The 113,756-nt window shown below is 60.8% G+C and carries 102 protein-coding genes, 3 tRNA genes, 1 rRNA gene, 1 pseudogene and 1 riboswitch (1 of these 108 running past the window's edge); of the genes and pseudogenes, 43 read left to right on the top strand and 64 right to left on the bottom strand.

Annotation, left to right across the window (positions count from 1 at the left end):
• Positions 1-270: the 3' portion of an AI-2E family transporter gene (locus tag MHZ97_RS05305; RefSeq protein ID WP_103796292.1), read on the top strand. It extends 777 nt beyond the left edge of the window; 270 of the gene's 1,047 nt are visible here — the last part of the coding sequence; the start codon falls outside the window, past its left edge; it ends in the stop codon at positions 268-270.
• On the opposite strand, the gene MHZ97_RS05300 is transcribed toward MHZ97_RS05305, so the two are convergent.
• Complete coding sequence (locus MHZ97_RS05300; RefSeq protein WP_239314671.1) at positions 267-950, bottom strand: FadR/GntR family transcriptional regulator; 684 nt, start codon at positions 948-950, stop codon at positions 267-269. The two genes, MHZ97_RS05305 and MHZ97_RS05300, sit on opposite strands and share 4 nt — an antisense overlap.
• 168 nt (positions 951-1,118) lie before the next feature.
• Between MHZ97_RS05300 and uxuA the strand changes: the two genes are divergently transcribed.
• Complete coding sequence (gene uxuA / locus MHZ97_RS05295; RefSeq protein ID WP_103796290.1) at positions 1,119-2,303, top strand: mannonate dehydratase; 1,185 nt, start codon at positions 1,119-1,121, stop codon at positions 2,301-2,303.
• A gap of 48 nt (positions 2,304-2,351) precedes the next feature.
• Here uxuA and MHZ97_RS05290 read toward each other — a convergent pair whose 3' ends face one another.
• Together MHZ97_RS05290 and MHZ97_RS05285 are read right to left on the bottom strand one after the other, a co-directional pair.
• On the bottom strand, positions 2,352-3,299 hold the full coding sequence (locus tag MHZ97_RS05290) for an ABC transporter substrate-binding protein (protein ID WP_103796289.1): 948 nt from the start codon (positions 3,297-3,299) through the stop codon (positions 2,352-2,354).
• 9 nt (positions 3,300-3,308) lie between these two features.
• On the bottom strand, positions 3,309-4,073 hold the full coding sequence (locus MHZ97_RS05285) for a class II aldolase/adducin family protein (RefSeq protein WP_239314672.1): 765 nt from the start codon (positions 4,071-4,073) through the stop codon (positions 3,309-3,311).
• 237 nt (positions 4,074-4,310) lie between these two features.
• On the opposite strand from MHZ97_RS05285, the gene MHZ97_RS05280 reads away from it, so the two are divergent.
• The 4 genes from MHZ97_RS05280 to hemB all read left to right on the top strand — a co-directional run bounded on the left by MHZ97_RS05280 (position 4,311) and on the right by hemB (position 9,809).
• Positions 4,311-5,915 (top strand): EAL domain-containing protein, encoded by a 1,605-nt coding sequence (locus MHZ97_RS05280; protein ID WP_239314673.1) that lies wholly within the window; start codon positions 4,311-4,313, stop codon positions 5,913-5,915.
• Positions 5,893-6,849 (top strand): D-2-hydroxyacid dehydrogenase family protein, encoded by a 957-nt coding sequence (locus tag MHZ97_RS05275; protein WP_103796286.1) that lies wholly within the window; start codon positions 5,893-5,895, stop codon positions 6,847-6,849. Before MHZ97_RS05280 ends, MHZ97_RS05275 begins: the two co-directional genes overlap by 23 nt.
• A gap of 362 nt (positions 6,850-7,211) precedes the next feature.
• Positions 7,212-8,717: a glycine betaine/L-proline transporter ProP gene (gene proP / locus MHZ97_RS05270; protein WP_103796285.1), complete on the top strand. Its 1,506-nt coding sequence runs from the start codon at positions 7,212-7,214 to the stop codon at positions 8,715-8,717.
• A gap of 114 nt (positions 8,718-8,831) precedes the next feature.
• Positions 8,832-9,809 carry a porphobilinogen synthase gene (hemB, locus tag MHZ97_RS05265; RefSeq protein ID WP_103796394.1) on the top strand — a complete coding sequence of 326 codons (978 nt, stop codon included), beginning with the start codon at positions 8,832-8,834 and terminating at the stop codon, positions 9,807-9,809.
• Positions 9,810-9,866: 57 nt separating this feature from the next.
• Here the strand turns inward: hemB and MHZ97_RS05260 are convergent, their stop codons facing one another.
• The gene (locus MHZ97_RS05260; protein ID WP_239314674.1) at positions 9,867-10,889 is read right to left on the bottom strand and encodes an alpha/beta fold hydrolase; all 1,023 of its coding nucleotides are present in this window, start codon (positions 10,887-10,889) and stop codon (positions 9,867-9,869) included.
• 415 nt (positions 10,890-11,304) lie between these two features.
• On the opposite strand from MHZ97_RS05260, the gene MHZ97_RS05255 reads away from it, so the two are divergent.
• Positions 11,305-11,796: a helix-turn-helix domain-containing protein gene (locus MHZ97_RS05255; protein ID WP_103796283.1), complete on the top strand. Its 492-nt coding sequence runs from the start codon at positions 11,305-11,307 to the stop codon at positions 11,794-11,796.
• Between the two features lie 52 nt (positions 11,797-11,848).
• Here the strand turns inward: MHZ97_RS05255 and MHZ97_RS05250 are convergent, their stop codons facing one another.
• The 5 genes from MHZ97_RS05250 to MHZ97_RS05230 all read right to left on the bottom strand — a co-directional run bounded on the left by MHZ97_RS05250 (position 11,849) and on the right by MHZ97_RS05230 (position 15,724).
• A complete protein-coding gene (locus MHZ97_RS05250) occupies positions 11,849-12,508 on the bottom strand; it encodes an epoxyqueuosine reductase QueH (protein WP_103796282.1) in 660 nt (219 codons plus the stop codon).
• A 79-nt stretch (positions 12,509-12,587) separates the two neighbouring features.
• Entirely contained in the window at positions 12,588-13,250 is a 663-nt protein-coding gene (locus MHZ97_RS05245) for an SDR family oxidoreductase (RefSeq protein WP_103796281.1), read from the bottom strand.
• 78 nt (positions 13,251-13,328) lie between these two features.
• On the bottom strand, positions 13,329-14,135 hold the full coding sequence (locus tag MHZ97_RS05240; RefSeq protein WP_224481592.1) for a hypothetical protein: 807 nt from the start codon (positions 14,133-14,135) through the stop codon (positions 13,329-13,331).
• 1 nt (position 14,136) lies between these two features.
• The gene (locus MHZ97_RS05235) at positions 14,137-14,334 is read right to left on the bottom strand and encodes a hypothetical protein (protein ID WP_103796280.1); all 198 of its coding nucleotides are present in this window, start codon (positions 14,332-14,334) and stop codon (positions 14,137-14,139) included.
• Between the two features lie 205 nt (positions 14,335-14,539).
• Positions 14,540-15,724, bottom strand: coding sequence for an NAD(P)/FAD-dependent oxidoreductase (locus tag MHZ97_RS05230; RefSeq protein ID WP_103796279.1), 1,185 nt, complete (start codon positions 15,722-15,724; stop codon positions 14,540-14,542).
• Between the two features lie 240 nt (positions 15,725-15,964).
• Between MHZ97_RS05230 and pitA the strand changes: the two genes are divergently transcribed.
• Positions 15,965-17,467: an inorganic phosphate transporter PitA gene (gene pitA, locus MHZ97_RS05225; RefSeq protein ID WP_103796278.1), complete on the top strand. Its 1,503-nt coding sequence runs from the start codon at positions 15,965-15,967 to the stop codon at positions 17,465-17,467.
• Positions 17,468-17,510: 43 nt separating this feature from the next.
• Here the strand turns inward: pitA and uspB are convergent, their stop codons facing one another.
• Positions 17,511-17,846 (bottom strand): universal stress protein UspB, encoded by a 336-nt coding sequence (uspB, locus tag MHZ97_RS05220; protein ID WP_081136393.1) that lies wholly within the window; start codon positions 17,844-17,846, stop codon positions 17,511-17,513.
• Between the two features lie 425 nt (positions 17,847-18,271).
• On the opposite strand from uspB, the gene uspA reads away from it, so the two are divergent.
• Positions 18,272-18,709, top strand: coding sequence for a universal stress protein UspA (uspA, locus tag MHZ97_RS05215; protein ID WP_081136391.1), 438 nt, complete (start codon positions 18,272-18,274; stop codon positions 18,707-18,709).
• A 465-nt stretch (positions 18,710-19,174) separates the two neighbouring features.
• Here uspA and rsmJ read toward each other — a convergent pair whose 3' ends face one another.
• Together rsmJ and prlC are read right to left on the bottom strand one after the other, a co-directional pair.
• The gene (rsmJ, locus tag MHZ97_RS05210; RefSeq protein WP_239314675.1) at positions 19,175-19,933 is read right to left on the bottom strand and encodes a 16S rRNA (guanine(1516)-N(2))-methyltransferase RsmJ; all 759 of its coding nucleotides are present in this window, start codon (positions 19,931-19,933) and stop codon (positions 19,175-19,177) included.
• Positions 19,934-19,941: 8 nt separating this feature from the next.
• The gene (gene prlC / locus MHZ97_RS05205; protein WP_239314676.1) at positions 19,942-21,984 is read right to left on the bottom strand and encodes an oligopeptidase A; all 2,043 of its coding nucleotides are present in this window, start codon (positions 21,982-21,984) and stop codon (positions 19,942-19,944) included.
• 224 nt (positions 21,985-22,208) lie between these two features.
• On the opposite strand from prlC, the gene MHZ97_RS05200 reads away from it, so the two are divergent.
• Positions 22,209-23,051, top strand: a complete 843-nt coding sequence (locus MHZ97_RS05200; protein WP_239314677.1) for a 23S rRNA (adenine(2030)-N(6))-methyltransferase RlmJ — start codon at positions 22,209-22,211, stop codon at positions 23,049-23,051.
• 11 nt (positions 23,052-23,062) lie between these two features.
• Here MHZ97_RS05200 and rnz read toward each other — a convergent pair whose 3' ends face one another.
• Entirely contained in the window at positions 23,063-23,974 is a 912-nt protein-coding gene (gene rnz / locus MHZ97_RS05195) for a ribonuclease Z (RefSeq protein ID WP_103796274.1), read from the bottom strand.
• Positions 23,975-24,098: 124 nt separating this feature from the next.
• Here rnz and gorA point away from each other — a divergent pair, with 124 nt between their 5' ends.
• Entirely contained in the window at positions 24,099-25,451 is a 1,353-nt protein-coding gene (gene gorA / locus MHZ97_RS05190; RefSeq protein ID WP_239314678.1) for a glutathione-disulfide reductase, read from the top strand.
• A 52-nt stretch (positions 25,452-25,503) separates the two neighbouring features.
• Here the strand turns inward: gorA and MHZ97_RS05185 are convergent.
• Both MHZ97_RS05185 and MHZ97_RS05180 read right to left on the bottom strand, forming a co-directional pair.
• Positions 25,504-25,752 (bottom strand): annotated as a pseudogene (locus MHZ97_RS05185) (Rpn family recombination-promoting nuclease/putative transposase); the annotation flags it as partial.
• Positions 25,753-25,774: 22 nt separating this feature from the next.
• Complete coding sequence (locus tag MHZ97_RS05180) at positions 25,775-26,746, bottom strand: Rpn family recombination-promoting nuclease/putative transposase (RefSeq protein WP_239314680.1); 972 nt, start codon at positions 26,744-26,746, stop codon at positions 25,775-25,777.
• A 537-nt stretch (positions 26,747-27,283) separates the two neighbouring features.
• Here MHZ97_RS05180 and MHZ97_RS05175 point away from each other — a divergent pair.
• Positions 27,284-27,359, top strand: a tRNA-Thr gene (locus MHZ97_RS05175).
• A 484-nt stretch (positions 27,360-27,843) separates the two neighbouring features.
• Positions 27,844-28,209: a hypothetical protein gene (locus MHZ97_RS05170; RefSeq protein WP_239314681.1), complete on the top strand. Its 366-nt coding sequence runs from the start codon at positions 27,844-27,846 to the stop codon at positions 28,207-28,209.
• Positions 28,210-28,549: 340 nt separating this feature from the next.
• On the opposite strand, the gene MHZ97_RS05165 is transcribed toward MHZ97_RS05170, so the two are convergent.
• The 4 genes from MHZ97_RS05165 to MHZ97_RS05150 all read right to left on the bottom strand — a co-directional run bounded on the left by MHZ97_RS05165 (position 28,550) and on the right by MHZ97_RS05150 (position 32,920).
• Positions 28,550-29,446 carry an alpha/beta hydrolase gene (locus MHZ97_RS05165; RefSeq protein ID WP_239314682.1) on the bottom strand — a complete coding sequence of 299 codons (897 nt, stop codon included), beginning with the start codon at positions 29,444-29,446 and terminating at the stop codon, positions 28,550-28,552.
• 476 nt (positions 29,447-29,922) lie between these two features.
• Positions 29,923-30,273 (bottom strand): hypothetical protein, encoded by a 351-nt coding sequence (locus MHZ97_RS05160; RefSeq protein WP_103796269.1) that lies wholly within the window; start codon positions 30,271-30,273, stop codon positions 29,923-29,925.
• 29 nt (positions 30,274-30,302) lie between these two features.
• Positions 30,303-31,652: a sodium:proton antiporter gene (locus MHZ97_RS05155; protein ID WP_239314683.1), complete on the bottom strand. Its 1,350-nt coding sequence runs from the start codon at positions 31,650-31,652 to the stop codon at positions 30,303-30,305.
• A gap of 59 nt (positions 31,653-31,711) precedes the next feature.
• Complete coding sequence (locus tag MHZ97_RS05150) at positions 31,712-32,920, bottom strand: MFS transporter (RefSeq protein WP_103796392.1); 1,209 nt, start codon at positions 32,918-32,920, stop codon at positions 31,712-31,714.
• A gap of 95 nt (positions 32,921-33,015) precedes the next feature.
• Between MHZ97_RS05150 and MHZ97_RS05145 the strand changes: the two genes are divergently transcribed.
• The gene (locus MHZ97_RS05145) at positions 33,016-33,951 is read left to right on the top strand and encodes a LysR family transcriptional regulator (RefSeq protein ID WP_239314684.1); all 936 of its coding nucleotides are present in this window, start codon (positions 33,016-33,018) and stop codon (positions 33,949-33,951) included.
• A gap of 28 nt (positions 33,952-33,979) precedes the next feature.
• On the opposite strand, the gene MHZ97_RS05140 is transcribed toward MHZ97_RS05145, so the two are convergent.
• The 6 genes from MHZ97_RS05140 to kdpF are packed head-to-tail and all read right to left on the bottom strand — an operon-like array spanning position 33,980 to position 41,612.
• Entirely contained in the window at positions 33,980-34,483 is a 504-nt protein-coding gene (locus tag MHZ97_RS05140) for a TIGR00645 family protein (protein ID WP_239314685.1), read from the bottom strand.
• 54 nt (positions 34,484-34,537) lie between these two features.
• Positions 34,538-37,210 carry a two-component system sensor histidine kinase KdpD gene (gene kdpD, locus MHZ97_RS05135; protein ID WP_103796265.1) on the bottom strand — a complete coding sequence of 891 codons (2,673 nt, stop codon included), beginning with the start codon at positions 37,208-37,210 and terminating at the stop codon, positions 34,538-34,540.
• Positions 37,211-37,218: 8 nt separating this feature from the next.
• Positions 37,219-37,782, bottom strand: coding sequence for a potassium-transporting ATPase subunit KdpC (gene kdpC, locus MHZ97_RS05130; RefSeq protein ID WP_239314686.1), 564 nt, complete (start codon positions 37,780-37,782; stop codon positions 37,219-37,221).
• 10 nt (positions 37,783-37,792) lie between these two features.
• Positions 37,793-39,838 carry a potassium-transporting ATPase subunit KdpB gene (gene kdpB / locus MHZ97_RS05125; RefSeq protein ID WP_103796263.1) on the bottom strand — a complete coding sequence of 682 codons (2,046 nt, stop codon included), beginning with the start codon at positions 39,836-39,838 and terminating at the stop codon, positions 37,793-37,795.
• Positions 39,835-41,523: a potassium-transporting ATPase subunit KdpA gene (gene kdpA, locus MHZ97_RS05120; protein ID WP_103796262.1), complete on the bottom strand. Its 1,689-nt coding sequence runs from the start codon at positions 41,521-41,523 to the stop codon at positions 39,835-39,837. Before kdpA ends, kdpB begins: the two co-directional genes overlap by 4 nt.
• Positions 41,523-41,612: a K(+)-transporting ATPase subunit F gene (gene kdpF / locus MHZ97_RS05115; protein WP_033753373.1), complete on the bottom strand. Its 90-nt coding sequence runs from the start codon at positions 41,610-41,612 to the stop codon at positions 41,523-41,525. The genes kdpA and kdpF overlap by 1 nt, the downstream gene beginning before the upstream one ends.
• A 239-nt stretch (positions 41,613-41,851) precedes the next feature.
• On the opposite strand from kdpF, the gene MHZ97_RS05110 reads away from it, so the two are divergent.
• The gene (locus tag MHZ97_RS05110; protein ID WP_239314722.1) at positions 41,852-42,952 is read left to right on the top strand and encodes an ABC transporter substrate-binding protein; all 1,101 of its coding nucleotides are present in this window, start codon (positions 41,852-41,854) and stop codon (positions 42,950-42,952) included.
• Positions 42,949-45,039 (top strand): TonB-dependent siderophore receptor, encoded by a 2,091-nt coding sequence (locus MHZ97_RS05105; RefSeq protein WP_239314687.1) that lies wholly within the window; start codon positions 42,949-42,951, stop codon positions 45,037-45,039. Before MHZ97_RS05110 ends, MHZ97_RS05105 begins: the two co-directional genes overlap by 4 nt.
• Here the strand turns inward: MHZ97_RS05105 and MHZ97_RS05100 are convergent.
• The 3 genes from MHZ97_RS05100 to MHZ97_RS05090 all read right to left on the bottom strand — a co-directional run bounded on the left by MHZ97_RS05100 (position 45,036) and on the right by MHZ97_RS05090 (position 48,705).
• Positions 45,036-46,199: an HD-GYP domain-containing protein gene (locus MHZ97_RS05100; RefSeq protein ID WP_239314688.1), complete on the bottom strand. Its 1,164-nt coding sequence runs from the start codon at positions 46,197-46,199 to the stop codon at positions 45,036-45,038. The genes MHZ97_RS05105 and MHZ97_RS05100 overlap by 4 nt on opposite strands.
• Positions 46,200-46,290: 91 nt before the next feature.
• Positions 46,291-47,682, bottom strand: a complete 1,392-nt coding sequence (locus MHZ97_RS05095; RefSeq protein WP_239314689.1) for an MFS transporter — start codon at positions 47,680-47,682, stop codon at positions 46,291-46,293.
• A 516-nt stretch (positions 47,683-48,198) separates the two neighbouring features.
• A complete protein-coding gene (locus MHZ97_RS05090) occupies positions 48,199-48,705 on the bottom strand; it encodes a GNAT family N-acetyltransferase (protein WP_239314690.1) in 507 nt (168 codons plus the stop codon).
• 63 nt (positions 48,706-48,768) lie between these two features.
• Between MHZ97_RS05090 and MHZ97_RS05085 the strand changes: the two genes are divergently transcribed.
• Entirely contained in the window at positions 48,769-50,601 is a 1,833-nt protein-coding gene (locus tag MHZ97_RS05085; RefSeq protein WP_103796253.1) for an ABC transporter ATP-binding protein, read from the top strand.
• Here the strand turns inward: MHZ97_RS05085 and MHZ97_RS05080 are convergent.
• Positions 50,595-51,722 (bottom strand): GNAT family N-acetyltransferase, encoded by a 1,128-nt coding sequence (locus MHZ97_RS05080; RefSeq protein ID WP_239314691.1) that lies wholly within the window; start codon positions 51,720-51,722, stop codon positions 50,595-50,597. The two genes, MHZ97_RS05085 and MHZ97_RS05080, sit on opposite strands and share 7 nt — an antisense overlap.
• A gap of 73 nt (positions 51,723-51,795) precedes the next feature.
• Positions 51,796-52,716, bottom strand: a complete 921-nt coding sequence (locus MHZ97_RS05075; protein WP_239314723.1) for an AraC family transcriptional regulator — start codon at positions 52,714-52,716, stop codon at positions 51,796-51,798.
• Positions 52,717-52,860: 144 nt separating this feature from the next.
• On the opposite strand from MHZ97_RS05075, the gene MHZ97_RS05070 reads away from it, so the two are divergent.
• The 4 genes from MHZ97_RS05070 to MHZ97_RS05055 all read left to right on the top strand — a co-directional run bounded on the left by MHZ97_RS05070 (position 52,861) and on the right by MHZ97_RS05055 (position 56,282).
• Positions 52,861-53,685, top strand: coding sequence for an oxidoreductase (locus tag MHZ97_RS05070; RefSeq protein WP_239314692.1), 825 nt, complete (start codon positions 52,861-52,863; stop codon positions 53,683-53,685).
• Between the two features lie 39 nt (positions 53,686-53,724).
• Positions 53,725-54,648, top strand: a complete 924-nt coding sequence (locus MHZ97_RS05065; RefSeq protein WP_103796249.1) for a LysR family transcriptional regulator — start codon at positions 53,725-53,727, stop codon at positions 54,646-54,648.
• A gap of 76 nt (positions 54,649-54,724) precedes the next feature.
• Complete coding sequence (locus tag MHZ97_RS05060; protein WP_239314693.1) at positions 54,725-55,666, top strand: glutathione S-transferase family protein; 942 nt, start codon at positions 54,725-54,727, stop codon at positions 55,664-55,666.
• 10 nt (positions 55,667-55,676) lie between these two features.
• Positions 55,677-56,282, top strand: coding sequence for an alpha/beta hydrolase (locus MHZ97_RS05055; RefSeq protein WP_239314694.1), 606 nt, complete (start codon positions 55,677-55,679; stop codon positions 56,280-56,282).
• Here MHZ97_RS05055 and MHZ97_RS05050 read toward each other — a convergent pair.
• The 4 genes from MHZ97_RS05050 to MHZ97_RS05035 all read right to left on the bottom strand — a co-directional run bounded on the left by MHZ97_RS05050 (position 56,279) and on the right by MHZ97_RS05035 (position 58,506).
• The gene (locus MHZ97_RS05050; RefSeq protein ID WP_239314695.1) at positions 56,279-57,082 is read right to left on the bottom strand and encodes a sugar phosphate isomerase/epimerase; all 804 of its coding nucleotides are present in this window, start codon (positions 57,080-57,082) and stop codon (positions 56,279-56,281) included. The genes MHZ97_RS05055 and MHZ97_RS05050 overlap by 4 nt on opposite strands.
• 72 nt (positions 57,083-57,154) lie before the next feature.
• Complete coding sequence (gene crcB, locus MHZ97_RS05045; protein ID WP_239314696.1) at positions 57,155-57,532, bottom strand: fluoride efflux transporter CrcB; 378 nt, start codon at positions 57,530-57,532, stop codon at positions 57,155-57,157.
• Between the two features lie 91 nt (positions 57,533-57,623).
• Positions 57,624-57,700: riboswitch (Fluoride riboswitch) on the bottom strand.
• A gap of 115 nt (positions 57,701-57,815) precedes the next feature.
• Positions 57,816-58,256, bottom strand: coding sequence for a type II toxin-antitoxin system VapC family toxin (locus tag MHZ97_RS05040; RefSeq protein ID WP_103796244.1), 441 nt, complete (start codon positions 58,254-58,256; stop codon positions 57,816-57,818).
• Positions 58,237-58,506, bottom strand: a complete 270-nt coding sequence (locus tag MHZ97_RS05035) for a type II toxin-antitoxin system Phd/YefM family antitoxin (protein ID WP_103796243.1) — start codon at positions 58,504-58,506, stop codon at positions 58,237-58,239. The genes MHZ97_RS05040 and MHZ97_RS05035 overlap by 20 nt, the downstream gene beginning before the upstream one ends.
• Positions 58,507-58,652: 146 nt before the next feature.
• Between MHZ97_RS05035 and MHZ97_RS05030 the strand changes: the two genes are divergently transcribed.
• Entirely contained in the window at positions 58,653-59,579 is a 927-nt protein-coding gene (locus MHZ97_RS05030; RefSeq protein ID WP_239314697.1) for a nucleoside hydrolase, read from the top strand.
• Here MHZ97_RS05030 and MHZ97_RS05025 read toward each other — a convergent pair.
• The gene (locus MHZ97_RS05025) at positions 59,560-60,588 is read right to left on the bottom strand and encodes a zinc-binding alcohol dehydrogenase family protein (protein ID WP_239314698.1); all 1,029 of its coding nucleotides are present in this window, start codon (positions 60,586-60,588) and stop codon (positions 59,560-59,562) included. The genes MHZ97_RS05030 and MHZ97_RS05025 overlap by 20 nt on opposite strands.
• A 137-nt stretch (positions 60,589-60,725) precedes the next feature.
• Between MHZ97_RS05025 and MHZ97_RS05020 the strand changes: the two genes are divergently transcribed.
• Together MHZ97_RS05020 and MHZ97_RS05015 are read left to right on the top strand one after the other, a co-directional pair.
• Positions 60,726-61,628, top strand: coding sequence for a GntR family transcriptional regulator (locus MHZ97_RS05020; protein ID WP_103796240.1), 903 nt, complete (start codon positions 60,726-60,728; stop codon positions 61,626-61,628).
• Positions 61,629-61,795: 167 nt separating this feature from the next.
• Positions 61,796-63,148 (top strand): MFS transporter, encoded by a 1,353-nt coding sequence (locus tag MHZ97_RS05015; RefSeq protein ID WP_239314699.1) that lies wholly within the window; start codon positions 61,796-61,798, stop codon positions 63,146-63,148.
• A gap of 27 nt (positions 63,149-63,175) precedes the next feature.
• Here the strand turns inward: MHZ97_RS05015 and MHZ97_RS05010 are convergent, their stop codons facing one another.
• The 4 genes from MHZ97_RS05010 to MHZ97_RS04995 all read right to left on the bottom strand — a co-directional run bounded on the left by MHZ97_RS05010 (position 63,176) and on the right by MHZ97_RS04995 (position 67,558).
• The gene (locus tag MHZ97_RS05010; RefSeq protein WP_239314700.1) at positions 63,176-64,567 is read right to left on the bottom strand and encodes a hypothetical protein; all 1,392 of its coding nucleotides are present in this window, start codon (positions 64,565-64,567) and stop codon (positions 63,176-63,178) included.
• Positions 64,560-65,480 carry an alpha/beta fold hydrolase gene (locus tag MHZ97_RS05005; RefSeq protein WP_103796237.1) on the bottom strand — a complete coding sequence of 307 codons (921 nt, stop codon included), beginning with the start codon at positions 65,478-65,480 and terminating at the stop codon, positions 64,560-64,562. The genes MHZ97_RS05010 and MHZ97_RS05005 overlap by 8 nt, the downstream gene beginning before the upstream one ends.
• A gap of 81 nt (positions 65,481-65,561) precedes the next feature.
• A complete protein-coding gene (locus MHZ97_RS05000) occupies positions 65,562-66,470 on the bottom strand; it encodes a LysR family transcriptional regulator (RefSeq protein ID WP_103796236.1) in 909 nt (302 codons plus the stop codon).
• A gap of 2 nt (positions 66,471-66,472) precedes the next feature.
• A complete protein-coding gene (locus MHZ97_RS04995; RefSeq protein ID WP_103796235.1) occupies positions 66,473-67,558 on the bottom strand; it encodes a dipeptidase in 1,086 nt (361 codons plus the stop codon).
• A gap of 190 nt (positions 67,559-67,748) precedes the next feature.
• Here MHZ97_RS04995 and MHZ97_RS04990 point away from each other — a divergent pair, with 190 nt between their 5' ends.
• From MHZ97_RS04990 to MHZ97_RS04965, 6 genes are read left to right on the top strand one after another with little or no spacing between them, the layout of a single operon-like run.
• Positions 67,749-69,344: an ABC transporter substrate-binding protein gene (locus MHZ97_RS04990; protein WP_239314701.1), complete on the top strand. Its 1,596-nt coding sequence runs from the start codon at positions 67,749-67,751 to the stop codon at positions 69,342-69,344.
• Positions 69,341-70,354, top strand: coding sequence for an ABC transporter permease (locus MHZ97_RS04985; protein WP_224481590.1), 1,014 nt, complete (start codon positions 69,341-69,343; stop codon positions 70,352-70,354). Before MHZ97_RS04990 ends, MHZ97_RS04985 begins: the two co-directional genes overlap by 4 nt.
• Positions 70,354-71,250: an ABC transporter permease gene (locus MHZ97_RS04980; RefSeq protein WP_199187329.1), complete on the top strand. Its 897-nt coding sequence runs from the start codon at positions 70,354-70,356 to the stop codon at positions 71,248-71,250. Before MHZ97_RS04985 ends, MHZ97_RS04980 begins: the two co-directional genes overlap by 1 nt.
• The gene (locus MHZ97_RS04975) at positions 71,251-72,078 is read left to right on the top strand and encodes an ABC transporter ATP-binding protein (RefSeq protein ID WP_239314702.1); all 828 of its coding nucleotides are present in this window, start codon (positions 71,251-71,253) and stop codon (positions 72,076-72,078) included. It begins immediately after the preceding gene.
• A gap of 9 nt (positions 72,079-72,087) precedes the next feature.
• Positions 72,088-72,828: an ABC transporter ATP-binding protein gene (locus MHZ97_RS04970; RefSeq protein ID WP_103796231.1), complete on the top strand. Its 741-nt coding sequence runs from the start codon at positions 72,088-72,090 to the stop codon at positions 72,826-72,828.
• Complete coding sequence (locus tag MHZ97_RS04965; RefSeq protein WP_239314703.1) at positions 72,825-74,339, top strand: serine hydrolase; 1,515 nt, start codon at positions 72,825-72,827, stop codon at positions 74,337-74,339. The genes MHZ97_RS04970 and MHZ97_RS04965 overlap by 4 nt, the downstream gene beginning before the upstream one ends.
• On the opposite strand, the gene MHZ97_RS04960 is transcribed toward MHZ97_RS04965, so the two are convergent.
• The 11 genes from MHZ97_RS04960 to mntP all read right to left on the bottom strand — a co-directional run bounded on the left by MHZ97_RS04960 (position 74,329) and on the right by mntP (position 85,426).
• Positions 74,329-75,165: a fumarylacetoacetate hydrolase family protein gene (locus MHZ97_RS04960; protein WP_239314704.1), complete on the bottom strand. Its 837-nt coding sequence runs from the start codon at positions 75,163-75,165 to the stop codon at positions 74,329-74,331. The genes MHZ97_RS04965 and MHZ97_RS04960 overlap by 11 nt on opposite strands.
• 93 nt (positions 75,166-75,258) lie before the next feature.
• On the bottom strand, positions 75,259-76,080 hold the full coding sequence (locus MHZ97_RS04955; protein ID WP_239314705.1) for a M55 family metallopeptidase: 822 nt from the start codon (positions 76,078-76,080) through the stop codon (positions 75,259-75,261).
• Positions 76,077-77,129 carry a P1 family peptidase gene (locus MHZ97_RS04950; RefSeq protein ID WP_239314706.1) on the bottom strand — a complete coding sequence of 351 codons (1,053 nt, stop codon included), beginning with the start codon at positions 77,127-77,129 and terminating at the stop codon, positions 76,077-76,079. Before MHZ97_RS04950 ends, MHZ97_RS04955 begins: the two co-directional genes overlap by 4 nt.
• A gap of 2 nt (positions 77,130-77,131) precedes the next feature.
• A complete protein-coding gene (locus tag MHZ97_RS04945) occupies positions 77,132-78,016 on the bottom strand; it encodes an ABC transporter permease subunit (protein ID WP_239314707.1) in 885 nt (294 codons plus the stop codon).
• Positions 78,013-78,945, bottom strand: a complete 933-nt coding sequence (locus MHZ97_RS04940) for an ABC transporter permease (protein ID WP_103796225.1) — start codon at positions 78,943-78,945, stop codon at positions 78,013-78,015. The genes MHZ97_RS04945 and MHZ97_RS04940 overlap by 4 nt, the downstream gene beginning before the upstream one ends.
• 30 nt (positions 78,946-78,975) lie before the next feature.
• The gene (locus tag MHZ97_RS04935; protein ID WP_239314708.1) at positions 78,976-80,517 is read right to left on the bottom strand and encodes a glutathione ABC transporter substrate-binding protein; all 1,542 of its coding nucleotides are present in this window, start codon (positions 80,515-80,517) and stop codon (positions 78,976-78,978) included.
• A gap of 32 nt (positions 80,518-80,549) precedes the next feature.
• Positions 80,550-82,412: an ABC transporter ATP-binding protein gene (locus MHZ97_RS04930; protein ID WP_239314709.1), complete on the bottom strand. Its 1,863-nt coding sequence runs from the start codon at positions 82,410-82,412 to the stop codon at positions 80,550-80,552.
• A 16-nt stretch (positions 82,413-82,428) separates the two neighbouring features.
• Entirely contained in the window at positions 82,429-83,394 is a 966-nt protein-coding gene (gene dgcA, locus MHZ97_RS04925; RefSeq protein ID WP_239314710.1) for an N-acetyl-D-Glu racemase DgcA, read from the bottom strand.
• A gap of 1 nt (position 83,395) precedes the next feature.
• Entirely contained in the window at positions 83,396-84,403 is a 1,008-nt protein-coding gene (dgcN, locus tag MHZ97_RS04920; RefSeq protein WP_103796221.1) for an N-acetyltransferase DgcN, read from the bottom strand.
• 252 nt (positions 84,404-84,655) lie between these two features.
• Entirely contained in the window at positions 84,656-84,733 is a 78-nt protein-coding gene (gene azuC / locus MHZ97_RS22410; RefSeq protein ID WP_146053841.1) for a stress response protein AzuC, read from the bottom strand.
• Positions 84,734-84,850: 117 nt separating this feature from the next.
• Complete coding sequence (mntP, locus tag MHZ97_RS04915; protein WP_103796220.1) at positions 84,851-85,426, bottom strand: manganese efflux pump MntP; 576 nt, start codon at positions 85,424-85,426, stop codon at positions 84,851-84,853.
• Positions 85,427-85,729: 303 nt separating this feature from the next.
• On the opposite strand from mntP, the gene MHZ97_RS04910 reads away from it, so the two are divergent.
• From MHZ97_RS04910 to MHZ97_RS04900, 3 genes are all read left to right on the top strand, one after another.
• Positions 85,730-85,972: a DUF1158 domain-containing protein gene (locus MHZ97_RS04910; protein ID WP_103796390.1), complete on the top strand. Its 243-nt coding sequence runs from the start codon at positions 85,730-85,732 to the stop codon at positions 85,970-85,972.
• Between the two features lie 514 nt (positions 85,973-86,486).
• Positions 86,487-88,103, top strand: coding sequence for a malate dehydrogenase (quinone) (mqo, locus tag MHZ97_RS04905; RefSeq protein ID WP_239314711.1), 1,617 nt, complete (start codon positions 86,487-86,489; stop codon positions 88,101-88,103).
• A gap of 140 nt (positions 88,104-88,243) precedes the next feature.
• Complete coding sequence (locus MHZ97_RS04900) at positions 88,244-90,628, top strand: phosphoketolase (protein ID WP_239314712.1); 2,385 nt, start codon at positions 88,244-88,246, stop codon at positions 90,626-90,628.
• Here MHZ97_RS04900 and MHZ97_RS04895 read toward each other — a convergent pair.
• On the bottom strand, positions 90,625-91,206 hold the full coding sequence (locus MHZ97_RS04895; protein WP_103796217.1) for a LysE family translocator: 582 nt from the start codon (positions 91,204-91,206) through the stop codon (positions 90,625-90,627). The genes MHZ97_RS04900 and MHZ97_RS04895 overlap by 4 nt on opposite strands.
• 135 nt (positions 91,207-91,341) lie before the next feature.
• Between MHZ97_RS04895 and MHZ97_RS04890 the strand changes: the two genes are divergently transcribed.
• A complete protein-coding gene (locus MHZ97_RS04890) occupies positions 91,342-92,829 on the top strand; it encodes a PLP-dependent aminotransferase family protein (protein WP_239314713.1) in 1,488 nt (495 codons plus the stop codon).
• On the opposite strand, the gene MHZ97_RS04885 is transcribed toward MHZ97_RS04890, so the two are convergent.
• Positions 92,796-93,422, bottom strand: coding sequence for a glutathione S-transferase family protein (locus tag MHZ97_RS04885; protein ID WP_103796215.1), 627 nt, complete (start codon positions 93,420-93,422; stop codon positions 92,796-92,798). The two genes, MHZ97_RS04890 and MHZ97_RS04885, sit on opposite strands and share 34 nt — an antisense overlap.
• Positions 93,423-93,520: 98 nt before the next feature.
• Between MHZ97_RS04885 and MHZ97_RS04880 the strand changes: the two genes are divergently transcribed.
• Positions 93,521-94,369, top strand: coding sequence for a PhzF family phenazine biosynthesis protein (locus tag MHZ97_RS04880; protein ID WP_239314714.1), 849 nt, complete (start codon positions 93,521-93,523; stop codon positions 94,367-94,369).
• Between the two features lie 83 nt (positions 94,370-94,452).
• Here MHZ97_RS04880 and MHZ97_RS04875 read toward each other — a convergent pair whose 3' ends face one another.
• Positions 94,453-95,211: an SDR family NAD(P)-dependent oxidoreductase gene (locus MHZ97_RS04875; RefSeq protein WP_239314715.1), complete on the bottom strand. Its 759-nt coding sequence runs from the start codon at positions 95,209-95,211 to the stop codon at positions 94,453-94,455.
• A gap of 115 nt (positions 95,212-95,326) precedes the next feature.
• On the opposite strand from MHZ97_RS04875, the gene MHZ97_RS04870 reads away from it, so the two are divergent.
• The 5 genes from MHZ97_RS04870 (at position 95,327) to MHZ97_RS04850 (ending at position 100,979) form a co-directional block, all read left to right on the top strand.
• A complete protein-coding gene (locus MHZ97_RS04870) occupies positions 95,327-96,226 on the top strand; it encodes a LysR family transcriptional regulator (protein ID WP_239314716.1) in 900 nt (299 codons plus the stop codon).
• Between the two features lie 45 nt (positions 96,227-96,271).
• Positions 96,272-97,288, top strand: coding sequence for an inner membrane protein YhjD (gene yhjD / locus MHZ97_RS04865; RefSeq protein WP_103796212.1), 1,017 nt, complete (start codon positions 96,272-96,274; stop codon positions 97,286-97,288).
• A 275-nt stretch (positions 97,289-97,563) separates the two neighbouring features.
• Positions 97,564-98,898 (top strand): MFS transporter, encoded by a 1,335-nt coding sequence (locus MHZ97_RS04860; protein WP_103796211.1) that lies wholly within the window; start codon positions 97,564-97,566, stop codon positions 98,896-98,898.
• Between the two features lie 80 nt (positions 98,899-98,978).
• A complete protein-coding gene (locus tag MHZ97_RS04855) occupies positions 98,979-99,899 on the top strand; it encodes a LysR family transcriptional regulator (RefSeq protein ID WP_239314717.1) in 921 nt (306 codons plus the stop codon).
• 81 nt (positions 99,900-99,980) lie between these two features.
• The gene (locus MHZ97_RS04850; RefSeq protein WP_239314718.1) at positions 99,981-100,979 is read left to right on the top strand and encodes an aldo/keto reductase; all 999 of its coding nucleotides are present in this window, start codon (positions 99,981-99,983) and stop codon (positions 100,977-100,979) included.
• A gap of 78 nt (positions 100,980-101,057) precedes the next feature.
• Here the strand turns inward: MHZ97_RS04850 and ilvC are convergent, their stop codons facing one another.
• Entirely contained in the window at positions 101,058-102,533 is a 1,476-nt protein-coding gene (gene ilvC, locus MHZ97_RS04845) for a ketol-acid reductoisomerase (RefSeq protein ID WP_103796208.1), read from the bottom strand.
• A 162-nt stretch (positions 102,534-102,695) separates the two neighbouring features.
• On the opposite strand from ilvC, the gene ilvY reads away from it, so the two are divergent.
• Positions 102,696-103,577: an HTH-type transcriptional activator IlvY gene (gene ilvY / locus MHZ97_RS04840; protein ID WP_103796207.1), complete on the top strand. Its 882-nt coding sequence runs from the start codon at positions 102,696-102,698 to the stop codon at positions 103,575-103,577.
• On the opposite strand, the gene ilvA is transcribed toward ilvY, so the two are convergent.
• From ilvA to ilvL, 6 genes are all read right to left on the bottom strand, one after another.
• On the bottom strand, positions 103,578-105,125 hold the full coding sequence (gene ilvA, locus MHZ97_RS04835) for a threonine ammonia-lyase, biosynthetic (protein WP_103796206.1): 1,548 nt from the start codon (positions 105,123-105,125) through the stop codon (positions 103,578-103,580).
• 3 nt (positions 105,126-105,128) lie between these two features.
• Entirely contained in the window at positions 105,129-106,979 is a 1,851-nt protein-coding gene (ilvD, locus tag MHZ97_RS04830) for a dihydroxy-acid dehydratase (protein ID WP_103796205.1), read from the bottom strand.
• A 60-nt stretch (positions 106,980-107,039) separates the two neighbouring features.
• Positions 107,040-107,969, bottom strand: a complete 930-nt coding sequence (locus tag MHZ97_RS04825; RefSeq protein ID WP_239314719.1) for a branched-chain amino acid transaminase — start codon at positions 107,967-107,969, stop codon at positions 107,040-107,042.
• A gap of 12 nt (positions 107,970-107,981) precedes the next feature.
• Complete coding sequence (gene ilvM / locus MHZ97_RS04820; RefSeq protein ID WP_103796204.1) at positions 107,982-108,245, bottom strand: acetolactate synthase 2 small subunit; 264 nt, start codon at positions 108,243-108,245, stop codon at positions 107,982-107,984.
• A complete protein-coding gene (gene ilvG, locus MHZ97_RS04815; RefSeq protein WP_239314720.1) occupies positions 108,242-109,888 on the bottom strand; it encodes an acetolactate synthase 2 catalytic subunit in 1,647 nt (548 codons plus the stop codon). Before ilvG ends, ilvM begins: the two co-directional genes overlap by 4 nt.
• 149 nt (positions 109,889-110,037) lie before the next feature.
• Positions 110,038-110,136 carry an ilv operon leader peptide gene (gene ilvL, locus MHZ97_RS04810; RefSeq protein ID WP_071813600.1) on the bottom strand — a complete coding sequence of 33 codons (99 nt, stop codon included), beginning with the start codon at positions 110,134-110,136 and terminating at the stop codon, positions 110,038-110,040.
• 329 nt (positions 110,137-110,465) lie between these two features.
• Here ilvL and MHZ97_RS04805 point away from each other — a divergent pair, with 329 nt between their 5' ends.
• Positions 110,466-111,986 (top strand): YifB family Mg chelatase-like AAA ATPase, encoded by a 1,521-nt coding sequence (locus MHZ97_RS04805; protein ID WP_239314721.1) that lies wholly within the window; start codon positions 110,466-110,468, stop codon positions 111,984-111,986.
• 28 nt (positions 111,987-112,014) lie between these two features.
• On the opposite strand, the gene MHZ97_RS04800 is transcribed toward MHZ97_RS04805, so the two are convergent.
• Positions 112,015-112,353, bottom strand: coding sequence for a DUF413 domain-containing protein (locus tag MHZ97_RS04800; protein WP_103796201.1), 339 nt, complete (start codon positions 112,351-112,353; stop codon positions 112,015-112,017).
• Between the two features lie 121 nt (positions 112,354-112,474).
• Between MHZ97_RS04800 and hdfR the strand changes: the two genes are divergently transcribed.
• Positions 112,475-113,299, top strand: a complete 825-nt coding sequence (gene hdfR, locus MHZ97_RS04795) for an HTH-type transcriptional regulator HdfR (RefSeq protein WP_033753511.1) — start codon at positions 112,475-112,477, stop codon at positions 113,297-113,299.
• Between the two features lie 107 nt (positions 113,300-113,406).
• Here hdfR and MHZ97_RS04790 read toward each other — a convergent pair.
• From MHZ97_RS04790 to rrf, 3 genes are all read right to left on the bottom strand, one after another.
• A tRNA-Trp gene (locus MHZ97_RS04790) sits at positions 113,407-113,482 on the bottom strand.
• 8 nt (positions 113,483-113,490) lie between these two features.
• Positions 113,491-113,567 (bottom strand) — tRNA-Asp (locus MHZ97_RS04785).
• A gap of 74 nt (positions 113,568-113,641) precedes the next feature.
• Positions 113,642-113,756 (bottom strand): 5S ribosomal RNA (gene rrf / locus MHZ97_RS04780).

The following is a 113,756-nucleotide window of genomic DNA, read 5'->3' as shown; positions in this document are numbered from 1 at the left end:
GACGCAATGCTGGTGGCGGCGCTCTTTACCGCCATTCATATGGTGTTCGGCAATATGCTGGAGCCGCGCGTAATGGGGCGCGGCTTAGGGCTGTCGACGCTGGTGGTGTTTCTGTCGCTGATTTTCTGGGGCTGGCTGCTGGGGCCGGTCGGCATGCTGCTTTCGGTGCCGCTGACCAGCATCACTAAAATCCTGATGGAAACCACGCCGGGCGGCAGCCGACTGGCGATTATGCTCGGTGCCGGCCGGCCAAAACGGCATAAAATCTAGCCCAGCAGCCGCCGCCGCACCTGCGTCAGATGGTTTTCCATCGCGGCGCGCGCGGCGGCGGCGTCGCCTGCGCAAATAGCCGCGGCAATCTGCTGATGATCGCGGTTCATCTCATGAGTAAAGTCGTTGTCGGTAAAATGGCGCTCCAGCCGCCGGAAGCGCGCGCTGTCGCGCTTGTTCCAGAGGGACTCCATCATCTCGCGCAGCACCTCGTTGCCGCTCATTTCGCCAATCAGCAGATGAAAGCCTTTGTCCTGCTCAAGAAATTCCGCGTCGTTGGCGCGGTAGTGCAGCAGCCTGTCGGCCAACGCGCGCAGCTGTTCGCGCTGCGCCGGGCTGCCGTTGCGCGCCGCCATTTCCGCCAGCATCCCCTCGAACGCAAGACGCGCCTGCAGCAGATCCTCCAGGCTGTGATCCGCTTCCGTCGCAGGCGCGCTAGCGGGCGGCTGCGGCTGCATCGCAAAGACGCCGTTGCCGGTGCGAATATCCACCCAGCCGGTCATCTCCAGCGCAATCAGCGCCTCGCGCACGGAGGATCGGCTGACCCCCAGCTGCTTCGCCAGCTCGCGCTCCGGCGGCAGAGCCGCGCCTGGTGCGAACTCGCCGCGTTGAATACTTTCCATAATCGCGTTGGCGATCTGGCGATAGAGACGTTCCGTTTTCAGCACAGGCAGCGCCATATTTTTTCTCCTGTCAGCAGCGGTGCAGCGTAGCACAGGCCGTACGCCCTTTCTGCCAGGCGCAATTCACTGCGCTGCGATCGCGATCACGGCCTTTCCCATCAGGCTAGCATACTCTTGGTCCAGCGGCCTGACCACTGGGCCGAATATGCGGCTTAAGGAGTGATAATGGAACATACATGGCGCTGGTATGGCCCCAACGATCCGGTTTCGTTAGACGATGCGCGCCAGGCGGGCGCGACCGGCATCGTAACCGCTTTACACCATATTCCCAACGGCGACGTCTGGCCGGTGGAAGAGATTAAAGCGCGTCAGGCGCTGCTGGCGGAAAAGAATCTGGTCTGGTCGGTGGTAGAGAGCATTCCGGTACACGAGGCGATCAAAACGCAGCGCGGCGACTATCAGCGCTATATCGCCAACTATCAGCAGTCGATACGCAATCTGGCGGCCTGTGGCATCGACACGGTGTGCTACAACTTTATGCCGGTGCTCGACTGGACGCGCACCGATCTCGCCTGGACGCTGCCGGACGGCGCCAAAGCGCTGCGCTTTGACGCTGACGCCTTCGCCGCCTTCGAGCTGCATATTTTGCAGCGCCCCGGCGCGCAGCAGGATTATTCAGCGGCGGAGCAAGAGGCGGCGGCGCGCTGCTTCGCCGCCATGAGCGACGAGGAGAAGGCGCTGCTGACGCGCAATATTATCGCCGGTCTGCCGGGCGCGGAAGAGGGCTACACGCTCGATCAGTTTCGCGCGCAGCTGGCGCAGTATGACGGCATCGACAAGGCAAAGCTGCGCGAGCATATGGCGTTCTTTCTGCGCGCCATCGTGCCGGTGGCCGAAGAGGTCGGTATCAAGCTGGCGGTCCATCCGGACGATCCGCCGCGCCCTATTCTCGGCCTGCCGCGCATTATCTCTACCGAAGAGGATATGCAGTGGCTGAAAGAGACGGTAGACAGCCTGCACAACGGTTTCTGCTTCTGCACCGGCTCTTACGGCGTACGCGCCGACAATAACCTGACGCAGATGGCGGAACGCTTCGCGGACCGCATCAACTTTATCCACCTGCGCGCCACGCGGCGCGAAGCCAACCCCAACAGCTTCCATGAGGCGGCGCATCTGGCGGGCGACGTCGATATGGTCGGCGTAATCAGGGTAATCCTGGCGGAGGAGCAGCGCCGTCGGCGCGCGGGCGAGAAGCATGCGATTCCGATGCGTCCCGACCACGGCCATCAGATGCTCGACGACCTGCACAAGCGCACCAACCCTGGCTATTCGGCGATTGGCCGTCTGAAAGGGCTGGCGGAGCTACGCGGCGTCGAGCTGGCGCTGCGTCAGACGCTGTTCAACGAGTAATGCGGTAAAAAAACAGGGCATGGGCGAAGCACCGCGCCCTTTGCCCTGTTACTGCGGAAACAGGCTGCGGTCGGTAATCGCCGCCACATCCACCCGGTTCGGCAGAATTTTCAGCGCGCTGAAGAGATCCGACACCTTCTGCACCTTTTCAATATCCTCAGCCGTTACGCCGCGAATACCGTGGGAAATGCGCGCGGTAATCTTCGCCGCATCGGCCGGCGGCAGGCGCGTCAGCTGCGCATAAACCTGGTTGTACTCCTCTTTATGGGTCAGCGCCCACGCGCGCGCTTTCGCCAGCCGCTGGGCGAAATCGGCGATGGCCGCGCGCTTGCCGGGATCGTCCAGCGACTGCTGGGTGGCGGTCACAAACGACAGCGCGGTGGTAAGCCCTTTGCCGTCGCGCAGCAGCCGCGCGCCGTGCTGCTCGGCGATGCCAAGATAGGGATCGAACGTTGCCCAGGCACCAATCTGCCCGGCGTTAAAAGCGGCGCTGGCGTCGGTCGGCAGCACAAAGCGCACCGGCACGCTGTCGCGCGGCACCTGCGCTTCGCCCAGCGCCTCATAGAGCAGATGCTGCGAGATGCTGCCGCGCGCCGAGGAGACCACAACCTCTTTGCCTGCCAAATCCTTTACGCTGCGCACCGGCGAGTCGGCAGGCACGATCAGCCCATTCGACCCGGCGTCGCCGACATTGGTGGCGATGATCTTCAGCGGCACGCCGCCGGACGCCGCCATCAGCACCGGCAGATCCCCTGCGTAGGAGGTGTCGACCGCGCCGGCGCGCTGCGCTTCAAACAGCGGCGCGGCGCCCTGAAAATTAGCCCAGCGATAGCGCCAGGGCGCATCCTTCAGCACGCCGGAGGCCTCTACCAGCGACCGCAGATTGCGCGCCTGGTCACCCAGCACCAGCGTGACCTCGCTGAGATCGGGCGCCGCCTGTGCCATTGCGCTGGCGCTCAGCAGCAGCGCGGCCGCAAACGCTTTAAGTCTGTTCATAGCGGCTCCTTACAGGGCGTTGCGGTTGAGCTGGCGAATATAGGCGTCCCAGTGCAGCTGATACTTTTTGTTGCGGATGCTGTTATCGAACGCCTGCGCCGCTTTTTCTGCCACCGCATCCGGCAGAATTATCAGCGGCGCGCCGCCCGACTGCGCCGCCAGCTGCGCCTGGCAGGCGCGCTCAAGGTAGTAGAGGTTATAAAAGGCTTCTTCGATGCTGCCGCCTGCGGTCAGCAGGCCGTGGTTGCGCAGGATCAGCGCGTTGAGGCTGCCGAGATCGTTGACGATGCGCTGCTGCTCGTCGAGATCGAGCGCAATACCTTCATAGTCGTGGTAGCCAACGCGCTGGTGAAAACGCGTGCTGTGCTGCGAGATCATCAGCAGGCCGCCCTGCTGTGCCGAGACGCCGATGCCCGCCGCCGTGTGGGTATGCATCACCGCATGCGCGTCCGGCCGGGCGCGATGGATGGCGCTGTGGATAACGAAGCCGGCCGGGTTGATGCCCAGTCCGGTGGGATCGTCGATAATATTGCCGTCGATATCGATCTTCACCAGGGTTTCCGGCAGGATCTCGTCAAACGTCTGGCCGAAAGCATTAATCAGGAAGTGCGGACGATCGCCCGGCACGCGCAGCGAAAAGTGGGTATAGATATGGTCGGTCCAGCGCAGCTTTGCCGCCAGATGATAGGCCTGCGCCAGCCTGACGCGCGCCTGCCATTCCGCGTCGGAAATACGCTGCTGAAGAGAAGAAGATGCCAGGGTTGCCGTACTCATAGACGCCTCTTTATTATGCTATTCAGTATGACGTCATGGTTACACAGCGTTTTCGCCGCAGGGAAATGCCAAAAGCGGCAAAACAATCTCAATAATTGCAAAGCCCGGTCGATACTTGATCTGCGTCACCCGCTCGCCTGAGCAAAACGCTACCCTGCACGGCCTGAGAGCGTGCTATGCTGCGCTGATTAAATCTGCACCTCCTCACAGACGCATCAACATTCAGAGGAACTGGCGGTGCCGCCGTTAAAACGAAAACGCGACTACGCAAGAATAATTATTATCCTGTCCGGGGTGCTGCCCTTGCTGCTCGGCATCCTGTTCACGGCGATCGACGCGCGGCATACCGTCCAGCAGCAGCAGATCAACGCCGCCAATACCCTGCTCTCGCAGGCGGAAAAAATGAGCGACAGCGCCTGGGATATGATCACCTGGCTACGCCGTTTTCACCGTCAGCCCTGCGAAAAATTCGAAGACGAACTGCAGCGCGCCGGCAACCTTAACGCCTATTTCCGCGCCATCGGCAAGCTGGAAGGGGTGAAAATCACCTGCTCGTCGGCCTACGGCGTCAATCCCGGCTCGTTAAGCGACATGATACTGCGTGCGCCGCCGGTTACCGGCAAAGCCTGGTGGAGCCTCTCTCTTGCCGGCACGGCTGGCGTGCCGCAGCGTCCGGCAGTGATTTTTGTCCGGCAACTGCCGGATGATGAGGGTTTCTGGGCGCTTATCGACGGCCAGTATCTGATGGATTTTATGAACGCCATCGGCGAGGCGCGCGGCTATCGGCTCAGCATACGCTTTAACGACGGCGCGCCTGTCTCCACCGGCCAGGGGACGCCGCCTCACGCCAGCCTGTTTAGCGCCAGCATTTATCAGGCGCAGTCGAAGCGCTATCCCATTAGCGTGACCATCGAGACGCCAGGCGCGGAGATCATGCGCGCCTGGCGTCAGGTGACGTTGATTTTCCTGCCGATGACGGCCATTCTCTCTATTCTGCTGATGATTCTGACCGCCAACTGGCTGCAGCGCCGTATCTCCTGGCGCGATGAGATCCGCCGCGCCATCAATGCGCGCCAGTTTTCGGTTCACTACCAGCCGGTTTATAACAACCACACCGAGACCTGTAACGGCGCCGAAGCGCTGCTGCGCTGGACGCTGCCAAACGGCGACGTGGTTCGACCCGATATTTTTATCAGCGCAGCCGAAGCGGAAGGCATGATCGTGCCGCTGACGCGTCATCTTCTCGACCTGGTCGCCGAAGATGTGCAGCAGTGGCAGGTCGAGCCAGGCTTTCATCTCGGTATCAACGTCGCTGCCGAACATCTGCAGCATCCCGCCTTCGTGAAGGATATGCTCAACTTCGCCGATAAAATTAAGCAGACGCCGCTGCAGATTACCCTGGAGCTGACCGAGCGCAGCCTGATTAAAGATGGCGAAGATGTGGCGCGAAAACTCGATCGTCTGCGCGCCGACGGCATGAAGGTAGCCATCGATGATTTCGGCACCGGACACTGCTCGCTCAGCTATCTGCAGACCTTCTCGCTCGACTATCTGAAAATCGATCGTGGCTTTATCAACGCGATTGAGTCGCTGTCGGGCGAAACGCCGGTGCTGGACGCCATTATCACCCTCAGCCATAAGCTGCAGCTGGAGGTGCTGGGCGAAGGCGTGGAGACGGCGTTGCAGTACCTCTACCTGCGCCAGCGCGGCGTGACCTTTATTCAGGGCTACTATTATGCTTTGCCTATGGATAACAGCACGCTTATCGCCTGGCTCGCAGAGCATACGCATCAGCCGATACGCACAGAGGAATCTGACGATGCTCCACTGCACCCTTCTTGATGACTACCAGAACGTTGCCCTGTCGCTGGCCGACTGGGATTCGCTGCGCCCCGCCGTGCAGACCCGCTCGCTGCAGCAGCCTGTTGCCGACGACGACGCGCTGATCGCCGCGCTGGCCGACAGCGATATTATCGTCGTCATGCGCGAGCGCACCCCGCTCACTGCCGCCCGGCTGGCGCGCCTGCCGCGGCTGAAGCTGATCGTCACCTCTGGCATGCGCAATGCCGCCATCGATCTGGACGCCTGCCGCGCGCGCGGCATCGCGGTATGCGGCACCGAGAGCAGCAGCGCGCCGCCGCTGGAGCTTACCTGGGGTTTGCTGCTGGCGCTGGCGCGCCACATCGTGCCGGAGAATCAGGCGCTGCGCAGCGGCGGTCCGTGGCAGCAGCACCTCGGCATGGGGCTGGAAGGTAAAAGCCTGGGGCTGATCGGACTGGGCAAGATCGGCGGCGGTATGGCGAAAGTGGCGCAGGCGTTCGGCATGCAGGTTTGTGCCTGGAGCCAGAATCTTACCGCCGAGCGCGCGGCAGCGTGCGGCGCAACGCGGATGCCGTCACTTCAGGCGCTGCTGGCGGCGAGCGATATCGTGTCGCTTCATCTGGTGTTAAGCGAACGCACGCGCCATCTGCTCGACGCCGCCGCGCTGGCGCAGATGAAGCCCGGCGCGCTGCTGGTGAACACGGCGCGCGCGGGCCTGGTGGATCAGCAGGCGATGATCGCCGCGCTGCGTTCCGGCCAGCTGGCAGGCGCAGCGCTGGACGTATTCGACGTCGAACCGCTGCCCGTCGATCATCCGCTGCGGCAGCTGCCCAACGTGCTGGCGACGCCGCATCTCGGCTATGTCGCCGACAGCAACTACCGGCGCTACTTCACCCAGGCGGTCGAGGATATCGCCGCCTGGCTGCAACATCAGCCGCTGCGATCGCTGCTCTAGCGCCGCCTTCTGACGCAGACGCCGCAATTTTAACCGAAGCGCGGCGGTCAGATTTTCTTCTCTTTCCGCTAAGCGTCGCAAAACCTTGCAAAAATCAGCGGCGTTAAGCGCCTTATCCAACCGCCTGCTATTCCGCTATCGTCGGCAAAAAAGGCCGCTATCAGGCCAAACATGACAAATATCAACGAAAAACGGTATACTCTGCCACTGGTTGCAATAATTTCAATACTAATTATTGCGCCTAGTAGCCAGTGGAAAATTCTGCCGAACGGCTATGCTTAAATTTTCTCAATGCCGCGGACTGTTTCGTTCAATCGGTTCGCGACCTTGAGGACTTTCATGTGCTATTACAGGGTAACTCTATGAAACTACGTAGGAAGCGTGTCAAACCTATTGGGCTGGATGACGTCACTATTATCGATGACGCCCGTTTGCGCAAAGCCATTACTGCCGCGTCGCTGGGTAACGCGATGGAATGGTTCGATTTTGGCGTGTACGGCTTCGTCGCCTACGCGCTGGGTAAGGTCTTTTTCCCCGATGCGTCACCAGGCGTGCAGATGATCGCCGCGCTCGGTACCTTTTCCGTTCCCTTCCTGATTCGCCCGCTGGGCGGCCTCTTCTTCGGTATGCTGGGCGATAAGTACGGTCGCCAGAAGATTCTCTCAATCACCATTGTGATTATGTCGATCAGTACCTTCTGTATCGGCCTGATCCCCTCTTACGCCTCGATTGGTATCTGGGCACCGATTCTGCTGCTGATCGCCAAAATGGCGCAGGGCTTCTCGGTGGGCGGCGAATATACCGGCGCTTCCATCTTCGTTGCTGAATATTCCCCTGACCGCAAGCGCGGCTTTATGGGAAGCTGGCTCGACTTCGGCTCGATCGCTGGCTTTGTGCTCGGCGCCGGCATCGTGGTGCTGATCTCAGCGATTATCGGCGAAGCGAAGTTTATGGAATGGGGCTGGCGCCTGCCGTTCTTCCTCGCGCTGCCGCTCGGCATTATCGGCCTCTACCTGCGTCACGCGCTGGAAGAGACGCCAGCCTTCCAGCAGCACGTTGAAAAGCTGGAGCAAGGCGACCGCGAAGGCCTGCGCGACGGCCCGAAAGTGTCGTTTAAAGAGATCGCCAGCAAGCACTGGAAAAGCCTGCTTGCCTGTATCGGTCTGGTGATCGCCACCAACGTCACCTACTACATGCTGCTGACCTATATGCCGAGCTATCTGTCGCATAACCTGCACTACTCGGAAGATCACGGCGTACTGATTATTATCGCCATTATGATCGGCATGCTGTTTGTGCAGCCGGTAATGGGCATGCTCAGCGACCGCTTCGGCCGTCGTCCGTTTGTGATCATCGGCAGTATCGCCCTGCTGATCTTCTCTGTACCGTCCTTTATGCTGATTAACAGCGGCGTGCTGGGTCTGATTTTCGCCGGTCTGCTGCTGATGGCGGTGATCCTTAACGCCTTTACCGGCGTGATGGCGTCGTCGCTGCCGGCCATGTTCCCGACGCATATCCGCTACAGCGCGCTGGCAAGCGCCTTTAACATCTCCGTGCTGATTGCCGGTCTGACGCCGACGCTTGCCGCCTGGCTGGTGGAGACCACCAATAACCTCTATATGCCGGCCTACTACCTGATGGTGGTGGCGGTGATCGGCCTGATTACCGGCATCTATATGAAAGAGACGGCGAACAAACCGCTGCGCGGCGCGGCACCTGCCGCGTCCGACCTCGAAGAGGCGCGTGAAATCCTGCAGGAGCATCACGACAATATCGAACATAAAATCGAAGATATCGACGCTGAGATCGCCCGCCTTGAGGCGAAGCGTAAGAATCTGGTGCAGCAGCACCCCGATATTAACGAGTAATCCGTTTAAGGCCCGCCACTCGGCGGGCTTTTTTTTGCGCCGCACACAATCTTCATTCTCGCGCGTTAAAAGGAGTAGACTATCGCTACTTTTTTCACCTGCGTAAGAATGAATATGTCTGACTTTACTCTGCTCCAGCGTCCAAGAAGGCTGCGCTCCAGCCCCGCGATGCGTGAACTCTTCCAGGAAACCTCCCTCAGCCTGAACGATCTGGCGCTGCCGATTTTCGTTGAGGAAGGCGTTGACGACTACAAGGCCATTGAAGCGATGCCGGGCGTGATGCGCATTCCGGAAAAGCGCCTCGCCTGGGAAATCGAGCGCATCGCCAAAGCGGGCATCCGCTCGGTAATGACCTTCGGCATCTCGCACCACACCGACGCCACCGGCAGCGATGCCTGGAATGAAAACGGCCTGGTGGCGCGCATGTCGCGCATCTGCAAAGAGACGGTGCCGGAAATGATCGTTATGTCCGACACCTGCTTCTGCGAATACACCAGCCACGGCCACTGCGGCGTGCTGTGCGATCACGGCGTGGATAACGACGCAACCCTGATTAACCTCGGCAAGCAGGCGGTGGTGGCGGCAGCGGCGGGCGCGGACTTTATCGCGCCGTCGGCGGCGATGGATGGCCAGGTTAAGGCGATCCGCCAGGCGCTGGACGCGGCGGGCTTTACCCAGACCGCCATTATGTCCTACTCCACCAAGTTCGCCTCGTCGTTCTACGGCCCGTTCCGCGAAGCGGCCGGCACCGCGCTGAAAGGCGATCGCAAAACTTATCAAATGAATCCGATGAACCGCCGCGAAGCGATTCGCGAGTCGCTGATCGACGCGGCCGAAGGCGCGGATTCGCTGATGGTGAAACCGGCTGGCGCCTACCTCGACGTGCTGCGCGACATCCGCGAACGCACTGAGCTGCCGCTGGCGGCGTACCAGGTGAGCGGCGAATACGCGATGATCAAATTCGCCGCCCAGGCGGGTGCTATCGACGAGCGTAACGTCGTGCTGGAGAGCCTGGGTGCGATTAAACGCGCCGGCGCCGACCTGATTTTCAGCTACTTCGCCCTCGACCTCGCAGAACAGAAAATCCTCTGATCGCTTCCGCATCCTGCCGTCGCAACGACGGCAGGATCGCTTTTCGCCTCTGTAACGTTAGCGCTGCGCTAACGCCTCAATTAACGTCTGATTAAAGCGATCGGGCGACTCCATCTGTGGCGCATGGCCCATGCCGGGAAACTCAATCAGGCGCGCGCCGGGAATGCGCTTCGCCACCTCTTTGCCCAGCACCTCATAGTGACCCAGCGTCGCTTTCACCTCCGGCGAGGCGATATCGCTGCCGATAGCGGTGGTATCGGCGGTGCCGATCATCAGCGTGGTGGGCACTTTCAGGTCGCCAAACTCGTAAAATACCGGCTGGGTAAAAATCATGTCGTAGATCAGCGCCGAGTTCCAGGCCACCTTCTTATGCCCCGGGCCGGCATTCAGGCCCGCCAGCATATCGACCCATTTGTCATACTCCGGCTTCCACTGGCCGCTGTAGTAGGTGTGCTGCTCATACTTTTTGATGCCCGCCGCATCCAGCTTCAGCTCGCGCTGATACCACTGATCCACGCTGCGCCAGGGGGCACCTTTGGCTTTCCAGTCCTCCAGCCCGATGGGGTTCACCAGAACCAGCTGCTGCGTCTCGGCGGGATACATCAGCGCATAGCGCGTGGCGAGCATGCCGCCGGTGGAGTGGCCGACGATCGTTGCTCTCTTTATGCCGAGATGCGCCAGCAGCTGATGAGTGTTATCCGCCAGCTGCTGGAAGCTGTATTGATAGTTATCGGGCTTGCTGGCGGTGCAAAAGCCGATCTGATCCGGCGCGACGACGCGATAGCCCGCCTGGCTTAGCGCGCGTATGCTCCCCTCCCAGGTTGCGCCGCAGAAATTTTTACCGTGCAGCAGCACCACGGTCTGCCCGTTGGCGCGACCGGTTGGCCTGACATCCATATAGCCCATGCTGAGCGTCTGCTGCTGAGAAGAGAAGCTGAAGCGCTGGAGCGGGAAAGGATACTGGAAGCCTTCCAGCTGTTCGCCATAGGTGGTGGCGGCAAAAGCGGGCGCAGCGCTAAACAGGGTTACTGAGGCGAGTAGCGCAGCAAGCGATTTTTTCGGGCCAGAGGTCGGACGCATGCGGTGATCTCCATTATGAGCAAAAGAGCGGCAGTGTGACACGCGCTAAGGCCAGTCGTATTGTTGCGCTGTGTCATATAAATGATTTTTCTACAAAAAAGCTTAGTCTGCTCTCTGTCATTTTTCCTGATGGTCAAAAGCGAATAAAATGCCCGCCTCCGTCAATTACCGTCATAAATATTGCAGAAAATCTAAATATTCCCGACGGCGCGAGAAGATTAAGTTACGTTTATTTATTTTTTTGGCTTAATTTTCACAACCAAAATACAACACGGCCTCCTTTTTGATAAAAAACTCATATATCGCTCCTCTTGTAAAAAAATAAAAATGAATATTCTGATACTTCTTTACTTAAGCCCCACTTAGCGAAAGATTAAAAACCCTACACTATGCGCAATTTTTTATGAGGTGGATTATGCAAGAGAAGAAATATAATGAAGAGGTGATTGATAGCGTGACCGAGTGGATTAACACCCATCTCGATCAGCGACTCAGCATTAATGATATTGCCGAAAAGTCCGGCTATTCCAAATGGTATCTACAGAAGCTTTTCGCCCGCTGCCGCAACGAGACGCTGGCGCGCTATATTCGCAAGCGTAAACTGGCCGCCTGCGTCTACATCCTGAAAAGCAGCAACACGCCGATTATTACTCTGGCGATGAAATACCATTTCGAAAGTCAGCAGTCATTTACGCGCTCGTTTAAGCAGGTCATGGGCTGTACGCCCTACGTCTGTCGCAAACGTCAGCTCGATCCAGAAATCCAGGCGCAGCTGGAAGGCAATATTAATCCCTGCGAGCTCTGTCTACAGGCAAAGCCCGTTGTCAACAACCACAAACGTTTTACCTCTGCGCGTCTGGATATTCGCAATATCGACACTGCAGAGGCCTGCAATGGCCTGCGCTGATGGCGTTTATAACAGTGAAAAATAAAGGGCGACCACAGCGCCCTTTATTTTTCTACTCTTCGTCCGGCGAGTAATATTGCACGCCGATTTTAATGCGTTCACGCCCGCTGGCTACGCGATGCCGATTGCTGTCGCGCAGCGAATAGACGCAGCCGCAATACTCCTGCTGATAAAATCGCTCGCGCTTGCTGATTTCGATCATGCGCGCCGATCCGCCGCCTTTACGCCAGTTGTAATCCCAGTAGATCATCTCGGGATAGCGGCTGGCGGCGCGCACGCCGCAGTCGTTGATCTGCTGCATATTCTTCCAGCGCGAAATGCCGAGCGAGCTGGTGATCACCGGAAAGCCATGTTCATGCGCATAGAGCGCGGTGCGCTCAAAGCGCATATCGAAACACATGGTGCAGCGTTCGCCGCGCTCCGGCTCCCACTCCATGCCTTTTGCGCGCTCAAACCAGTTATCGCGATCGTAGTCCGCGTCGACAAAGGGCACGCCGAACTGCTCAGCGAAGCGGATATTCTCCTCTTTGCGCAGCTCATACTCTTTCAGCGGATGGATATTGGGGTTATAGAAAAAGATGGTGTAATCGATGCCGGACGCCAGCATCGCCTCCATGACCTCGCCCGAGCAGGGCGCGCAGCAGGAGTGCAACAGGACTTTATTGTGGCCGCCAGGCAGCGGCAGCGGCTTGCGCTGAAGGGACTGAGACATAATAACTCCTTGTCAGACTATGCCGCGAGTGTAGTGTTTCAGGGATGCAGATGCAAAAAAGGCGCTGGCGCGCCCTGTTTTACCACTGCAAAAGCTGTCCGGCGTAGTCCACGTAGTGATGGCCGCCGCGTCCGCGCCAGGCCTCCAGCTGCTGCACCAGCCCTTCGCCGCTCTGCTCGACCGTTACCGGCGCGGACTCACCGCCCATATCGGTTTTCACCCAGCCCGGATGCAGCGACAGCAGCGTCGCGTTATGCTGGTTAATCTGCGGCAGCAGCGCGCGGCTCAGCATATTAAGCGCCGACTTGCTGGCGGAGTAGATCGGCATCGCCGCCGTGTCGTTCTCGTTCAGACTGCCGAGAATAGAGGTGGTAAAGCCGATAACGCCGTTCTGCTTCGCCAGCAGCGGCAGCAGCGCCTCCGCGCAGCGCACCGGCGCGATGGCGTTGGTCAGGAACAGCTGCGCCAGCTCGTCGTCACTGCTCTGCAGCAGGTTCTGATGCGACGGGCCGGAAATACCGGCGTTGATCAGAATCGCATCGAAGGTTTCCTCTTTAAGCCGCGCCGCCAGCTGACGCACCTCCTCCTGATGGGTCATATCCAGCGCGTGCCACTGCGCCTCCGCCTCCGGCGCGCTGCTGCGGTAGGTCGCCGTGACCTGCCACCCTTTGGCCGCCAGCGCCCTGACCACCGCCAGGCCGATGCCGCGCGATGCGCCGATAACTAATGCTTTGCCTGCCATATCCGTTCCTCTCTGATGAAGTGTCTTAAACAGCTTATAGCCGAATGCGTCATTAAGCGCGGCGCGCGCACAAGCGGTTTACGGCGGAGAGTGGGGCGTAAAACTTCCCTCTGTTTCGAGCGGCACGCCGTCGTGATGCGTCATCGCCAGCGAGCTGGCGCTGGCCGGATCGAACAGCGACAGGCTTTCAATCTGATCCACCATTAGCACTTTACGGAACGCCATGGCGTTTTTCGGCTCGGATGTAAGCGTGATGTCGTGCTCGGCATACCAGCGGCTGTAGTTATGTTCAATCGACATGCTGAGCGTTTTGCTGTCGCGGTAGCCGCTGAGCATCGGGATGATCACGATATTGGCGGTGTTTTCATACTCAAAGGTGGCGGCATGCACCATGCCAATATAGATACGGCGCGACTTGAGGGTAATCCACGCCAGCTCGCCCTCCCGCATGCACTGATAGAGCAGCTGCTCGACGCCGTTGGATTTGGAAAGCTGCTGATAGAGATCCTGGCGTCCGCTGCTGTTCAGGCGCGCGCTCGCCGACCAGTTCGAGCGGTACATACAGAACAGCACCGCGAAGGCGAGCATCACCACCACCGGCGCCTGGATGCCGAGGAAGCTCCAGTTCATAAACTCCATCTGCCAGCGCAGATGTTCGCCGGGCACCAGCTGCAGCGCGTTAGCGAGGCTGGAGACAATCAGCAGCAGCAGCCAGATGATAGCGGTCGCCAGCATCCCCTGCAGCACGAAGATACAGCCGTAGAGCGCTACCAGAAAATAGACATCCCAGCCGAAGCTGCGACGGATTTTAAACCGGCTGGAGAGATCGCGGCTGGTGTACCAGTAGCCGCAGACCATCAGCACCATGAATATCGCCGTACCCATCTTAAACTCCTTTTAGCGTTTCGACGTGGCGGGCGAAATCCTCATGCACTTCCTCACTCAGCACGTTTACCGAAGCGTTGCCGTCCTCATCGATAATGATGCGCTCGCCGTCGGCGATGGAATCATTCAAATCCTGACGTGACATGCCTCTGATAAAGCTTTCCGGGCTGGAAAACAGGGAACGCATAAAGGTAAGCATGGGTGGCGGATCTCCTCTGTGATAAATCAGAAGTATGAAATCGGGACGGCAAACGCGCCAGGCGGATTCGTCTAAAAGTGTTGCGAGTCAGGGAATTAGCGAAGCGGCAGGCGGAGAAAACGCAGCAAACGTGGGGTTGATGCGGAGCAGAAATCGGATTAAGAAAGGCGTCGGCCAGGCCCGGAACCGACGCCCAGCGCGCGCGTTACAATGCCTGCGCGCACGCCCAGGCTGAACTCCACGCCCACTGGAAGTTGTAGCCGCCCAGCCAGCCGGTGACGTCCACCACTTCGCCGATAAAATATAATCCCGGCACGTCGCGCGCCTCCATCGTCTTCGAGGAGAGCTGCGTGGTGTCGACGCCGCCCAGCGTCACCTCGGCGGTGCGGTAGCCTTCCGTGCCGTTGGGCTGCACGCGCCACTGATGCAGCGTCTGCGCCAGTTCAGCCTGCTGCTTGCCGTTGAGCTGCTTCAGCGTCACATCGGGCACCTGCCCCATCTCCTGCAATACCTCTACCAGACGCTTCGGCAGCAGCTTCGCCAGGCTGTTTTTCAGGCTCAGATTTGGATGTGCCTCGCGCTGTACGCTGATGAACGCTTCTATTGAGGTAGCGGGCGAGAGGTTGACGGTAATATGCTCGCCCGGCAGCCAGTAGCTGGAGATTTGCAGCACCGCCGGACCGGACAGGCCGCGGTGGGTGAAGAGCATCGCCTCTTTAAACAGCGTGCCGTCCTGCGCTTCAATGGTGGTATCGATGGCGACGCCGGAGAGCGTCTGTAGCCGCTCCAGCAGCGGCTTATGCAGGGTAAAGGGCACCAGCGCGGCGCGGGTCGGATAGACCTTCAGGCCGAACTGCTCGGCAATCTTATAACCGAACGGCGTGGCGCCAAGGCCGGGCATAGAGAGCCCGCCGCTGGCGATCACCAGCTTTTCCGCCTGCACCGTCGCGCCGTTGAGCTGCAGCCGGTAGCCCGAGGCGTCGCGCGCCACGCTCAGCACCTCGCTGCGCAGGCGCAGCGTCACCTCGCCCTTCTCGCACTCCGCCATCAGCATATCGACAATCTGCGCCGCCGAGTCGTCGCAGAAAAGCTGACCCAGCGTCTTTTCGTGATACGCAATCTTGTGGCGATTAACCAGCTCGATAAAATCCCACTGGGTGTAGCGCGCCAGCGCTGATTTGCAGAAGTGCGGGTTGTGCGACAGGTAGGCGGCAGGTTCGGTGTACATATTGGTAAAGTTGCAGCGCCCGCCGCCTGACATCAGGATCTTACGCCCGGGCTTTTTGCCGTTATCCAGCAACAGCACGCGGCGGCCTCGCTGACCGGCCTGCGCCGCGCAAAACAGTCCCGCCGCGCCGGCGCCGATAATAATAACGTCAAACTTTTCCACTGCCTTCGCCCCGCTTTTTTAAGAGGCGCTGATTGTAGAGGTCTGCTCTGCATGACGCCAGCGCCAAAAATTTGTCGTAATTATGTCATAATGTAAACGACTAATTTTAAGGCAGTTTTAGGTGCACTCAGTCAACTTTTGACATTCTTAAGTCAAAACAAGGCTATATTTTGCTTTCCCATACCCTGCGTTGTCGCAGATAATGCGCCGCGCTCATGTCCTCAAAATGGCGTAATGTGTATGCTACATTTGTTCGCTGGTCTTGACCTCAGTACCGGCCTGTTATTGGTTCTTGCCCTGCTGTTTGTATTGTTTTACGAAGCAATCAACGGCTTTCACGACACGGCCAACGCAGTTGCGACGGTTATCTATACTCGTGCCATGCGCGCGCAGTTAGCTGTAGTAATGGCAGGCGTGTTCAACTTCCTCGGCGTGCTGCTCGGTGGTTTAAGCGTTGCTTACGCCATTGTGCATATGCTTCCTACCGATCTGTTATTAAACGTTGGCTCCACGCACGGCCTGGCAATGGTCTTCTCCATGCTGCTGGCGGCGATTATCTGGAACCTCGGCACCTGGTATCTCGGTCTGCCGGCCTCCAGTTCGCATACGCTGATTGGCGCGATTATCGGCATCGGCCTGACCAACGCGCTGATGACCGGCACTTCGGTGATCGACGCGCTTAATATCCCTAAAGTGATAAACATCTTCCTGTCGCTGATCCTGTCACCGATTGTCGGTCTGATTATCGCGGGCGGCCTGATTTTCCTGCTGCGTCGCTACTGGAGCGGCACGAAAAAGCGCGCGCGTATCCATATGACGCCGGCTGACCGCGAGAAGATCGACGGCAAGAAAAAGCCGCCGTTCTGGACGCGTATCGCGCTGATTGTCTCCGCTATCGGCGTCAGCTATTCACACGGCGCTAACGATGGTCAGAAAGGCATTGGCCTGATTATGCTGGTGCTGATCGGCGTCGCGCCGGCAGGCTTCGTGGTTAATATGAACGCCAGCGGCTACGACATCACGCGTACGCGCGACGCGGTCAATCACCTCGAGCAGTATTATCAGCAGCATAGCGAGGCGCTGACGCACATCATTCAGATGGCACCGCCTGCGCTACCGACACCGGAAGAGACGCCGTCTGGCCCGAAAGAGTTCCACTGCGACAGCGCCCGTGCGCTGCAGGCGGTTCAGCGCGCGCAGAGCCTGCTGAACAACAACCTGCAAAGCTACGAGCAGCTTAGCGTGGAGCAACGCAGCCAGATGCGTCGTCTGCTGCTGTGCATCGCCGATACCGCTGATAAGGCGGCCAAGCTGCCGGAAACCAGCGCCGACGATAAACGCTTCCTCGGCAAGCTGAAAACCGATCTGCTGGGCACCATTGAGTATGCGCCGGTGTGGATCATTATGGCGGTCGCGCTGGCGCTCGGCATCGGCACCATGATCGGCTGGCGTCGCGTCGCGACCACCATCGGCGAGAAGATTGGTAAAAAAGGCATGACCTACGCGCAGGGCATGTCGGCGCAGGTGACTGCGGCGGTTTCAATCGGCATCGCCAGCTACACGGGCATGCCGGTTTCGACCACGCATATTCTGTCGTCGTCGGTTGCAGGCACCATGCTGGTGGACGGCGGCGGGCTGCAGAGCCGCACCATCAAGAATATCGCCATGGCGTGGGTCTTTACGCTGCCGGTCTGTATTCTGCTGTCGGGCAGCCTCTACTGGCTGGCGCTGAAGCTGGTGTAAAACACGCAAATATCAAGGGCGACGCAGGTCGCCCTTTTTATTTCTAGTGCCAGATCGCCAGACAAATCAGACTGAGGATCACCAACCCGCATAGCGCGCTGGTCAGGATAAACTGACCGCGCACCCGCTCGCAGCGACGAATAAATTCGTCATCATGATGGTCGAGATAGCGTTTCGCCCAGATATAACGCACCAGCCGCACCTGTTTGCTCGGCTGACCGTGCGAGGTAAAGAAGCCTGCCCCGTCAACATACTGATAGAGTAAGGGATCGCAGCCTCGCAGCACCGCCAGCAGCGCGCGCAAAGAAGAAAAGTAGCGCGCCATATTCACAATACACACCACACAAAGAGCCCAGAAAAGCGCGATAGTGCTGATCATATTTCCCTCCCGGCTGGAGCCGCGGAGACAGGCTGGAGCGCGGCTGCGCTTCATGCTCCACGGGAAAAAGCCGACCACTGAATGACCCGAACAGATCTGTTTTTTTTGACAAGGTTACGCGGTCGGCACCCGAGAAGTACCACCGTTAATTTGTAGTGTAGGAGAAGTTTTTAACTCTTTTCCAGCGAGGATTTTCGTTCGCCGCGAGCGAAAAGGCGCTAAGCCTTGATCTTATTCACAACCGAAGCGTATGCAGCAGCATTTGTTACCCGTCGCCGCTATACTAAAGGCATAACAACTATCTGTCGGGAACACCGACAGAACACCTGGTGACAAATATCGCCCGTTCGCGTAAAGGATTGCGCAGGCAATGACGCGAGAGGAAGACAGGTCGCCATCCTGAATCTTGTGAAAGGAGTTATATCATGGCTTATAAACATATCCTGATTGCGGTAGACCTTTCTCCCGAAAGCCAGCTGCTGGTGGATAAAGCCGTCTCGCTGGCGCGCCCCTATGACGCCAAAATTTCGCTGATTCACGTCGATGTGAACTATTCCGATCTCTACACCGGCCTGATAGACGTCAACCTGGGCGATATGCAGAAGCGTATCTCGGAAGAGACCCATACCGCGCTGCGCGGACTGTCGGATGCGGCAGGCTATCCCATCAGCGAGACCCTGAGCGGCAGCGGCGATCTTGGCCAGGTGCTGGTCGATGCGATCAAAAAATATGACGTGGATTTAGTGGTGTGCGGCCACCATCAGGATTTCTGGAGCAAGCTGATGTCATCAGCGCGCCAGCTGATTAACACCGTGCATATCGATATGCTGATCGTCCCGCTGCGCGACGCGGATGACGAATAACCGCTGAGAAAAGCCGGCGCGTGCCGGCTTTTTTTCGCCGCGCCAGCAGCCCGCGTTATAGCCAGATGCTTTATTGATTGTTTATTTCTTTAGTTATGGCGCAGTAGTGCGCTCACCGCTTCTGAAACACCGGCTGTTGCTGATTCACTAAAATAGCGCTGCTGTATAGCCGTTAGCCCTCGCTATTTCCTGCACCCTGTCTGCCCGCGCCAAATAAAGAATTCGCCTGTACTCTCACCCGCTTATTTCCCCGATCGCCAGAATCAAACGGTTGATTTAAAAATTTGGCGGTCTGCGTATCGTGCAGGGCTTTCTGGCCTCTCCTGAGCGTCAGGACTACGCGCGCAGGCTGAATTAATTTTACTTTTCAGCACACACCGGAAATTAAATAAGACGTTAAGCCTGGCAGGTTAGCGCGTGCCTGACGCGACGACAGGCACGCTTTTTATCTTTGCAGTGGGAGAATTATATTTCCCGGCCGAGCGGCGGATAAATATCGAAGCGATGGCTTTTGGTCACCACCGCCGACTGCGTTGCCACGCCCGCCAGCGGCGGCGCATAGTCGGGACGCTTCACCACAATGCGCTTCTTCGCCAGACGGCGCGCCGGCTCCAGCAGCGCGTCGGCGTCCTCATCGGCACCCACCAGCGACTGAAACACCCGCATCTCTTTTTTCACCATCGCGCTTTTCTGCCGGTGGGGATACATCGGATCGAGATAAACCACGTCCGGCGCAGGCATGATGTCGCCGAGCGCCTGGGCGCTGGGGGCGTGGATCAGCGTCAGCCGCTCGCGCAGCCAGCCGCCGATCTCCGCATCCTGATAGCCGCGCTGCAGCCCATCGTCCAGCAGCGCCGCCACGACCGGATGACGCTCCAGCATGCGCACGCGGCAGCCGATCGCCGCCAGCACAAAGGCGTCGCGCCCGAGTCCGGCGGTCGCGTCCACCACGTCCGGCAGATAACCACTCTTTACGCCAACCGCTTTCGCCACCGCCTCGCCGCGTCCACCGCCGAAGCGACGACGGTGCGCCATCGCGCCTGAGACGAAGTCGACGAAGATGCCGCCCAGCTTCGGCTCGTCGCGCTTGCGCAGTTCAAGGTGCGTCGGCGTCTGTACCAGCGCCAGCACGCTGCTTTCGTCATGCTCCAGCTGCCAGCGCAGCGCCAGATGCGACAAGGCGCCGTCACCGGCGCCCGATTCATCAATCAAACAGATCTTCACTGCAGGCGTTATCCCTTGATGCCGTAATGATCCAGCATTGCGTCCAGCTGCGGCTCACGGCCGCGGAAGCGTTTAAACAGCTCCATCGGCTCTTCTGAACCGCCGCGCGTCAGGATGTTATCCAGGAACGACTGGCCGGTCTGACGGTTAAAGATGCCCTCTTCTTCAAAGCGCGACCAGGCATCCGCCGCCAGCACGTCCGCCCACAGGTAGCTGTAGTAGCCCGCCGCGTAGCCGCCGGCGAAGATATGGCTAAAGGCGTGCGGGAAACGACCCCATTCCGGGCTCGGCACCACCGCCACCAGCTTTTTCACTTCGCGCAGGGTTTCAAGGATCTGCGCGCCTTTCGCCGGATCGAACTCGGCGTGCAGGCGGAAGTCGAACAGGCCGAACTCCAGCTGACGCAGGATAAACAGCGCTGCCTGATAGTTCTTGGCCGCCAGCATCTTGTCGAGCAGCTCTTTCGGCAGCGGTTCGCCGGTTTCATAGTGACCGGAGATAAAGGCCAGCGCATCCGGCTCCCAGCACCAGTTCTCCATAAACTGACTCGGCAGCTCCACCGCATCCCACGGCACGCCGCTGATGCCGGAAACCCCCGGGGTTTCGATGCGCGTCAGCATATGGTGCAGGCCGTGGCCGAACTCGTGAAACAGCGTAGTCACTTCGTCGTGGGTAAACAGCGCGGGCTTGCCGTTCACCGGACGGTTGAAGTTGCAGGTCAGATAGGCGACCGGCTTCTGCAGCGAGCCATCGGCTTTACGCATCTGGCCAACGCAGTCATCCATCCAGGCGCCGCCGCGCTTGTGCTCGCGCGCGTAGAGGTCGAGATAGAAGCTGCCGCGCAGCTCGCCGCTCTCATCGAACAGGTCGAAGAAGCGCACGTCAGGATGATAAACGTCCACGTCGGTACGCTCTTTGGCGGTGATGCCATAGATGCGTTTCACTACCTCAAACAGGCCGTTAACGGCGCGCGATTCCGGGAAGTAAGGGCGCAGCTGTTCGTCACTGATGGTGTAGAGATGCTGCTTCTGTTTTTCGCCGTAGTAGGTGAGATCCCACGGATTCAGCTCGCTGACGCCATACTCTTTTTCAGCAAAGGCGCGCAGCTGCGCCAGCTCTTTTTCCGCCTGCGGACGGGCGCGTTTCGCCAGGTCGTTAAGGAAGTCGAGCACCTGCGCCGGATTTTCCGCCATTTTGGTGGCCAGCGATTTGTCAGCGTAGGAGTCAAAGCCCAGCAGCTGCGCCAGCTCGTGACGCAGCGCCAGCTCTTCCGCCATAATCGGGCCGTTGTCCCATTTTCCGGCGTTCGGCCCCTGATCGGAGGCGCGCGTCGAATAGGCGCGGTACATCTCTTCGCGCAGCGCGGCGTTGTCGCAGTAGGTCATCACCGGCAGATAGCTTGGAATATCCAGCGTCAGCAGCCAGCCCTCCTGCCCTTTGGCTTCGGCCTGCGCCTTCGCCGCCGCCAGCGCGCTTTCCGGCATACCCGAAAGTTCGCTTTCGTCAGTAATCAGCTTGCTCCAGCCCATGGTCGCATCCAGCACGTTGTTGCTGTAGGCGGAGCCCAGCTCAGAGAGGCGCGCGGCAATCTCGCCGTAGCGCTGCTGCTTCTCTTTATCAAGGCCGATGCCGGAGAGTTCGAAATCGCGCAGCGCATTATCGACCGCTTTTTGCTGCGCCACGTCCAGCGCGGCGAAGCTTTCACCCTCTTTCAGGTCGCGGTACGCCTGGTAAAGCCCTTCGTGCTGGCCGACCCAGGTGCTGTATTCCGAGAGCAGCGGCAGGGTCTGCTCATAGGCTTCACGCAGCTCCGGGCTGTTTTTCACCGAGTTAAGATGGCTTACCGGTGAGAAGATGCGGCCAAGACGATCGTCGACTTCCGCCAGCGGCTGCACCAGGTTGTCCCAGGTGTAGGGCGCGCCCTGCGCAACGACTTTTTCCACCGCCGCGCGGCACTCGTTCAGCGCCTCGGTCACGGCAGGCACCACATGTTCAGGCTTAATGGCGGAGAAAGGCGGCAGCGTAAAAGGCTGGAGTAATGGATTGGTCATAGCGCAGTCCTTGTTCAATGTATGGGGCGCGCGGGGCGCGCAACGCAATCTTACTAACATGCGGTTAAGTGTAGCGAAAATCAATGCCAGCCAGGATGCGCGGCGAAGAAACGCGTCAGACAGGCTGGCGGCGGAGAATCGGCCAGCATTTTTCCCCTTCAGCAGGTATAATCCCGCTTACTTGCAGTACGCCTTTTTACGCCAACCGCGGAATCCCCACTGTTATGCTGAGCTATCGCCACAGTTTTCACGCCGGCAACCACGCCGACGTGCTGAAACACACCGTACAGAGCCTGATCATCAGCGCGCTGAAAGAGAAAGAAAAGCCGTTCCTCTACCTCGACAGCCATGCCGGCGCAGGTCGCTATCTGCTGAGCGGCGAACATGCCGAGCGGACCGGCGAGTATCTGGAAGGCATCGCCCGCATCTGGCAGCAGCCGGACGCGCCGGAACTGCTGAAGCCCTACTTCAGCGCCATCCGCGACCTTAACCCAGGCGGCACGCTGCGCTACTATCCTGGCTCGCCGCTGATCGCGCGCTACCTGCTGCGCGCAGAAGATAAGCTGCAGCTCACTGAACTGCACTCCAGCGACTTCCCGTTGCTGCGCGGTGAATTTCTGAAAGACAGCCGCGCCCGCGTCGAGCGCGCCGACGGCTATCAGCAGCTGAAGGCGAAGCTGCCGCCGCCGACCCGTCGCGGTCTTATCCTGATCGATCCGCCTTACGAGCTGAAAAGCGACTATCAGGCCGTGGTGAAGGCGATTCATGAGGGTCACAAGCGCTTCGCTACCGGCGTCTACGCGCTCTGGTATCCGGTCGTGCTGCGTCAGCAGATCAAGCATATGCTGCGCGATCTTGAGGCGACCGGCATCCGCAATATTCTGCAGATCGAGCTGGCGGTGCGCCCGGACAGCGATCAGCGCGGCATGACCGCATCAGGTATGATCGTCATCAACCCGCCGTGGAAGCTGGCGCAGCAGATGAACGAACTGCTGCCCTGGCTGCACCAGAAGCTGGTGCCTGCCGGAACCGGCCACGCCACCGTGACGCAGCTGGTGCCGGAATAAGCCGCTGAGCCTTACAGCGTAAACACCGCCAGGTCCTGTGCCAGCTCGGTATTGGGAAATATTGAGCGGCACTCCTCCAGCAAGCGCGGCATGTCGCGCGGCATATAGCGCGAGCTGAAATGGGTGGCGATCAGGCGCTTTGCGCCCGCCTCTTTCGCCACCTGCGCCGCCTGCAGCGTCGTAGAGTGGCCGCGTCCGTTGGCCTTCTCCTGCAACGCCGCCTCCAGCGTGGTTTCATGCACCATCAGATCGACACCGGCTGCCAGCTGCAGCGCCATCGGCGTTGGCGCGGTATCGCCGAAAATCGCCAGGCTTTTGCCTTTAGTCGCCGGGCCGAGATAGTCCGCGCCGTTAATGACCCGTCCATCCTCCAGCGTCACACGCTCTCCTGCTTTTAGCTGCTGATACCAGGGCCCGCGCGGCACCCCCTCTTCTTTCAGACGCGCGGCGTCGAGAAAGCCCGGCTTGTCGTGCTGCTCAATGCGGTAGCCGAAGCAGTTTAGCGGATGCACCAGCGGCCAGGCGCTGACGCGGAACTCGCCGTCGTCAAGCACCGGCCCCGCCTCGATCTCGACGATTTCCAGCGGATAGTCGGTATAGGATCCGCTCAGCGACAGCGCGGTTTCGACAAAGCGCCGGATGCCTTCGGGCCCGTAAATGGTCAGCGGCTCGGTGATGCCGCCCATAGAGCGGCTGGTCAGCAGACCGGGCAGGCCGAAAATATGGTCGCCGTGCAGATGAGTGATAAAAATTTTGTTCATGCGTCCCGGCTTAAGTGGCGAACGCATGTACTGAAGCTGCGTCCCTTCGCCGCAGTCGAAAAGCCAGGTGTCGCCGCGTGGCGACCAGGTAAAGGCAATGGAGGTGACGTTACGTTGCAGGCTGGGCGCGCCGCCGCCGGTGCCGAGAAATGTGAGCTGCATGCTATGCTTCCCTGTCAGTGAGGAGAGAATTCAACCCTATTACAATCATAGGCGCAATCTTTGCGCCGTCTCGCCTCTCAGCGTTACAATCCTGACCAAACTCTTGCAACCGGATGGACACACCATGACACGACATTATGACTATCTCGCCATTGGCGGCGGCAGCGGCGGCATCGCTTCAGTTAACCGCGCCGCTATGTATGGCCAGAAATGCGCCCTGATTGAAGCCAAAGAGCTGGGCGGCACCTGCGTGAACGTGGGTTGTGTTCCGAAGAAAGTGATGTGGCACGCGGCGCAGATCGCCGAGGCTATCCATCTCTACGGTCCGGATTATGGCTTCGATACGACGGTGAACCATTTCAGCTGGGAAACGCTGGTGAAAAACCGTAGCGCCTATATCGATCGCATCCACACCTCGTACGACAACGTGCTGGGCAAAAACAACGTCGACGTGATTAAGGGCTTTGCTCGTTTCGTTGACGCCCATACCGTGGAAGTGAACGGCGAGCGTATTACCGCCGACCATATTCTGATCGCCACCGGCGGCCGTCCGAGCCATCCCGACGTGCCGGGCGCGGAATATGGTATCGATTCTGACGGCTTCTTTGAGCTGGACGCCCTGCCGAAACGTACGGCAGTGATCGGCGCTGGCTATATCGCCGTTGAGCTGGCGGGCGTGGTTAACGCGCTGGGTTCCGAAACGCACCTGTTTGTGCGCAAGCACGCGCCGCTGCGCAGCTTCGATCCGCTGATCACCGATACGCTGGTAGAGGTGATGAACGCCGAGGGCCCGGCGCTGCATACTCACGCCGTGCCAAAGGCGGTAGTGAAGAACGCCGACGGCAGCCTGACGCTGCAGCTGGAAGACGGGCGCGAGCAGACCGTCGACTGTCTGGTATGGGCGATCGGCCGCGAACCGGCGACCGATAACCTGAACCTGGCGGTAACCGGCGTGGCGCTGAATGAAAAAGGCTATATCAAGGTCGACAAGTATCAGAACACCAGCGTCGACGGCATCTATGCGGTCGGCGACAACACCGGCGCGGTCGAGCTGACGCCAGTCGCGGTGGCGGCGGGTCGTCGTCTCTCAGAGCGCCTGTTCAACAACAAGCCTGACGAGCATCTCGACTACAATAACGTCCCCACCGTGGTGTTCAGCCATCCGCCCATCGGCACCGTAGGCCTTACCGAGCCGCAGGCGCGCGAGCAGTACGGCGACGAGCGGGTGAAAGTCTATAAATCATCCTTTACCGCGATGTACACCGCGGTTACGCAGCATCGCCAGCCCTGCCGCATGAAGCTGGTCTGCGTCGGCGAGGACGAGAAGATTGTCGGTATTCACGGTATCGGTTCAGGCATGGACGAGATGCTGCAAGGCTTTGCGGTAGCGCTGAAGATGGACGCGACCAAAAAAGACTTCGACAATACCGTGGCGATCCATCCGACCGCGGCAGAAGAGTTCGTGACGATGCGTTAATGATTATTGGGCCAGCCGATGCTGGCCCTCTCAATCTTTAACCGGCGTGACGTCAGGCATTGCGTTGAGCGGCCTGAAGGCGGTTCAGCTCTTCCTCTGACAGGCCGGTAGCCTGCATAATCGCCTCGCGCGGCATATTCATTTTCAGCAGGCTGCGTGCGACTTTAAGGGTGCCTTCACGCTCTCCCTCACGTCTTCCCTCAAGCTTTCCTTCAAGCCTGCCTTTCTGCTTAAGCTGTTCTGCAATGGTCATCAGTGCATCCTTCTGTTGCGGCATTCGCTGTGCCAGCGCGTGAAGAAAGACACTGGCATCCGACCTCGCCTCAGGCTGTCTGAAGGCGGTTCAGCTCTTCCTCTGACAGGCCGGTAGCCTGCATAATCGCCTCGCGCGGCATATTCATTTTCAGCAGGCTGCGTGCGACTTTAAGTGTGCCTTCACGCTCTCCTTCACGTCTTCCTTCAAGCTCTCCCTCACGTCTTCCCTCAAGCTTTCCTTCAAGTATTCCCTCAAGCTTTCCTTCAAGCCTGCCTTTCTGCTTAAGCTGTTCTGCAATGGTCATCAGTGCATCCTTCTGTTGCGGCATTCGCTGTGCCAGCGCGTGGATAAAGGCGCTGCCATCGGCGCTCTCTCCTGCCTGAACAATATAGTGTACCAGCGACAATATCTGGGAAGAAGAGAGCCAGCCTGCCAGTAAAACCGACGTCAGCCTCTCCATCACCTCCGCCAGATCTCGCTGATGGATATGTTTTTGCAGCAGCGTGAGCGCCGCCATGCTGCGATGCTCAGCGATCTCTTCGTCCGGGATCACGGTAACGTCCACCAGCGGAAACGCGCTGCCGTAGACGCTCTCCGCCAGCGCCGGATCGCTAAATTCGTCCAGCCAGCGGGTAGAAAACGGATAAGGCGTGCGCTTGCCGGCGTAAAACAGCAGCGGCACGACCAGCGGCAGCTTTTTGTGCCCCGCGTCGAGATGGCGCTTCATGGCGGCCACCGCATAGCGCATCAGCCGAAACGCCATATGGCTATCGGGGGTAGACTGATGTTCAATCAGCACATGCACGTAGCCATCACCGCCGCGGCGGGTTTTCAGGCTGAACAGTACGTCGCTAAAGTACTGACGCAGGTCGTCCTCAACGAAAGAGCCAGACTCCAGCTTCAGCGTGCTGAGGTCGCACAGGGCGCGCAGTCTGGCAGGCAGGTGAAGCTCCATAAAGTCACGAGCGACGCTGGGCTGGCTGAGAAACTGCCGGAAGGCCGCATCGTGCGGAGTCGGGGTGCTGTTTTTCTTCTTCATCTTTCCTGACTCTGAAAAAAACATGCACAGAGCCTGACACAGAAGAAATAACCAGTCATTAGCGAGACCGGTAAAAATAAGCCAGGAGAAGCCTGATATGAGAGTGTTGCTAAATGGGTCTTTTTGAGCCAGCCTTATATCTCCTGCTACTTATGCCAGAAAGAAATATCTCTTCTTCCAAAAAGCCCAGGAGTTCTTTAATGTCTTTCTTCTTGCTTCAGAAACCTCTAAAATTTTCTTTTTAATAAAGATTTGGATAGCAATTTCTTCTGAGTGCCAGCATTTGGCATTTCCACAAACAACGCCTTAATATTATCGATTTTTGTCTTACTCGGATCCCAAAGTTCATACAATAATACGTACGCAAAACATAAGAAACTCTGTTATGAGCTGTCATAACGTACTGACTTATAACATTTGCAACCTCGCCATCTGGCGGTTTTTTTCATTTATGCTCTACCTGAAAGACACTGGGTCCAGCAGGCAGATGGGTAGTGAGCGAGCGTTAGCCGTAGAGCTAATCCTGATGACTGATTTGCCGGTTTAGCTCAATTGGTAGAGCGCCTGACCTGTAATCAGGATGTCGCGGGTTCGATGCCTGCAACCGGCACCATTTCAACAATGCCCTCTTAAAAAGAGATGTAAAAAAAAGATATATTTAACATATCTTTAGCATTGACAAGAAATAATGTGATATCTGTCTCGCTAATTGGTAAATAACTGGTCGCAGCTGGAGTTATTGCCAATCATTTGCTGAGCCTGAAAAAATTCAACTTTAAAAGTACATTTTAATCAACGATGTAATTAGCTATTTTAATCTCTGTATTATTTTTTGCTTGTTTCGCGGCCTGCTGGTATAACAAATACGCAGCGCTGCTTACTATGCATTGAGTTAAATAGTGGAGATTCAAATATGGAAATTGTGGATAGAGAGCAGTTGAAGATTATATCTGGCGCGAATGCCAATAGTGGCTATGAATCTTTTAATAGTTCCAGGAATTATTCTGGCCATACCAGCTATGGGGGCCAGGGTGCCGGCTTTGTTGGAACTCATTCGTGTGGGATGGATTTAGGTTCAATTATTCGTGATAACCCATGTGTATCAAGTATCGTTACGGGTGTTATATCAGGTTCAACCTCTTGGGGTGGCGTGGCCAGAGGCATTGCCGCAGGGGCAATATCATGTGCTGCCACCGGTAATGGAAATGGTGGAGGGACAGGGAATAACTATGGCGGACAGTGCACCTGGTAGGGAAAACAGGGTAAAAAATGCCTGTATTATTCCTGGGATATTATCAGCCACTGCTCTGTTAACCTCAGTAGATATTTTCCCAGATGATGGATGGATGGGTTTTCTACCGTATGAAGCCGCAAAGTTTTTTGTGATTTTATTTTGTTCTTATGGCGGCATAGCCATCCTCAAAGACTTAACCCTTTATTTTATAAAGGGTAAAAGGGAGTAACGTTTCTCCCTCTATCAAAGCTCGCTTCGGCGGGCTTTTTTATTAATCAACGTCGCCGCTGGCACTGGCCGCGCACCCAAGGCCGCAACCTTTATCTCAGGGCGGCAAACTCGCCTTAATCGCCGCCCACACCGATTCCTTTGCCTGCACGGCATAACGCCGCTGGTTTCGAGGATTATCTCCTGCCCCTTTCTGGCGCAGGAATAGGTGTCGGAAGAGCTGAAGGCTCTCTTCAGCGTCGGCGCTAACAACCTGCCGCTGCACGCCCTCTGTCTCGCTATCGAGCGCAGACAGACGACGATTACCGCGGCAGCCTGCTAGCCGCCGGGAAGTGAACGGATTAGCTAAGGCGATCGAGCCAGCGCGCATAAGCCTGATCCCACAGCGCGGCAGGGGTGCCCGCTTTGCCAAGGCCAAAGCCGTGACCGCCGCGGCTGATCTCTATCAGCTCCACCGGCACGCGGTTGCGCCGACAGGTATCGCGCATCAGCTCGGTGTTATAGGGGTTGGAGACAGGGTCATCTTCCGCCTGCGCCAGAAAGGTGGGCGGATAGCTGCGGGTTACGTAATTCTGCACCGACCAGTTCGCCTCTTCCGCCGGCGTCGCGCCGTTGCCCACCAGAATACGGTGCGTGGTGGTGTGGGTATAAGGCGCTTCCAGGGTAATAACCGGATAGATCAAACCAACGCTGTCGACTTTCGGCACCACGTGATCCAGCTCATCCTGGAATTCATAGGAGCGGAAATCTGGACGCGCCGCCGCCATGCCGAGCAGGTGCCCGCCGGCGGAGAAGCCCAGCACGTGCACTTTGCGCTCCAGCGAACGCACCAGCCGAATAGCGCGCTGCGCGTCCTGCAGCGGCGCAAGATGGCCCGCCTGCCACTTCTCTTCCGGCAGACGATAGCTCAGCACATAGGCGGTGTAGCCGTTGCTGTTGAGCCAGCGCGCCACCGGCCAGGCCTCGCGACCCATGCCGATAAACTTATAGCCGCCGCCCGCCGCGATCAGCACCGCTTCGCCGTTGGGGTTTTCTGGTTTAAACCGCTGAATAGTCGGGCTGACAATATTGGACCAGGAGCCGTGCTTGTTAACGCGCAGCGGCCCCGACGGCCCGCCGCCGCCCGGCGGTTCGTCCGGCCACAGCGGAATGACCTCATCGCGGGCAAAGAGCTTGCCTGCGGTCATCGAAAGGAGAAGGGCTCCAGACTCCAAAAGAAAGTGTCGACGCGTGATCATGATGCCCGTTGAGTCAATGCCAGTAGCTGATCCAGACGCGCCTGTCAGCGGCGGCGCTGTTATTATGTGACGCATATCAATTGCTGGCGATTATGTACGCAATCCGGCACAAAATGCTACAAAAAAAGGTGGGCTGAAGGCGCTAATTCGCCCGCGGCGCGGAGAGCATTTACTCTGTTTAAATCTTCCGCAGCCGCGCGCATAAAAGAGACCGCGCAGAGAGTTTTTCAGGGGGGAGATCGTCAGGCGAAACGGTTTGCCGGTCTGTTTCCTGTGCGAAAACAGCGTGATTAGCAGGAATTACAGAAGCCTGAGTGAGTCGAGGACGCCAGAGTGCAGGCAAAAGAGGTTGGCAGGCAAGGCTGCCATCACGCCTGAAACGGCGCGGCGTCTGTAAGCGGAATAAGGCATAACCCCCCTGCTGTTAAAAAGGCCCGCAGGGGTGCGGGCCAGAAGCGTTAGCGACGCGGCCAGCGTTAATCTTCCTGCTGAAACTGCGTCATTACCGTCTGCTCGCACAGCGGCTCGTCGGCGCGCAGCTTGCCTCGTTCGTCTTCGCCCAGCTGCAGCCAGGCGTTCGCCACCTCGCTGGCGATATCCTCGTCAAACGAAGGCTGGTTCATCGCGCTCGACGATTTGCTCATCGCCGTATAGCTTTTCATTTTCTGCACGTAGGAATCCGCCGTGCCCACCTGGGTCTCCCCGCTGACGATATGGCAGAGCTTGCTGGCATAAACGTTTTCCTGCGGAATATTGGTCTCATCGTCAGCGGCCAGCGCGGCGGATGAGGCCAGCATCCCCAGTACAATCAACAACGACTTTTTCATATCCACTCCTGTTTTAATCGGGTGACGGTTTACTCGTCGTGATGCCGGGCGGAAAGGCGCGCCGAGCGCCAGTTCAGCAGCGGCGTTACCGTCACGCCATGAATGACAATGCTGCACACCACCAGTGTCAGCGCCATATCAACCATTGTTTCGGCCTGTTGTCCCGCCATGCCGTGTACCCAGGCGAAGGCGATATAGTTAATACTGCCGATACCGCGAATGCCGAGCCAGCCGATCAGCAGACGGCGCACCGGCGGAATGCCGCAGCGCAGCGTTGTCAGCCATACCGCCAGCGGCCGCACCACGATAAATAATGCCAGTCCCAACAGGATGCCGTCGAGGTTCCAGTGATGGGCAAGCGTCACCCCCAGCACCACCATCATCGCCGCCGCCAGCAACCGCTCAATCGTATCACCAAATGAGAGCGCGTCGCTGACCACCAGCCCGACCGACTTCACCATATTGCCGCTTTCCCCGGCGTGTTCCAGACGGTTGTTGGGATTGACCAGCGCTTCAGCGGGCAGCACCCGCTCCTCTTCGCTCAGCTCTTCCGGTGGAAAACTTTTAAAGACGCGCAGCTCGGCGCGGCGCAGCCCCACGCCGGCGGCGAAGGTCGCCAGAAAGCCAGACGCGCCCAGCGCTTCCGCCGCCGTGTAGCTGAGCGCAATCAGCGCCAGCGCGAGAAAATCGTTGGGTGCCACGTCGCCGTGCGCGTTGCGCAGCCGCGTCGCCAGCAGCCCGACAAGGCGGCCAAACAGAAAGCCTAGCCCCAGACCACCGCCGATGCCCCAGATCACCTCAACCGCCGTCCAGTGACCAAAGCTGCCCCAGGTCAGGCTTTCGCCGTTAAACAGCAGCAGCGCCAAAACAAGCAGCGGCAGCGCCGATCCGTCGTTCATGCCCGCTTCGCTGGAGAGCGCCACGCGCAGCGCGTCGTCGTCGCGCGCATCGTTAACGGAGATCAGGCTCGCCAGCACCGGATCGGTCGGCGCGACGATGGCGCCGAACGCCAGCGCCAGCGGCCAGTCGAAACCCGCCAGCCAGTGCGCCAGCAGCGTCATGCCGCCTACCGTCAGCAGCATCGCCGGGAAGGCGAGCAGCATTCCGAGCCGCCAGCTGTGCGCGCGCAGCGGCAGGCGCAGCTTCAGTCCGGTGATAAACAGCGAGGCCGCCATGGTGATTTCAGTGATATGCGCGGCGGCTTCCGAATGTTTCAGAATGTCGATCTGCACGACGTCGAACACCCAGGGTCCGCAGAGGATCCCGGCTACCAGGTAAAGCCCAAACGACGTCACCGGGCCGCGATGTATCCATCCCGACGCCAGCGACATTAATAACAGAAGGCAGCCGGTGGCTGCCATCCAGGCAAGAAAGCTCATAACGCTCCGTTTTCCCTAAAGATTATGTTTAATCCTGGCACAAGAGCGCGAAAACGGGATCAGTTCTTCAGGTGGCGGCTCGCCAGGCGAAGCGCGAGGCTGGCGGCCCCGGCCAGGGTGGCGAGCGTCACAACGCCATTCCAGCCCCAGCGCGCCAGCGCCAGACTGCCCAGCGCAGCGCCGGTCGCCATGCCGATAAACACCACGGTAAACAGCAGCGCGTTAAGGCGGCTGCGCGCCTCTGGCGCCAGGCTGTAAACCAGCGTCTGGTGCGCCACCAGGGTGGCCTGCACCCCGAGATCGAAGCCGATGGTGCTGAGCACGATCAGCGCCAGCTGGGCAGGTAGCGGCAGCGCGGGCAGCAGAAACATCAGCGCGAAGGAGAGAGTAACCAGCCCAGCGCCGACGATGGTGACGCGCGCCGGGCCGATACGGTCGGCAACGCTGCCCGCCAGCGGCGCGGCCATGGCACCCGCCGCGCCCGCCAGGCCAAAGGCGCCCGCAACTGCACTGTCGAGGTGGAAGCGATCGCTGAGCATCAGCGCCAGCGTCGACCAGAAGGCGCTGAAGCCGACCGACAGCAGACCCTGGGCCAGCGCCGCGCGCCGCAGCGTCTGATGGTGGCGCCAGAGATGCGCCAGCGACAGCAGCAGTCGCGGATAGCTTACCGAGGTGCCGGGGGTAAAGCGCGGCAGCACGCGCCACAGCGCAAGGCTGATGCAAAGCACCATTGCCGCCGCCAGCCAGTACATGGCGCGCCAGCCAAAATACTCCGCCACCACGCCGCTCACCACGCGCGACAGCAGGATGCCTACCAGCAGGCCGGTCATCACCGTGCCGACCGTTTTTCCGCGGCTGCGCTCGGGAGCCAGCGCGGCGGAGGCCGGTACGATATCCTGCGCCACCGTCGCCGTCAGGCCGGTGACAAAGCTGGCAACCAGCAGCGCGTTCAGGCCGCCGGAGAAGCCGCACAGCAACAGCGCCGCCACCAGCAGCAGGCCCTTAATCAGGATAATGGCGCGGCGATCGTGACGGTCGCCCAGCGGCGCCAGCAGCAGAATACCCAGCGCATAGCCCATCTGCGTCAGCATCGGCACCATGCCGACCGCGCCGACCCCGACGCTAAACTGTTTGCCGATGATATCCAGCATCGGCTGGCTGTAGTAAATCGAGGCCACGCTCAACCCTGCGCCTGCGGCAAGGGTAAAGACCAGCGGGCCGGGCAAGGCTTCGGCCGGGCTGGCCGCAACGCTGTTAATTGCTGACATAATGATATTCTCCACAGGGGTATGGCGCTTAGTAAAGCGCATTGCCGCCATACGCGGTAGACTGATAAAAAGCAGAACTGTTATACGTGGTGCGTATGAACAACTTATCCAGTCCCGATCGTATTGAACTGATGCAGACCTTTATCCGCATCGTCGAGAGCGGCAGCCTGTCGGCAGCGGCGGCGCAGCTTAATACCACCCAGCCCACCATCAGCCGTCGGCTGCAGGCGCTGGAGCAGCGTCTTGGGCTGAAGCTGATCCTGCGCACCACCCACGCGCTCAAGCTGACCGACGACGGCGAGCGCTGCTACGCCCATGCGCGCCAGCTGCTGGCCACCTGGCACGCGCTGGAGGATGCGCTGACCCACGCCAACGATGAACCGGTCGGCACGCTGCGGGTGCGGGCGCCGCACGCCTTCGGCCAGGATCAGCTGGTCGCGCCGCTGGTGGACTATCTGATGCGCTACCCGCGCCTGAACGTGGAGTGGATGCTTAACGACCGCACGCCCGACTTTATCGCCGAGAATGTCGACTGCGCGATTCAGGTCGGCGCGCTAAGCGATCCCGCTATCGTGGCGATTTTGCTGGCAGAGGTGCCGCGCATCGTGGTCGCCTCGCCGGATCTGCTGGCGCAGCACGCCCCGATCGACGCCGTAGAGCAGCTGGCGACGCTGCCCTGGCTGGCGCTGACCAGCTTTTACCGTAACGAAATTGCGTTACAGCGCATTGACGACGGCCAGCCGGTCAATATGGCGATTGCGCCGCGCCTGAGCAGCGACAGCCTCTACGCAGTGCGCAAAGCGGCATTAATGGGAATGGGTGCGGCGATTATGTCGTCCTGGGTGGTGCAGGAGGATTTAGCGCGCGGCGAGCTGGTGCAGCTTACGCCTGAATGGCAGGCGCCGCCGCTGCCGGTCTGGCTGACCTACCCCTGGGCGAGCTACTACCCGGCGCGATTGCAAAAATTCTTTGAAATGGTGCGGGAAGTGATGCCCCAGCTGACCGGCACGCGGCCAGCCGGGAAATTTTAGCCCGCAGGGGCGGCTTCGCCCGGCGGGGTCAGGAATGCTTTTTATCGTTTTTCGACATATTGTCCAGCCAGCCCATCACAAAGGCCGACAGCACAAAGGTCAGATGGATAATCACATACCACATCAGCTTGTCGTTGGGCACGTTGCGCGCTTCCATAAACACGCGCAGCAGATGGATAGAGGAGATAGCGACGATCGACGCGGCGACCTTGTTTTTCAGTGAGCCGGAGTCCATCTTGCCGAGCCAGCTCAGCTTCTCTTTATGGTCGTCGATATCAAGCTTAGAGACGAAGTTCTCATAGCCCGAGAGCATCACCATTACCAGCAGGCCGCCTACCAGCGTCATGTCGACCAGCGCCAGCAGCAGTAAAATCAGATCGTTTTCCGCAATGCTGAGAACATTAGGCAGCAGGTGAAAAATTTCCTGGAAAAATTTAATCGTCAGCGCCAGCAAACCCAGCGAAAGTCCAATGTAAACCGGAGCCAGCAGCCAGCGCGACGCATACATCAGGTTTTCGGTAAAACGTTCCATAATTTCCCACAGATAATCAGACAGGTAAGGCAGTATAACCGATCCTCTGCGAAGTTATTTCAGCGCCTCTTCAGAAATTTCAGGCGCGGGCGGCAGCGGCAAAGAGAGGCGAAAAGCGACGCCGCCTTCAGGGCGATTTTCAGCCCAGATGCGCCCGCCGTGGCTCTCGACGATAGTTTTGCAGATGGCCAGCCCCAGCCCGACGCCCGGCACCGACGACTCTTTATCGCCGCGCGCGAACTTGTCGAAGATGCGCGTCAGGTCTTTGTCGGCGATGCCCGGCCCGTTATCCCAGACCGCTATCTCAAGCCGTTCGCCGTCGCGCCAGGCGCGAATGCCGCGCTGCGCGCTGTTGCCCGCATATTTCAGGCTGTTTTCAATCAGGTTGGTCAGCACCCGCTCCAGCAGCGTGCTGTCGCCTTTGATCAGCACCAGCTCCGACGGCAGGTCGAGCGTGACGCCGTGTCCTTTTAGCGACGGTGCCATGCTGCTGAGCGCGCCGCCGATCACCTCGTCCAGCGCCAGCCACTCTTCGCGCAGGTTCAGTCCGCCCGACTGGATGCGCGCCATATCGAGCATATTGCTTACCAGGCGGATGGTGCTCAGCGTCTGCTCACGGATCTGGTTGGCCTGGGTGACATACTTCGACTCTTCGCTGGCCAGGTCCAGCATCAGCATCTCCGCCTGGCCGAACAGCACGGTCAGCGGCGTGCGCAGATCGTGCGACAGCGCGGAGAGCAGCGCGTTGCGCAGCTGTTCGCGCTCCGCCGCCAGCCGCGACGCCGCCTCGCTCTGCGACAGCGCCATCCGCTCCAGCGCGTTGGCGATCAGCACGGTAAAGGTCTCCACCAGCCGCTGCTGCTCCGGGATCATCAGCTGACGCAGGTTCTGCGGCTCCACCACCAGCAGCCCGCGGCAGTGCGCGCCGCTCTTCAGCGGCAGGATCTGGTAGGGCACGGCTGGCAGCGTGTCGGTGCCTGCACCTGCGGGCTGGCCTTTGCTGTAGCTCCATTTGGCGATGGCGCGATCCGGCTCGCTGCCCGGCGTCGCCGCGCCCGTCGCCACCAGCTCGCCCTGCTCGTCCGGCAGCAGCAGCAGGCTGCGCGCCTGCAGCGTGACGTCGATAACCCGCTGCGTGGTGGCGGCAATATCTTCAGGCGTCAGCGCGCTGCCCAGCGATTTAGCCATCTCATAAAGGTGACGCGCGCGCTGCTCGCGGTAGCGCGCGACGCGCGCCTGATAGCGCACGCCCGCGGTGAGATTGCCGACAATCACCCCCACCGCCAGCATCACCGCGAAGGTCACCAGATACTGCAGGTCGGAGACCGCCACCGTGCCGGTCGGGGCAACAAAAAAGAGATCGAAGGCGAGAATATTCATTACCGTGGCGATCACCGACGGCCAGCGCCCGTAGCGCAGCGCGATAATCACCACCGCCAGCAGATAGATCATCACGCCGTTGGCGGTATCGAATCCCGCCAGCAGCCAGCGTCCGGCGGCGGTGACCAGAATACAGAGCAGCAGCGCCATCAGCACGCCGCGCAGCGGCAGACGCCAGCGGTCGCCGCCGACGCGCGCATCCGCTAACGCTGGCGCTTCAGCCGCAGGCTCATCGAGCGCCACCACCAGCAGATCGAGATCCGGCCCCAGCTTGCCGAGGCGCGTGGCGAAGCTGTCGCGGTGCCAGCGCCGCAGCGGGCGGCGGCCGGTAACAATCTTGCCGAGATTATGCTCGCGGGCGTAGCGCAGCACCGCCTGCGCCTCGTCAGGATCGGAGAGCGTGGCGGTCTCCGCGCCCAGCTCCTGCGCCAGCTGCAGCGTTTTCAGGACGGCGCGCCGGCGCGCTTCCGGCAGCCGGTTAAGGCGCGGCGTCTCAACGTAGACCGCGTGCCACTCGCTGCCGAGCCGCGCCGCCAGCCGCGCGGCGATGCGCACCAGCTTTTCGCTGCCGGAGTCCTCACCGATGCAGAGCAGAATGGCATCGCGCGTGTGCCAGACGCGGTCGCGGCCCTGCTGGTCGCGCCAGGCGCGCATCTGATCGTCGACGCGGTCGGCGGTGCGGCGCAGCGCCAGCTCGCGCAGGGCGAACAGATTGCCCTTGCGGAAGAAGTTTTCGATGGCGCGCTCCGCGCGATCGCCCACGTAGACCTTGCCCTCTTTCAGGCGCTGGCGCAGATCGTCCGGCGGCAGATCCACCAGCACCACCTCATCAGCGCTGTCGAAAAAGGGGTCGGGCAGAGTTTCGCGCACGCGAATGCCGGTCACGCCGCCCACCACGTCGTTCAGGCTTTCCAGGTGCTGCACGTTGACGGTGGTGATGACGTCGATGCCCGCGTCCAGCAGCTCGTCGATATCCTGCCAGCGCTTGGGATGGCGCGATCCCTGCACGTTGGTGTGCGCCAGCTCATCCATCAGGATCACCGCCGGATGGCGCGCCAGCGCGGCATCAAGGTCGAACTCGGCATGACGCGAGCGGCCGGTAGCGCGCCGCGGCAGCACCGCCAGCCCATGCAGCAGGCTGGCGGTCTCTTCCCGGCCGTGCGTCTCCACCACGCCGATCAGCACGTCGAGCCCCTGCGCGCGCAGCCGCTGCGCCTCCTGCAGCATGGCGTAGGTTTTGCCCACGCCCGCGCAGGCGCCGAAGTAGATTTTCAGCTTGCCGCGATGGCTGTCGGTCTGCTGCAACAGCAGCGCGTCGGGATCGGGGCGTTCGCGTTCGTCGTTCATTACATCCTTCAGGGTTGAGTCAGCGCGTCCAGCGCCAGGTTAAGCCGCAGCACATTAACGGTGGGATCGCCGCTAAAGGCGAGCAGCGGCCGCTGCGTATTGGCGTCGATCAGATCCTCCACCGTTTTCAGCGGCAGCTGACGGGCGGTGGCGACGCGCGGCGCCTGCCAGCGCGCGGCGGCGGGCGAAATCGCCGGATCCAGCCCGCTGGCCGACGCGGTCACTAAATCTACCGGCACCGCCTGCGGCGAGAGCGGATTAGCGGCGCGCAGCGCGGCGACGCGATCCGCCACCGCCTTGTCGAGCGCCGGATTGCTTGCCGCCAGATTGCTGCCGCTCGACGCCAGCGGATTATAGGGCGCGTCGCCGGTGGCCGACGGCCGCCCCCAGAAATAGCCGGGTCGGGTAAAGTTCTGGCCGATTAGCTCAGAACCCTGCGCTTCAATCAGCGATCCGTTGGCCTGGGCCGGAAACAGCCACTGGGCCAGGCTGGTAGTAAGCAGCGGATAACCGACGCCGGTTATCAGGGTAAGCAGCAGTAAAACTAACATTGCCGGACGTAACTGACTCATTTTTTTCTCCTTACGCCAGACCGAGCAGCACTAACAGCAGGTCGATGGCCTTAATGCCTATAAAGGGCACCAGCAGCCCGCCCACGCCGTAGATCAGCAGGTTGCGGCGCAGCAGCGACGCCGCGCTCAGCGGCCGGTAGCTCACGCCCTTCAGCGCCAGCGGGATCAGAAAGACGATCACCAGCGCGTTAAAAATCACCGCCGAGAGAATGGCTGACGACGGCGAATGCAGATGCATCACGTTGAGCAGATTGAGCTGCGGATAGGTCGCCGCAAACGCCGCCGGAATAATGGCGAAATATTTGGCGACGTCGTTGGCGATACTGAAGGTGGTGAGCGAGCCGCGCGTCATCAGCATCTGCTTGCCGATATGCACCACTTCCAGCAGCTTGGTGGGGTTCGAGTCGAGATCCACCATGTTGCCCGCCTCTTTCGCCGCCTGGGTGCCGGAGTTCATCGCCACCGCCACGTCGGCCTGCGCCAGCGCCGGGGCGTCGTTGGTGCCGTCACCGGTCATCGCCACCAGCCGCCCTTCCGCCTGATACTGGCGGATCAGCGCCAGCTTCGCTTCCGGCGTCGCTTCCGAGAGGAAGTCGTCGACCCCCGCTTCCGCCGCGATCGCCGCCGCGGTCAGCGGGTTATCGCCGGTGATCATCACGGTTTTGATCCCCATTTTGCGCAGCTCGGCGAAACGCTCTTTGATGCCGCCTTTGACGATATCTTTCAGCGCCACCACGCCCAGCACCTTCGCCCCTTCCGACACCACCAGCGGCGTGCCGCCCGCGCGCGCCACCTCTTCCACCAGCGCGTTGACCTCCGCCGGGAAGCGGCCGCTGTTGGCTTCGATATGGCGCTTGACCGCGTCCACCGCCCCTTTGCGGATCAGCCGGTCCTGCACATTGACGCCGCTCATGCGCGTCTGCGCCGAGAAGGGGATAAAGCTCGCCCCCAGGCTGTTCAGGTCGCGCTCGCGCAGGTTGAAGCGCTGTTTCGCCAGCACCACGATACTGCGCCCCTCGGGCGTTTCATCCGCCAGCGAGGCGAGCTGCGCTGCATCGGCCAGCTGCTCTTCGCTGACGCCCGGCGCGGGCAGAAACTGCGTCGCCTGGCGGTTGCCGAGCGTAATGGTGCCGGTCTTGTCCAGCATCAGCACGTCGACGTCGCCCGCCGCCTCAACCGCGCGTCCGCTGGTGGCGATGACGTTGGCGCCCAGCATACGGCTCATGCCCGCCACGCCGATGGCGGACAGCAGGCCGCCGATAGTGGTGGGGATCAAACAGACCAGCAGCGCCACCAGCACCGTGACGCTGACCGGCGCGCCGCCCCATGCGGAGAAGGGCCAGAGGGTAACGGTCGCCAGCAGAAACACGATGGTCAGCGACACCAGCAGAATGGTCAGCGCGATCTCGTTAGGCGTTTTCCGCCGCTTCGCGCCCTCTACCATAGCGATCATGCGGTCGAGAAAGGTCTCGCCTGGGTTGACGCTGCACTGGATCACCAGCCAGTCGGAAAGGATGCGCGTGCCGCCGGTCACCGAGGCGAAGTCGCCGCCCGACTCGCGGATCACCGGCGCGGATTCGCCGGTGATGGCGCTCTCGTCGACCGAGGCGCCCCCCTCCAGCACTTCGCCGTCGCAGGGAATAATATCGCCCGCCTCCGCCAGCACAATGTCCCCCTTGCGCAGGCTGTCGGCCGAGACCTGCTGCCACTGGCCGCCGTGGCGCGGCTCAGACAGCTTTTTCGCAAAGCTGGTTTTCTTGACCCCTTTCAGGCTACTCGCCTGCGCCTTGCTGCGCCCTTCCGCCAGCGCTTCGGCGAAGTTGGCAAACAGCACGGTGAACCAGAGCCAGAGCGCAATAGCGCCGGTAAAGCTGGCGCGGCCGTCGAGCCAGCCCCCCGCCATGCCCAGCGCCAGCAGCGTGGTAAGCAGGCTGCCGAGCCAGACCACAAACATCACCGGATTGCGAAACTGCACGCGCGGATCCAGCTTTTTCAGCGCGTCGACCAGCGCGACGCGCATCAGTGCGCCGTTCAGCGCCTGTTGTTGACGACTCATGAGTGCGTACCCTGAAGAAGTTGCAGATGCTCAGCGACTGGGCCCAGCGCCAGAGCAGGAATAAAGGTCAGCGCGCCCACCAGCAGCACCGCGCCGATCAGCAGCGCGATAAACAGCGGGCCGTGCGTCGGCAGCGTGCCGTTGCCTACCGGCTGCGCTTTTTTCACCGCCATGCTGCCCGCCAGCGCCATCACCGGAATAATGATGCCGAAGCGGCCGACCAGCATGCAGAACGCCAGCAGCAGGTTCCAGAACGGCGTGTTGGCGCTCAGGCCCGCAAAGGCGCTGCCGTTGTTATTGGCGGCGGAAGAGACCGCGTAGAGCACTTCGCTAAAGCCGTGTATGCCCGGGTTCGCCATCCCTGCGCGGCCTGCGTCGGTCATCATCGCCAGCGCGGTGCCGAGCAGCACCAGCGTCGGCGTCACCAGAATCGCCAGCGCGGTCATCTTCATTTCGCGCACGTCGACCTTTTTGCCCAGATACTCCGGCGTGCGGCCGATCATCAGGCCCGCGATAAACACCGCCAGCACCACGAAGAGCAGCATGCCGTAAAGGCCCGCGCCGACGCCGCCAAACACCACTTCACCCAGCTGCATCAGCCACATTGGCACCATGCCGCCCAGCGCGGTAAAGGAGTCGTGCATCGCATTCACCGCGCCGCAGGAGGCGGCGGTGGTGATGACCGCGAACAGGCTGGAGTTGAGGATGCCAAAGCGCGTCTCTTTACCTTCCATATTCAGCGCGCTGTCCGCGCCGAGCGCCAGCAGGTGCGGGTTGCCGCGGGTTTCCGCCCACATCACCGCCACCACGGCCACTACAAACATCAGCGACATCGCCCAGAGCAGCATATGGCCCTGACGACGGTCGCGCACCGCATAGCCAAAGGCGAAGCAGAGTGCCGCCGGGATCAGGAAAATCGCCAGCATCTGCACAAAGTTGGTCAGCGCGTTGGGGTTTTCAAACGGATGGGCCGAGTTGGCGTTAAAGAAGCCGCCGCCGTTGGTGCCGAGCATCTTGATCGCCTCCTGCGACGCCACCGGCCCCATCGCCAGCGTCTGCTTCGCCCCTTCCAGCGTGGTGATGTCGTGGTACGGCAGGAAGTTCTGAACGCTGCCCTGGCTGACGAACAGTAGCGCCATCAGCAGGCTGATCGGCAGCAGCAGATAGAGCGTGATGCGCGTCAGATCGCGCCATGCGTTGCCGAGCGTATCGGTGGCGCGGCTGGCGAAGCCGCGGATCAGGGCGAACGCCACCGCGATGCCGGTCGCCGCCGACACGAAGTTCTGCACCGTCAGGCCGACCATCTGGCTAAAGTAGCTCAGGGTGCTCTCGCCGCTGTAGGACTGCCAGTTGGTATTAGTGACGAAGCTCACCGCGGTATTGAGCGCCAGATGCCAGCTCAGCGCAGGCAGCTGCTGCGGGTTAAGCGGCAGCCGGTCCTGCAGCAGCAGGATCGCCATCAGCACGACAAAACCGAGCAGGTTAAACAGCAGGATCGCCAGCAGATATTGTGTCCAGCGCATGGCAGGCGCCTGCGCGCCGAGCAGCCGCCAGAGCGGACGCTCAACGCCCGCCAGCACCGGCTTGTCAGCGATCAGCACCGCCAGCCCGCGGCCCAGCGGCTGCGCCAGCACCATCAGCACCAGCAAATAAACAGCAATCAGTAAAAACGCGTTGGCGGCCATTAAAACGCCTCCGCATTTAACAGGGCATAGATCAGGTAGCCCAGTAACAAAAACACCAGCACGATGCCGGTTATTACGCCCACGCTCACAGCGACCTCCAGAGGGATCAGGGTTTCCCAATAGCCTGCGCGCATCGGTATAAAGAAGCGGTTAAATTGCCTGTAGCGGGCGTAAAAAAGTTATAAAAATGGCGAATAAACAGGCGGATGAGCGGGGGGTGCTGCCTTTTTTAATTATAAAACCCGCTGGCGCAGCGTAACGGCTCTGCTGACGTTGTGAAGACGATTGATATTCATTATCATTTCGATTTCCTTGCGAAATAATTGTGATGCGTTCTCTTTTTTCTCTGCTGCTGTTGCTGCTGTGCAGCGGCGCCTGCTTCGCGAAATCCATTGTCGATATCACCGGCCAGCGCGTGACGCTGCCCGATCGTCCTCAGCGCATCATTCTGGGCGAAAGCCGCATGCTCTATACCCTGGCGCTGATCGTGCCCGGCAATCCGGCGGCGCGTATCGCAGGCTGGCCTGCGGATATGGCGAAGTACGACGCGCAAAGCTGGCGACAGTTCACCGCCGCGTTTCCGGCGATCAAAGCGGTGCCACAGCTGGGTAGCGGCGCGCTGCGTGATCTCAACCCCGAGCAGGTGCTGAAGCTCAGGCCCGATCTGATTATCCTGCCGCGCCTGGCGAAAAGCGGCGCGGAAGAGGCGCATTTCCGCCAGCTGATGCAGCAGGTCAATATTCCGGTGATTTATGTCGACCTGCGGGTCGATCTGCTCAACAACACGGTGCCGAGCCTGAAGATTCTGGGCGACGTGTTCGACCAGCCGCAGCGCGCGCAGGCCTTTATCGATTTCTATCAGCAGCATATGGATAAGGTGCGCGACCGGCTGGCGAGCTATCACGGCGCAAAAACCCGCGTAATGCTGCATCTGCACCTGGGCCGACGCGACACCTGCTGCACTACCGCGGTCAACGGCAATCTCGGGCAGCTGCTCGCCTTTGCGGGCGGCGACAATATCGCGGCGGGCGCGGTAAAAGGGGTGTTCGGCGAGATCAACCCTGAGCAGGCGCTGGCGCAGCCGCCGCAGGTCTATATCGCGACCGGCATGGCGGACGCGGACAACGACAAAACCCTTCAGCTCGGCCCGGCGATCGGCGCCGGCGAGGCGGCCGCCAGCCTGCAAAAGCTGCTGGCCGCGCAGCCGGTTCTCAGCCAGCTTGAGGCGGTAAAAAACCATCGCGCCTTCGGGCTGTGGCACAACTTCTACCTCAGCCCCTGGCATGTCGTGGCGGTAGAGTTTTTCGCCAGGGCGCTCTACCCGCAGCTGTTCGCCGACCTCGATCCGCAACGCACGCTTGAGCAACTTTATCAGCGCTTTCTGCCGCTGAATTTATCAGGGACCTTCTGGAGCCAGTTACCGCAATGAAACCGCTTTCTTCTCTTCTGCTGGGCGGCGCGCTGCTCTCCGGCAGCCTGCAGGCGCAGGAATCTACGCTGCTGGTGACGCAGGACGCCGAGCCGCAGGAGAATGGCTACCAGCCGCACAGCAGCGTGACCGCCACGCGCGCGCCGGCAAAGCTTATCGACACGCCGCAGAACGTTACGGTGGTGCAGCAGCAGGTGCTGCAGGACAGCGCCGCGCAGAACCTCGACGAGGCGGTGAAGTTCGTCAGCGGCATTACCCAGGCTAATACGCTGGGCGGCACGCAGGATGCGCTGATCAAGCGCGGCTTCGGCGATAACCGCGACGGCTCGATTCTGCGCGACGGCGTGCGTTCGATTCAGGCGCGCAACTTTACCCCCACCAGCGAACGCGTTGAGGTGCTGAAAGGCCCCTCCTCTATGCTCTACGGCATGAACGAGCCGGGCGGCCTGGTTAACGTCATTAGCAAGAAGCCGCTGCTGACGCCGCAGGTGCATCTGGAGGGCCGCAACAGCAGCTTTGGCGGCGGTGGCGGGCAGCTTGACGTGACCGGCCCGCTCGGCACCAGCGGCTTTGCGGGACGGCTTATTGTCGATCACGACGAAACTGACTACTGGCGCAATTTCGGCCGCACACGCCAGACGGTGATTGCGCCGTCGCTGATGTGGTTTGGCGAGAGCACCACCCTGCGCGTCGCCTGGGAACATATGGCGTATCTGGTGCCGTTCGATCGCGGCACGGTAATCGACCCGAAAACCGGCAAGCCGGTGAACACGCCGCGCGAAGAGCGCTTCGACGAGCGTTTTAACGCCACGCGCGGCGACCAGGATACCCTGACGCTGGCCGCCGATCGGATCCTGAACGACAGCTGGACGGCACATCTTAACTACAGCTTTACCCGCAACGCCTACAGCGACCATCAGGCGCGCGCCACCGCCTTTAACGCCGATACCGGCGTGCTGACGCGTCAGGCCGACGCCACCGCCGACGCCCAGAGCCGCTCACAGATGGTGCAGCTGACGCTGAACGGCGACGTCGACTGGGGCCGCGTCAGTCACCAGCTGCTGGCCGGATTCGACTACGAAGCTGACCGCACCTTCCGCGGCGATATGCTGCGCGGCAAAAAGAATAGCCGCTTCAATATCTGGCATCCGGTGTATGACGAGATGTCGTCGACCTCAACCGTGAGCGCTGCCGACAGCGATCAGCGCGAAAATATCGACAGCCGCGGCCTCTTTGTGCAGGACGCCATTCGCCTGACGCCGAACTGGATGCTGCTCGGCGGCCTGCGCTACGACAGCTTCGACGTGATGGCGGGCAAAGGTCGTCCGTTCGTCGCCCGCACCCGCAGCACCGACAGCCGGCTGGTGCCGCGCGCGGGCGTGGTTTACAACCTCAACGACTGGTCGAGCCTCTACGCCAGCTACACCGAATCCTTTAAGCCGAACGTCTCTATCGCCACCGAGATCGGCGCGCTGCCGCCGGAGCTGGGCAAAGCCTGGGAAGTAGGAGGTAAGATCGATCTGCCCAACGGCGTGACCGGCACGCTGGCGCTGTTTGATATCCAGAAACGCAACGTTATGGTTGATGAACTGGTGAATGGCGAGACCCTGACGCGCACCGCCGGAAAGGTGCGTTCGCAGGGCGTCGAGCTGGATCTGGCGGGCAAGCTGACCGACTCCCTCAGCCTGGTGGGCAGCTACGCCTGGACCGATGCGCGCGTCACCGCCGATCCGGCGAATAACGGCAACGCCATGAGCAATACCGCGCGCCATACCGCCGCGCTGTTTCTCACCAACGATTTTGGCACCACCGGCCTGCTGGCGGCGGACGATCTGCGCGCCGGCGTCGGCGCGCGCTACGTCGGTCGCCGTCCGGGCGATGCGGCCAACAGCTTTTATCTCGATGATTACACGGTGGCGGACGCCTTCGTTGCCTGGCAGATGCCGCTTAACCACTACCGCGTCAAGTGGCAGGTCAACGTTAACAATCTGTTTGATAAGACCTTTTATCCGTCCAGCGGCAATAACCTGCGCGTCGCCGTTGGCGAGCCGCGCGAGATCGTGCTGCGCGCCAGCGTCGATTTTTAACCCGCCAGCGCCCAGACGCGATTAAGATCGGCGTTTACCCACAGCGGACTCTCTTCTGCGCCGATAATGCTGTCGGTGCAGAAGCTGTCGCCGAGATCGATACGTTCCGGCCTGACTTCGCGCTGCGCATGCAGCGACCAGAAGGCGTGTACCACCGGCTTCAGCAGCGAGCGCTCCCCCGCTTTCACCACCAGCGCGACGCGTCCCGAGGCGAGCCTGACCAGCGAGCCGACCGGATAGATGCCGATGGCGCGCACGAAAATATGCAGGATCTGCTGGTCGAAGTGGCCGCGCCAGTTCAGCATATTGTGCATCGCTTCGGCGGGCGTCCAGCCTTTACGGTAGCTGCGCGTCGAGGTGAGCGCGTCATAGACGTCGCACACCGCGGCCATGCGCGAGTAGAGGGAGATCTCCTCGCCCTTTAGCCGGTGCGGGTAGCCGCTGCCGTCATACTTTTCATGATGATGCAGCGCGATATCCAGCAGATCCTCGTCGGCGCCCGCCTCCATCAGCATCTGCACGCCGGTCACCGGGTGCTGGCGCATAACCTCAAACTCTTCGTCGCTGAGCTTGCCGGGCTTATTGAGGATCTCCAGCGGCACCGCTGCTTTGCCGACGTCGTGCAGCAGCCCGCCCATGCCGACGCGCCGCACCTGCTGGTCGTCCAGCCCCAGCTGCTGCGCCAGCGTAATCATTAACCCGCAAACCGCCATAGAGTGCAGATAGGTATAATCGTCATGATTTTTAAGGCGCGCGACGCTCAGCAGCGCGGTCGGCTCGCGCCGGATTGAACCGGCGATTTCGTCTACCAGGTCGAGCGTGCCCGCCAGGTTGAGGCGGTGCCCAAGGCGCGCCTCGTTGAACATCGCCATGACCTGCGTCTTGCCCTGCTGGAAAATCTGCTGCGCCTGGTCCAGCTCCAGGAAAAAGGGGGTGCGCGCGACGGGCTGACTGGCCGCCGACGGCGCGGCGGGCGCTGGCACCGATCGATTCAGATCGATCCAGAGCCGCTGGATCCCTTCACTGCGCAGCATTGCGATCTGGCGCGGATCGGTCACCAGCATCTGATTACGAATACGTTTGTCTTTAATCCACCAGACCTCGAGCTTATGGATAAACATCCCTGGCCGCAGCTCGTCGACGGTGATTTGTTTTATCACGATATCTCTCCTAAGGATCGCTCCCGGTAGAGAGATATCGGCAGATGAGCAAATTTTCTTCAGTGGGGAATGAAGTGGTCGGCGCAGCGCTTTATATCGCCTTCACGCCCTGCGCCGCCTTTTGCGCCTCGCGCGCCGCTTCAGGCGTCGGCGTTTCGCCGACGCGCGCGATCGGCCCCATCACAAACAGGAACAGCAGCGCGGCGACCACGCAGTGCGCGCCGACGAACCCCAGCCCGATGCTGTAGCTGCCGGTCAGCCCGACAATCACGCCGAACAGCAGCGGCGTAACGAAGCCGGCGATATTACTGATGCCGTTGAATATGCCGCCTGCAAGGCCGACCGCCTCTTTCGGCGCGGTGTCGCTAATCACCGTCCAGGTGCCGGCACCCGCCGCCACCCCCTTGCCAAAGAAGGCGAAAGACATAATGGCGATAATGCCGAGGTTGCTCGGGATAACCGCGGCCATCACCAGCGACGCCGCCATTAGCATGCCGATAATAAACGGCGTTTTGCGCGCCCAGGAGAGGCTCCAGCCGCGTTTGATCAGCATATCGGAGATATAGCCGCCGCTGATGCCGCCGAGAAAGCCGAACAGCGCGGGCGCGATGGTGGCGAAACCGGCGTCCATAATATTCATGCCGCGCGCCTGTACCAGATAGATGGGGAACCAGGTAATAAAGAAGTAGCTAAGCGCGATGGTGCAGTACTGACCGAGATAGGCGCACCAGAGCATGCGGCTGGAGAGCAGGGTTTTGAACATTTTTTTGTTTAGCGCGGGCCGCGCCTTCAGAGTATGGGCCGCGTCGATATCCACCAGCGCCCCGCCCTCGACGATATAGTTAAGCTCGCTGGCGGAAACGCCGGGATGGTTGCGCGGCTCGCGCATATAGGCCGCCCAGACAAACACCGCCAGCACCCCGATGCCGCCCAGCACGAAGAAAGGCCACTCCCAGCCAAAGCGCGACACCAGCCAGCCGGAAAGCGGCGAGAAAATGGCCACGGCGAAGTATTGTGCCGTGCTAAACAGCGCAGAGGCGCGCCCGCGCTCTGCGCCGGGAAACCACATAATCACCACGCGCGCGTTGGCGGGAAAGGCGGGCGCTTCTATCAGCCCCAGCGCAAAGCGCAGCGTAAACATCAGCACCAGCGCGGCGGTGATGCCGCCCGCCAGTTCGCCGACAAAGCCCATCGCAATGGTGGAAAGCGACCAGAGCGCCAGCGTGATGCCGTACACTTTTTTCGCGCCAAAGCGATCGAGCAGCAGGCCGCCGGGGATCTGGCCGATCACATAGGCCCAGCTAAACGCGGAGAGGATCAGGCCAAGCTGGATCGCCGAGAGTCCAAATTCATCTTTGATCGCCGATCCTGAGATCGACAGGATCGAGCGGTCGGCGTAGGCCACCACTGACAGAAACAGGATCAGGCAAAGGATCCAGATACGTACGCGGGTGGGCCGCGCGGCAGCGTGCTCTTTTCTCATCAGGTGAATTCCTTAAAAAGGAGGCATTCCGCCCCGGAAAAAACGATCAGGCATACCGCGTTAAACGCCCTGTGGAGGAAATATAGGTAGCAGGCGAAGGGTTGGTCATTGGGCGAGTGGTGAAATCATGGGCGCTATCTGGCCCTGATTTTGGCAGCCTTCACAACGCAGCTTGCGGCGCCGCACATAAGCGGCAAAAACGGCGGCTGCCGCACGGGGAATGTGCGCCAGCTCCAGGAAATCATGGTGCGCTGCGCTATGAAGCGCAGCCGCATGCGCGCGCAGCTGAGCCGCGTCAGGGTTTCGCAGTTTACTGCCGCTTCCGCGCGGCAAAGGGTCTGGCACCCAGCTGGTTCTGGCTGCGCTGCGGCTGATGCTGTCGGAATTTACGCCGTTAGGGTAGAGGTCAAAGATGACCAGGCCACCGCTTTTTATCGAGAGGCGATGCGGTTTACTCCGCTCAACACAGAGGACGGGAAACTGACATGCTTTTTCCCCGTCGCCAGCAGCGCGCCGCTACTGTGAATAGTTTTCGCGCAGCATCGCCATCAGAACAATATCGTGATAGTCGCCGTCGCGCAGGCAGGCCTTGCGGCGCACGCCCTCCTGCTCAAAGCCGATGCGCTGATAGAGCCGCCGCGCGCGCGCATTATCGTGAAAAACCTCCAGCTCTACGCGCGTCGCGCCCAGCCAGTTAAAGGCGTAGTCCAGGCCATTTCGGATTAAACGTTCGCCGATGCCGCGTCCGCTGAAAGCGGGATCGACGCCGATGCCGAAGCTCAGTCCGTGACGGGTACGCGGCCGGTTTTCAATGAACAGCGTCATTTCGCCGACCATCTGTCCATCCAGCTCCGCAACAAAACCGATATAGCCCTCGCTATCCATACGTTCGAATTTTTTCTGCCATGTCGCCACGCTGGGAAAGGGCAGCTGGGTGGTCCAGCGATAGACCTCTGGGTGGCTGTAAAGACGCTGAAACCCAGCGGCATCGCTGGGTTCACGGCCGCGAATGATTAATTCCATATCGGTAATCCCTTATAAGTTGCACTAAGCTGTTTACTCTCCCCAGGCGTAAAGAGAGTCGTTATGTTGTATCGCCGTTTCGAACGTTTTATCAATATTTTCCAGGATGCTCCATCTGATTCGCCCCCGGGCCGCATCGGTGCCTTCTATTTTTACTACCTGCGTCAGGTGTGGCCAAGTTTCGCGGCGCTGCTGGTGGTCGGGCTGGGATCGGCGCTGATTGAGGTGGCCCTGTTTAGCTATCTCAGCCGCATTATCGACCTGGTCAACGCCTCGACGCCCGCCACGCTGTTCGCCGAGCACTGGCCTGTTCTGCTGTGGATGGCGTTTGTGGCGCTGATCCTGCGCCCGGTGTTTATCGCGCTGCACGATATGCTGGTGCATCAAAGCATTAACCCCGGCATGACCAGCATGATCCAGTGGCAGCAGCATAACTATGTGCTGCGCCAGAGCCTGAACTTCTTCCACAACGACTTTGCCGGACGTATCGCCCAGCGCATCACCCAGACCGGCAACGCGCTGCGCGACTCTGCGGTGCAGCTGGTGGACGCCATCTGGCATGTGCTGATCTATGCGATTACGTCGCTGGTGCTGTTTGCGGAAGCTGACTGGCGGCTGATGATCCCGCTGACGATCTGGATCGTCGCCTATATCGCCTCGCTGCGCTATTTCGTGCCGCGCGTTAAGGCGCGCTCCGTTGTGGCGTCGCAGGCGCGCTCAAAGCTGATGGGCACCATCGTCGACGGCTACACCAATATCGCCACGCTGAAACTCTTTGCGCACCACGATCTGGAAAAGCGCTACGCGCGCGAAGCGCTGCAGGAGCAGACCGATAAAAACTATCGTCTGAGCCGCATGGTCACCAGCATGGACGTGACGCTCTCTTCGCTTAACGGCCTGCTGATCGTCTCTACCTCCGGCCTGGCGCTCTGGCTGTGGAGCCAGTCGCTGATCAGCGTCGGCGCCATCGCGCTGGCGACCGGTCTGGTGGTGCGTCTGGTCAATATGTCCGGCTGGATTATGTGGGTGGTGAACGGCATTTTTGAGAATATTGGTACGGTGCAGGACGGCATCAACACCATCGCCCAGCCGCTCAGCGTGCAGGACGCGCCGCAGGCAAAAGTGCTGCAGGTGACGCGCGGCCAGATCCGCTATGAGGATATCCGCTTTGACTACGGCGGCGGCCATCAGGTGATTAACCGCCTTAACCTCAATATCAAACCCGGCGAGAAAATCGCGCTTATCGGCCCTTCCGGCGCGGGCAAGTCAACGCTGGTCAATCTGCTGCTGCGCCTCTACGACCTGAACGGCGGCCGTATCACCATCGACGATCAAAATATCGCCGAGGTGACGCAGGCGAGCCTGCGCGGCCAGATTGGCATGATCACCCAGGATACGTCGCTGCTGCACCGCTCAATCCGCGAAAACCTGCTCTATGGCCGCCCGGACGCCACCGAGGCGGAGCTGCAGACGGCGATTCGTCGCGCGCGCGCCGACGAGTTTATTCCGCGCCTTTCCGACGCCGAAGGGCGCACCGGACTGGACGCACACGTCGGCGAACGCGGCGTGAAGCTCTCCGGCGGCCAGCGTCAGCGCATCGCCATCGCCCGCGTGCTGCTGAAAGACGCGCCGATTCTTATTATGGATGAGGCGACCTCGGCGCTCGACTCCGAGGTCGAAGCGGCGATTCAGGAGAGCCTGGGCACGCTGATGGAGGGGAAAACGGTGATCGCTATCGCGCACCGCCTGTCGACCATCGCCAAAATGGATCGCCTGATCGTGCTGGATAAGGGCCATATTGTTGAGATGGGCAACCACAGCGAGCTGCTGGCGCACAACGGCCTCTATGCGCGGCTGTGGCGTCACCAGACCAGCGGCTTCGTCGGCGATCACTGATCGCCGCGGCGATACGGCAAGGCGTCGCGCGCCTCATCAGCCCACGTGCGCACGCCTTGTCGCTCTTCCTGAAGAAAATCGGCCACCGCATCGCGCAGGCCGGGATGCGCCAGATAGTGCCACGAGGTGGTAAGCTGCGGCTCAAAGCCGCGCACCAGCTTATGCTCCCCCTGCGCGCCGGCGTCGAACCGCTTCAGGCCGGCGGCGATGGCGTAGTCCATGCCCTGATAGAAACAGGTTTCGAAGTGCAGGCGATCGAACTCCGCCAGGCAGCCCCAGTAGCGGCCATATAGCGTCTCGCCATCCACCAGACAGAACGCCATCGCCGCCGGCTGCTGGTGCAGATGCGCGATCGCCACGCGAATGCTGTGCGGCATGCGCGCCGCCAGCAGGCTGAAAAAGTCGCGCGTCAGATAGGGCCGCTGGCCGCGCACCGCATAGGTGTTGGCGTAGCAGGTATAAACAAAGTCCCACTGATCCTCGCGCAGCTGGTCGCCGCGATACCAGTTAAATTCAAAGCCGCTCTGCGCCACCCGCTCGCGCTCTTTGCGCAGCTGTTTGCGCTTGCGCGACATCAGCGTGTCGAGGAAGTCCTGAAAGTCGCGGTAGCCGCGATTGTGCCAGTGATACTGACAGCCGAGGCGCATCAGCCAGTCTGGCTGCGGTTCAAGCAGCGCATCGCCGCGCGCGTCGGTGAAATTGATATGCGCACTGCTCAGTCCGTGCTGGTGCAGCGTCTCCGGCAGCGCGGCGAGCAGCTGCGTGGCGGCCTGCGCGTCGCCCAGCAGGCGCGCGCCGGTCACCGGGCTAAAGGGAATGGCCCCCAGCCATTTCGGATAGTAGCGAATGCCCGCGCGCTGGCAGGCGTCCGCCCAGGCGTGATCGAAGACATATTCGCCCCATGAGTTGCGCTTGCGGTAGCCGGGCAGCGCAGCGCGCAGCGCGCCTGCTTCCCGCCACAGCAGATGATCCGGCTGCCAGCCGCTTTCGGCGCGAACGCTGCCGCTCTCCTCCAGCGCCAGCAGAAAGGCGTGGCGTAAAAAGGGCTGATCGTCGGGCAGCAGCGCGTCCCATTCAGCGGCGTCAACATCCGCCAGCGAAGCAAGGTGAAGCAGAGACATGCGGAACTCCAGACCAAAACGGGCGAAAAGCTAGTCAAGCAGGTTTTGCCGCACAGCGAAAGGGCAACGGCACCTAATGTGAAGCGATGAAGCGGGCGTTCGGCTGGGCGGGCGGCAGCGCGAAGCCGTTACGCAGCCGCCTGGCTTCTTCGCCCGGCGACCGGCCAAACAGCCGGCGGAATTCGCGGCTGAACTGCGAAGGGCTTTCATATCCCACCGCCAGGCTGGCGCCAGCGGCGGTCATCTGCTGGCGCACCATCAGCAGCCGCGCCTGGTGCAGGCGGATCGACTTCACGTACTGCATCGGCGACGTCTGGGTTACGGCGCGAAAGTGAGCGTGAAAGGTTGCGTGGCTCATGCCGGCGCGGCGGGCAAGCTGCGCGATATCAAGCTCCTGCGCATAGTGCTGATGAATATGACACAGCGCCTGGGCGACTTTGCCAAAGGCGCCCTGCTGCGTCAGGGCGGCGCGCAGTTCTCCTCCCTGCTCGCCGCTCAATACGTGGAAGTAGATTTCCCGCACCAGCGCCGGGCCAAGCAGCGCCGCCTGCAGCGGATCGCCCAGCGCATACAGCAGCCGCGTCACCGAGCGTTGCAGCGCATCGTCGAGCGGCGTGGAAACCATCCCGGCCGGCTGGTGCGTCACCGTCGCGCCCGCCTGCTCCATCTGCAGCAGCAGCTCCGCCGCTACGGGCAAGTCGAGGTGCATATAGATCGCCAGCAGCGGCGCCTCGGCGCTGGCGTCGGTCTCCATAATAAAGGGGACCGGCACGGAAACCGCCAGATAGTGCTGCGCATCGTAGCAATAGACGCGATCGCCAAAATAGCCGCGCTTGCGCCCCTGCAGCACGATCACGATGCCGGGATCGTAGAGCACCGGCGTGCGGCTCAGCGGACGGTTGGCGCGCAGCAGCCGCACATCGGGCAGCGGCGTCAGGTTATAGCCTTCCTGCGGCGCAAGGGCGGCAATCAGGCGGAGTGCGTCGGGGTTCATAAGAGGATTATGCACGCATGCGGCGTAATTTCCTGCCCGCAAGCAGAAAAATCAGCGTTTCAGGCAAGGATGGCAGATAAACAGGCATCCTCTTTTGCGGGTGGCAGGCGCAGTCTAAGACCTCACCCCTAAAGAGGAAAGCAGATGAAAAAGATCATGATCACCGGCGTCAGCAGCGGTTTCGGTCAGGCGCTGGCGCAGGCGGCGCTGGCCGCCGGCCACAGCGTTTTCGGCACCGTGCGCAGCCAGCAGGCGCTGGACGCCTTTACGGCGCGCGATCCGGCACGCGCCCACGGCACCATTCTCGATCTTACCGACCCTGAACGCATCGCCCCGCTAGTGGCAGGGTTTGAAGAGGCGCACGGCCCGCTCGACGTGCTGATTAACAATGCGGGCTATGGCCATGAGGGAATTTTCGAAGAGGCGACGCTGGAGGAGATGCGCCACCAGTTTGACGTGAACCTGTGGGGAGCGGTGGCGATGATGAAGGCGCTGGTGCCGCGTTTCCGCGCGCGGCGGCGCGGGCAGATTATCAATATCACCTCAATGGGCGGCTTTATTACGCTGCCCGGCATCAGCGACTACTGCGCCAGCAAATTCGCGCTGGAAGCCTTTTCAGAGACCCTGAGTCAGGAGCTGGCCGGGTTCGGTATCGCCGTGACCGCCGTCGCGCCCGGCTCGTTTCGCACCGACTGGGCAGGCCGATCGATGGTGCGCAGCCCGCGTACCCTTCACGACTACGATGCGCTCTTCGATCCGGTACGGGAAGCGCGTCTCGCCAAAAGCGGCCGCCAGAACGGCGATCCCCATAAAGCGGCGCTGGCCATCCTCAGCCTGCTGGATCACCCCGCGCCGCCGGCGCATCTGCTGCTGGGCAGCGACGCGCTGCAGCTGGTGCGCGACAAACTGCGCAGCCTTGAGAGCAGCCTCGCCGAATGGGAGAGCGTCACGCGTTCAACCGACGGCTAAAAGCCTGTACATTGGCGTTTTCAACTGCAGGAACGCCCTATGGATCGGCTTGATTGTGACCGGATGTTCGTCGCCGTGCTGGAGCTGGGCAGCTTTGCCGCGGCGGCGGCGCGGCTCGGCGTCAGCAGCGGTCAGGCGTCAAAACTCGTGTCGAGACTGGAGCGGCAGCTCGGCGTGCAGCTGGTGAAGCGCAGCACGCGCGCCCTGTCGCCTACCGACGTCGGCCGCACCTATTATGAACAGGTCAAAACCCTGCTTGACGCCTTTGACGCGCTCGATGCCAGCGTGCGCGAAAGCGCCGGTACGCCGAGCGGACGGTTGAAAATCAGCGCGCCCGTGACCTTCGGCAGCGCGGTGCTCTCCCACGTGCTGGTCGCCTTTGCCAGACGCTATCCGCTGATCGAACTGGACGTCAGCTTTTCCGATCGCCCGGTCAGTATCGTGGACGAAGGCTTCGATATCGCCGTGCGTATCGGCAACCTGAGCGACAGCAGCCTGATTGCGCGCCGCCTGGGGGAAATCGCAGTGCGCCTCGCCGCCGCGCCGCGCTATCTGCAGCAGCACGGCACGCCGCTGCACTGGCGCGCCATCGGCGATCATCAGTGTATTACCGACACGAACTTCCGCGATCCCTGGAACTGGCCGTTCGCCAGCGAGGAGGGCGAGACGGTGACCGTGCCGGTGCGCGGCCGCGTGCGCTTCGCCAATACCGAAGCCTGCCTGCAGGCAGCGGTTGCCGGACTGGGCATCGCGCGCCTGCCCGATTTTATCGCCGCCCCGGCGCTGCAGCGCGGCGATATCGTGCCGGTGCTGGCGGACTACGACGTGCCGCCGCTCGGCCTGTTCGCGCTCTACCCCGCCGCGCGCCATCTGGCGCAGCGCACCCGACTGCTGGTCGATTTTCTGGCGGATCACTTCGATCGTTTTCCGCCCGGCCAGTTCCTTCCAGAATGGAAGGAATGATTGCCGTTTTGACCCGATTATCAGCCACCGGGAAGAGTAATAAGCTGCAGCTCTTGTCAGCATGAGGAGCAGCGCAATGTTAGTCAGAGGTAAATGGAGTGCGGAGTGGCATCCGGTTCAGGCCACGGATAAACAGGGCGGGTTTGTTCGCCAGACGTCGAGTTTTCGCCACTGGATCAGCAGCGATGGCAGCACCCCCTTTCCCGCCGAGCCGGATCGCTACCATCTCTATGTCGCGCTGATCTGTCCCTGGGCCTCGCGCGCGCTGATCGCCCGCAAGCTAAAAGGGCTGGAGTCGGTTATCAGCGTGTCGGTGGTTGCGCCGCAGCTGGGCGAACAGGGCTGGCGCTTCGGCGGCTTTCCCGGCGCGGATCGCGATACGCTCAACGGTGCCAGTTATCTGCACGAGCTTTACACCCGCGCCGATGCCGATTTTACCGGACGCGCCACCGTGCCGGTGCTGTGGGACAAAAAGACGCAGACCATCGTTAACAACGAGTCGGCGGATATCGTGCGCATGTTTAACAGCGGTTTTGGCGACCTCGCCGACAACCGTATCGATCTCTATCCCAGCGCGCTGCGCGCTGAAATCGACGCGCTGAACGCGGCTATCTACCCGCGCCTGAACAACGGCGTCTACCGCGCTGGTTTCGCTACCACTCAGCTCAGCTATCAACAGGCCTATAGCGACGTATTTGAACAGCTGAACGAGCTGGAAGCGCGCCTGGCGGACGGCCGCACTTTTCTCTTCGGCGAGCGCGTCACCGAGACCGATATTCGCCTGTTCGTGACGCTTATTCGCTTCGACGTTGCCTATTACGGCCTGTTCAAGTGCAATCAGCGCCGGGTGCGCGACTATCCGTTGCTCAACCGCTATCTGAAAAGCATGCTGTCGATTTCCGGCGTGCGCGAAACGGTAGATATCGAGCACATCAAACAGGGCTATTATTCTATTAAGGCGCTCAATCCCAACGGGATCGTGCCGGCAGGCCCGGATATGAGCGAGTACGGTTTTTAAGGAGAAGCGGATGGCGAAAGCGTTAGTGATTTTTCTGCATGGCGTCGGCAGTAACGGCGAGGATTTAGCGGCGCTGGGCCGTCACTGGGCGCCGATGCTGCCGGACGTTATCTTCGCCGCGCCCGATGCGCCTTACCCTTTTCCACACGGCGCAGGTTTTGAGTGGTTTAGCCTCGACGGCGTGACGCCGGACAACCGACCGGCGCGGGTACGCGCCGCACGCGCCGCCTTCGACGCCACGCTGGAGGCGATTCTCGCGCGGCACGGGCTACGCGACCAGTGGGACAACGTGGTGCTGGTCGGCTTTTCACAGGGATCGATCATGGCGCTCGACGCGCTGGCGTCTGGACGCTTCCCGCTGGCAGGCGTGGTGGCCTTCTCCGGCCGTCTGGCGTTTGACGAGCCGCTGTCGCCTTCGGTTCAGACCCCTGCGCTGCTGATCCACGGCCACGCCGACGCGGTGATCCCGTGGCGCGAGAGCGAATCAGCCGCGCAGCGCCTGAAAGCCGCTGGCGTCTCTCTTGAGCTTCAGCTTGAACCCCGAACCGAACACACCATTTCCGCGCAGGGCGCGATGCGCACCGCCGCGTTTATCGCGCAGTGTCTGCAGGATTAAGGCCAGAAACGCCTGAGCGCGGCATACGCCTGCCGCGCCGCCTCATGCGGCGGCAGGCGCTTCAGGTCGTCATTAAACACTTCAATCCCTACCGGTCCCCGGTAGCCCGCGCTTTTTAGCTTATCGACAAAGCTGCCGACGTCGATGATGCCCGCACCGGGCAGCTGGCGCCGGTGCTTCGCGAGCTGCATAATCGCCTCTTTATCCTGCGGTGCCGGCTGAACCGCCATATCGCACAGCTGCACTTCATAAATCCGCTCGGCGGGAATGCCATCGAGATGCGAGGCGTCGCCGCCCAGCGCACAGATATGAAACAGATCCACCACCAGCCCGATATTGGGCTGATCCAGCCGCCGCAGCCGCTCCCAAGCTTTCGGCAGCGTATTGTCGACGCTGCACCACGCCATCGGCTCATACATGATGCGCATGTCGAAGCACGCAGCCTCGGAAGCGAGCCAGCGCAGATCCTCGTCGATTTGCTGCACGATAGCGTCGTCGCGCGTGGTGGCGGGCGCCTGAATGGTGTCGCAGCCCAGCGCCTGCGCCAGGGCGATAAACTGCCGCAGCTCGTCCCGCTTTTGCCGACGCAGCTCGCCAGGGGCACCGGTGAAGTCGCGCAGCACCTGCAGGTTGGTGAAGCCCACCCCCTGCTGCGCCAGACGCGCCGCGCCAGCCTGACAGGCTTCAACATCTTCCCGCCAGATTTCGACCTGATCGAATCCGGCGTCGCGCGCCGCCTGAAGTTTCTCTTCGATATTACCGCTTAACAGCACCAGGTTAAGGAATGCAGGCTGAGTCATGAACGTCCTCCTTAATCGTCCGGAATCATCGGCTGCCGCAGAGGCGGAATGCTCCGCGGCCGATATTTGCTTTTAGCCGAGCAGATTCACCAGCGCGAAGCCGGCAAAGGTCATCAGCAGCGATCCGGTAACGTGCACCAGCACGCTCGCCATCGCCCACAAATATTTACCTGATTGTAGCAACATAAGGATTTCTGCCGAGAAAGTGGAGAAGGTCGTCAGGCCGCCGCATAAGCCGGTGACGATCAGCAGCTTCCAGGCGGGATCAAGCTGAGGGTATTTCATAAACCAGGCCAGCGCGGCGCCGATAATAAATCCGCCTGCCAGATTCACCAGCAGCGTGCCCGGCGGCAGGCTGGGAAAGAGCGCGTTAAAGCGCAGCGAGATAAGCCAGCGCAGCGTACAGCCGGCAGCGCCGCCCAGCATAACGGCGAACAGCGACTTCAACATAGTTAACTCCTGTAGTCAGCGATCGCGCAGGGAGGTGGCGGAGAGAGAGCACTAGCCTGACACACCAGCAACGCCTGCGAGAGGATTCGGGTTAATGTCAGGCGTCATCAGCCGCTGGGGTCGCCAGCAGGCGGTTGGGGAAGGTGGAACGCCATCACCTTAAGGCGTTGATAATACGATGATGCACCGGGAGTGACAAGCGGGTCAGACCAGCAGCAGGCGGCGAAAAAGCAGGTTCTGGAGACTTTGCCGCGGCGAGTTTTTTAATAAAAGCGTACCTCTTCTAACAGCATTTAATAATTTTTATATAGTCAGAGCAGTACTGAATAATCTTTTCATCATTGGTTATTAAGATCAGATTTTCTTCTCGAGCCTGGGCGACCAGCAAACGATCAAAAGGATCTTTATGCATCTTTTCTGGTAAGTTGCGGATGGAGCAGGCATGGCGTGAGGTAATGGGGAGTTCAATATAGCCCGCCTCTTTTAATCCTTCAGTCAGGCTGACTGGATCAAAGCCAAAATCGGGTTTGCCTAAATCGGCCTTGATAGCGATTTCCTGAATTGAGGCAGGCGAATAATAAAGTCGATTATTGTGGTCGGCCAGGATAGCGATGGTCTCTGTAGCGAGTTTTTCTGGCTGCCAGCCAATCCAGATAAGGGCATGGGTATCAATTAAATATCCGCCTTCTGTCGAAGCAGAAGCTTTATTCTTCCCTGGTGCCATGCTCGCTATTCCCGTAAAACAGCGCTTCAATCTTGTCGGCGTGCAGTTGGTTAAAGTTGTCTGGCACGCTGATTTCGCCCTTCTCTTTCATAAACCCGATGCGCGGCGTTTTCTCAGCCGGAGTCAGAGGAACGAGCTTCGCCATCGGCTGACCGTTTCGGGCGATAATATATTCCTCACCTGTAGCCGCTACATGCGCTATGAGTTTAGAAAAATGCGTTTTTGCCTCGTAAAGGTTCAACTTGTGCATAAAACCTCTGTTAGTTGGTCAAGTTACTCGCCAGCGATCGTGCTTTGTTAGTCTAAAGACATGATGTTTGCTGGTCAATTTCTATTCAGCACGCGCAGAGAATAGTGATGCAATCATTCACAGATTTCTGCTTTAAGGAGAAGGTTATGCGCACTCTGATTTTCGATACCGATATCGGCGTAGATGACGCCTTCGCGCTGGCTTACGCGGCGCGCACGCAGCGGCTGCTGGGCATCACAACGGTGTTCGGCAACGTGGCGGTAGGCCAGGCGGTAAAAAACGCTCGCCTGTTTTGCGACAGGATGCGGATCGACGCCCCGGTCTATCGCGGCTGTTCGCGCCCGCTGGCGCTGGCACCCAGCGAGCCGGCGAAGCTGCACGGCGAAGATGGTCTGGGTGACGCGTTTGCCAACCCCTACAGCGACGCCGCGCCGGACGCGGTGCCCTTTATTATCGACAGCGTGCGCGCGCGGCCGCATGAGGTGACGCTGGTGGCGATTGGCCCGCTGACCAATATCGCCAGCGCCATCAATCAGGCGCCCGATATTATCCCGCTGGTGAAAGAGCTGGTGATTATGGGCGGTGCCTTCGGCACCGACGGCCACAGCGGCAACGTCACCCCCTTCGCCGAGTTCAATATCTGGAAAGATCCGCACGCCGCCGATCAGGTGCTCAGCTCGGCGCTTAACATCGTGGTGGTGCCGCTCGACGTGACGCACAAGGTGCTGATCAGCGGCAAGGAAGTGCAACAGCTTAACCAGCCTGTGCTGAGCGCCATCGTGCGGCCCTATCTTGCCTACAGCCTGCAAAAAGAGGGCTTCGACGGCATGGCGCTGCACGATACGCTGGCGATCGCCTGGCTCTGCCAGCCCGAGGCGTTTCAGCTGAGCGAAGGGCCGCTGCGCGTTATCACCGAGGGCATCGCGCGCGGGCAAACGGTGCGTAAGCTGAGCGCGCTGGCGTCGCGGGAGGATCCGTTTCGCCATCTGCCCGCCCAACGCGTGGCGCTGGGGGTCGACGCCGAACAGGTGCGCGACCACTTCTTTCGCACCCTTAGCGATCGAAGTGAATAACGCCCTTAATCAGCTCGCGGTTGTTGATCACCTGCGGCTCGAAACTTTCCGCCAGCGTCGAAAAGGCGAAGTGCGCGTTGAGCATCATGCCGGCGCGCAGCTGGCCGCTCGCCATCAGGTCGCGCACGCGATCGAAGTCTTCGCGCGTCGCGTTGCGGCTGCCCATTAAGGTGCTCTCTTTCTTGTGGAACTCGCTGTCCGGGATGGTCAGATCGCCTTTATGCAGGCCGACATAGACCACGGTACCGCCGTGGCGCATCAGGTTGACCGCGTTGTTCATCGCCGCAGGGCTACCGGTCGCGTCGATCACCTTCAGCGCCAGCCTGCCGTTAAACTGCGCGCGCAGCGCATCGTAAAAATCATCACGCGTCGGATCGAGCGCCGTCAGGCCCAGCTCTTTGGCAACGTGCGCGCGGCGAAACGCGCTGGTGTCCGCCACCACGACCTGAGCGCCTGCCGCCGCCGCAATCGCCGCCACGCCCAGCCCGATTGGCCCCGCGCCCACCACCAGCACATCCTCATCCGCGCCGACGCTTGCCCGACGCACCGCATGCGCGCTGATGGCGAACGGCTCAATCAGCGCGGCCGCTTCCGGCGCGACCTCCTTTACCTGCAGCAGATTACCGGCCGGCACCGCGAGATACTCGCAAAAGCCGCCATCCTGATGCACGCCGATGACAGAGATCTTTTCGCAGCAGTTGGTCTTGCCGCTCTGGCAGGCGTCGCAGCGCAGGCAGGAGATATAGGGGATCAGCGCCACGCGCTGGTCTGGCTCAACCCCTTCCGCGCCGTCGCCCAGCGCCACGACTTCGCCGCACAGCTCATGTCCCAGCACGCGTGGATAGCTGAAGAAAGGCTGGTTGCCCGCCCAGGCGTGGATATCGGTGCCGCAAATGCCGGCGGCGATGATTTTAATCAGCGCCTCGCCCGCCGCAGGCGCAGGCTGCTCGCGCGTGGTCCAGACCATTTTTTTAGGTTCAGCGATGACCAGGGTTTTCATTGTTGTCATGATGGTTCTCCGGTTGTCCTGCCGCAGTTATGACGAATTGATCACAGAGCGGCTGTTTTGCCCGCGCGATCTGTGAGGCACGGCGTTTTTTTTGGGATTTGAATGGTTTTTAATAAATAAAAACCCGGAGAGCGCCCGTGAGCCGAAATCTGAATCTGCGCCAGAACGTGATTAATCAGATGCTGGAAGGGATTGCCCAGCGCCATATCCGTTCGCCGCTGCCCGCCCAGGCGGCACTGGCGGAGATGTTCAATATCAGCCGTACCACGGTGCGCCACGCGCTGCACTATCTGACGCAGTGCGGCGTGCTGGAAAAGGTGGCGGGAACCTATGTGATCGTGCGGCAGCCGCAGGAGGAGGATGGCTTCAGCGAACTGACCTCGCCGATTGAGCAGCAGGCGAGCCAGTTCGAGCAGGCATTTTTCGAGATGATCAACCAGCGCCAGCTCGCGCCCGGCGACGCCTTTAGCGAGCTACAGCTGGCGCAGCGGGTCAGGGTCAGTCCGGTGGTGGTGCGCGAGTTTCTGCTGCGCTTTATGCGTTACGATCTGCTGGAGCCGGTCAGGCGCGGCCGCTGGCGCATGAAAAAGTTTACCCTCGACTACGCCGACAAGCTGTTTGAGCTGCGCGAGATGCTGGAAACGCACGCCCTGACGCGGTTTCTCAACCTGCCGCCGCAGGATGAGCGCTGGATCCAGGCGCGCGATCTGCTCGATCGCCACCGCGCCCTGCGCGATACCATCGCCAGCGACTATCGCCAGTTCGCCGCGCTGGATAAAGAGCTGCATTCGCTGATCCTTTCTGCCGCCAACAACCCCTTTTTTAACCACTCGCTGGAGATTATTTCGGTTATTTTTCATTCGCATTATCAGTGGGACGAGCGCGATCTCAAGCAGCGCAATATCGTAGCGCTGGAGGAGCATATGGCGCTGCTTGCCGCGCTGATTAGCCGTCAGGATGTCGATGCCCTGCTGGCGCTGCATACCCATCTGGCGACTTCCCGCCTCTCTATGGCGCGCTCAATTCAGCAGTACAATTAAAAACCGATTAAAAACCGCAAAGCATTAGCTCCCGCACGAATCAGAAACATCTTCGCAACATCCCGGCGGCATTGCTTCTAGTCTCGACTGCAACTCATGGCGAGCCGCTGAGCCGCTATGTTCTCTGACCTCTGATAACGATAACGACCCCGCTACGGGAGTATGCCATGGAAAATACCTCAACCCGCGACGTTAAAAACCCGGCCGTCGGCGCGCAGCCTGGCCAGGAGTATGTGCCGGCGCGCAGCGATATCGTGCGTTCGCCGCGCATTCGCAAGATTCAGATCACCGCCATGCTGCTGCTGCTGTTTGCAGCCATTATTAACTATCTGGACCGCAGCTCGCTCTCGGTGGCCAATATGACCATCCGCGAAGAGCTGGGGCTGAACGCCACCGAAATCGGCATGCTGCTCTCCGCCTTTTCGCTGGCGTACGGGCTGGCGCAGCTGCCCTGCGGCGCGCTGCTGGATCGTAAAGGCCCGCGCATTATGTTAGGCCTCGGCATGTTTGTCTGGTCGCTGTTTCAGGCGGCGGCCGGGCTGGTGCATAACTTCACCCAGTTTATTCTGGTGCGAATCGGCCTCGGCATCGGCGAAGCGCCGATGAACCCGTGCGGCGTGAAGGTGATCAACGACTGGTTCAACATTAAAGACCGCGGCATGCCGATGGGCTTCTTTAACGCCGCCTCGATGATTGGCCTGTCGGTGGCGCCGCCGGTGCTGGCTGCGATGATGCTGGCGTTCGGCTGGCGCGGCATGTTTATCACCATCGGCGTGCTCGGTATGTTTCTGGCGATTGGCTGGTACATGATCTATCGCGACCGCGACAACAACAGGCTGAGCGCGGAGGAGATCCACTATCTGCAGGCGGGCAGCGTGGCGTCGCGCCAGGAGCCGCTGAGCTTCGCCGAATGGCGCGGCCTGTTCAAGCAGCGCACCATGTGGGGCATGATGATCGGCTTTAGCGGCATCAACTATACCGCCTGGCTCTATATCGCCTGGCTGCCGGGCTATCTGCAGTCGACCTACCACCTGGATCTGAAGAGCACCGGCCTGCTGGCGGCAATTCCTTTCCTGTTCGGCGCGGCGGGCATGCTGCTTAACGGCTATGCGGTGGATGCGCTGGTGCGTCGCGGCTTTGATGCGGTGAAGACGCGCAAAGTGTGCATTATCACCGGCATGCTACTGTCGGCGGCCTTTACCGCCTTCGTGACGCGCGCCACCGACACCACCAGCGCCGTGACGCTGATCGGTATGGCGCTGTTCTGCATCCACTTCGCGGGCACCTCCTGCTGGGGTCTGATCCACGCCAACGTTACGGCGCGCATGACCGCTTCGGTCGGCAGCATTCAGAACTTCGCCAGCTTTGTGTTCGCCTCCTTCGCGCCGGTCATTACCGGCTGGGTGCTCGATACCACCCAGTCGTTCAGCCTCGCGCTGATGATCTGCGCCGGGATCGCCGTGGTGGGCGCCCTCGCCTATCTGGTGCTGGTGCGCAAGCCGATCACCGACGGCGTTTAGCCGTAAAGGGCCGGGCGCCCTGCCCGGCTAGCTCAGCTTATGCAGCGTCACGCCGTGGCGCGCGCCGTAGCGTTCGATACCGGCAATCACCTTTTCCACACTCAGGGGCGGCGGCGGCGCGAAGAGCGGCGCCCGCGCCCGCAGCGCGGTGTCGAAGTGCGCGGAAGCGGCGAAATCATGCGGATAGCGCTCGGTATCGACGCCGACAAACGCCCCCTCATGCATCGCGCGATCGAGCAACCCCCGCCAGCGGTCGAGTGGTGCCAGGCCGATACTCTCCGTCCCGGTTGAAGAGAGCAGCATATCGATATCGCGATAGCGCGGCTGGCGATCCAGGAAGCGCGCCAGAGAGGCGGCGGAAGGCTCGGCGCCCGACATCAGCCAGAACGGAATGGCGTGCTGACGCATGGTGCACCAGGGATCCATCAGCAAATAGCTGCTTACCGTCAGGCGCGTCGCGTTGATGCCCGCCGCCAGATACCAGTCGCGGTAGATCTCCGCCACGACGAAGCTCAGCGCCTCAGGGTCCTGATAGCGTATCTCCAGCAGCTGCCAGCCCTGATCTGCCGCCAGCTTTTTCAGCGGCGACTTCAGATACTCGTCCAGGCCCCACTCCGCTTCCGGCACGGTATCGGTCGGCGCAGGTGCATCCCACTGCTCGCGATCGCTGCCGGAACGCGCCAGAAACTCCGCGACGCGTCCGCCGCCCTGCAGATAGTCGCTCTCGGTTGCGCCGCCTGGCCCGCCGAACTGGAAGAAAGAGCGGTCGCTGGTGCGCGTTACCGGCCACTGCCGCGTACAGTGGCTGATAAACAGCGTGCTGTTGCCCGGCAGGCTGCGCATCAGAAATTCATTAAAAGCCAGCGGCAGCGCGCGCAGCTTGAGGTGAAAGTAGCGCATCCTGGCCAGCAGCTGCCGGTCCTGATTGGGATCCTGGATATGGTGCACCGCCAGACGCGGCCAGGCCGCCAGCAGCGCCGCCGCGACCGATTTTCCCTGCTCAAAGCCCGCCTGCGCGTCGTCGGGATCGCTGTGCGCCGCGCGCACCGGACAGAGAAAGGTTTGCGGCAGCCAGGGCGCGCCCGCCGCTGCCGCCAGATGGGTCAGCGCGCCATTGGACGAGCCGATAAAAGCGGCGGGATAGCTCTGCTCCGGGTATTCGCTCACCATCCATTCGGCGATGCCCTCAACATCCAGATCCCCCGCCTGCGATTCGCTGATGCCCTCCGCCAGGCCGCCGACGGCGTAGCCCCACTCTCTCAGCCGGGTCGGCAGACGGTCGAGCGATGGCAGCAGGCGATCGCGTATCGGCGAGGTTTCGCCGTCGTCGACCGGTTTATCATGCAGCGTATGGGCCAGCGCCATCAGCATGGCGGTAGCGGAGTCGAAACGGGCGATGCCTTTAGGCAGTTTACTCATCCTGATACTCCTGCTGAATGCGCGTCAGAAAGGGACGGATGGCGTGGCGAAAGCTCCACGGATAGACATAGTGCAGCGTATGGGTGCCGCCGCGCAGCGTCAGCACCTCGCCGCGCGGCAGCAGCGCGCCCAGCTCATCGACCCAGCGCGCAGGCGAAACCGTATCGCGCGAGCCGCGCAGCAGCAGCGTTGGCGCGTTGATATAGGGCAGACGGTGTTCAATACGGTCCTGCAACAGCAGACGGTGGGTTTTCAGGGCGCGCCACAGGCCCGCTTTGGCGAGATCGACGCGCGTCAGCGACGCGGCGGAGCGATGGCGTTCGAGACGGCCATTGCGCCAGCCGCGCCAGGCCTGACGCAGCAGGCTGCGCGCGTGGCGATCCACCGTCGGCCCCTGGAAAACCAGCCCGGCAACCGCCTCGGGATGTTTCACCGCCAGCGCGGCAAGCACCTGGCAGCCGGAGGCGCTGCCGATCCAGATAGCGCGCGTCAGCTGGTTATGCTGCAGCCACTGCCAGAGCGCCTCGGCCTGCTCGTCAACCGACAGCGCCGCCACGGAAGCGGGCAGCACGCTGGCACCGAACCCCGGCAGATCCGGCACCAGCACGCGGTAGTTGTTGCTCAGCGCCAGCGCCAGCTCCTCCATCGGCCGCCCCGACATCACCAGCTCATGCACCAGCACCAGCGGCAGGCCAGGCGCGTCGTGGGGAGTCACGCGGGTAAACATGCGCCACTCGCCAACCTGCTGAAAATAACCGGCCAGCCCGGCGTGATGGCTGCGTGGCGAAACGGGCGGCGTCTGTTTTAAACGTCGCCACTGCTGAACGCTCCACCAGGTTGCCGCTGCGCCCAGTCCTAGCCCGGCCAGCAGCGCGCCGCTCTTCCAGCGCGTCGGTTGTTCCTTACGCCTCATTACCTGCTCCTGAATAGGGTTGTGTCACTTCAGTGTAGGCGGCGAAATCGTGACCAGCAGGCGAGACGGGGGAAGTTATTTTCAGGGGCGCGCCAGCCGCGCCTCGCACTGCTGCGCGATTTCCCACAGGCGATGGCGAATAACCTGCTTCAGGTGCAGCGTGGACTGCGACTGCGGCCGATCGCGGCGGCTGATGAGCGTGACCTCGAACGGCAACGGCTGCGTAATCGGCAGCAGCGTCAGCTGATCGGCGTAGCGGCAGGCGGTAAAAAGATCGACCACGCCGACGCCGCCGCCCGCCAGCACCATATCCGCAATCACGGAGTAGGTTTTAATCGAGAGCGACACCGCCGGATAGAGCCGTTTGTCGTCAAGGGCGCGGTGCAGCACGCGGCCAAGCGGATCCTGTGCCTGCATCAGCAGCAGATTATTGGCACAGAGCCACTCCAGCGACACCGGCGCTTCCCGCTGGAGATGGGGAGGCAGCAGCGCCACCATCGAAGAGTGAAAAAGCGGCTCCGCCAGCAAATCCGCGTCGACCTGCTGGCCAAACACCAGCGCAAAATCGAGCTGGTCATCAAGGATGTTGCGGCACAGCGTGGAAAAATGTTCGGTTACCAGCTCGACGTTAACCGCCGCCGCCTGGTGACGATAGCGCACCAGCGCGGGCGCCATCACCATCTGACCAAAGGCGTGCGCCGCGCCGACGCGCACCGTCTGCCCTTCGCCGCGCCGTAGCTGATCCGCCAGCTGATTAATCGCCTGCAGCCGGTGATAAAGCGCGTCAACCTCCGGCAGCAACCGCCGCCCTTCAGCGGTGATCACCAGGCCTTGCGCGCGCCGTTCGAACAGCGCAAAGCCCAGCTGCTGTTCGGCATGGTTGAGCACGCGGCTGACGTTGGGCTGCGACACGTTCAGCAGCCGCGCCGCCCCGCTGATGCTGCCCGCCTGGGCGATCGCCTGAAAAACTTCAATATGGCGCAGACGCATGGTTATTCGCCCCAGGTCGCTTCCAGCACGCGCAGCCAGTTGCCATAGCAAATTTTATGCAGCAGTTCAGGGCTATAGCCGCGCGCCGCCAGGGCGGCGACCAGCCGAGGGAAACCGGCTACGTCGCGGAAGTCATCCGGCATGGTGGCGCCGTCGAGATCGGAGCCAAAACCAACGCCATCTTCGCCGACCTTGTCGAGAAGATACTCAACGTGGCGAACAATTTCTTCGAGGCTGGTGGGCGCGTCACGCCTGCCGTCTTCGCGCAGAAAAGGCACGGCGAAATTCACCCCGACAAAGCCGCGCGTCTCGGCAATCGCCGCCAGCTGGCGATCGGTGAGATTACGCGACTGCGCGCTAAGCGCGTGGGCGTTCGAATGGCTCGCCACCAGCGGCGCGTCGCTGATAGCAGCGGTGTGCCAGAAGCCTTTTTCATCCATATGGGAGAGATCCACCAGAATGCGGCGTCGATTGCAGTGGCGCACCAGCGCCTTGCCCGCCTCGGTCAGTCCGTTGCCGGTATCGGGCGACGACGGATAGCGGAAGGGAACGCCCTCGCCGAACTGGTTAGGGCGGCTCCAGAGCGGCCCCAGGCTGCGCAGACCGCTGGCGTAGAGGATATCGAGCAGCTCGCCATCGACGTCCAGCGCCTCCGCGCCCTCAATATGCATCACCACTGCCAGCCTGTCGCTGGCCATGCAGCCGCGGATCTCCTGCACGCTGCGGCAGATTTTAATCTGCTGCGTGGCCTGCTCGATGCGCAACAGCAGCGCCAGCATAGAGAAGGTGGCGTCGCGCGCAGTGGCGGTCGCCTCTTCAGAAAGAGAAACGGGAGATGGCGCGCTTCTTGCAGCACTTCCGTCGTCCGCAGCGGCGAGAGAGGCGTGCCCGGGCGCCCAGGCGGCAAAAATGCCGCCCGCCATCTTGCCCTGGCGCAGGCGCGGAAAATCGAGTTGTCCCGACGGCGTTCCCTGTAGAAACGCGTTGACCGCATCCGGGCGATGATGCTGCCACAGCCGACAGAGTACGTCGTTGTGACCATCAAATACGGGAACTTCCGGCCATGCCTGATGATGATTTTCCGACATTTTTTAGATTCCGTTTGCAAAGGGTATTGCACAAAAGCGGCATGCAGGCGGCGCGGACGCACCAAAACAGAGCAGGCGTTTTATGCGGCGATGAGAGCGATTATTAATCGCCTGCGACCAGACGACTGTCAAGCTAAATAACAGCGCGATTTTATTTTTTAATTTTATTAATCAATAACCTGGAGTTAAAATGGTCACCAGAAGACGCTTTATCGCAGGATGCACCGCCGCGCCCTTTTTATCCTGGCTGAGCCTTAACACCGCCTTTGCCGCCACGCCCCCCAGCATGCTGGTTATGGCGATGCAGCTCGACAATATGACCAGTCTCGACCCGCATGAAAGCTTTGAAGCCACCGGCGGTCAGATCTGCGGCAACCTCTACCAGAAGCTGGTGCAGCCTGATCCGCAGCAGGCGGATAAGGTTATCGGCATGCTGGCGCAAAGCTGGGAAGCAAACGCCGACGGTTCGGTATTTACTTTCCATCTCAATCCGGCCGCGACCTTCGCCGACGGCACGCCGCTCACCGCCGAGGATGCGGCCTTTTCCATCGAGCGCATCGTTAAGCTCGATAAGAGCCCGGCCTTTATCATTAACCAGTTCGGCTTTACTAAAGAGAATGTCACCAGCAAGGTGACGGCGAAAGATGCCCATACGCTGGAGATGACGCTGGGCGCGCCCACGTCGGAGTCATTTCTGCTCTACTGTCTCTCCGCCACGGTCGGCAGCATCGTGTCGAAAAAAGCCTGCCTCGCCAACCAGCAGAACAACGATCTCGGCAACGCCTGGCTGAAGCAGCACAGCGCCGGCTCAGGTGCCTTTACGCTGCGCAGCTGGAAGGCGAGCGAAACGGTGATCCTGGAGCTGAGCCCGCAGTACGCAGGCAAGAGCGCCATCAAGCGCGTCATTCTCAAGCATATCGCCGACCCCGCCGCGCAGTCGCTGATGCTGCAAAAAGGCGATGTGGATGTCGCCTACGATCTCACTACCGAGCAGCTGAAACCGCTGCAGTCCGCCAGCGACGTAACGCTGGTGAAGCAGCCGCTTTCCGCCATTATGCTGATGTCCTGTAATACCACGCACCCGCAGCTGCAAAAGCCGCAGGTGTGGCAGGCGCTGAAGTGGGCGATCGACTACGACAGCATCCAGAAAAATATCCTGTCGCTGACCTACAACGTACACCAGAGCTTTCTACCGTCCGGCTTTCCGGCGGCGCTCGACGACGCGCCTTTCCACCGCGACGTAGACAAAGCGAAAGCGCTGCTGGCGGAAGCGGGCTACCCGGACGGCTTCGAAATTACCCTCGACCACTACTCGATGCAGCCCTATCCCGATATCGCCCAGGCGGTTCAGACCCAGCTCGGCGCTATCGGCATTAAGGTGTCGCTTATCGCCTCGGAGAACCGTCAGGTGCTGACCAAAATGCGCGCGCGTCAGCATCAGCTGGCGATCACCTCGTGGGGCGCGGACTACTTCGATCCCCACTCCAATACAGAGGCCTTCTGCGTCAATACCGACAACACCACCGGCGCGCGCAACCGCACCCTGGCCTGGCGCTGCGGCTGGTCAGACGACGAATTTAACCAGCTCACCGCTCAGGCGCTGCACGAAAGCGACCCGGCGCAGCGCCTCGCGCTGTATAAAAAAATAGAGCAGCAGCATCGGGAGAAGAGTCCGTTTATTTTTATGATGCAGCAGATCCAGACCACCGCCTGCGCGAAAAATCTCTCTGATGTTCATATGACCGTGCTGGAGCAGTGGCCCTATCAGCAGGTGAAAAAAGCGTGACGGGCGCGATAACACGCGGCGTCAGCTCGCTGGGCAGCCTGCTGCTGACGCTGTTCGGCCTGACGGTGCTGACCTTCTTTATCGGTCGGGTGATGCCGACCGATCCGGTGCTGGCGGCAGTCGGCGACAACGCGCCGCAGTCGGTGGTGGAGCGCGTGCGCGCGGAGATGGGGCTAGACCAGCCGCTCTACGTGCAGTTCGGCCACTATCTTAACCAGCTGCTGCACGGCGACCTGGGCCGTTCCGTGCTGACCTCAAACAGCGTCGTCAGCGATATCGCCCGCTTTTTTCCGGCCACCATGGAGCTGGCGACGGCGGCGATTGTGATCGCCGCGCTGATCGGCATTCCCCTCGGCGTCTGGGCGGCGGTGCGTCAGGGCAGCTGGCTCGATCAGACCATTCGCGTGATCTGTCTGGCGGGCCATTCGCTGCCGGTGTTCGTGCTGGCGCTGCTCAGCCTGCTGCTGTTCTACGCCGTGCTCGGCATCGCGCCGGGGCCAGGGCGGCAGGATATTATCTGGCAGGATATGATCCCGCAGGTCACCGGATTTCTCACCATCGATTCGCTGCTGGCGGGCGAATATGACGCCTTCCGCGACGCGCTGGCGCACATGGCGCAGCCGGTCTGCATCCTCGCCTACTTCAGCATGGCCTACATCACGCGTATGACCCGCACCTTTATGCTCAACGCGCTCAGCGGCGAGTTTGTGATTACCGCGCGCGCCAAGGGGCTGTCGTCACGCCGCGTTATCTGGCGCCACGCCTTTCCCACGGTGGCGGTGCAGCTGGTCACGGTGCTGGCGCTGACCTACGCCGGGCTGCTGGAGGGGGCGGTGGTGACGGAAAATGTCTTCGCCTGGCCGGGCCTCGGACAGTATCTCACCACGTCGCTGATGAACGCCGACATGAATCCGGTGGTGGGCGCCACGCTGCTGGTCGGCACGGTTTACGTGCTGCTCAACCAGCTCGCCGACCTTCTCTATCGACTCTGCGATCCACGGGTAAAATAATGTTTATTTCACGCAACTGGCTGCTCGCCGATTCGCCGGCCAACCGCCGGCAGGCGGTGTGGGGACGCCGCTACCGCCTGTGGCTGAACCTGCGCGCCAATCCGCTGGCAACAGGCGGCATGGCGGTTATTCTGCTGATGCTGCTGCTGGCGATCGCCGCGCCGCTGCTCACCCCTTACGATCCCGGCGCGCAGCATCTGGAAAACCGTCTGGCCGCGCCCTCCGCCGCGCACTGGCTGGGAACCGATGAGCTGGGGCGCGACCTCTGGACGCGTATTATTTACGGCGGCCGCACCACGCTCGGCATGGTGATCGCCGTTGTGGCGCTCACCGCTCCGCTCGGCCTGCTGATCGGCTGTATCGCCGGCTATCTCGGCGGCTTTGTCGACAAGGCGCTGATGCGCATCACCGATATTTTTCTCGCCTTTCCGCGCCTGATCCTGGCGCTGGCCTTCGTCGCCGCGCTCAAGCCGGGGGTGGAGAGCGCGGTGCTGGCGATCGCCCTTACCGCCTGGCCGCCGTATGCCCGACTGGCGCGCGCGGAGACGCTGCAGTTTCGCCACAGCGACTTTATCGCCGCCAGCCGCCTGACCGGCGCCTCGCCGCTGCGCATTATTCTGCGCCACATTATGCCGCTGTGCGTGCCGAGCCTGATCGTGCGCGTCACGCTCGATATGAGTTCAATCATTATTACCGCCGCCAGCCTCGGTTTCCTCGGCATGGGCGCGCAGCCGCCGTCGCCGGAATGGGGCACGATGATCGCGACCGCGCGCCGCTTTCTCTTCAGCGAATGGTGGGTGCCGCTGATGCCGTGCATCGCCATTTTTCTCACCTCGCTGGCCTTTAACTTTCTCGGCGACGGTCTGCGCGACGTCCTCGATCCCAGGGAGCGCTAAATGCTGGTGGAAATTGAGAACCTACGCATCGCCTTTCGCAGCCGCGCTGACAGGGTCGAAGCGGTGCGCGGCGTCAGCTTTAGCGTCGGCAAAGAGAAATTCGCTATCGTCGGCGAGAGCGGCTCGGGCAAATCGCTCACCGCGCGCAGCCTGATGCAGCTACTGCCCGGCAACGCCGAGGTCAGCGCCGACGCGCTGCGTTTTGACGGCATCGACCTGCTGGGCGCCAGCGAGAAAACGCTGCGGCAGGTTCGCGGCAGACGCGTCGGCTTTATTCTGCAGGATCCGAAATATTCTCTTAACCCGGTGATGACTATCGGCCAGCAGGTCGCCGAAGCCTGGCGCGAGCACAAAGGCGGCAGCAGAAAAGCGGCGATGCAGGCGGCGATCGGCCTGCTGGAGCAGGTGAAAATCCGCGACCCCGCCGCTGTGGCGCTGCGCTATCCCCATGAGGTTTCCGGCGGCATGGGGCAGCGCGTGATGATCGCTATGATGCTGGCGCCCGATCCCGAACTGCTGATTGCCGATGAACCCACCAGTGCGCTCGACGCCACGGTGCAGGCCGAGATTCTGCGCCTGATTGACGACCTGGTGTCGGCGCGCGGCATGGGGCTGATTCTGATCAGCCACGACCTGCCGCTGGTGTCACACTTCTGCGACCGCGTGGCGGTGATGTACGCCGGACGTATCGTCGAGCAGCTCGATGCCCACCAGCTGCACCAGGCGCAGCATCCCTATACGCAGGGGCTGCTGGCCTGCCTGCCATCGCTGCGCCACCCGCGCGCGCGGCTGCCGACGCTGCAGCGCGACGCCGCATGGCGCGATTAGGAGAAAGCTATGTTTGAGATCGATAAGCTGGACGTAAACTTCGGCGCGCACCGCGCCGTTAAAGCGGTTTCGTTCCAGGTCGGCAGCGGCGAGAGCTTCGGCATGGTAGGCGAAAGCGGCTCGGGCAAATCGACGGTGCTGCGCGCGCTGGCGGGCCTTAATCACGACTGGCGCGGTGAGATCCGCTTTGGCGGCATGGCGCTGACCGCCAGGCGCGGCCGGCCCTTTTTTCGTCAGGTGCAGATGGTGTTTCAGGATCCCTACGGCTCGCTGCATCCGCGCCAGACAATCGACCGCATTTTGCATGAGCCGCTGCTGGTACACCGCCTCGATCGCGCCGAGCAGCGCATCAGTCAGGCGCTGAGCGACGTCGGCCTGCCCGCCGCGGCGCGCTTTCGCTATCCGCATCAGCTTTCCGGCGGCCAGCGTCAGCGCGTGGCGATCGCCCGCGCGCTGATCGCCGAACCGGAAGTGCTGCTGCTGGATGAGCCCACCTCCGCGCTGGACGTTTCGGTACAGGCGGAAATTCTCAATTTGCTCAGCGATCTGCGCAGCGCGCGCAATCTTACCTATATTCTGGTGACGCATAATCTGGCGGTCGTCACCCATCTTTGCCAGCGTATCGGCGTGATGCAGCATGGCGAAATGGTGGAACAGCTCAGCGCGGAGGATCTGCGCGCGCGGCGTCTCCATCATCCGCATACCGCGCAGCTTTTCGATTTAAGCATTGGGCTGGAGGAGCCGGCATGACGCTGGAGTGGCAGCAGGCGGCGGCGGTCGCCGACGAGATCGTTCAGGGCTGGCGACGGCCCGGCGCGCCAGGCGGCGCGATAATGCTGTTCGACGCCCGCCAGGTTCATTCGACGCACTGCGCCGGGCTGGCGGATCTGGCGCAGCAGACGCCGTTTACCCTCGACAGCGTGGTGCGCTACGCCTCGCTCACCAAACATCTTTTCGCTGCGCTGGTAACCGGGCCGGGCCGCCGCTATCTGTCGCCTGACGACAGGCTGGCCGATCACCTGCCGCAGCTGCGCGGCGCCAGCGGGCAGGTTACCGTCGGCCAGGCGCTGGATATGTCGAGCGGGCTGCCGGATCTGCGTGAAACCCTGTCGCTGATCGGGCTGTCGGTCTATAACGCCACCACCGACGCCGACCTGCTGGCGTTCCTCGCCGCGGAGAGCGGGCTGAACTACCCGCCGGGCAGCGAAGTCTCTTATACCAATACCGGCTATCGGCTGGTGGAGGAGGCGCTTAAAGCCAAAGGGGTGCGTTTCGACGCGCTGCTGCAGCAGTATATCTGCCAGCCGCTCGATATCAGCCTGTCCGCCCCCGAAACCTGGTTCGACGTCGTGCCCGGTCTGGTGCCGGGCTACTGGTTCGACGGCAGCCGCTGGCAGCTCGCCAGCGCCGGCCTTCATCTTTCCGCCTCCGGCAGCGTAGCCGGCAGCCTGCGCCATCTGACGCGCTGGCTGCAGGCGCTGCTGAGCGACCTTGGCCCCGGTGCGGGCGTGCTGCAACGCCTCAGCGCGCCGCGCCTGCTGGCGGACGGGCGCGTCAGCGGCTACGGGCTGGGCCTGGCCACTACCCAGCTCGGTACCCAGACGCTGTTTGGCCACGGCGGCTCGCACGCGGGCTATAAAAGCTATTTTCTGCTGCACCCTGAGCGCCGGGTCGGCGTGGCGCTGGTGGCGAACCGGGAGGATGTCGCCACCTCTGAAAGCGCGCTGCGGGTGATAGCGGCGCTGCTTAACCGGGCGCTGCCGGAGAAAGGGCACCCTCTCGCGCCCGGCCTCTATACTGGAGAACAGGCGGCGGAGTGGCTGGAGATCAACGGCGACACGGCAACCTGGCTGGGGGCAAGCGAAACCCTGTGGCGCGGCGACGCGCACGGCGACGCGCGGTCGCTCTCCAGCACCCTTCCGCTGCGGCTGCGCCAGGAAGGTGCCGACATCGTCGGCGAAATTGGCCATGCTGCGCCGCGCCGCTTTACGCCAGCGCAGCCAGACAGCGCCAGCCTGCAGGCGATGCAGGGACGCTGGTTTCTGCCGCAGTGGCGCAGCGAACTGGAGATTGCGGGGGAGAAGCTGATTATGGGCATCGGCCCGGCGGCGATGGTTGCCAGCCTGCAGTCGCTGAGCGGCAACCGGGTGCTGGCGACCGCGCAGGACGGCCCCTGGCAAAAGCGCTTTATGCTGGAGCGCGACGGCAACCGGCTGCGCCTGCTGCTTAACCGCAGCCGGGTGGTGCAGTTTACGCGATAACGTTGCGCAGCCTGCCGATCTTCTCAATTTCCACTTCCACTACGTCGCCGCTGAACATAAACAGCGGCGGCGTGCGTTTTTTACCGACGCCGCCTGGCGAACCGGTAAAAATGACGTCGCCCGGCGAGAGCGGACTGAAAGCGGAGATGTACTCGATAATACTGGCGACGTTATGCACCATGCTGCCGGTGGTATCGTTCTGAACTTCCCGTCCGTTAAGGAAGGTTTTGATCGCCAGCGCCTGCGGATCGCCAATAGCCTCGGCCGTGGTCATCCAGGGGCCGAAGCCGCCGGTCTGCGGCCAGTTTTTCCCGGCGGTAAACCAGGTGAACTGCATGTCGCGCACCGTCGCATCCATAAAGCAGCTGTAGCCCGCCACGTAGCTCAGCGCCTCCTCGGCCTTCACCCGATGCGCCGGCTTGCCGATGATCACCGCCAGTTCGCCTTCATAGTCAAATTCGCTGGTGGAGTCAGGCTTCATCAGCGGCTGGTCATGACCGGTCAGAGAGTCGGCGAAGCGGATAAACAGCGTCGGCGCATTCTGGGTTTCTGAAAACTCCTTGCGCTTATCGGCGTAGTTCATGCCGACGCAAAAAACCTTACCGGGATTGTCAATTACCGGCAGAAAGCGCAGCGCAGCAAAGGCGTAGTCGGCGGGCAGATCGCGAAACGCCGCCAGATCCGCCAGCGAGGAGCGCTGCAGAAAGGTTTTCAGATCCGGGCACTGCGCGCCCAGGCGCGTGCCGACATCCACCACGCCGTTTTCTTTTACGATGCCGAAACTTTTAATGCCCTGGTCTGGAAGATAAAAACTGCAAAGCTGCATTACTGCCTCGTTGTTATCGATAAATTCGCGCGCAGGTTAACAAAAGATGAGATAAAAATCGTACGAACTTCCGCTCATCCGATGACATAAGGTTTAATTTTGTGTCGACGCCAGATAAGAGAAGGCGCTGAGCAGGCTGACCAGCGTCGCCATACGCTCCGCCTGGTAGCCGACCGTGACGGCATCGAGGCGCGCGACGCCGGGGATCAGGCAGAAAAGATCCGCCAGCACCGGTTTGCTCGCCTGTAGCCTCAGCTGATAGGGCGCGCTCAGAGAGGTTTCGCACGCGCCAGAAGCGCGCGAAACCGCGCGCGCCGCCGCTTCCCGGATACGCTCGCGCGCCGCCTGCGGACTAAGGGATTCGGCGCAGGTGTGAGAAATTGCGCGCTTTACGCAAACATATTCCGCGTCGGGGTGGCGTTCGCCGATCCACTGCTGCAGGCAGTTGTCTCCGCTTACCAGCCACAGCGGCGTGCCCTGCTCCGCCGCCGCCGCCGCGTAGATGTCGCTTTCCCCTGCCACGCGATCGTTGATCAGGATGCGCCAAAAGGCGCGGCCGTTGATGGTGTGCGCCAGCACGCCCGCCTCCCCCGCCGCGCTGTGATAGCCGATCAGCATCAGGCCATCGAAGCGCTGCTGTTCCAGCCCCTCGACCATCGAGAGCGCGCGCGGTTTGCTCTGCACCAGCCTGGCGCGCGCATCCATCTGCTCGGCGCGCAGGTTGGTCATCTGCGCATGGCTGTCGGCGACCACCACCTCGGTGGCGCCCGCGGCGAAAGCGCCGTCGATGGCGGCGTTCACCTCCTGCTCCATTAAGGCGCGCGCCAGCTGCCATTCGGCGTGGCCGGGCGCGCACTGTTCCGGGCGCATCACGCCCGCGACGCCTTCAATATCGGCTGAGATAAAGATCTTCACTCTGTGACTCCTGCAAGGCGGTCGAGCACGTCGCTGAGCGCCGGACGGTGGTGGCCGCGAAAGCCAGTGACGGGCCGGGCGCTAAGCAGCGCGTCCAGCACCGCATGTTCGGTGGCGTCGGCCGCCGCCGACAGCAGCGGCTCCAGCGCGGCATCCTGCGGCGGCTGCGGCGCGGGCTGCGTAGAGAACGCCACCGCGATATCGCCGGAGCCGTGTCCCCAGTAGCTGCCAGACCGTCCGAGGCCAGCACCGGCGCGCTTCGCTATGCGCGTCAGCTGGCGGGCGTCGAGCGGCGCGTCAGTCGCGAGGATAATAATGACAGAGCCGGCGTCGCGCTGCGGCGTCAGCGACGGCAGCAGCGGCGCGATCCGCTCGCCAATGCGCACGCCATCCAGCGTCAGCGCCTCCAGCACGCCGAAGTTCGCCAGCACCAGCACGCCAAGCGTGGCGTTAAGGGCGTCAATGCGGCGCGAGGCGCTGCCGATGCCGCCTTTCAGGCTGAAGCAGCTCATGCCGCGCCCTGCGCCAACGCTGCCGCGCGCGAAGTCGGCGTCGGCGGCGTCGAGGGCGGCCTGCGCCATCGCTTCGGTCACCGCCATCGCCTGAATATCGTTGAGCCAGCCGTCGTTGCACTCCAGCGCCAGCGGATTGACCGTGGGCAGCGCCCGTCCCAGCTCGGGGTTGGCGCCAATCGCCGCGCGCGCCAGCGTGTTGAACAGCGTGCCCATCGCCAGCGTGTTGCTGAGCAGAATCGGGGTCTGCAGCACGCCCAGCTCGGCGACCTGCACCAGCCCGACCGGCTTGGCGAAGCCGTTAAACACCGCCGCACCGCACGGCAATGGCCGGGTGAAAAGATTCTCCCCTGGCGGCACAACTGCCGTCACGCCGGTTTGCAGCTCGTCACGGTCCAGCGTGTAGTGGCCCACGCGCACGCCGGGCACGTCGCTGATGCGGTTGGTCGGCCCGCAGACGCCGCGCGGCAGACCAAGGCGGCGCGTGGCGCGCCAGCGCTGCAGCAGCAGGTCGCATTGTTGTTGGTGAAAGTCCATCTTTAGCTCTTTAGTTTAGGATCCAGCGTATCGCGTAGCGCATCGCCCAGCAGGTTAAACGCCAGCACCGTCATAAAAATCGCCAGGCCGGGAAAGACGCTAACGTGCCACAGCCCCGCCATCATCATGCTGCGGCTCATGGCAAGAATATTGCCCCATTCCGGCACGTCAGGCTCCGGGCCGAGGCCGATAAAGCTCAGCCCGGCGGCGGTAAGGATGCTGGTGCCGATGCGCATGGTGAAGTAAACGATCACGTTCGGCAGCGTGCCGGGAAGAATATGACGCAGCAGAATCACCCGATCCGGCGCGCCCGCACAGCGCACCGCTTCAACATAAGCGGCCTGCTTTAGCGACAGCGTCGAGGCGCGTACGATGCGCGCAAAGACCGGCACGCTGAATACCGCCACCGCGATAATCACGTTGTTGAGGCCGGGCCCCAGTATCGCCACCACCGCAATCGCCAGCAGCATGCCGGGAAAGGCGAAGAGCACGTCGGAGCCGCGCATAATCAGCATATCGACCCAGCGCCCATAGTAGCCCGCCAGCAGGCCAAGCACGATGCCCGCCAGCATGCCGAGCGTCACCGATACCACGCCGACGTAGAGGGAAATACGCGCGCCGTAGATAATGCGGCTCAGAACATCGCGCCCAAGCTCGTCCGTGCCCATCCAGTGCGTCCCTGACGGCGGCATGGAGAGCGCCGTCCAGTCTGGCTCCATGGGATTCCAGGGCGCCAGCCAGGGGGCGAAAAGCGCAATCAGCACCAGCAACAGCACGAAACTGCCCGACGCCAGCGCCAGCGGATTGCGCGCAAAAGCGTGCAGAAAGTCGCGCCACGGCGAGCGGATCGCGTCGCTGTCGACGGTGGTTAGCGTCTGCTGGCTCATTTGGCCCCCTGACTGAGACGAATTGCCGGATTAACCACCGCATAGAGCAGATCCACCAGCAGGTTGATAACGATAAATTCAAACACGAACAGCATCACCAGCGCCTGAATTACCGGCTGGTCCTGCGCCTTGATCGATTCGATCAGCAGCCAGCCCAGGCCGGGCCAGTTGAACACGCTCTCCACCACGATTGACCCGCCGAGCAGAAACCCGAACTGCAGGCCCAGCATGGTGATCACCGGGATAAGCGCGTTGCGCATCACATGTTTCCAGGTCACGCGCGCCGCGCGCAGTCCTTTAGCGCGAGCGGTGCGCACATAATCTTCCTGCGCCACCTCAAGAAACGCCGAGCGGGTAAAGCGCGCCATAACGGCCGCAACCGACGAGCCGAGCGTAATGGCGGGCAGGATAATATCGGCAGGCTGGTTGAAGCCGCTGACCGAGAAGAAGCCGAACGGCATGGCGACGAACTGGATCAGCAGCAGACCGAGCCAGAACGCCGGCATTGAAATGCCGCCGACCGCGGCGCTCATCAGCGCCCAGTCCAGCCAGCCGCCGCGTCGCAGCGCCGCCGTCACGCCCAGCGCCAGGCCGAGCGCCACCGACCAGGCGAATCCCGCCAGCGCCAGCCACAGCGTCGGCATAAAGCTCTTTTGAATCAGCTCCAGCACCGGCTGCTGGGTGCGGTAGGTGACCCCCAGGTCGCCGCGCAGGATGCCGCCCAGCCAGTTAACGTACTGCTGCGGCAGCGGATCGTTCAGGCCGAGATGCTGACGCGCCGCCTCAACCGCCTCGATCGGCGCGTCAGGCCCGGCGTAGATCCGTGCCGGATCCCCAGGCAGCAGCTTAATAAAGCCAAAGACCAGCAGCGAAACCACCAGCAGCACCGGAATCATCTCCAGCAGTCGACGCAGGATGTATGCGAACATAACCTTCCTTTTTTACAGTGCCGTTGGGCGTTATTTAAAGACCGCCTGATTAAAGAGCAGATTGCCGTCCGGCAGCATCGACACGCCGCTCAGCTTCTGCGTTTTGCCGACCAGGTTATCTGGCGTGCCGAGAAAGGCGACAGGCGCATCTTTCCACAGCAGACTCTGCGCTTCGGCGTAGGCTGCTGCGCGCTTCGCCGGTTCAGCCGTCGCCAGCCCGCCGGCGATCGCCTTATCCACCGCCGGGTTGCTGTAGTAGGAGACGTTGTAGGAGGTCGGCACCCAGGATTCGGTGGCGAACAGCGGACGCAGCGCCCAGTCGGCATCGCCCGTCGAGGTAGACCAGCCGCCGTAGTAGAGATCGTACTCGGCCTGTTTTGGATCCTTTACACCCCAGAGTCTGGCGTTGCGCGTGCCGGAGTCCATCGGCGTGACGGTAACGCGGATGCCAACGGTGGCGAGCTGCGCCTTAAGAAACTGCGCGGCGCGAACGCTGGCGGTGGCGTTGGTACACCAGAGCTTGAGATCGAGACCGTTCGGGTAGCCCGCCGCCGCGAGCAGGGCTTTCGCCTCTTCCGGCGCGTAGCGATAGTTCGGCGCGCTCTGTTTCTGATAGAACTGCACCCCAGCCGGGATCGCCGAGGTCGCAGGGGTGCCCATACCGGCAAAGCCCACCTTCAGCCATAGCTCGCGGTTAATGGCGTAGTTGATCGCCTGTCGCACGCGCGTATCCGCCAGCGGCTTATGCTGGGTATTGATCGCCATATAGTAGAGATAGATGCTGGGATCGCGCTGGATCGCCAGCCGGCTGTCGCTCTGCACCGCGCCGATAAGATCGGACGGCAGCGGATAGATCGCATCTACCTGGCCCGACTTCAGCGCCGCGACGCGCGTAGCGTCTTCCGGGCTGGGCGAGAAGATCACGCGATCCACCTTCGGCCAGCCTTTATTCCAGTAGCCGTTGAATTTCGTCAGCGTCACCGCCTTGCCGGGCTGCCACTCCACAAAGGTAAAAGGCCCGGTGCCGACCGGATGCAGACGCAGTTGCGCCTCGTCGGGAAAGGCTTTCAGCACCGTCGGGCTCCACATCACCGCCGACGGGTGCGCCAGGGTGTTGATAAAGGCGCCGAACGATTCGCTCAGGTCGATTTGCACTTTATTGGGTGCCAGCACCGTAACGCTTTTGATCATGCGGTAAAGGCTGTTGCGCTTCAGCCCCTTTTTCTGGTCGGCGAGCCGGTCGAGGTTAGCCTTTACCGCGTCAGCGTTAAACGGCGTGCCATCCTGAAAGGTCACGCCGTCGCGCAGGGTCAGCGTAAACTGCGTGGCATCGTCGTTGCTGGTATAGCCCGTCGCCAGCCAGGGCATCAGGGTCATTTTGGCATCGAACTGAAACAGTCGTTCAAATATCCCGCTCTGCACCGAATAACTGATGTTATCGGAGGTATCATGCGGGTCGAGGCCGGTAATATCGGCGTACATTGAGATACGCAGATCCTGCGCCTGCGCGACGCCGGCCAGCGTGAGTGTTAACCCGAGGGCAACATAGGTACGGCGAAAAAATGGCTTCATAAAAGGCTCCTGGTGGCAATAAATAGGCGCAATTAACGGTCGTCGGCCACCCAGTGATCGGGCGCGACCTGGCGATAACGGTGTTTACTCACTCTCTCTTTTACGCTGCGTATTGGGGATGGAATTTCACCGTCGTCGAAACGGCGCTCCGGGCGGTGACGCGGATCGACCACCGGCACCGAGGCCAGCAGACGCTGCGTGTAGGGATGCTGCGGCTGATTAAAGAGCGACTGCCGCGGCCCAATCTCCACGATCTGTCCGAGATACATCACCGCCACGCGGTTGGCGATGCGCTCCACCACCGCCATGTCATGCGAGATAAAAATCCAGGCGACGCCGGTCTGCTGCTGCAGATCCATCATCAGGTTGATGACCTGCGCCTGAACCGACACGTCGAGCGCAGAGACCGCTTCGTCGGCAATAATAATGCGGGGTTTAAGCGCCATCGCGCGGGCGATAGCGATACGCTGCCGCTGTCCGCCAGAGAACTCATGGGGGTAGCGCCGCGCATGTTCCGGCAGCAGGCCGACGCTCTTTAACAGCGCTTCAACCTGCGGCGTCGCCTCGTCGAGCGATCGCACCAGCCCGTGCAGCAGCAGCGGCTCGGCGATAGTAAAGCCCACGGTCAGTCGCGGGTTGAGCGACGCGTAGGGGTCCTGAAACACCATCTGTATTTCGCGCCGCAGCGGCTGAAACTGCGCCTCTTTCAGGCTGGCAATTTCGCGGCCGGCGAAGAGAATACTGTCGGCGTCGCCGTCGACCAGCCGCATCAGCGCGCGGCCGGTGGTCGATTTGCCGCAGCCGCTTTCGCCGACAATCGCCAGGGTTTCTCCCGGCCAGAGGGCGAAGTCGATCTGTTCGACCGCATGCACGCGGTGCGTCAGCGCGGAAAAAATACCGCTGCGCACGGGAAAGCGTACGGTCAGTCCACGCACGTCGAGCAGCGGTTTCTCTTCGTAGCGCGCGGTGATGTGCGCCTCCTCCTCTGGCGCGTCGCTGTGCAGCAGTGGAAAACGCTGCGGCCAGCGCTGTTCGCGCATGTCGCCGGGTTTCGGCACGGCCGCCAGCAGCGCCCGGGTGTAGTCATGCTGCGGCGAGGCGAAGATCGCCTCGACCGGCCCCTGCTCGACGACGTTGCCGCGATACATCACCACCACGCGGTCCGCGACTTCCGCCACCACGCCCATATCATGCGTGATAAACAGCACCGCCATCCCTTTTTCCCGCTGCAGCTCGCGCAGAATATGGAGAATGCGCGCCTGCACCGTGACGTCGAGCGCGGTGGTCGGCTCGTCCGCAATAAGCAACTGCGGATCGCACGCCAGCGCCTGCGCAATCATCACGCGCTGACGCATCCCGCCGGAGAGCGCGTGCGGATAGCTTTTCATTACCCGATCGACGTCGGCGATGCGCACCTGACGCAGCAGCGACCGCGCGCGGGCCTGCGCTTCAGCGCCAGAGCAGAGTCGATGGTCGCGCAGCGCTTCGGTAAGCTGATCGCCCACGCGCAGCACCGGGTTGAGCGAGGTCATCGGCTCCTGAAAAATCATCGCCATCTCCCGTCCGCGCAGCCTGCGCCGCTGCTCATCGCTGAGCCGGCTGAGATCGCGCGTTTCGCCCGTGCGGTCGCGAAAGCGAATTGCGCCGCCGTCGATGCGCGCCGAGGCGGCCAGCAGCCCCATTACCGCCAGCGAGGTGACCGATTTTCCCGATCCGCTCTCGCCGACGACCGCGACAATTTCCCCGGGCTGAATGGCGAAAGAGACATCGTGCAGCGCCTGATGCGAACCGCTGCGCCCGCGAAAGCTGACGCTGAGATGCTCTATCGCCAGCACCGGCGCGCGCGCTGAATCGGCAACGCTGGCGGCGTCAGGCAGGCGAGAAGTGTCCGTCATCGTTGCTCCATATGCGTTACAGCCAGATACGGCCTTGTGAATAGGAAAGGAAGGGCGAACTGTCCGCCGCCAGCCAGATGGGGCCGTCCAGATCGACATGTTCTGCCTGCGGGGTAACCAGCAGCGCCGCCTCCATCGCCAGCGAGGAGCCGAGCATGCAGCCGACCATCAGCCGCATCCCCTGCTTTTTCGCCTCGTCAGCCATCGCCAGCGCCTCCGTCAGGCCGCCGCACTTGTCGAGCTTGATATTGATCATCTCGTAGCGATCGCGCAGCGCGGCGATATCGCCGCGCGTGTGGCAGCTTTCATCAGCGCAGAGCGGAATGGGATGGGCGATGCCCGCTAAACCGGCATCCTCGCCCGCCGGCAGCGGCTGTTCGATCATTGCGAGCCGGTAAGGCAGCAGTGAGGCAAACAGCGACGGCAGATCAAGCCCGCTCCAGGCTTCGTTGGCGTCGGCGATCAAGGTGGCGTCAGGCGCGGCGGCGCGGACAGCCGCGACCTTTTCCACAATCGCCTCGCGGTCGAGCTTGATCTTGAGCAGCAGCGCGCCGCGCGCTACCGCGTCCGCCGCCGCGTCGGCCATCTTCTCGACGCTGTCGAGGCTGAGGGTTTCAGCAGTCACCACCGACGGCGGCGCGCTCAGCGCGGCCTGCTGCCACAGGGTTTGCTTCGCCCGCGCGGCGTCCAGCCGCCACAGCGCGCAGTCCAGCGCGTTGCGCGCCGCGCCTGCGTTAAGCTGCGTTTGCAGCGCATGGCGGCTCAGCCCCGCCTCGATCGCCTCTTTCATCGCGTTAAGCTGCGCGTGGACGCTCTCGACGGACTCGTTATAGCGCGGCGTCGGCGTGCATTCGCCGCAGCCGATAAAACCGTCCTGCTCCAGAACGACGCGGATCACCGCCACGGCGGTGCGGGTGCCGCGCGCAATGGCGAACGGCCGCGCCAGCGGCAGCGTCAACACCTCAATCAGCATGCGACGCATCTCAGCCCCGCTCTTTCAGCAGGGCGGCGATCGCATCAATGCCGAAACGCACCGGATCCGTTGCGGGCACGCCAAAGGTGTCGCTGAGCTGCGCGCAGTAGTCGCGCGCCTCTTGTTCGCTGAAGTTAGAGGTGTTGATGGCGAAACCGGCCAGCTGCGGATTGTCGCTGGTCACCTGCGCCGCGCGCAGATTGGCTTCGACGCAGTCCGCCAGGCCCACCATCGGCTGATGAGGCAAATGACGCATATGCGGACGCCCCATCTCATGGCACATCACCAGCCAGTGCGGCTGCGCGCCGTGGATTAATCCCATGCTGACGCCCGCATAGGAGGGGTGGAACAGCGAGCCTTGCCCCTCGACGATATCCCAGTGATCGTCGTCGTTGGCTGGCGAGAGCGCCTCCGCCGCGCCGGCGATAAAATCGGCGATAACCGCGTCGATGGCGATGCCTTCGCCCGCCACCAGGATGCCGGTCTGTCCGGTGGCGCGAAAATCCGCCTTCATGCCCTGCTCGCGCATGGCGGCTTCCAGCGCCAGCGAGGTATACATTTTGCCGACCGAGCAGTCGGTACCAACGGTCAGCACGCGTTTTCCGCTGCGCTTTTTGCCGCTGCCCACGTTTAGTTTCGGCCGCATATGACGGATATCGAACAGCGCGACGCCGTGCGCCTCCGCCAGCGCCACCAGTTCAGGTTCGTCGGCCAGACGATGATGCAGGCCGCTCGCGACGTTCATCCCTGCTTTAATGGCGGTGGTAATGCTCTCCAGCCAGTGCTGCGGCAGATAGCCGCCGGCGTTGGCGGTGCCGAGCACCAGCGTTTTGGCGCCGCGCGCCTTCGCCGCCGCGATGTCCAGCTCTTCAAGTCCCAGGGTCACGGTACAGCCGGGCAGGCGAATTTCGCCGACGCACTGTTCGGGTCGCCACACCTGAATGCCGCGCGCGGTTTTAGCGGCCAGCGGATCGGTGACGTCGCCGAGAAATAGCAGATAGGGTTGCGGGATAAGCATAATGCGTTCTCTTTCAGACAGAGTGGAGGGTCTGAAAGGCACTATTTCACGGGCGGCGAAGCGGGACGAATGCTTGTTTAGCCGCTGGCTATAACCTGCGGCTATAGCGAAAAGCTGAGCTTATGGCAGAGGCCGAATCGGGTGGTAAAAAGAGGAGGGTGCGCGAAGGCGTAGAAAGAAAAGCGTATGGCGAGGGGGCATCACGGCACGCTAGCGGCCGTGATTGCCTGAGACGGTATAAAGCGTAAAGGATTAGTACATCGCGCCTGGCGGTACATATTTGAAGGTTTCGACGTAAGCGCGGAAAACATATTTTACGAAGCGTTTCATAGGCTACCTGATTCAAAATTTGTTGAAGAAATGCAGAGAAATTATAACTTCCGTGCATTTTTCAGGCAATAAATTTTGAACCAGATCACAAAAACACCCTTAACGCTCGATAACAACTCAGGCGAAGAGATTGAGATGCTCGATCAGAATGGTACAGCCGATAGCGATAAGCACCACGCCGCCGAGCACTTCCGCCCATTTGCCCAGCACCGGCCCGACCAGCCGTCCCACCAGCACGCCGGTGGTCGCCATAATGGTGGTCGCCATGCCGATGGTCAGCGCGGTGGCGATAATATTGACCTGCAGGAAGGCCAGGCCCACGCCCACCGCCAGCGCGTCCAGGCTGGTGGCGACCGCCGTGGTCGCCAGCACCATAAAGCCATGACGCTGCGGCGCTTCGCACGCTTCTGCCGTCGCCGTCTGGCGAAAACCTTCCATCATCATGCGTCCGCCCAGGAACGACAGCAGAATAAAAGCGACCCAGTGATCCCAGGCCATTACATAACGGCTGGCGGCGAGGCCGGCAGCCCAGCCGATCAGCGGCGTCAGCGCTTCAATCGCGCCAAAAATCAGACCGGTGCGCAGCGCTTCTTTAAATCCGGGACGATGCAGCGCCGCGCCTTTGCTGAGCGCAGCGGCAAAAGCATCCATCGACATGCCGAAGGCAAGGATCAGAGTTGCGATAAAAGTCATAATGGCTAGTGTCAGGGTAAAAAGCGTTCAGACGCCTGCTTTTTGCCGCAATAAAGGTTCAGTCTGGTAAAAGTGCGCGCAGTCTAGCACGCATCCCGCCTGATAAAAAGACAAGGAAATCATGGATTTAAGTATAGCAAAGGCTATAACTTTTATCTTTCGCTATCTTTTTCCGCTAAGTTAATGGTCCTTAAGCCTTTTCTCAGAGCCAGACGCGCGGCCTGAAGGCGTGGCCGCGGCGGGGATTGAACCCCGGCGGAGATTGCCGGAAAATAGCCGCGCTGATTAATGCGGAACCTGCTGATGAAAAACCCTTTTGAATCCCTGATTATCCCCGGCGGCATCTTGCTGCTCGGCTTTCTCTCTGCGCTGCTGCTGCCTGCGCCCAATTTTGGACTGACGATGGCCAGAAGCCTGACCCAGCGTCTGCACCTGCAGGATATCAACCAGCTCTATACCCTGATCTTCTGCGTCTGGTTCCTGCTGCTGGGCGCGGTGGAGTTTTATGCGATCCGCTTTATCTATCGCCGCTGGTTTCGCACCTGATCCTGTTGCCTGTCGCTGCGGCTGTCGGCCCGGCGCGGGCAGATTGAAATCACAAAAATGTAACATTACTTTTACAGAATCGGCTGAAAAAGGCCGCCTCGTGAAAAATCCTTTATCGATCCCTTTTTGTCTAACCTTTTAAAATCAGCGCCTTATAAAACAAGGCGATTTTTCCCTCACTCCCTGCCATGCACCGTCATCGTGCATTTCCGCAACATCATATTCGATTAACCCGCTGAGTTTTCGATAAAAAATTCCTTATGCACGTCGAGCCGGGATGATTAATTCTTATGCTGAATCATTTCTGCATTTAAAAAATAAACAAATGTTTAATTCAGAGGCGAGAATGTTATATTCAACAGATAAAGCATAACGTGCAGTTAACCTGCAGCCCGCTTAAACGAACCTGAGTCTTAACCTTTGAGAAATAGCGCAACGCGCTCCCAAGAAGCGCGGCTATTTCGCCTGCGAACCTGTTGAGCATCAGGTCAACAGAGAGAGGAGATGTCGCCTCATGAGCAAAACAGCTGTAAACCTTACGCTCGCAACGAGCGCCGTTGGCACGGGAAAACCGCAGATGTCCGAGCGTAAAGACGTTGATGTGCTGCTGATTGGCGCAGGCGTAATGAGCGCGACGCTAGGCGCCTGGCTACAGGAGCTGGAGCCGGACTGGGCCATTGAAATGGTCGAGCGTCTCGATAACGTGGCGGAAGAGTCCTCTAACGGCTGGAACAATGCCGGGACCGGCCATGCCGCGCTGGCGGAGCTGAACTATACGCCGTTAAAGGCGGATGGCAGCATCGATATCAGCAAAGCGCTGGCAATTAATGAATCCTTCCAGGTTTCCCGTCAGTTCCTGGCCTGGCAGGTGCAGAAGGGACGTCTCCACTCGCCTGAACGTTTTATTAACAGCACGCCACATATGAGTTTTGTCTGGGGCGATGAGAATGTGGCTTTCCTGCGCAAACGCTATCAGGCGCTGCAGAAAAGCACGCTGTTCCGCGGTATGGCCTACTCCGAAGATCCACAGCAGATTGCCGAATGGATCCCGCTGGTGATGAAAGGCCGCGACCGCCGCCAGAAAGTTGCGGCGACCTGGACGGAGATGGGCACCGACGTCAATTTCGGCGAAGTGACGCGTCAGCTGATCGCCTCGCTGGAGAAACATCCCGGCTTCCGCCTGCGTCTGCGTCAGGAAGTGCGCGACCTCAAGCGCCTGAGCGACGGCCGCTGGCAGGTTACCCTGCATTCGCTGGCAACGGGCGAGAGCCGCCAGCTAACGGCGAAAAACGTCTTTATCGGCGCGGGCGGCGCGGCGCTGCCGCTGCTGCAGAAGAGCGGCATCCCGGAAGTCAGCGGCTACGCCGGTTTCCCGGTCGGCGGCTCGTTCCTGGTGACCGAGAACCCGGACGTGGTGCGTCAGCATATGGCGAAGGTCTACGGCAAAGCCTCGGTCGGCGCGCCGCCGATGTCGGTGCCGCACGTCGATACCCGCGTGCTGGACGGCAAAAGAGTGCTGCTGTTTGGCCCGTTCGCCACCTTCTCCACCCGGTTTCTTAAGCAGGGCTCGCTGCTGGATATGTTCGGCTCGATAAACAGCAGCAACCTGCTGCCGATGATGAACGTCGGGCTGAAGAATTTTGACCTGGTGAAATACCTGGTCGATCAGGTGCTGCAGAGCGATGCCGATCGCATGGAGGCGCTGCGCACCTATGTGCCGGAGGCGCATCCTGACGACTGGCGTCTGGTTACCGCTGGCCAGCGCGTGCAGATTATCAAGAAAGAGGGCAAAGAGGGCGGCGTGCTGCGTCTCGGCACCGAAGTGGTCACCTCGGAAGATGGCTCTATTTCCGCCCTGCTCGGCGCCTCGCCGGGCGCCTCCACCGCTGCGCCGATTATGCTGGAGCTGATGGCGAAAGCCTGGCCGGAGCAGATGGCGTCGACGGAATGGCAGAACCGCATTCGCGCCGTGGTGCCCTCCTGGGGGCGCAAACTTAACGGCGACGTGGCGCTGACGGAGCGAGTGCTGGCGGATACCAGCCGCGTGCTGAAACTCGCCTACGCGCCGCCGGTGACGCCAAACGCTGCGAACGACGAAGCGCGCGAAACCGCCCATGTGGTAGGCAAGTAAGCCCGTTTTGCCGATAAAAGCCCCGCCCTGGCGGGGCTTTTTGTTTCCGGGTATCGCGCCTGGTCGAGTCGTGGATTCTCTATTAGGGTTAATGAAACGCTTTTTTTCTCGTCACGTTTCGCTAACCAGGAGAATGTCCGATGTCAGAATCGACCGCTGCCAGTGAGTTACGCCTGCTGGACCGCTACTGGCGCGCCGCCAACTACCTTTCCGTCGGGCAGATTTACCTGATGGCGAACCCGCTGCTGCGCGAGCCCCTGCAGCCGGAACATATTAAGCCTCGCCTGCTGGGGCACTGGGGCACCACGCCCGGCCTCAATTTTATCTACGCGCACCTCAACCGCATTATTCGCCAGCGCGACCTGAATATGATCTATATCTGCGGACCGGGCCACGGCGGGCCGGGCATGGTGGCGAATACCTGGCTGGAGGGCAGCTATAGCGAAATCTATCCGCACATCAGCGAAGACGCGGAAGGCATGCAGCGCCTGTTCAAACAGTTCTCGTTTCCCGGCGGCATCCCGAGCCACGCCGCGCCGGAAACGCCGGGGTCGATCAACGAAGGCGGCGAACTCGGCTACTCGCTGTCGCACGCCTTTGGCGCGGCCTTTGATAATCCCGATCTGATCGTGCCCTGCGTGATCGGCGACGGCGAGGCGGAAACCGGCCCGCTGGCCTCGAGCTGGCACGGCATCAAGTTTCTTAATCCCCAGCGCGACGGTGCCGTGCTGCCGATCCTGCACCTCAACGGCTACAAGATTGCGAACCCCACTATTCTGGGACGCGCCAGCGACGACGATCTGCAGCAGCTGTTCCGCGGCTACGGCTACGAGCCGCTGTTCGTGAGCGGGCACGAGCCGGAGAAGATGCATCAGCAGATGGCCGACACCCTTGAGCACGCCTTCGATCGCATCGCCGCTTACCAGCAGGCGGCGCGCGAAGGCCACGAGCAGGAAGGCATTCCACGCTGGCCGATGATTATTATGCGCAGCCCTAAAGGCTGGACCGGCCCGCAGGAGGTCGACGGTAAAAAGGTGGAAGACTTCTGGCGCGCCCATCAGGTGCCGGTAGCGGCCTGCCGCGAAGATGCGGGACATCGTCAGATACTGGAGCAGTGGCTGCGCAGCTATCAGCCGGATGACCTGTTCGACGAACAGGGTCGGCTAAAGCCGGAGCTGCGCGCGCTGGCACCGCAGGGCGATAAACGTATGGGGGCGTCGCCCTACGCCAACGGCGGGCTGCTGCGCCGCGAGTTGAATACGCCCGATATCCGTGAATTCGCCTTTGACGTGAAGGCACCAGGCTCGCAGCTGGCGCAGGCCACCGAGCAGTTCGGCCGCTATCTGGCGGAGATATTTGCGCGCAACCAGCATAACTTCCGCCTGTTCGGCCCCGACGAAACCGCCTCGAACCGCCTGACGCCTGTCTTCGACGTTACCAGCCGCACCTGGCTGGAGCCGGTGAAGCCCTATGACGAGCAGCTGGCGCGCGACGGCCGCGTGATGGAGATCCTTAGCGAGCATCAGTGTCAGGGCTGGCTCGAAGGCTATCTGCTGACCGGCCGTCACGGCCTGTTTAACTGCTACGAAGCCTTTATCCATATTGTCGATTCGATGTTCAACCAGCACGCCAAGTGGCTGAAGGTGACGCGCAAGCTCGGCTGGCGCAAGCCGGTCTCTTCGCTCAACTACCTGCTCTCTTCCCACGTCTGGCGTCAGGATCACAACGGCTACAGCCACCAGGATCCTGGCTTTATGGATCACGTCGCCAATAAAAAGGCGGATATCGTACGCATCTATCTGCCGCCGGACGCCAACACGCTGCTGTGGGTCGGCGACCACTGCCTGCGCACCTGGGACCGTATCAACGTGATTGTGGCGGGCAAGCAGCCGTCGGCGCAGTGGCTCGATATGGAGAGCGCCATTGCCCACTGCGAGGCGGGCATGGGCGAATGGCGCTGGGCGGGCACCACGCCGCCGGGCGAAGAGCCGGATGTGGTGATGGCGTGCGCCGGCGACGTGCCGACGCTGGAGACGCTGGCGGCGGTGGATCTGCTGCGCGGCTATCTGCCCGACCTGCGCATTCGCGTGGTGAACGTGGTCGATCTGATGGCGCTGCAAACCCAGGAGCAACATCCGCACGGCAAAAGCGAAGAGGATTTCGACGCGCTGTTCACGCTCGACAAGCCGGTGATTTTCGCCTTCCACGGCTACCCGGCGCTGGTGCATCGCCTTGCCTACCAGCGCAACAACCATCGTAATTTCCACGTACGCGGCTTTAACGAAGAGGGCACCACCACCACGCCGTTCGATATGACGGTGCTTAACGAGCTGGACCGCTATCATCTGGCGCAGGAGGCGATCCTGCGCGTGCCGGGACTGGCGGATCGCCACCCGGAACTGCTGGACGATTTGCAGGAGCGCATCGCCGAGCATCATCGCTACGTGCGTGAATATGGCGAAGATGTGCCGGAGGTGCGCGGCTGGAAATGGCCGTCGGAAACGGGCACCGGCGCGCCCGATTAACGCAGGGCGTCCGCCAGCATCCATAACGTCGTGGCCACCAGCGACAGCGCCATCACGCTGTTGAAGAGACGACGCTTCCACGGCGTTTGCAGATGCAGGCCCAGCCGATCGCCCAGCGCTGCCCAGATTACTACGCAGGGCAGGTTTACCAGCGCGAAGCCAAGCATGACCGGCAGCAGCCCGCTCTGCGCGCTCCACAGCAGCGCTACGTTGGTCGCCATCAGCCAGGCCTTGGGATTGAGCGCCTGAAAGCCGATAGCACCGGCGATGGTCATCGGCTGCGCCTTTTCCCGCTGGGTCGGCGCGCCCGCCCGCCAGATCTTCCACGACAGCCAGAGCAGGTAGGCGCAGCCCGCCAGCGTGAGCGGCAGCCGGACGGCGCCCATCCAGCTCAGCAGCCACTCCAGCGCCAGCACCGCCAGCGCAGTTTGCAGCAGACAACCCAGCAGCACGCCGGAGATCATCGGCAGCGTGCGCCGCAGGCCGAAATTAACGCCGGAGGTCGCCAGCAGCAGGTTATTGGGGCCAGGGGTAATAGACATAACGGTGACATAGCTGAAAAAAGAGGGATCGAGCATGGCGGCGTTCTCCACAGGAAACAGTAAGGCCATGCTAAAACGCCAAAAGAATTGGTAACAGAGACACAAAATCACTATTGTCATGGTTACAGTCTGCAATTTTAAATATTGTACCCATGACTCGCGGAGGCTTTTGTGTCCCTTTCTTTCTCTGCCGATCAGCCGCTCTATTGCCAGCTTGCCGATAGCTTCGCCGAGGCGATTCATCAGGGCACGCTAAAACCGGGCAAGCGCCTGCCTGCCATTCGCCGCGTGGCGCAGAGCCATCAGGTCAGCATTAATACCGTGCTGAACGCCTGGCAGCGGCTGGAAGATCGCGGCCTTATCGAGGCGCGGCCACAGTCAGGCTACTATGTGCGCAGCGTGCTGCCCGCCCTGATGCAGCCGGTTCCCCATCGCACCCGCATTAAAGACCCGAGCAGTGAAAAGCTCGATCTGATCGACCAGGTGTTCGCGGCGCAGAACCATCCCGATTACGTCAATATTTCGCTGGCCTGCCCGCAGGACGGCGAGCTTTATCCGTCGGCGCGCCTCGCGCGCATTACCGCTTCGCTGCTGCGCCGCAATCCCGACCTTATCGGCCGCTATGCGCTCCCTCCCGGTAGTGAGCGCTTACGGGAGGAGATTGCGCGCCGCGCGCTGCACGCGGGCATGTCGCTGACCAGCGAAGCGATCACCCTCACCCACGGCTGTATGGAGGCGCTGCAGCTGGCGCTACGCGCGGTGACCCAGCCTGGAGACTGCGTTGGACTGGAGTCGCCGACCTACTTTTTTCTCTTTCCGCTGCTGGCGTCGCTGGGGCTGAAGGCGCTGGAGATTCCCACCGATCCGCAGCACGGGCTTTCCCTCGACGCGCTGGAGATGCTGCTGCAGGAGAAGCGTATTCAGGCGCTGATCGCCATGCCGAGCGCGCAGAATCCGCTGGGCTGCTGCATGTCGCGCCAGAACAAGCAGCGTCTGGCCAGGTTAGTAAATACTTACAAGGTTCCTCTGCTGGAAGACGGCCTCTATGACGAGCTGCAGTTCGACTGGCCGCTCTCGCCTACCGTAAAGTCATTTGATACCGAAGGTTGGGTGATTTACTGCACCAGCTTTACCAAAACCGTAGCGCCGGACTTTCGCATCGGCTGGATCGCCGCCGGCCGCTTCCATGAGGCGATAGCGCGCCTGAAGGCGGTCTCCTCGATGGCGGAATCCCGGCTGCTGTCGGAGACGCTGGCGGAATTTCTCGCCAACGGCGGTTACGATCACCATCTGCGCACGCTGCGCCGCCGCTACGCCGCCAATATGGACGAGGCGCGTGGCCTCATCGCCCGCTATTTTCCGCAGGGGACGCGCGCCACGCTGCCGCGCGGCGGGTTTGTTTTTTGGGTCGAACTGCCGGAGCAGGTCGATACGGTGGCGATGTTCCATCGGCTGCTGCAAGAGCAGATCTGCGTGACGCCCGGCGCGCTCTATTCGCTGAGCGAACGCTACAATCACGCGCTGCGTCTCTCCTGCTGCTACCCCTTCGACCAGCGCTATAGCTGGGCGCTGAAGCGCACCGGCGCGATCGCCTGCGAGCTGGCGGGCCTGGCGCCGGGGATCGATCAGGGTTTGCCGTTGCGGCCCCAGACGGTGTAGGGATGGCGCTCAGTCAGGCGTTCGTAGTAATTACGCACCGCAGGCAGGCTGGGATGATCCAGCGGGGTTTCATACCAGCGGTTGACCGCCAGCCCGACGCCAATATCCGCCAGGGTGAAGTTACGGCCCGCCACATAGCGTCCGGTTTTCTCCAGCTGCTGGTTGAGGATGCCCATGGTGTGCGCCCACCCTTTGCAGGCTGCCGCCAGCAGACGCGGATCCTGATGCGCGGGCGAGTTGCGCACCAGCGACATAAAGGCGTAGCGCCAGGAGGTATTGAGTTCGGTGGACTGCCAGTCCATCCACTGATCGATCGGCGCGCGGGCGCGCGGATTTTGCGGATAGAGCCAGTCGCCCTCATAGGCGTTGGCCAGATAGCGCAGGATGGCGTTCGACTCCCACAGCACGAAGTCGTCGTCGATAACGACCGGGATCAGGGCGTTCGGGTTAAGGGCGAGAAATTCCGGCTTGCGCAGCGAGTCAGGTTCCACGCCCCACTCTTCTTCGCGCTCGAAGTCGAGATCCAGTTCGTCGCAGAGCCAGAGCACTTTACGCACGTTAATTGACGAGTCGCGCCCAAGAATTTTCAGCATAACGGTCTCCTGCAGGAATTGTTAACATATTGATAACCCTGTCAGGCCATAAACGCAAATGTCGGGCGTGGAAATGCCCTGTTGAGAAAGGAGCAATAATGAACGTCGCCTTTAAGCAAGTAGATGTCTTTACCTCGTCCGCGTTCAACGGCAATCCGCTGGCGGTGATTATGGATGCGCAGGGCCTGAGCGACGCGCAGCTTCAGGCCATCGCCCGCTGGACAAATCTGTCTGAAACGACCTTTGTGCTGCCGCCGCAGCACCAGGAAGCTGACTACCGCGTGCGCATCTTTACCGTTGAGGGTGAACTGCCGTTTGCCGGACACCCGACGCTGGGCACCGCGCATGCGCTGCTGGAAGCGGGCTGGCCGACAAAACAACCTGGCAGGATGGTGCAGGAGTGCGGCGTCGGCAACGTGACGATCAGCATCGGCGCCGGGGGTTCGCTGGCGTTTGCCGCTCCAGAGGCGACGATCGCTCCCTTTACCGACGCGCTGATGAGCAATGCGCTCGGCTGCGAGCTGTTCGACACCACGCAAACGCCCGCCGTGGTCGATATGGGTATCCGCTGGCTGCTTATCCCGATGATTAGCGCCGAGGCGGTGCTGGCGATTCAGCCCGCCGTCAGCGACCTGCAGCGCCTGCTCGCCCACGCGGGTGTTACCGGCGTGATGCCGTTCGGCCCGCTGCCGCACGGCGAAAGCGAGCAGTATGAAGTGCGCGGCCTGCTGGTGGAGAACGGCAGCCTGACGGAAGATCCCATTACCGGCAGCGCCAACGCCTGCCTGGCGCGCTACTTTGCCGCGCAGGGCCAGATGCGCGATTACCGGACGCGTCAGGGTACGGCAATCGGGCGTGAAGGGCGCGTATCGGTGCGCTTCGAAGGCGACCAAATCTGGATCGGCGGTAAGACCGTCACGGTAATTGACGGCACCATTGCGCTGTAGCGCTGACGCTGCATTGCCGGCACCGCCGTGGAGGAGATAAGCCCGCGCAGATACGCACCTTATCCCTGGTGCGTATCCGTGGCTTATAACGCCTGGCCGCCTGACGCCTCAATGCGCTGCGCCGTGATCCAGCCGCTCTCCTCGCTGAGAATCGCGGTGATGGCGTCGCCGATATCGTCCGGCTGCCCCACGCGCCCCAGCGCGGTAAGCGCCGCAATGGTGTCGTTAATCTCTTTATTGTCGCGCACGCGTCCGCCGCCGAAGTCGGTCTCGATAGCCCCCGGCGCCAGGATATTAACGCGAATGCGCCGTTCGCCCAGCTCTTTCGCCTGATAGCGCGTCAGCACCTCCATCGCGCCTTTAACGGAGGCGTAAGTGGCGGAGCCTGGGTAGGTCATGCGCGTCAGCCCGCTGGAGATATTCAAAATGCGGCCACCGTCGTTGATCAGCGGCAGCAGTTTCTGCGTCAGAAAATAGGGGCCTTTAAAATGAACGTTAACCAGCGCGTCAAACTCTTCCTCTGTGGTCTCGCTAAATGGCTTATAGTGACCATGACCGGCGTTGTTTATTAAATAATCAAAGCGGTCGCGCTGCCATCCCTTTTCCAGCGTCTGTTTGACCTGCGCGACAAAGCCGCTGAACTGGCCGCTGTCGCCTACATCCAGCTGCAGCGCGGCTGCGCGACCGCCCAGCGCCTCGATTGCAGTAATTAACGCCTGCGCCTCTTCTTCATGGCTGCGCCAGGTAAAAAGGATATCGACGCCTTTTGCAGCCAGTTTTAACGCCGCATTCTTGCCTAACCCGCGGTTGGCGCCGGTAATAAGTGCAATTTTATTACTCATGTTTCGATCCTGTTGCAAAATTGAACACCAAATCAGGATATTCCCCAATAATTGATCTATAAATGGCAGGAAATACGCAGCACTGTTTCACTTACAACAACAATCGGTGAACAACATGGACAAAATTCACGCAATGCAGGTTTTTGTGCGGGTGGCGGAAATGGGCAGTTTTACCCGCGCGGCGGAAAGTCTGGGCCTGCCAAAAGGCAGCGTGTCGCGCCAGCTGCAGGCGCTGGAAAATCAGATGGGTACGCGGCTGCTGCATCGCACCACGCGGCGCGTGCAGCTTACCCAGGATGGGCTGGTCTACTACGATCGCAGCCTGGATCTGTTGTCGATGATCGACGATATGGATAGCCTGTTTCAGCACGATCCCGCTACGCTGAGCGGCAAGCTGCGCGTCGATATGTCGGTGGCGATGGCGACCGGCTTTATCCTGCCGCGCCTGCCGGAATTTTTGCAGCACTATCCCGGCGTGGAAATCGAGCTGAGCAGCAGCGACCGCATGGTGGATGTGATCCGCGAAGGCTTCGACTGCGTTATCCGCGTCGGCGAGCTAAAAGACTCCGGCCTGATTGCGCGGAAAATCGGCACCTACACCTTGATTAACTGCGCCAGCCCCGGCTACCTTTCCCGTTTCGGCATGCCGACGCGGCTGGAAGAGCTGTCGTCGCACGCGATGGTTCACTACACGCAGCAGCTCGGCCAGCCTTCGCCCGGCTTTGAATATTTTGACGGCAAGCAGTGCCACTACGTGCAAACCGGCGGCGTTGTGACGGTCAACAGCACGGAAACCTATCGCGCCGCCTGCCTGGCGGGACTGGGCATTATTCAGGTGCCGGCGATGGGCATCTATCCGCTGCTGGAGTCTGGCCAGCTGGTGGAAGTGCTGCACGCCTTTCCGGCGAAGCCGATGCCCATCTCTCTGCTCTATCCCCATCGGCGCAATGTGGCGCGGCGCGTGCGCGTGTTTATGGAGTGGCTGAGTCAGGTACTACAGGAGTATGTCACCTGAGCGGCTATAATTGCCTTTTCACGTAAAGCAGGATGATAACTGTCTATGACGGACAAACAGGAAACCCCGAATAATCCCGAGCAACCTAAACCGCTGATCGATATTCAGACCGGCAATAAAACCGTTGACGGCTCGATTCGTCGCGTATCGCGCTTTGCCGCCTGGTTTCAGGCGATTCCGGCGGTGGCGCACTTTATTCGCGCGCTGGAGCGCTTCAACGATCGCCTGGGCAGCCAGTTCGGCGCGGCCATTACCTACTTTTCGTTTTTATCGCTCATCCCGATCCTGATGGTCTCTTTCGCCGCCGTCGGGTTTGTGCTGGCGTCGAACCAGGATCTGCTGTCGCAGCTGATCACGAAGATCGTTAACAGCATCAGCGATCCTACGCTCGCTACGACGCTGAAGAATACGGTAAACACCGCCATCCAGCAGCGCGCCACCGTGGGTATTACCGGTCTGCTGCTGGCGCTCTACTCCGGCATTAACTGGATGGGCAACCTGCGCGAAGCGGTGCGCGCCCAGTCGCGCGACGTCTGGGAGCGCACGCCGGACGATCAGGAGAAGTTCTGGAAAAAGTATCTGCGCGACCTGATTTCGCTGATCGGCCTGATGCTGGCGCTGGTGATCACCCTGTCGCTGACCTCTATCGCTGGCGCGGCGCAGGCAGCAATCGTCAACGCGCTGGGGCTGGCAGATATCGAGTGGCTGCGCCCGGCGATGACCGCCATAGCGCTGGCCATTTCGATTATGGCCAACTATCTGCTGTTCCTGTGGATTTTCTGGATCCTGCCGCGCCACAAGCCGCGTAAGAAAGCGCTGTTTCGCGGCACGCTGCTGGCGGCGATCGGCTTTGAGGTTATCAAGTTCGTGATGACGCTGACGCTGCCCAAGCTCGCTTCGTCGCCCTCGGGTGCCGCCTTCGGCTCGGTGCTGGGTCTGATGGCGTTCTTCTACTTCTTCGCCCGTCTGACGCTGTTCTGCGCCGCCTGGATCGCCACCGCGAAGTATAAAGACGATCCGCAAATGCCGGACTCGCGTCGCGCCTCGCATCGTCAGGTGTAAAAAAAGGTTACCGGCAGCGAAAAATTTCTCCCTTCGGCTATTTTTCAACCAGACAGCAGGATGAATAGCTGAAGGGTCACTTTTATTTACCCCTTTTATAGAGATTCCCGCTGCAAAAGGTGGGCTTCTCCCTGCCTTAATCCACGCTTTCCATTTCAGCACAAATTATCCACTTTTTCGCCGAAAAAGCCCGTTCTGACGCGGTTTATCAGCGTTGAATGCGCTCTGGGAGGTGCGTAATATTCCTGGTCTCTATTTACAATTAAGAAACAGTTATGCAAGCCTCCATCACAGAATCCCTGAAAAAGTCACAAGACGAAACGCCGGTAAACTCTCGCGGCAAGGTCGTAGTGGCCTCGCTGGTCGGTACCGCCATTGAATTCTTCGATTTCTATATCTACGCCACGGCGGCGGTGATTGTTTTTCCTCATATTTTCTTTCCGCAGGGCGATAATACCGTGGCGACGCTGCAGTCGCTGGCGACCTTCGCTATCGCCTTTGTGGCGCGCCCGATCGGCTCTGCGCTTTTCGGCCACTTTGGCGACCGCGTGGGCCGTAAGGCGACGCTGGTGGCCTCGCTGCTGACGATGGGCATCTCTACCGTGATTATCGGCCTGCTGCCGGGCTACCAGTCGATTGGCGTCGCGGCGCCGCTGCTGCTGGCGCTGGCGCGTTTTGGCCAGGGGCTGGGCCTCGGCGGTGAGTGGGGCGGCGCGGCGCTGCTGGCGACGGAAAACGCGCCGGCGAAAAAACGCGCGCTCTACGGCTCTTTTCCGCAGCTGGGCGCACCGATCGGCTTCTTCTTCGCTAACGGCACTTTTCTGCTGCTCTCCTGGCTGCTGACGGACGAGCAGTTTATGCAGTGGGGCTGGCGCGTGCCCTTTATCCTCTCAGCGGTGCTGGTGATTATCGGCCTCTATGTGCGCGTTTCGCTGCATGAAAGCCCGGTCTTCGCGAAGGTGCAGAAAGAGAAGAAACAGGTACGGGTGCCGATCGCCGCGCTGCTGAGCAAGCATCTTACCGCGACCATCCTCGGCACCTTTATCATGCTGGCGACCTATACGCTGTTCTACATTATGACGGTCTACTCAATGAGCTACGGCACCGCGCCGGCGCCAACGGGCCTCGGCTTTTCGCGCAACAGCTTTCTCTGGATGCTGATGATGGCGGTTATTGGCTTCGGCGTGATGGTGCCGATCGCTGGTCTGCTGGCGGATCGCTTTGGCCGCCGTAAGACCATGATCGTGATTACGCTGATGATTATCGCCTTCGCCTTCCTGTTCCCGTCGATGCTGGGTTCCGGTTCACAAGCACTGGTGATGGCCTTCCTGCTGCTCGGCCTGAGCGTGATGGGGCTGACCTTCGGCCCGATGGGCGCGCTGCTGCCGGAACTGTTCCCGACCGAAGTGCGTTATACCGGTGCCTCTTTCTCCTACAACCTGTCGTCGATTCTCGGCGCCTCGGTTGCGCCCTATATCGCCACCTGGCTCAACGCCCACTACGGTTTGCAGGCGGTAGGCTACTACCTGGCCTCGATGGCAGCGCTGACGCTGATTGCGCTGATCGCCTGTAAAGAGACGCGCCATCAGACGCTCTACGAAGCGGTGTAACAGGAATCAGTAAACCCGGCTAAGGCCGGGTTTTACCTCATGGTATAGTTCCCGCTGTTTCGTTATGCAGGAAAAGAACCATGGCGACGGCAGCTCACCTGATTAGCAATACCCTTCCCAGCGTTAAACAACTCCAGTGTTTCCTCGCCGTCGCGCACGAGCTCAATTTTCGCCGCGCCGCCGAGCGCCTCAGCATGACCCAGCCGCCGCTGACGCGTCATATTCAGAGCCTGGAAGCCCTGCTCCACCAGCAGCTTTTTAGCCGCAGCACCCACGCGGTGAGCCTGACCGAGGCCGGGCGCGCGCTGGTCGCCAGAGCGGAGAGCATTCTCGAGGCTCTCAGCGCCCTTCACGCAGACGCTCTCTCCCGTCAGGCGCGTCTGCGCATCGGGCTGACCCGAACGCTGGACTTTACCCGTATACCGCCTGTCGGTGCGCGGCTGGCGCAGCTGGATGCCGGCGATGATATCGACTCGCCCGATCTGACCTCCGCCCGGCTGCTGCAGTGTCTGACGCAGAACAGGCTGGATCTGGTGCTGACCGGCGAGAAAGGCGCAGGCAATGAAGAGAGCGTCCGCTATCGCTGGATCTGCCGCGAGCCGCTGCTTATCGCGCTGCCGACCACGCACCCCGCCAGTCGCCAGCATCAGGCCTTGCTCGATGAGGTCAGCGATCTGCCGCTGTTCTGGTTTGCCAGGCGCGCCAACCCCGCCTTCTACGATAAATGCGAGAAAGTTTTCGCGCAGCTGCCAGCGCCGTTGAAAAAGGTTAAAGAGCCTGACGATACCCTGACAATGCTGGCGCATATCGCCCGCGGCAAGGGATTCGCCCTGCTGCCGCAGTCAAAGTGCGCCTTTAATCAGGCCGGGTTGTGCTATCGGCCGCTGCGCGATAGCCAGGCGCAGCAGCTGAATATCGACGTCTACGCCGCCACGCGCCATGACGACGTGCGTCCGGCGCTCCTGCAGGCGCTGGCGAGGCTGAGCGACGGCGCGCCTTAATACCTTTTCAGCATCACAAAAACGGCAATTCCCTGCTGCTCCCCCTGGTGAAAGAATCGGAACAGGACAACAGGAGGGATAATGAAAACGCGTGACTTAGCAAAAACCTTAGAGGTGAGCGCCATCGGCTATGGCGCAATGGGCCTCAGCGAATTCTACGGCGCTGCGGACGACGCGCAGTCGCTGCGTGTTTTGCATAAACTTATCGAGCTGGGCCAGACCTTTATTGATACGGCGGATCAGTATGGTCGCGGCCACAATGAAACGCTTATCGGGCAGTTTCTTGCCGGACTGAATAGCGCCACGCGCGCCCGGTTTAAGGTCGCCACCAAGTGCGGCATTGAACGCGCGCCCGACGAGGCTTACAGCCGAACCATCAATAACCGGCCGGACTATATTACCCGCTGCTGCCACGACTCCCTTAAGCGACTGGGCGTTGAGCGTATCGATCTCTTCTACCTCCACCGCGTCAGCCAGGCGACGCCGATTGAAGAAAGCATGGCATGCCTGAGCCGCCTGGTGAAGGAGGGAAAGATAAACCATATCGGGCTGTGCGAAGTCTCTGCCGCGACTCTGCGCCGCGCGCACGCCGTTCATCCCGTCGCCGCCCTGCAGACCAAATATTCGCTGTGGACGCGCGACGTTGAGGAGGCGATCCTGCCAACGGTTAAGGCGCTGGATATCGGCCTTGTTGCCTACTCGCCGCTGGGACGCGGTTTCCTGACCGGCAAATATCTGCGCAACAGCGACTTTGCTGAAGGCGACTTCCGTAAAAATAACGGGCGCTTTCAGCAGGCCAGCCTCGATCATAACGCCGCGCTGCTGAGCGCAGTGCGGCCACTGGCGGAGAAGTATGGCTGCACGCCAGGTCAGATAGCGTTGGCCTGGCTGCTGGCGCAGTACGCGAAGCTGGTGCCGATCCCCGGCACGAAACGGATCGCCTACCTGATGGAAAATGCCCAGGCGGCGCAGGTGGCTCTGGAGGCGGCGGACGTGGCGCTGCTGAACGCCCTCCACCAGCGCGTTCAGGTGCAGGGCGCCCGCTATTCGGCAGAGGGGATGAAGGGCGTGAATGCCTGAGGTGAAAGAAGTGAGGGCCTGAAAAGCAAAACCCCGGCAAGCCGGGGTTTTGCAGTGCTGAAAAGAGTGGTGTCTGGCTTAGCTGGCGACGGCGATACGCTTCATATCGGTCATGTAGCCGCGCAGTTTACGGCCAACCGCTTCGATCGGATGCTGGCGAATCGCCTCGTTGACGTCGCGCAGCTGCGCGTTATCAACCTGGGTGCCTTCAATCGCTTTGCCCAGATCGCCCGGCTGCAGCGTGGTCATAAACTCTTTCAGCAGCGGTACTGCGGCGAAGGAGAACAGGTAGTTACCGTACTCGGCGGTGTCGGAGATCACCACGTTCATCTCATACAGACGCTTACGCGCGATGGTGTTGGCGATCAGCGGCAGCTCGTGCAGCGACTCATAGTAAGCGGACTCTTCGATAATTCCCGCGTCGACCATGGTTTCGAACGCCAGCTCAACGCCCGCTTTCACCATTGCCACCATCAGAACGCCTTTATCGTAGTACTCCTGCTCGTCGATTTTGCCTTCATACTGCGGCGCATTTTCAAACGCGGTTTTGCCGGTCTCTTCGCGCCAGGTCAGCAGGTTTTTGTCGTCGTTAGCCCAGTCAGCCATCATGCCGGATGAGAATTCGCCGGAGATGATGTCGTCCATATGCTTCTGGAACAGTGGTGCCATAATCTCTTTCAGCTGCTCTGACAGCGCATAAGCGCGCAGTTTTGCCGGGTTAGAGAGGCGATCCATCATCAGGGTAATGCCGCCGAACTTCAGGGATTCGGTGATGGTTTCCCAGCCGAACTGGATCAGTTTTTCGGTGTAGGCCGCGTCGTGACCTTCCGCCACCAGCTTGTCGAAGCAGAGCAGCGAACCGGCCTGCAGCATGCCGCACAGAATAGTCTGCTCGCCCATCAGATCTGACTTCACTTCCGCCACAAAAGAGGACTCCAGCACGCCCGCACGGTCGCCACCGGTCGCGGCAGCCCAGGCTTTGGCGATCGCCATGCCTTCGCCTTTCGGATCGTTTTCCGGATGGACGGCGATCAGCGTTGGTACGCCGAAACCGCGCTTGTACTCTTCGCGCACTTCGGTGCCCGGACATTTCGGCGCCACCATAACAACGGTGATGTCTTTACGGATGGTTTCGCCTACTTCAACGATATTAAAGCCGTGCGAGTAGCCCAGCGCCGCGCCATCTTTCATCAGAGGCTGTACCGCCTGCACTACGGCAGAGTGCTGTTTGTCCGGCGTCAGGTTGACCACCAGATCGGCCTGCGGGATCAGCTCTTCATAGGTGCCGACTTTAAAGCCGTTCTCGGTGGCCTTGCGCCAGGAGGCGCGCTTCTCGGCGATCGCTTCGGCGCGCAGCGCATAGGCGACATCCAGACCGGAATCACGCATGTTCAGACCCTGGTTAAGGCCCTGCGCGCCACAGCCCACGATGACCACTTTTTTCCCTTTCAGGAAGCTGGCGCCGTCGGCGAATTCATCGCGCGCCATAAAGCGACATTTGCCTAACTGCGCTAACTGGTTGCGCAGATTCAGTGTGTTGAAGTAGTTAGCCATGGGGCACTCCGGTCAGATGTTGTGTTTGTTTTTGTCTGGTAACGGCGCTGCTGACAGCGCCGCGAATGACCCCATCATATGACAGGAAATCCGTTGCTTAAATTGATATATTAGCAAGGTTACATTGCATAATTTGCAATACCACTGTAGAGGTCAAGGCGAATGGATTTACGAGATTTGAAGCTGTTTCTTCATCTGGCCGAAAGCTGCCATTTTGGCCGTACGGCGCGCGCCATGCACGTCAGCCCGTCAACGCTCTCGCGCCAGATCCAGCGCCTCGAAGAGGATGTGGGGCACGCGCTGTTTCTGCGCGATAACCGCACCGTCGTCCTGACCGAGGCGGGCGAACGTCTGCGCCAGTTCGCGCAGCAGACGCTGCTGCAGTATCAGCAGCTGCGCCACGTCATGGATCTTAACGGCCCGTCGCTGAGCGGCGAGCTGCGCCTGTTCTGCTCGGTGACGGCCGCCTACAGCCATCTGCCGCCGATTCTGGATCGCTTCCGCGCCGAGCATCCGCAGGTAGAGATCAAGCTGACCACCGGCGACGCCGCCGACGCCATCGAAATGGTGCAGTCGGGCGAAGCAGATCTGGCTATTGCTGGCCGACCCGAGTCGCTGCCCGCCAGCATCGACTTTACGCCGCTGGGACTGATCCCGCTGGTGCTGATTGCCCCCGCGCTGCCCTGCCCGGTGCGCAGCCAGGCGACCCAGCCGACGCCCGACTGGGCGCACATCCCTTTTATCCTGCCCGATCAAGGCCCGGCGCGGCGCGGCATCGATCTCTGGTTTCGGCGGCGTCGCATTCCTAATCCGCAGATTTACGCCACGGTCTCCGGTCATGAGGCGATTGTGTCGATGGTGGCGCTCGGCTGCGGCATCGCGCTTTTACCGGATGTGGTGCTGGAGAACAGCCCGGAGCCGGTGCGCAATCGCGTGCTGACGCTGGAGAATGTCGAGTCGGTGGCGCCGCTGGAGCTGGGCGTGTGCGTACAAAAAAAGCGGCTCGGGGAGCCGCTGATTCACGCCTTCTGGCACCTACTGTAGTTACTGGCCGGCGAGGAAGAAGCGGAACGCCGGGTTATTGGCTTCGTCGTGGAAGTCATAGCCCAGTTCGGTAAGATGTGATTCAAAGCGCGGTTCGTTGTCGCCGATCTCAAAGGCCGCCAGCACGCGGCCGTAATCGGTGCCGTGGCTGCGGTAGTGGAACAGCGAGATATTCCAGTGGGTGCCGAGCGTTTGCAGGAACTTCAGCAGCGCGCCGGGTGCCTCCGGGAATTCGAAGCTGAACAGGCGTTCGCGCAGCGGCTTCGACGGACGTCCACCCACCATATAGCGCACGTGCAGCTTCGCCATCTCGTCGTCAGAGAGATCCACCACCTGATAGCCCCCCTGCGTCAGCTGGCTGATGATTTCGCTGCGCTCCTCCAGCCCGCGCGTCAGGCGCACGCCAACAAAGATGCAGGCGTTGTCGGCGTCGGCATAGCGGTAGTTAAACTCCGTTACCGCACGGCCGCCCAGCGTCTGGCAGAACTTCAGGAAGCTACCCTGCTGTTCCGGGATGGTGACGGCGAGCAGCGCTTCACGCTGTTCGCCCAGCTCACAGCGCTCGGAGACGTAGCGCAGGCCGTGAAAGTTAACGTTAGCGCCTGACAGCACGTGCGCCAGGCGCTCGCCTTTGATGTCGTGCTGCTGGATATATTTTTTCATACCCGCCAGCGCCAGCGCGCCCGACGGCTCCGCTACCGCGCGCACGTCTTCAAACAGATCTTTCATCGCCGCGCAGATAGCGTCGCTGTCGACGGTGATAATATCGTCGAGGTACGCCTGGCAGAGGCGAAAGGTTTCGCTGCCGATACGCTTTACCGCCACGCCTTCGGCAAACAGCCCGACGCGCGGCAGATCCACCGGCTCGCCCGCCTCGAGCGCCGCCTTCAGGCAGGCAGAGTCTTCCGACTCTACCGCGATAACTTTGATTTGCGGCATCAGCTGTTTGATCAGCACCGCCACGCCCGCCGCCAGGCCGCCGCCGCCAACCGGCACGAAGACGCGATCGAGATGCGCATCCTGCTGCAGCAGCTCCATCGCCAGCGTGCCCTGACCGGCGATGACCGCCGGATGGTCAAACGGCGGCACGAAGGTATAACCCTGCTGTTCCGCCAGCTCAATCGCTTTGGCTTTCGCCTCGTCGAAGTTAGCGCCGTAGAGATAAGCCTCACCGCCAAATGCGCGCACCGCCTCTACCTTGATGTCTGCCGTGGTGACCGGCATAACAATCAGCGATTTGATGCCGAGCCGGCTGGCGGAGAGCGCCACGCCCTGCGCGTGGTTGCCGGCCGACGCCGTCACCACGCCGCGCGCTTTCTGCTCTTCGTTCAGTCCGGCGATCATCGCATAGGCGCCGCGCAGCTTGAAGCTGTGTACCGGCTGCCGATCCTCGCGCTTCACCAGAATGGTGTTGCCGAGACGCGATGAAATTTTTTCCATTTTTTGCAGCGGCGTCACCTGTGCGACTTCATACACGGGCGAGCGCAGCACGGCGCGCAGATATTCCGCGCCGCAGGGCGACGCAGGTAGCGGTTGAGCCTCAGCCATCGGTCAGCCTCCCAGCTTGCTCTTGTCGCGCACCGCGCCTTTGTCGGCGCTGGTGGCGAGCGATGCGTAGGCACGCAGCGCGAAAGAGACCTGACGCACGCGGCCGTGCGGCGTGTAGGCCGCCTCGCCGCGCGCTTCTTCCTCTTCGCGGCGCGCATGCAGTTCGTTGTCCGGCACCGCCAGTTTGATGCCGCGGTTAGGGATATCGATTTCGATGATGTCGCCATCTTTTACCAGCGCAATGGTGCCGCCGCTGGCCGCTTCCGGCGAGGCGTGGCCGATCGACAGGCCGGAGGTGCCGCCGGAGAAGCGACCGTCGGTGATCAGCGCGCAGCTTTTGCCGAGCCCCATCGATTTCAGATAGGTCGTTGGATAGAGCATCTCCTGCATGCCCGGGCCACCTTTCGGCCCTTCGTAGCGGATTACCACGACGTCGCCCGCAACCACTTTGCCGCCGAGAATCGCCTCAACTGCGTCATCCTGGCTTTCGTAGACTTTTGCCGGGCCTTTAAACGTCAGGATCTCTTTGTCGACGCCGGCGGTTTTGACGATACAACCATCTTCGGCGAGGTTGCCGTAGAGCACCGCCAGACCACCATCCTGGGAGAACGCATGTTCGCGCGTGCGGATACAGCCGTCCTGACGATCGTCATCCAGCGTGTCCCAGCGACAGTCTTGCGAAAACGCCTGGGTGGTACGAATCCCTGCCGGACCGGCGCGGAACATTTTCTTCACCGCTTCATCCTGCGTCAGCATGATGTCGTACTGATCCAGGGTTTCACGCAGGTTCAGGCCCAGCACGTTACGTACGTCGGTATGCAGCAGGCCCGCGCGATCCAGCTCGCCGAGAATGCCGATAACGCCACCAGCGCGGTGGACATCTTCCATATGGTATTTCTGCGTGCTCGGCGCGACCTTGCACAGGTGCGGTACCTTGCGCGACAGACGATCGATGTCGGAAATATTGAAGTCGATTTCGCCTTCCTGCGCCGCCGCCAGCAGGTGCAGTACGGTGTTGGTGGAACCGCCCATCGCGATATCCAGCGTCATGGCATTTTCAAAGGCCGCTTTGCTGGCGATGTTGCGCGGCAGTACGCGCTCATCATCCTGCTCGTAATACTGTTTAGTCAGATTAACGATGCGCTTACCGGCGTTGATAAACAGATCCTTGCGGTCGGCGTGGGTGGCCAGCAGCGAGCCGTTGCCCGGCTGCGACAGACCCAGCGCTTCGGTCAGACAGTTCATGGAGTTAGCCGTGAACATACCGGAACAGGAGCCGCAGGTCGGACAGGCGGAGCGTTCAATCTGCTCGCTCTCGGCGTCGCTGACGTTCGGGTTCGCACCCTGAATCATCGCATCCACCAGATCGAGCTTGATGATCTTGTCAGAAAGTTTGGTTTTCCCCGCTTCCATCGGGCCGCCGGAAACGAAAATAACCGGAATATTGAGGCGCAGCGACGCCATCAGCATTCCCGGCGTGATTTTGTCGCAGTTAGAGATGCAGACCATGGCGTCGGCGCAGTGCGCGTTAACCATGTATTCCACCGAGTCGGCGATCAGCTCGCGCGACGGCAGCGAATAGAGCATGCCGCCATGGCCCATGGCGATACCGTCATCCACCGCAATGGTGTTGAACTCTTTCGCCACACCGCCCGCCGCTTCGATCTGCTCGGCGACCAGCTTGCCGAGATCGCGCAGGTGGACGTGGCCCGGCACAAATTGGGTGAATGAGTTGACCACAGCGATAATTGGCTTGCCGAAATCGGCGTCGGTCATTCCTGTGGCGCGCCACAGGGCACGGGCACCCGCCATATTGCGGCCATGAGTGGTGGTGGCGGAACGGTACTTAGGCATGCTCTGTTTACTCCAGTCTGTAAATGACGCGGGCACAGCTGCGCCCGCGTGACTCTCTTGTTATGGGTTAACCTGATCCAGCCAGCCGTATTTGTCTTCGGTTTCGCCAGTGAACAGGCCGAAGAAGGCTTTCTGGATTTTCTCGGTTACCGGTCCGCGTTTGCCCTCGCCAACCTGAATGCCGTCGACGCTGCGTACCGGCGTGATTTCTGCAGCGGTACCGGACATAAAGATCTCATCGGCCAGATAGAGCGATTCGCGCGACAGCACCTGCTCGCGAACTTCAATGCCCATATCCTGCGCCAGCTTGATGATGGCGTCGCGGGTAATGCCAGGCAGCGCGGAAGAGGTGAACGGCGGCGTAAACAGGATGCCGTCTTTTACTTCGAACAGGTTTTCACCGGCGCCTTCGGAGATATAGCCATTGGTGTCCAGCGCGATGCCTTCCTGATAGCCGTGACGACGCGCTTCGCTGCCCACCAGCAGAGAGGAGAGATAGTTGCCACCTGCTTTCGCCGCGGTCGGCAGGGTGTTCGGCGCAACGCGGTTCCATGAAGAAACCATTGCATTGATGCCGTTTTCCAGCGCTTCAGCGCCCAGATAGGCGCCCCACGGGAAGGCGGCGATGATCACGTCGGTGGTGTAGCCATCCGGCGGGTTCACGCCCAGGCCGACGTCGCCGACAAAGGCCAGCGGACGGATGTAGGCGCTTTTCAGATTGTTGTCGCGCAGTACTTTGCGGGTCGCTTCCATCAGTTCGTCCACGCTGTATTTCAGCGGGAAACGATAAATTTTGGCTGAGTCGTGCAGACGCTGCATGTGTTCACGGTGACGGAACACCACCGGGCCTTTGTGCGAGTCGTAGCAGCGCACGCCTTCAAACACAGAAGTACCGTAATGCAGTGCGTGGGACATCACGCTGACCTTTGCGTTTTCCCACTTAACCATCTCGCCATTGAACCAAATAAAGTCTGCTTTCTTCGTGCTCATTCTTATTTCCTTTCACGACCAGGCGTGGATTTGTTGTGATGTTTGTTGCTGGATCTCGACGCTGGCGACATCCATTAATTTGTTTAATTGGGAAGACAGTAAATCGACTGAGCGCTGGCTGGCAACGGTCATTTCAATATTAATGTTCTCGCTGTTAGCCGCCGCGCCCATGTTCATGGCGCAGACCTGAAAACCGCGGTGACGGACGACGCGTAAAATGCGCTCCAATATTTCAGGGCGAAAGCGAGCTTCGATAGACAATTGATGCTGATTCATACGGTTTTCTCCATCATGTTTGCGTTGCTGGCGCCGGGCGGCACCAGTGGCCAGACGTTTTCATGCTCATCAATCGCAACATGCAGGAAGTAAGGACCTTCGCTGTTCAGCAGAGCATCAAGGGCGGCGTCGACCTCGTCTTTACGGCTAATACGCTGGCCTGGAATATCAAACGCGCTGGCCAGCGTCAGAAAATCGGGGTTGTCGGTCAGTATGGTTTCGCTGTAGCGACCGTCGAAAAAGAGCTGCTGCCACTGGCGCACCATGCCGAGGCGCTGGTTATCCAGCAGCAGGATTTTCACCGGCAGTTTTTTACGTTTGATGGTGCCCAGCTCCTGGATATTCATCATGATTGAACCGTCGCCCGACACGCAGATCACGGTGTCGTCGGGACGGGCGACCTGCGCGCCTACCGCAGCCGGCAGGCCGAAGCCCATGGTGCCCAGGCCGCTGGAGGTGATGAAATTCTCCGGCGCGCTGAAGTTCATATGCTGGGCGGTCCACATCTGGTGCTGGCCGACGTCGGTGGTGATAACGGCGCTGGCGGGTTTACGATCGGAGAGCTGCTTCAGCAGCAGTGGCGCGTAGATCGCCTCGCCGGGATGATCGTAGCGCCAGCTGAATTCCGCTTTCATCGCCTTCACCTCTTCGCGCCAGCCCGCAATCTGCATCGGCATACTCAGCGCGGGCAGGATCTGATTCATATCGCCCTGCAGCGAAACGTGCGCGCGGCGCAGTTTATTCAGCTCGGCCGGATCGATATCGATGTGAATGACGCTGGCGTGCGGCGCAAAGGTATCGAGCTTGCCGGTTACGCGATCGTCGAAGCGCGCGCCGACGGCAATCAGCAAATCGCACGACTGAACCGCCAGGTTTGCGGCTTTGGTGCCATGCATACCCAGCATGCCCAGGTAGACCTCGCTTTCGCTATCGGCGCTGCCGAGACCTTTCAGCGTGGCGGCCACAGGGATGCCGGTCTCCTGCGCCATAGCGCGAAGCACGGGAACCGCCTGCGCCATACCGACGCCGCCGCCGATATAGAGCATCGGCTTGTGCGACTGCGCCATCAGCGCACGCGCCGCTTCGATATGCTGCAGCGAATGGGCGATCGGCTCTTCGACCGGCAGCAGATGCGGGTTCAGCTCGCCGCTGGCGATTTGAATATCTTTAGGGATGTCGACCAGCACCGGGCCAGGGCGGCCTGACTGAGCGATAGCGAAGGCCTCAGCCATTACGGAGGGCAGCTCTTCCAGCGATTCAACCAGAAAGCTGTGTTTGGTGCAGGCCAGCGACAGGCCCAGCACGTCGATCTCCTGAAAGGCGTCGGTGCCGATAAATGCCGACGAGACCTGACCGGTGATGGCGACGACCGGCACTGAGTCCATCATCGCATCGGCCAGGCCGGTGATTAAGTTGGTCGCGCCAGGGCCCGAGGTCGCAATGCAGACGCCGGTTTTTCCGGTCGCGCGGGCATAGCCGATCGCCGCGACCACCGCGCCTTGTTCATGACGACACAGTAGGTGTTCCACGCCGCCATCGTAGAGCGCATCGTACACTGGCATGATGGCGCCGCCAGGATAGCCAAATACGGTGTCGACACCCTGCGCGCGTAAAGCCTGAACTACCCACTGTGCACCTGTCATGGTTATTCTCCTGTATCCTTAGGGGAACAACAGAATTTTATGCTACTGCTCATTGTTTGCTCCTCGGTAATTAGCTGATATTTGCTCTGGTCGAAAAAAAACCCCCGAACCTTACGGTGCGGGGGTTTTTCGAATTCCAGGCTTGATTTTTAAGCCTTTCTTTCTCCAAGCGTAGCCCCGCACGGTGGGTTAATAATCACCACCACGCTAATCACGACTAGGCTAATCACTTGTAGAAGGGCTTTCATCTGTTGTCTGTTTTTTCGTTTGTTCGAAGTAATACCTACAGAGTTATCACAGTTAGCGGTGCGATGACAACTTTTTCCATCGCTTTTTTTTAAGACCGTTGGGGCGATAAGCAGGTATCACACTGTAAATAAACGCATATTTTATGCGTGATAAATATTCATCACGTCCGTGACGCAATAATTAAGCGGGCTATTTGTCAGGTAGCTTCAGAAAAAATGTATGGGGCTGAACGCCCCGTCGATTTATTGCGGCGTCTGCCGACAGATGAATCCTTTGGCCTCGTCGTCATGGTTCCACCGCTTCATAATCGCCGCGTTAAGGAGCGGTTATGACACTGTCGAGAGTTCTTACCCGAGCGGCGCTAGGCGTCGAGGCGCCGCTGGTGACCCTGGAAGCGCATATCAGCAGCGGCCTGCCCGCGCTGACGCTGGTCGGCTTGCCCGAAACCACGGTAAAAGAGGCGCGCGAACGGGTGCGCAGCGCCATCATAAACAGCGGCTTCAGCTTTCCGGCGAAGCGCATCACTATCAATCTGGCCCCCGCCGATCTGCCTAAAGAGGGCGGACGTTACGATCTGCCGATGGCGCTCGCAATTCTCGTCGCGTCTGAACAGCTTCCAGAGGCGAAACTGGCGCAGCATGAGTTTGTGGGCGAACTGGCGCTCAACGGCGCGCTCTGCGGCGTTCAGGGCGCCATTCCGGCGGCTATGGCGGCGATGCGGGCCGGGCGGCAGCTGATCGTCTCGACGGAGAATCAGCCGGATGTTGGCCTGATCCAGCATGGCGATACGCTGGTTGCTGCGCATCTGCTGGAGATCTGTGCCTGGCTGCAAAACCAGGGCGAGCTGGCGCGCGCGCAATCTCAGCAGGATGGGCCTGAAGAGCCAGCGGAAGACCTGAGCGACATAATCGGTCAGGAGCAGGGGCGCCGGGCGCTGGAGATTACCGCAGCGGGCGGTCATAACCTGCTGTTGATGGGGCCTCCCGGCACAGGCAAGACGATGCTGGCTACGCGGCTGCCCGGCATTATGCCGCCGCTCAGCGACGCAGAGGCGCTGGAGTGCGCCGCTATTGCCAGCCTGGTGGACAAGGTCCGGCTGCAAAAAGCCTGGCGGAAACGCCCTTTTCGCTCGCCGCATCATAGTGCGTCACTCTATGCGCTGATCGGCGGCGGATCGCTGCCTCGACCTGGGGAGATTTCGCTGGCGCATAACGGCGTGCTGTTTCTGGATGAACTGCCGGAATTTGATCGACGCGTGCTGGATGCGCTGCGCGAACCTATCGAGTCTGGCGAAATCGCCATTTCCCGCGCCCGCGCGAAAGTCACCTATCCGGCGCGCTTTCAGCTCATCGCCGCCATGAACCCTAGCCCGACCGGCCACTATCAGGGACAGCATAATCGCTGTTCACCGCAGCAGGTGCTGCGCTATCTGAGCAAGCTATCCGGCCCTTTTCTCGATCGCTTCGACCTGTCGATTGAGGTCCCGCTGCTGCCGAGCGGGATGCTGAGCGGACGCCGGGAGGCTGGTGAGAGCTCAGCCAGCGTCGGCGAGCGGGTGATAAAGGCTCGCATGCTGCAAATGGCGCGTGCAGGCAAGATTAATGCGCATATGAGCAACATTGAGATCAAGAGGTGGTGTGATATCGCCCGCGAGGATGCGGAATGGCTGGAAGAGGTGCTGAATCAGCTGGGGTTATCCGTACGGGCATGGCAACGCATTCTTAAGGTTGCGCGAACCATTGCCGATCTGGCAGGTGAAGAGCGGGTTTTACGTGCGCATCTGCAGGAAGCGGTCGCCTATCGCAGCATTGATCGATTGATGATCCATCTGCATCGCAGCCTGGAATAAAAAAATGGGGCTGATTGCCCCATTCTGTTTAGTCATCGCTGTCGCTGTAGTCTTCCACCGTATCCATCTGCGGCTTGCCGCCTGAAAGCGTATGGAAACGTTTTGGACGCTTAATGCGAGCGGTATATTTAGACCATACTCGCTCAGCTTCGGTTTGCGGCTCACGCAGACCACGACATACTTCTAAGAAAAGACGCTCTTCTTCAGTAGTCGGCTCACGCTTTGCTAAATCGAGTTCGTTAAAAGCGAAACCATGACGTTCCAGCAATTGGGCTTCTTTAATGGTGAAATCACCATGCCGCGAGAAACCGCGCGGATAATGTTTGTTATCAAAGAAACGATTTGTGGTTGAGAAGCTTTCCGCCATCTTACACGCTCCTGATTCTCTTATGGCCGAGCTATTAATGGCGCGGAGTATTAGATAGGCTTGACAGAGTGTAAAACAAAACATTTAAATCTATACGACAAACATTTTTTGGGAGAAAGCTGTGGATACGGAATTACTGAAAACTTTCCTGGAAGTGAGCAGAACTCGCCATTTTGGACGAGCTGCAGAAGCACTTTACCTCACACAGTCCGCCGTCAGCTTTCGCATCCGTCAGCTGGAAAATCAGCTGGGCGTAAACCTTTTTACTCGTCATCGCAATAATATACGGCTGACGTCGGCGGGAGAACGCCTGTTACCCTATGCGGAAAGCCTGATGAGCACATGGATGATGGCGAAGAAGGAGGTCTCGCACACGCAGCAGCACCACGAGCTGTCGATAGGCGCCAGCGCGTCGCTCTGGGAGGCTTATCTGACTCCGTGGCTACAAACCCTATATGAAAACCGGGAGAGCCTGCATCTTGAAGCACGCGTGGCACAGCGGCATCTTCTGGTTAAGCAGCTTCATGAACGCCAGCTGGATCTGCTGATCACGACCGAAGCGCCTAAGATGGATGAGCTGACCAGCCAGCAGATCGGCCATATCTCTCTGGCGCTGTTCCGGGCGCGTAAAACAGAGAAGCGCGAAAAGTACGATTACATCAAGCTGGAATGGGGCGCGGACTTTCATCAGCATGAAAGCTACCTCTCCGGCGGCGATGATGTTCCTGTGTTAACCACTACCTCGGCGCACGTAACGCGCGAGCTGCTTTATACCACGGGTGCCTGCGCATTTTTGCCAGACTACTGGCATAGCCTCTACAGCGATCTTATGGTGATCCCTGATACGCCGGTGGCGGTACGTCCTTTATATGCAGTGTGGCTGCAGAACAGCGACCAGCAGGCGCATATTCGACAGCTGCTTAAGTTTCCGGTGCTGGCGCGCTAATTTCAGGCATAAACGGTGAAGAGGCTGACATAGTCGGCCTTTTTTCGATCTTCGGGCTGGATAAAAAGCAAAAAAAATCCTTTGCCGAAGCAAAGGATTCTTTTTTCTGGCAGGGGCGGAGGGACTCGAACCCCCAACACCCGGTTTTGGAGACCGGTGCTCTACCAATTGAACTACGCCCCTAAAGAGGGTGGCGGTGCGGACGGGACTCGAACCCGCGACCCCCGGCGTGACAGGCCGGTATTCTAACCGACTGAACTACCGCACCACCGAATACTGCTGCTACCAGCGGGGTCTCGCTGATAACCGGTGTCACCCTCGCGGGTGGATACCAATTTGGATGCCTGGCAGTTCCCTACTCTCGCATGGGGAGGCCCCACACTACCATCGGCGCTACGGCGTTTCACTTCTGAGTTCGGCATGGGGTCAGGTGGGACCGCCGCGCTAAGGCCGCCAG

The organism is Pantoea sp. ACRSC, from assembly GCF_022346785.1.
Taxonomy (GTDB): Bacteria; Pseudomonadota; Gammaproteobacteria; order Enterobacterales; family Enterobacteriaceae; genus Pantoea; species Pantoea alvi.
This window is presented reverse-complemented; position numbering and strand designations above follow the sequence as displayed.

Coding starts and splice junctions, on each gene's coding strand:
- MHZ97_RS05300 (WP_239314671.1), bottom strand. CDS start 950: ATGGCGCTGCCTGTGCTGAAAACGGAACGTCTCTATCGCCAGATCGCC.
- uxuA (WP_103796290.1), top strand. CDS start 1,119: ATGGAACATACATGGCGCTGGTATGGCCCCAACGATCCGGTTTCGTTA.
- MHZ97_RS05290 (WP_103796289.1), bottom strand. CDS start 3,299: ATGAACAGACTTAAAGCGTTTGCGGCCGCGCTGCTGCTGAGCGCCAGC.
- MHZ97_RS05285 (WP_239314672.1), bottom strand. CDS start 4,073: ATGAGTACGGCAACCCTGGCATCTTCTTCTCTTCAGCAGCGTATTTCC.
- MHZ97_RS05275 (WP_103796286.1), top strand. CDS start 5,893: ATGCTCCACTGCACCCTTCTTGATGACTACCAGAACGTTGCCCTGTCG.
- proP (WP_103796285.1), top strand. CDS start 7,212: ATGAAACTACGTAGGAAGCGTGTCAAACCTATTGGGCTGGATGACGTC.
- hemB (WP_103796394.1), top strand. CDS start 8,832: ATGTCTGACTTTACTCTGCTCCAGCGTCCAAGAAGGCTGCGCTCCAGC.
- MHZ97_RS05260 (WP_239314674.1), bottom strand. CDS start 10,889: ATGCGTCCGACCTCTGGCCCGAAAAAATCGCTTGCTGCGCTACTCGCC.
- MHZ97_RS05255 (WP_103796283.1), top strand. CDS start 11,305: ATGCAAGAGAAGAAATATAATGAAGAGGTGATTGATAGCGTGACCGAG.
- MHZ97_RS05250 (WP_103796282.1), bottom strand. CDS start 12,508: ATGTCTCAGTCCCTTCAGCGCAAGCCGCTGCCGCTGCCTGGCGGCCAC.
- MHZ97_RS05245 (WP_103796281.1), bottom strand. CDS start 13,250: ATGGCAGGCAAAGCATTAGTTATCGGCGCATCGCGCGGCATCGGCCTG.
- MHZ97_RS05240 (WP_224481592.1), bottom strand. CDS start 14,135: ATGGGTACGGCGATATTCATGGTGCTGATGGTCTGCGGCTACTGGTAC.
- MHZ97_RS05235 (WP_103796280.1), bottom strand. CDS start 14,334: ATGCTTACCTTTATGCGTTCCCTGTTTTCCAGCCCGGAAAGCTTTATC.
- pitA (WP_103796278.1), top strand. CDS start 15,965: ATGCTACATTTGTTCGCTGGTCTTGACCTCAGTACCGGCCTGTTATTG.
- uspB (WP_081136393.1), bottom strand. CDS start 17,846: ATGATCAGCACTATCGCGCTTTTCTGGGCTCTTTGTGTGGTGTGTATT.
- uspA (WP_081136391.1), top strand. CDS start 18,272: ATGGCTTATAAACATATCCTGATTGCGGTAGACCTTTCTCCCGAAAGC.
- prlC (WP_239314676.1), bottom strand. CDS start 21,984: ATGACCAATCCATTACTCCAGCCTTTTACGCTGCCGCCTTTCTCCGCC.
- MHZ97_RS05200 (WP_239314677.1), top strand. CDS start 22,209: ATGCTGAGCTATCGCCACAGTTTTCACGCCGGCAACCACGCCGACGTG.
- rnz (WP_103796274.1), bottom strand. CDS start 23,974: ATGCAGCTCACATTTCTCGGCACCGGCGGCGGCGCGCCCAGCCTGCAA.
- gorA (WP_239314678.1), top strand. CDS start 24,099: ATGACACGACATTATGACTATCTCGCCATTGGCGGCGGCAGCGGCGGC.
- MHZ97_RS05180 (WP_239314680.1), bottom strand. CDS start 26,746: ATGAAGAAGAAAAACAGCACCCCGACTCCGCACGATGCGGCCTTCCGG.
- MHZ97_RS05165 (WP_239314682.1), bottom strand. CDS start 29,446: ATGATCACGCGTCGACACTTTCTTTTGGAGTCTGGAGCCCTTCTCCTT.
- MHZ97_RS05160 (WP_103796269.1), bottom strand. CDS start 30,273: ATGAAAAAGTCGTTGTTGATTGTACTGGGGATGCTGGCCTCATCCGCC.
- MHZ97_RS05155 (WP_239314683.1), bottom strand. CDS start 31,652: ATGAGCTTTCTTGCCTGGATGGCAGCCACCGGCTGCCTTCTGTTATTA.
- MHZ97_RS05150 (WP_103796392.1), bottom strand. CDS start 32,920: ATGTCAGCAATTAACAGCGTTGCGGCCAGCCCGGCCGAAGCCTTGCCC.
- MHZ97_RS05145 (WP_239314684.1), top strand. CDS start 33,016: ATGAACAACTTATCCAGTCCCGATCGTATTGAACTGATGCAGACCTTT.
- MHZ97_RS05140 (WP_239314685.1), bottom strand. CDS start 34,483: ATGGAACGTTTTACCGAAAACCTGATGTATGCGTCGCGCTGGCTGCTG.
- kdpD (WP_103796265.1), bottom strand. CDS start 37,210: ATGAACGACGAACGCGAACGCCCCGATCCCGACGCGCTGCTGTTGCAG.
- kdpC (WP_239314686.1), bottom strand. CDS start 37,782: ATGAGTCAGTTACGTCCGGCAATGTTAGTTTTACTGCTGCTTACCCTG.
- kdpB (WP_103796263.1), bottom strand. CDS start 39,838: ATGAGTCGTCAACAACAGGCGCTGAACGGCGCACTGATGCGCGTCGCG.
- kdpA (WP_103796262.1), bottom strand. CDS start 41,523: ATGGCCGCCAACGCGTTTTTACTGATTGCTGTTTATTTGCTGGTGCTG.
- MHZ97_RS05110 (WP_239314722.1), top strand. CDS start 41,852: ATGCGTTCTCTTTTTTCTCTGCTGCTGTTGCTGCTGTGCAGCGGCGCC.
- MHZ97_RS05105 (WP_239314687.1), top strand. CDS start 42,949: ATGAAACCGCTTTCTTCTCTTCTGCTGGGCGGCGCGCTGCTCTCCGGC.
- MHZ97_RS05095 (WP_239314689.1), bottom strand. CDS start 47,682: ATGAGAAAAGAGCACGCTGCCGCGCGGCCCACCCGCGTACGTATCTGG.
- MHZ97_RS05090 (WP_239314690.1), bottom strand. CDS start 48,705: ATGGAATTAATCATTCGCGGCCGTGAACCCAGCGATGCCGCTGGGTTT.
- MHZ97_RS05085 (WP_103796253.1), top strand. CDS start 48,769: ATGTTGTATCGCCGTTTCGAACGTTTTATCAATATTTTCCAGGATGCT.
- MHZ97_RS05080 (WP_239314691.1), bottom strand. CDS start 51,722: ATGTCTCTGCTTCACCTTGCTTCGCTGGCGGATGTTGACGCCGCTGAA.
- MHZ97_RS05075 (WP_239314723.1), bottom strand. CDS start 52,716: ATGAACCCCGACGCACTCCGCCTGATTGCCGCCCTTGCGCCGCAGGAA.
- MHZ97_RS05070 (WP_239314692.1), top strand. CDS start 52,861: ATGAAAAAGATCATGATCACCGGCGTCAGCAGCGGTTTCGGTCAGGCG.
- MHZ97_RS05065 (WP_103796249.1), top strand. CDS start 53,725: ATGGATCGGCTTGATTGTGACCGGATGTTCGTCGCCGTGCTGGAGCTG.
- MHZ97_RS05060 (WP_239314693.1), top strand. CDS start 54,725: ATGTTAGTCAGAGGTAAATGGAGTGCGGAGTGGCATCCGGTTCAGGCC.
- MHZ97_RS05055 (WP_239314694.1), top strand. CDS start 55,677: ATGGCGAAAGCGTTAGTGATTTTTCTGCATGGCGTCGGCAGTAACGGC.
- MHZ97_RS05050 (WP_239314695.1), bottom strand. CDS start 57,082: ATGACTCAGCCTGCATTCCTTAACCTGGTGCTGTTAAGCGGTAATATC.
- crcB (WP_239314696.1), bottom strand. CDS start 57,532: ATGTTGAAGTCGCTGTTCGCCGTTATGCTGGGCGGCGCTGCCGGCTGT.
- MHZ97_RS05040 (WP_103796244.1), bottom strand. CDS start 58,256: ATGGCACCAGGGAAGAATAAAGCTTCTGCTTCGACAGAAGGCGGATAT.
- MHZ97_RS05035 (WP_103796243.1), bottom strand. CDS start 58,506: ATGCACAAGTTGAACCTTTACGAGGCAAAAACGCATTTTTCTAAACTC.
- MHZ97_RS05030 (WP_239314697.1), top strand. CDS start 58,653: ATGCGCACTCTGATTTTCGATACCGATATCGGCGTAGATGACGCCTTC.
- MHZ97_RS05025 (WP_239314698.1), bottom strand. CDS start 60,588: ATGACAACAATGAAAACCCTGGTCATCGCTGAACCTAAAAAAATGGTC.
- MHZ97_RS05015 (WP_239314699.1), top strand. CDS start 61,796: ATGGAAAATACCTCAACCCGCGACGTTAAAAACCCGGCCGTCGGCGCG.
- MHZ97_RS05010 (WP_239314700.1), bottom strand. CDS start 64,567: ATGAGTAAACTGCCTAAAGGCATCGCCCGTTTCGACTCCGCTACCGCC.
- MHZ97_RS05005 (WP_103796237.1), bottom strand. CDS start 65,480: ATGAGGCGTAAGGAACAACCGACGCGCTGGAAGAGCGGCGCGCTGCTG.
- MHZ97_RS05000 (WP_103796236.1), bottom strand. CDS start 66,470: ATGCGTCTGCGCCATATTGAAGTTTTTCAGGCGATCGCCCAGGCGGGC.
- MHZ97_RS04995 (WP_103796235.1), bottom strand. CDS start 67,558: ATGTCGGAAAATCATCATCAGGCATGGCCGGAAGTTCCCGTATTTGAT.
- MHZ97_RS04990 (WP_239314701.1), top strand. CDS start 67,749: ATGGTCACCAGAAGACGCTTTATCGCAGGATGCACCGCCGCGCCCTTT.
- MHZ97_RS04980 (WP_199187329.1), top strand. CDS start 70,354: ATGTTTATTTCACGCAACTGGCTGCTCGCCGATTCGCCGGCCAACCGC.
- MHZ97_RS04975 (WP_239314702.1), top strand. CDS start 71,251: ATGCTGGTGGAAATTGAGAACCTACGCATCGCCTTTCGCAGCCGCGCT.
- MHZ97_RS04970 (WP_103796231.1), top strand. CDS start 72,088: ATGTTTGAGATCGATAAGCTGGACGTAAACTTCGGCGCGCACCGCGCC.
- MHZ97_RS04965 (WP_239314703.1), top strand. CDS start 72,825: ATGACGCTGGAGTGGCAGCAGGCGGCGGCGGTCGCCGACGAGATCGTT.
- MHZ97_RS04960 (WP_239314704.1), bottom strand. CDS start 75,165: ATGCAGCTTTGCAGTTTTTATCTTCCAGACCAGGGCATTAAAAGTTTC.
- MHZ97_RS04950 (WP_239314706.1), bottom strand. CDS start 77,129: ATGGACTTTCACCAACAACAATGCGACCTGCTGCTGCAGCGCTGGCGC.
- MHZ97_RS04945 (WP_239314707.1), bottom strand. CDS start 78,016: ATGAGCCAGCAGACGCTAACCACCGTCGACAGCGACGCGATCCGCTCG.
- MHZ97_RS04940 (WP_103796225.1), bottom strand. CDS start 78,945: ATGTTCGCATACATCCTGCGTCGACTGCTGGAGATGATTCCGGTGCTG.
- MHZ97_RS04935 (WP_239314708.1), bottom strand. CDS start 80,517: ATGAAGCCATTTTTTCGCCGTACCTATGTTGCCCTCGGGTTAACACTC.
- MHZ97_RS04930 (WP_239314709.1), bottom strand. CDS start 82,412: ATGACGGACACTTCTCGCCTGCCTGACGCCGCCAGCGTTGCCGATTCA.
- dgcA (WP_239314710.1), bottom strand. CDS start 83,394: ATGCGTCGCATGCTGATTGAGGTGTTGACGCTGCCGCTGGCGCGGCCG.
- dgcN (WP_103796221.1), bottom strand. CDS start 84,403: ATGCTTATCCCGCAACCCTATCTGCTATTTCTCGGCGACGTCACCGAT.
- azuC (WP_146053841.1), bottom strand. CDS start 84,733: ATGAAACGCTTCGTAAAATATGTTTTCCGCGCTTACGTCGAAACCTTC.
- mntP (WP_103796220.1), bottom strand. CDS start 85,426: ATGACTTTTATCGCAACTCTGATCCTTGCCTTCGGCATGTCGATGGAT.
- MHZ97_RS04910 (WP_103796390.1), top strand. CDS start 85,730: ATGAAAAACCCTTTTGAATCCCTGATTATCCCCGGCGGCATCTTGCTG.
- mqo (WP_239314711.1), top strand. CDS start 86,487: ATGAGCAAAACAGCTGTAAACCTTACGCTCGCAACGAGCGCCGTTGGC.
- MHZ97_RS04900 (WP_239314712.1), top strand. CDS start 88,244: ATGTCAGAATCGACCGCTGCCAGTGAGTTACGCCTGCTGGACCGCTAC.
- MHZ97_RS04895 (WP_103796217.1), bottom strand. CDS start 91,206: ATGCTCGATCCCTCTTTTTTCAGCTATGTCACCGTTATGTCTATTACC.
- MHZ97_RS04885 (WP_103796215.1), bottom strand. CDS start 93,422: ATGCTGAAAATTCTTGGGCGCGACTCGTCAATTAACGTGCGTAAAGTG.
- MHZ97_RS04880 (WP_239314714.1), top strand. CDS start 93,521: ATGAACGTCGCCTTTAAGCAAGTAGATGTCTTTACCTCGTCCGCGTTC.
- MHZ97_RS04875 (WP_239314715.1), bottom strand. CDS start 95,211: ATGAGTAATAAAATTGCACTTATTACCGGCGCCAACCGCGGGTTAGGC.
- MHZ97_RS04870 (WP_239314716.1), top strand. CDS start 95,327: ATGGACAAAATTCACGCAATGCAGGTTTTTGTGCGGGTGGCGGAAATG.
- yhjD (WP_103796212.1), top strand. CDS start 96,272: ATGACGGACAAACAGGAAACCCCGAATAATCCCGAGCAACCTAAACCG.
- MHZ97_RS04860 (WP_103796211.1), top strand. CDS start 97,564: ATGCAAGCCTCCATCACAGAATCCCTGAAAAAGTCACAAGACGAAACG.
- MHZ97_RS04855 (WP_239314717.1), top strand. CDS start 98,979: ATGGCGACGGCAGCTCACCTGATTAGCAATACCCTTCCCAGCGTTAAA.
- MHZ97_RS04850 (WP_239314718.1), top strand. CDS start 99,981: ATGAAAACGCGTGACTTAGCAAAAACCTTAGAGGTGAGCGCCATCGGC.
- ilvC (WP_103796208.1), bottom strand. CDS start 102,533: ATGGCTAACTACTTCAACACACTGAATCTGCGCAACCAGTTAGCGCAG.
- ilvY (WP_103796207.1), top strand. CDS start 102,696: ATGGATTTACGAGATTTGAAGCTGTTTCTTCATCTGGCCGAAAGCTGC.
- ilvA (WP_103796206.1), bottom strand. CDS start 105,125: ATGGCTGAGGCTCAACCGCTACCTGCGTCGCCCTGCGGCGCGGAATAT.
- ilvD (WP_103796205.1), bottom strand. CDS start 106,979: ATGCCTAAGTACCGTTCCGCCACCACCACTCATGGCCGCAATATGGCG.
- MHZ97_RS04825 (WP_239314719.1), bottom strand. CDS start 107,969: ATGAGCACGAAGAAAGCAGACTTTATTTGGTTCAATGGCGAGATGGTT.
- ilvM (WP_103796204.1), bottom strand. CDS start 108,245: ATGAATCAGCATCAATTGTCTATCGAAGCTCGCTTTCGCCCTGAAATA.
- ilvG (WP_239314720.1), bottom strand. CDS start 109,888: ATGACAGGTGCACAGTGGGTAGTTCAGGCTTTACGCGCGCAGGGTGTC.
- ilvL (WP_071813600.1), bottom strand. CDS start 110,136: ATGAAAGCCCTTCTACAAGTGATTAGCCTAGTCGTGATTAGCGTGGTG.
- MHZ97_RS04805 (WP_239314721.1), top strand. CDS start 110,466: ATGACACTGTCGAGAGTTCTTACCCGAGCGGCGCTAGGCGTCGAGGCG.
- MHZ97_RS04800 (WP_103796201.1), bottom strand. CDS start 112,353: ATGGCGGAAAGCTTCTCAACCACAAATCGTTTCTTTGATAACAAACAT.